This is a genomic window from Citrobacter sp. R56, from assembly GCF_016811995.1.
GTDB classification, from domain to species: Bacteria; Pseudomonadota; Gammaproteobacteria; order Enterobacterales; family Enterobacteriaceae; genus Citrobacter_D; species Citrobacter_D enshiensis.
Window position 1 is genome coordinate 2182065 of record NZ_CP069159.1, and the last position, 115343, is coordinate 2297407.

At 53.9% G+C, this 115343-nt stretch carries 94 protein-coding genes and 1 pseudogene (2 of these 95 cut by a window edge); 61 read left to right on the forward strand and 34 right to left on the reverse strand.

What is annotated here, in order from left to right; all coding sequences use genetic code 11:
- Both JM656_RS10455 and JM656_RS10460 read right to left on the reverse strand, forming a co-directional pair.
- Positions 1-187, reverse strand: partial view of a sensor domain-containing diguanylate cyclase gene (locus JM656_RS10455; protein ID WP_203361080.1) — the beginning only. 1046 nt of this gene lie to the left of the window's left edge; 187 of the gene's 1233 nt are visible here — the first part of the coding sequence; its start codon is at positions 185-187; the stop codon falls past the left edge of the window.
- Positions 188-254: 67 nt separating this feature from the next.
- Positions 255-2369: a bifunctional diguanylate cyclase/phosphodiesterase gene (locus tag JM656_RS10460; RefSeq protein ID WP_203361081.1), complete on the reverse strand. Its 2115-nt coding sequence runs from the start codon at positions 2367-2369 to the stop codon at positions 255-257.
- Positions 2370-2655: 286 nt separating this feature from the next.
- On the opposite strand from JM656_RS10460, the gene zntB reads away from it, so the two are divergent.
- The 3 genes from zntB to dbpA all read left to right on the forward strand — a co-directional run bounded on the left by zntB (position 2656) and on the right by dbpA (position 5491).
- Positions 2656-3639 carry a zinc transporter ZntB gene (zntB, locus tag JM656_RS10465; protein ID WP_203361082.1) on the forward strand — a complete coding sequence of 328 codons (984 nt, stop codon included), beginning with the start codon at positions 2656-2658 and terminating at the stop codon, positions 3637-3639.
- A gap of 266 nt (positions 3640-3905) precedes the next feature.
- The gene (locus tag JM656_RS10470; RefSeq protein ID WP_203361083.1) at positions 3906-4088 is read left to right on the forward strand and encodes a hypothetical protein; all 183 of its coding nucleotides are present in this window, start codon (positions 3906-3908) and stop codon (positions 4086-4088) included.
- A 29-nt stretch (positions 4089-4117) separates the two neighbouring features.
- Entirely contained in the window at positions 4118-5491 is a 1374-nt protein-coding gene (gene dbpA, locus JM656_RS10475) for an ATP-dependent RNA helicase DbpA (RefSeq protein WP_203361084.1), read from the forward strand.
- 45 nt (positions 5492-5536) lie between these two features.
- Here the strand turns inward: dbpA and ttcA are convergent, their stop codons facing one another.
- Positions 5537-6472, reverse strand: a complete 936-nt coding sequence (gene ttcA / locus JM656_RS10480; RefSeq protein ID WP_203361085.1) for a tRNA 2-thiocytidine(32) synthetase TtcA — start codon at positions 6470-6472, stop codon at positions 5537-5539.
- A 40-nt stretch (positions 6473-6512) separates the two neighbouring features.
- A pseudogene (locus tag JM656_RS22295) lies at positions 6513-6677 on the reverse strand (site-specific integrase); the annotation flags it as partial.
- Between the two features lie 140 nt (positions 6678-6817).
- Here JM656_RS22295 and JM656_RS10485 point away from each other — a divergent pair.
- Positions 6818-8335 carry a cyclic diguanylate phosphodiesterase gene (locus JM656_RS10485; RefSeq protein ID WP_203361086.1) on the forward strand — a complete coding sequence of 506 codons (1518 nt, stop codon included), beginning with the start codon at positions 6818-6820 and terminating at the stop codon, positions 8333-8335.
- 45 nt (positions 8336-8380) lie between these two features.
- Here JM656_RS10485 and uspF read toward each other — a convergent pair whose 3' ends face one another.
- The 4 genes from uspF to nifJ all read right to left on the reverse strand — a co-directional run bounded on the left by uspF (position 8381) and on the right by nifJ (position 14290).
- Positions 8381-8815: a universal stress protein UspF gene (gene uspF, locus JM656_RS10490; protein ID WP_203361087.1), complete on the reverse strand. Its 435-nt coding sequence runs from the start codon at positions 8813-8815 to the stop codon at positions 8381-8383.
- Between the two features lie 80 nt (positions 8816-8895).
- Positions 8896-9111 (reverse strand): KTSC domain-containing protein, encoded by a 216-nt coding sequence (locus tag JM656_RS10495; RefSeq protein ID WP_203361088.1) that lies wholly within the window; start codon positions 9109-9111, stop codon positions 8896-8898.
- A gap of 153 nt (positions 9112-9264) precedes the next feature.
- The gene (gene ompC, locus JM656_RS10500) at positions 9265-10398 is read right to left on the reverse strand and encodes a porin OmpC (protein WP_203361089.1); all 1134 of its coding nucleotides are present in this window, start codon (positions 10396-10398) and stop codon (positions 9265-9267) included.
- 367 nt (positions 10399-10765) lie between these two features.
- Entirely contained in the window at positions 10766-14290 is a 3525-nt protein-coding gene (gene nifJ, locus JM656_RS10505; RefSeq protein ID WP_203361090.1) for a pyruvate:ferredoxin (flavodoxin) oxidoreductase, read from the reverse strand.
- Positions 14291-14566: 276 nt separating this feature from the next.
- Here nifJ and JM656_RS10510 point away from each other — a divergent pair, with 276 nt between their 5' ends.
- Positions 14567-14833 carry a DUF333 domain-containing protein gene (locus tag JM656_RS10510; RefSeq protein ID WP_203361091.1) on the forward strand — a complete coding sequence of 89 codons (267 nt, stop codon included), beginning with the start codon at positions 14567-14569 and terminating at the stop codon, positions 14831-14833.
- A gap of 11 nt (positions 14834-14844) precedes the next feature.
- Here JM656_RS10510 and hslJ read toward each other — a convergent pair whose 3' ends face one another.
- The 3 genes from hslJ to JM656_RS10525 form a co-directional block, all read right to left on the reverse strand.
- The gene (gene hslJ, locus JM656_RS10515; protein ID WP_192612319.1) at positions 14845-15267 is read right to left on the reverse strand and encodes a heat shock protein HslJ; all 423 of its coding nucleotides are present in this window, start codon (positions 15265-15267) and stop codon (positions 14845-14847) included.
- Positions 15268-15379: 112 nt separating this feature from the next.
- Positions 15380-16369 (reverse strand): 2-hydroxyacid dehydrogenase, encoded by a 990-nt coding sequence (locus JM656_RS10520; RefSeq protein WP_203361092.1) that lies wholly within the window; start codon positions 16367-16369, stop codon positions 15380-15382.
- 267 nt (positions 16370-16636) lie between these two features.
- Positions 16637-18001 carry a GGDEF domain-containing protein gene (locus tag JM656_RS10525; protein WP_203361093.1) on the reverse strand — a complete coding sequence of 455 codons (1365 nt, stop codon included), beginning with the start codon at positions 17999-18001 and terminating at the stop codon, positions 16637-16639.
- Between the two features lie 729 nt (positions 18002-18730).
- On the opposite strand from JM656_RS10525, the gene JM656_RS10530 reads away from it, so the two are divergent.
- From JM656_RS10530 to JM656_RS10540, 3 genes are read left to right on the forward strand one after another with little or no spacing between them, the layout of a single operon-like run.
- Entirely contained in the window at positions 18731-21370 is a 2640-nt protein-coding gene (locus JM656_RS10530; protein WP_203361094.1) for a YdbH family protein, read from the forward strand.
- Entirely contained in the window at positions 21367-21558 is a 192-nt protein-coding gene (locus JM656_RS10535) for a YnbE family lipoprotein (RefSeq protein WP_203361095.1), read from the forward strand. The genes JM656_RS10530 and JM656_RS10535 overlap by 4 nt, the downstream gene beginning before the upstream one ends.
- A 7-nt stretch (positions 21559-21565) precedes the next feature.
- Positions 21566-21889 (forward strand): YdbL family protein, encoded by a 324-nt coding sequence (locus JM656_RS10540; protein ID WP_203361269.1) that lies wholly within the window; start codon positions 21566-21568, stop codon positions 21887-21889.
- Here JM656_RS10540 and feaR read toward each other — a convergent pair whose 3' ends face one another.
- Positions 21890-22798: a transcriptional regulator FeaR gene (gene feaR, locus JM656_RS10545; RefSeq protein WP_203361096.1), complete on the reverse strand. Its 909-nt coding sequence runs from the start codon at positions 22796-22798 to the stop codon at positions 21890-21892. It abuts the gene before it with no gap.
- Between the two features lie 235 nt (positions 22799-23033).
- Here feaR and JM656_RS10550 point away from each other — a divergent pair, with 235 nt between their 5' ends.
- Positions 23034-24533, forward strand: a complete 1500-nt coding sequence (locus JM656_RS10550) for an aldehyde dehydrogenase family protein (RefSeq protein WP_203361097.1) — start codon at positions 23034-23036, stop codon at positions 24531-24533.
- A 313-nt stretch (positions 24534-24846) separates the two neighbouring features.
- Here the strand turns inward: JM656_RS10550 and tynA are convergent, their stop codons facing one another.
- Entirely contained in the window at positions 24847-27105 is a 2259-nt protein-coding gene (gene tynA / locus JM656_RS10555; protein ID WP_203361098.1) for a primary-amine oxidase, read from the reverse strand.
- A gap of 293 nt (positions 27106-27398) precedes the next feature.
- Here tynA and JM656_RS10560 point away from each other — a divergent pair, with 293 nt between their 5' ends.
- Genes JM656_RS10560 through JM656_RS10585 form a run of 6 tightly spaced genes read left to right on the forward strand, consistent with a single transcriptional unit; the run spans position 27399 to position 32982 of the window.
- The gene (locus JM656_RS10560) at positions 27399-28004 is read left to right on the forward strand and encodes a CDP-alcohol phosphatidyltransferase family protein (protein ID WP_203361099.1); all 606 of its coding nucleotides are present in this window, start codon (positions 27399-27401) and stop codon (positions 28002-28004) included.
- Positions 28001-28918 (forward strand): phosphatidate cytidylyltransferase, encoded by a 918-nt coding sequence (locus JM656_RS10565; protein ID WP_203361100.1) that lies wholly within the window; start codon positions 28001-28003, stop codon positions 28916-28918. Before JM656_RS10560 ends, JM656_RS10565 begins: the two co-directional genes overlap by 4 nt.
- A gap of 6 nt (positions 28919-28924) precedes the next feature.
- Positions 28925-29581 carry a lysophospholipid acyltransferase family protein gene (locus JM656_RS10570; protein WP_370552333.1) on the forward strand — a complete coding sequence of 219 codons (657 nt, stop codon included), beginning with the start codon at positions 28925-28927 and terminating at the stop codon, positions 29579-29581.
- A complete protein-coding gene (locus JM656_RS10575) occupies positions 29556-31316 on the forward strand; it encodes a bifunctional alpha/beta hydrolase/class I SAM-dependent methyltransferase (protein WP_203361102.1) in 1761 nt (586 codons plus the stop codon). The genes JM656_RS10570 and JM656_RS10575 overlap by 26 nt, the downstream gene beginning before the upstream one ends.
- A complete protein-coding gene (locus tag JM656_RS10580) occupies positions 31313-32599 on the forward strand; it encodes a phosphatase PAP2/dual specificity phosphatase family protein (protein WP_203361103.1) in 1287 nt (428 codons plus the stop codon). The genes JM656_RS10575 and JM656_RS10580 overlap by 4 nt, the downstream gene beginning before the upstream one ends.
- Positions 32575-32982, forward strand: coding sequence for a hypothetical protein (locus tag JM656_RS10585; protein WP_203361104.1), 408 nt, complete (start codon positions 32575-32577; stop codon positions 32980-32982). Before JM656_RS10580 ends, JM656_RS10585 begins: the two co-directional genes overlap by 25 nt.
- A 43-nt stretch (positions 32983-33025) precedes the next feature.
- Here JM656_RS10585 and paaZ read toward each other — a convergent pair whose 3' ends face one another.
- A complete protein-coding gene (gene paaZ / locus JM656_RS10590; RefSeq protein ID WP_203361105.1) occupies positions 33026-35071 on the reverse strand; it encodes a phenylacetic acid degradation bifunctional protein PaaZ in 2046 nt (681 codons plus the stop codon).
- A gap of 284 nt (positions 35072-35355) precedes the next feature.
- Between paaZ and paaA the strand changes: the two genes are divergently transcribed.
- The 13 genes from paaA to paaY all read left to right on the forward strand — a co-directional run bounded on the left by paaA (position 35356) and on the right by paaY (position 46547).
- Positions 35356-36285, forward strand: coding sequence for a 1,2-phenylacetyl-CoA epoxidase subunit PaaA (gene paaA, locus JM656_RS10595; RefSeq protein WP_203361106.1), 930 nt, complete (start codon positions 35356-35358; stop codon positions 36283-36285).
- A gap of 11 nt (positions 36286-36296) precedes the next feature.
- Positions 36297-36584 carry a 1,2-phenylacetyl-CoA epoxidase subunit PaaB gene (gene paaB / locus JM656_RS10600; RefSeq protein ID WP_162382198.1) on the forward strand — a complete coding sequence of 96 codons (288 nt, stop codon included), beginning with the start codon at positions 36297-36299 and terminating at the stop codon, positions 36582-36584.
- A gap of 8 nt (positions 36585-36592) precedes the next feature.
- Positions 36593-37339: a 1,2-phenylacetyl-CoA epoxidase subunit PaaC gene (gene paaC, locus JM656_RS10605; RefSeq protein WP_203361107.1), complete on the forward strand. Its 747-nt coding sequence runs from the start codon at positions 36593-36595 to the stop codon at positions 37337-37339.
- Between the two features lie 13 nt (positions 37340-37352).
- Positions 37353-37850, forward strand: a complete 498-nt coding sequence (paaD, locus tag JM656_RS10610) for a 1,2-phenylacetyl-CoA epoxidase subunit PaaD (RefSeq protein ID WP_203361108.1) — start codon at positions 37353-37355, stop codon at positions 37848-37850.
- 7 nt (positions 37851-37857) lie between these two features.
- Positions 37858-38928: a 1,2-phenylacetyl-CoA epoxidase subunit PaaE gene (gene paaE / locus JM656_RS10615; RefSeq protein ID WP_203361109.1), complete on the forward strand. Its 1071-nt coding sequence runs from the start codon at positions 37858-37860 to the stop codon at positions 38926-38928.
- The gene (gene paaF / locus JM656_RS10620; RefSeq protein WP_203361110.1) at positions 38925-39692 is read left to right on the forward strand and encodes a 2,3-dehydroadipyl-CoA hydratase PaaF; all 768 of its coding nucleotides are present in this window, start codon (positions 38925-38927) and stop codon (positions 39690-39692) included. The genes paaE and paaF overlap by 4 nt, the downstream gene beginning before the upstream one ends.
- On the forward strand, positions 39692-40480 hold the full coding sequence (paaG, locus tag JM656_RS10625) for a 2-(1,2-epoxy-1,2-dihydrophenyl)acetyl-CoA isomerase PaaG (RefSeq protein ID WP_203361270.1): 789 nt from the start codon (positions 39692-39694) through the stop codon (positions 40478-40480). The genes paaF and paaG overlap by 1 nt, the downstream gene beginning before the upstream one ends.
- Position 40481: 1 nt before the next feature.
- A complete protein-coding gene (gene paaH / locus JM656_RS10630; protein WP_203361111.1) occupies positions 40482-41909 on the forward strand; it encodes a 3-hydroxyacyl-CoA dehydrogenase PaaH in 1428 nt (475 codons plus the stop codon).
- Positions 41899-42321, forward strand: a complete 423-nt coding sequence (gene paaI, locus JM656_RS10635) for a hydroxyphenylacetyl-CoA thioesterase PaaI (RefSeq protein WP_203361112.1) — start codon at positions 41899-41901, stop codon at positions 42319-42321. The genes paaH and paaI overlap by 11 nt, the downstream gene beginning before the upstream one ends.
- Positions 42321-43526, forward strand: coding sequence for a 3-oxoadipyl-CoA thiolase (gene pcaF / locus JM656_RS10640; RefSeq protein ID WP_203361113.1), 1206 nt, complete (start codon positions 42321-42323; stop codon positions 43524-43526). Before paaI ends, pcaF begins: the two co-directional genes overlap by 1 nt.
- A gap of 26 nt (positions 43527-43552) precedes the next feature.
- Positions 43553-44872, forward strand: coding sequence for a phenylacetate--CoA ligase PaaK (gene paaK, locus JM656_RS10645; protein ID WP_203361114.1), 1320 nt, complete (start codon positions 43553-43555; stop codon positions 44870-44872).
- Positions 44873-45015: 143 nt separating this feature from the next.
- A complete protein-coding gene (paaX, locus tag JM656_RS10650) occupies positions 45016-45969 on the forward strand; it encodes a phenylacetic acid degradation operon negative regulatory protein PaaX (protein ID WP_203361115.1) in 954 nt (317 codons plus the stop codon).
- Positions 45951-46547: a phenylacetic acid degradation protein PaaY gene (gene paaY / locus JM656_RS10655; RefSeq protein WP_203361116.1), complete on the forward strand. Its 597-nt coding sequence runs from the start codon at positions 45951-45953 to the stop codon at positions 46545-46547. Before paaX ends, paaY begins: the two co-directional genes overlap by 19 nt.
- A 721-nt stretch (positions 46548-47268) precedes the next feature.
- Here paaY and JM656_RS10660 read toward each other — a convergent pair.
- From JM656_RS10660 to azoR, 4 genes are all read right to left on the reverse strand, one after another.
- Positions 47269-48603: an HlyD family type I secretion periplasmic adaptor subunit gene (locus tag JM656_RS10660; protein ID WP_203361117.1), complete on the reverse strand. Its 1335-nt coding sequence runs from the start codon at positions 48601-48603 to the stop codon at positions 47269-47271.
- Entirely contained in the window at positions 48600-50360 is a 1761-nt protein-coding gene (locus JM656_RS10665; RefSeq protein ID WP_203361118.1) for a type I secretion system permease/ATPase, read from the reverse strand. Before JM656_RS10665 ends, JM656_RS10660 begins: the two co-directional genes overlap by 4 nt.
- 60 nt (positions 50361-50420) lie before the next feature.
- On the reverse strand, positions 50421-55715 hold the full coding sequence (locus JM656_RS10670; protein ID WP_203361119.1) for a peroxidase family protein: 5295 nt from the start codon (positions 55713-55715) through the stop codon (positions 50421-50423).
- Positions 55716-56335: 620 nt separating this feature from the next.
- A complete protein-coding gene (azoR, locus tag JM656_RS10675; protein ID WP_192612286.1) occupies positions 56336-56941 on the reverse strand; it encodes an FMN-dependent NADH-azoreductase in 606 nt (201 codons plus the stop codon).
- A gap of 201 nt (positions 56942-57142) precedes the next feature.
- Between azoR and hrpA the strand changes: the two genes are divergently transcribed.
- Positions 57143-61045: an ATP-dependent RNA helicase HrpA gene (gene hrpA / locus JM656_RS10680; protein ID WP_203361120.1), complete on the forward strand. Its 3903-nt coding sequence runs from the start codon at positions 57143-57145 to the stop codon at positions 61043-61045.
- 57 nt (positions 61046-61102) lie between these two features.
- On the opposite strand, the gene JM656_RS10685 is transcribed toward hrpA, so the two are convergent.
- Complete coding sequence (locus tag JM656_RS10685; protein ID WP_203361121.1) at positions 61103-62422, reverse strand: MFS transporter; 1320 nt, start codon at positions 62420-62422, stop codon at positions 61103-61105.
- Between the two features lie 387 nt (positions 62423-62809).
- Between JM656_RS10685 and JM656_RS10690 the strand changes: the two genes are divergently transcribed.
- Both JM656_RS10690 and aldA read left to right on the forward strand, forming a co-directional pair.
- Positions 62810-63610: a YdcF family protein gene (locus tag JM656_RS10690; protein ID WP_203361122.1), complete on the forward strand. Its 801-nt coding sequence runs from the start codon at positions 62810-62812 to the stop codon at positions 63608-63610.
- Between the two features lie 204 nt (positions 63611-63814).
- Positions 63815-65254, forward strand: a complete 1440-nt coding sequence (gene aldA / locus JM656_RS10695) for an aldehyde dehydrogenase (RefSeq protein ID WP_203361123.1) — start codon at positions 63815-63817, stop codon at positions 65252-65254.
- Positions 65255-65316: 62 nt separating this feature from the next.
- Here aldA and gap read toward each other — a convergent pair whose 3' ends face one another.
- On the reverse strand, positions 65317-66318 hold the full coding sequence (gene gap / locus JM656_RS10700) for a type I glyceraldehyde-3-phosphate dehydrogenase (RefSeq protein WP_203361124.1): 1002 nt from the start codon (positions 66316-66318) through the stop codon (positions 65317-65319).
- A gap of 191 nt (positions 66319-66509) precedes the next feature.
- On the opposite strand from gap, the gene cybB reads away from it, so the two are divergent.
- The 5 genes from cybB (at position 66510) to JM656_RS10725 (ending at position 70975) form a co-directional block, all read left to right on the forward strand.
- Positions 66510-67040, forward strand: coding sequence for a cytochrome b561 (gene cybB, locus JM656_RS10705; protein ID WP_203361125.1), 531 nt, complete (start codon positions 66510-66512; stop codon positions 67038-67040).
- A gap of 272 nt (positions 67041-67312) precedes the next feature.
- Entirely contained in the window at positions 67313-67525 is a 213-nt protein-coding gene (locus tag JM656_RS10710) for a hypothetical protein (RefSeq protein ID WP_203361126.1), read from the forward strand.
- A 181-nt stretch (positions 67526-67706) separates the two neighbouring features.
- A complete protein-coding gene (locus JM656_RS10715; protein WP_003833178.1) occupies positions 67707-67982 on the forward strand; it encodes a metal/formaldehyde-sensitive transcriptional repressor in 276 nt (91 codons plus the stop codon).
- A gap of 32 nt (positions 67983-68014) precedes the next feature.
- The gene (locus JM656_RS10720; RefSeq protein ID WP_203361127.1) at positions 68015-69133 is read left to right on the forward strand and encodes an S-(hydroxymethyl)glutathione dehydrogenase/class III alcohol dehydrogenase; all 1119 of its coding nucleotides are present in this window, start codon (positions 68015-68017) and stop codon (positions 69131-69133) included.
- Between the two features lie 168 nt (positions 69134-69301).
- The gene (locus JM656_RS10725; RefSeq protein ID WP_203361128.1) at positions 69302-70975 is read left to right on the forward strand and encodes a methyl-accepting chemotaxis protein; all 1674 of its coding nucleotides are present in this window, start codon (positions 69302-69304) and stop codon (positions 70973-70975) included.
- A 79-nt stretch (positions 70976-71054) separates the two neighbouring features.
- Here JM656_RS10725 and JM656_RS10730 read toward each other — a convergent pair whose 3' ends face one another.
- Entirely contained in the window at positions 71055-71978 is a 924-nt protein-coding gene (locus JM656_RS10730; protein WP_192612277.1) for a LysR substrate-binding domain-containing protein, read from the reverse strand.
- 295 nt (positions 71979-72273) lie between these two features.
- Between JM656_RS10730 and JM656_RS10735 the strand changes: the two genes are divergently transcribed.
- From JM656_RS10735 to rimL, 5 genes are all read left to right on the forward strand, one after another.
- Positions 72274-73617: a VOC family protein gene (locus JM656_RS10735; protein WP_203361129.1), complete on the forward strand. Its 1344-nt coding sequence runs from the start codon at positions 72274-72276 to the stop codon at positions 73615-73617.
- A 48-nt stretch (positions 73618-73665) separates the two neighbouring features.
- Entirely contained in the window at positions 73666-75174 is a 1509-nt protein-coding gene (locus tag JM656_RS10740; protein ID WP_203361130.1) for a carboxylesterase/lipase family protein, read from the forward strand.
- Positions 75175-75405: 231 nt separating this feature from the next.
- Complete coding sequence (locus JM656_RS10745) at positions 75406-77064, forward strand: glucan biosynthesis protein D (RefSeq protein WP_203361131.1); 1659 nt, start codon at positions 75406-75408, stop codon at positions 77062-77064.
- Between the two features lie 167 nt (positions 77065-77231).
- Positions 77232-77450, forward strand: coding sequence for a YdcH family protein (locus tag JM656_RS10750; RefSeq protein ID WP_192612273.1), 219 nt, complete (start codon positions 77232-77234; stop codon positions 77448-77450).
- Positions 77451-77540: 90 nt separating this feature from the next.
- On the forward strand, positions 77541-78086 hold the full coding sequence (gene rimL / locus JM656_RS10755; protein ID WP_203361132.1) for a 50S ribosomal protein L7/L12-serine acetyltransferase: 546 nt from the start codon (positions 77541-77543) through the stop codon (positions 78084-78086).
- Here the strand turns inward: rimL and ydcK are convergent.
- Positions 78078-79058 (reverse strand): YdcK family protein, encoded by a 981-nt coding sequence (ydcK, locus tag JM656_RS10760; protein ID WP_203361133.1) that lies wholly within the window; start codon positions 79056-79058, stop codon positions 78078-78080. The two genes, rimL and ydcK, sit on opposite strands and share 9 nt — an antisense overlap.
- A gap of 112 nt (positions 79059-79170) precedes the next feature.
- Here ydcK and tehA point away from each other — a divergent pair, with 112 nt between their 5' ends.
- The 3 genes from tehA (at position 79171) to JM656_RS10775 (ending at position 81609) form a co-directional block, all read left to right on the forward strand.
- Positions 79171-80175 carry a dicarboxylate transporter/tellurite-resistance protein TehA gene (gene tehA, locus JM656_RS10765; protein WP_203361134.1) on the forward strand — a complete coding sequence of 335 codons (1005 nt, stop codon included), beginning with the start codon at positions 79171-79173 and terminating at the stop codon, positions 80173-80175.
- Positions 80172-80768, forward strand: coding sequence for a tellurite resistance methyltransferase TehB (tehB, locus tag JM656_RS10770; RefSeq protein WP_203361135.1), 597 nt, complete (start codon positions 80172-80174; stop codon positions 80766-80768). Before tehA ends, tehB begins: the two co-directional genes overlap by 4 nt.
- 163 nt (positions 80769-80931) lie before the next feature.
- Complete coding sequence (locus tag JM656_RS10775) at positions 80932-81609, forward strand: DUF3313 domain-containing protein (RefSeq protein WP_203361136.1); 678 nt, start codon at positions 80932-80934, stop codon at positions 81607-81609.
- Positions 81610-81642: 33 nt separating this feature from the next.
- Here JM656_RS10775 and JM656_RS10780 read toward each other — a convergent pair whose 3' ends face one another.
- Positions 81643-82812 carry a benzoate/H(+) symporter BenE family transporter gene (locus tag JM656_RS10780; RefSeq protein ID WP_203361137.1) on the reverse strand — a complete coding sequence of 390 codons (1170 nt, stop codon included), beginning with the start codon at positions 82810-82812 and terminating at the stop codon, positions 81643-81645.
- Between the two features lie 94 nt (positions 82813-82906).
- Here JM656_RS10780 and JM656_RS10785 point away from each other — a divergent pair, with 94 nt between their 5' ends.
- Both JM656_RS10785 and JM656_RS10790 read left to right on the forward strand, forming a co-directional pair.
- On the forward strand, positions 82907-83443 hold the full coding sequence (locus JM656_RS10785) for a helix-turn-helix domain-containing protein (RefSeq protein ID WP_203361138.1): 537 nt from the start codon (positions 82907-82909) through the stop codon (positions 83441-83443).
- 78 nt (positions 83444-83521) lie between these two features.
- Positions 83522-85483: a U32 family peptidase gene (locus tag JM656_RS10790; protein WP_203361139.1), complete on the forward strand. Its 1962-nt coding sequence runs from the start codon at positions 83522-83524 to the stop codon at positions 85481-85483.
- A 3-nt stretch (positions 85484-85486) separates the two neighbouring features.
- Here the strand turns inward: JM656_RS10790 and JM656_RS10795 are convergent, their stop codons facing one another.
- The 4 genes from JM656_RS10795 to JM656_RS10810 all read right to left on the reverse strand — a co-directional run bounded on the left by JM656_RS10795 (position 85487) and on the right by JM656_RS10810 (position 88405).
- Entirely contained in the window at positions 85487-85717 is a 231-nt protein-coding gene (locus JM656_RS10795) for a DUF2554 family protein (protein ID WP_203361271.1), read from the reverse strand.
- Positions 85718-85863: 146 nt separating this feature from the next.
- Entirely contained in the window at positions 85864-85992 is a 129-nt protein-coding gene (locus tag JM656_RS10800; protein WP_192612264.1) for a DUF2474 domain-containing protein, read from the reverse strand.
- Complete coding sequence (gene cydB / locus JM656_RS10805; protein WP_203361140.1) at positions 85992-87002, reverse strand: cytochrome d ubiquinol oxidase subunit II; 1011 nt, start codon at positions 87000-87002, stop codon at positions 85992-85994. The genes JM656_RS10800 and cydB overlap by 1 nt, the downstream gene beginning before the upstream one ends.
- Positions 87002-88405, reverse strand: a complete 1404-nt coding sequence (locus JM656_RS10810; protein WP_203361141.1) for a cytochrome ubiquinol oxidase subunit I — start codon at positions 88403-88405, stop codon at positions 87002-87004. Before JM656_RS10810 ends, cydB begins: the two co-directional genes overlap by 1 nt.
- 164 nt (positions 88406-88569) lie before the next feature.
- Here JM656_RS10810 and JM656_RS10815 point away from each other — a divergent pair, with 164 nt between their 5' ends.
- The 6 genes from JM656_RS10815 to patD all read left to right on the forward strand — a co-directional run bounded on the left by JM656_RS10815 (position 88570) and on the right by patD (position 95680).
- Positions 88570-89979 carry a PLP-dependent aminotransferase family protein gene (locus JM656_RS10815; RefSeq protein WP_203361142.1) on the forward strand — a complete coding sequence of 470 codons (1410 nt, stop codon included), beginning with the start codon at positions 88570-88572 and terminating at the stop codon, positions 89977-89979.
- Positions 89980-90316: 337 nt separating this feature from the next.
- Positions 90317-91462 carry a putative ABC transporter substrate-binding protein YdcS gene (gene ydcS, locus JM656_RS10820; RefSeq protein WP_203361143.1) on the forward strand — a complete coding sequence of 382 codons (1146 nt, stop codon included), beginning with the start codon at positions 90317-90319 and terminating at the stop codon, positions 91460-91462.
- 17 nt (positions 91463-91479) lie between these two features.
- The gene (locus tag JM656_RS10825) at positions 91480-92493 is read left to right on the forward strand and encodes an ABC transporter ATP-binding protein (RefSeq protein ID WP_203361144.1); all 1014 of its coding nucleotides are present in this window, start codon (positions 91480-91482) and stop codon (positions 92491-92493) included.
- Positions 92494-93438: an ABC transporter permease gene (locus JM656_RS10830; protein ID WP_370552327.1), complete on the forward strand. Its 945-nt coding sequence runs from the start codon at positions 92494-92496 to the stop codon at positions 93436-93438.
- Positions 93428-94234 (forward strand): ABC transporter permease, encoded by an 807-nt coding sequence (locus JM656_RS10835; protein WP_203361145.1) that lies wholly within the window; start codon positions 93428-93430, stop codon positions 94232-94234. Before JM656_RS10830 ends, JM656_RS10835 begins: the two co-directional genes overlap by 11 nt.
- A 21-nt stretch (positions 94235-94255) precedes the next feature.
- Complete coding sequence (patD, locus tag JM656_RS10840; protein WP_203361146.1) at positions 94256-95680, forward strand: aminobutyraldehyde dehydrogenase; 1425 nt, start codon at positions 94256-94258, stop codon at positions 95678-95680.
- Positions 95681-95769: 89 nt separating this feature from the next.
- Here the strand turns inward: patD and yncL are convergent, their stop codons facing one another.
- Complete coding sequence (gene yncL / locus JM656_RS10845; RefSeq protein ID WP_162382245.1) at positions 95770-95865, reverse strand: stress response membrane protein YncL; 96 nt, start codon at positions 95863-95865, stop codon at positions 95770-95772.
- 192 nt (positions 95866-96057) lie between these two features.
- Between yncL and JM656_RS10850 the strand changes: the two genes are divergently transcribed.
- The gene (locus JM656_RS10850; protein ID WP_203361147.1) at positions 96058-96231 is read left to right on the forward strand and encodes a GhoT/OrtT family toxin; all 174 of its coding nucleotides are present in this window, start codon (positions 96058-96060) and stop codon (positions 96229-96231) included.
- A 41-nt stretch (positions 96232-96272) separates the two neighbouring features.
- Here JM656_RS10850 and JM656_RS10855 read toward each other — a convergent pair whose 3' ends face one another.
- The 3 genes from JM656_RS10855 to JM656_RS10865 are packed head-to-tail and all read right to left on the reverse strand — an operon-like array spanning position 96273 to position 102701.
- Positions 96273-98423, reverse strand: a complete 2151-nt coding sequence (locus tag JM656_RS10855; protein WP_203361148.1) for a virulence factor SrfC family protein — start codon at positions 98421-98423, stop codon at positions 96273-96275.
- Entirely contained in the window at positions 98420-101401 is a 2982-nt protein-coding gene (locus JM656_RS10860) for a virulence factor SrfB (protein ID WP_203361149.1), read from the reverse strand. Before JM656_RS10860 ends, JM656_RS10855 begins: the two co-directional genes overlap by 4 nt.
- A gap of 4 nt (positions 101402-101405) precedes the next feature.
- Positions 101406-102701, reverse strand: coding sequence for an SrfA family protein (locus JM656_RS10865; RefSeq protein ID WP_203361150.1), 1296 nt, complete (start codon positions 102699-102701; stop codon positions 101406-101408).
- 282 nt (positions 102702-102983) lie between these two features.
- On the opposite strand from JM656_RS10865, the gene JM656_RS10870 reads away from it, so the two are divergent.
- Both JM656_RS10870 and JM656_RS10875 read left to right on the forward strand, forming a co-directional pair.
- Positions 102984-104582 carry an ABC transporter substrate-binding protein gene (locus JM656_RS10870; RefSeq protein WP_203361151.1) on the forward strand — a complete coding sequence of 533 codons (1599 nt, stop codon included), beginning with the start codon at positions 102984-102986 and terminating at the stop codon, positions 104580-104582.
- Between the two features lie 17 nt (positions 104583-104599).
- Entirely contained in the window at positions 104600-104833 is a 234-nt protein-coding gene (locus tag JM656_RS10875) for a YdcY family protein (protein ID WP_203361152.1), read from the forward strand.
- Between the two features lie 5 nt (positions 104834-104838).
- On the opposite strand, the gene JM656_RS10880 is transcribed toward JM656_RS10875, so the two are convergent.
- Entirely contained in the window at positions 104839-105288 is a 450-nt protein-coding gene (locus JM656_RS10880; protein WP_203361153.1) for a DMT family transporter, read from the reverse strand.
- Positions 105285-105803 (reverse strand): L-methionine sulfoximine/L-methionine sulfone acetyltransferase, encoded by a 519-nt coding sequence (gene mddA, locus JM656_RS10885; RefSeq protein WP_203361154.1) that lies wholly within the window; start codon positions 105801-105803, stop codon positions 105285-105287. Before mddA ends, JM656_RS10880 begins: the two co-directional genes overlap by 4 nt.
- A 37-nt stretch (positions 105804-105840) precedes the next feature.
- Here mddA and JM656_RS10890 point away from each other — a divergent pair, with 37 nt between their 5' ends.
- From JM656_RS10890 to JM656_RS10910, 5 genes are all read left to right on the forward strand, one after another.
- A complete protein-coding gene (locus JM656_RS10890) occupies positions 105841-106416 on the forward strand; it encodes a helix-turn-helix domain-containing protein (RefSeq protein ID WP_203361155.1) in 576 nt (191 codons plus the stop codon).
- A gap of 624 nt (positions 106417-107040) precedes the next feature.
- On the forward strand, positions 107041-110163 hold the full coding sequence (locus tag JM656_RS10895) for an autotransporter outer membrane beta-barrel domain-containing protein (protein WP_203361156.1): 3123 nt from the start codon (positions 107041-107043) through the stop codon (positions 110161-110163).
- A 393-nt stretch (positions 110164-110556) separates the two neighbouring features.
- On the forward strand, positions 110557-111222 hold the full coding sequence (locus JM656_RS10900) for a GntR family transcriptional regulator (RefSeq protein ID WP_203361157.1): 666 nt from the start codon (positions 110557-110559) through the stop codon (positions 111220-111222).
- A 254-nt stretch (positions 111223-111476) separates the two neighbouring features.
- Entirely contained in the window at positions 111477-112538 is a 1062-nt protein-coding gene (locus JM656_RS10905; protein WP_203361158.1) for a YncE family protein, read from the forward strand.
- Positions 112539-112678: 140 nt separating this feature from the next.
- Positions 112679-112900, forward strand: a complete 222-nt coding sequence (locus tag JM656_RS10910) for a YgdI/YgdR family lipoprotein (protein WP_203361159.1) — start codon at positions 112679-112681, stop codon at positions 112898-112900.
- A 78-nt stretch (positions 112901-112978) separates the two neighbouring features.
- On the opposite strand, the gene ansP is transcribed toward JM656_RS10910, so the two are convergent.
- Entirely contained in the window at positions 112979-114469 is a 1491-nt protein-coding gene (gene ansP / locus JM656_RS10915; protein ID WP_203361160.1) for an L-asparagine permease, read from the reverse strand.
- A 330-nt stretch (positions 114470-114799) separates the two neighbouring features.
- Here ansP and JM656_RS10920 point away from each other — a divergent pair, with 330 nt between their 5' ends.
- On the forward strand, positions 114800-115343 hold the 5' portion of the coding sequence (locus tag JM656_RS10920) for a glutathione S-transferase family protein (protein ID WP_203361161.1). The gene runs 74 nt beyond the window's last position; the window shows 544 of its 618 coding nt (coding positions 1-544); it begins with the start codon at positions 114800-114802; its stop codon lies off the right edge, out of view.

Sequence of the window (115343 nt, forward strand, 5' to 3'; positions counted from 1 at the left end):
TGATATACATGGATAATTCAATTTGCGCATGTGCCGAAAATAACCCTTTTCGCAGTTGGCTGAATGTATTTTCCTGCATCAGTTCCCGCGCTGCGGTATTGGCAAATACCAGCGCTTCTTTATGTGGTGAGACAATCCAAACAGGAACGGTTAATAAATCAAGGGCATTGAGTTCGTGTGCAATCATCGATAATCCTGTTATCTTCACATGCTGTGCAGCCAATTATTGGCAGATCATTTTTATCATCAATCTCTTACAGCGAAATAGTTTGCTGCGGAGTTAATGGGGACACAGCTTTCAACTGCTTTACGATACTGTCTCTTTGGATCAATTCTGGGATTCTATTCGCTGGAATCGGTTTTGCAAACAAAAAACCTTGCAGAACGCCGCAGCCCATGCGGGTTAACAGCATTTCTTGCTCAGGGGTCTCGATACCTTCAGCGACCACGCGCATATTCATAGAGTGCGCAATGTCGATAATAGTAGACACTATTTTCATATTCTTGCTGTTTTCACCGAGATCTTTAATAAATACCCTGTCAATTTTTAACTCACGGGCCGGAAGTGATTTTAACATCAACATATTTGAATAACCGGTCCCGAAATCATCAATAGAAACGATGATCCCTGCTTCAGAAAATGTATTCAATATTTCGACGCTGCGCGATAAATTTTTAAAGGCAACACTTTCAGTGATTTCCAGCGTTAATTGCGTCGGCGAGAGGTGATAACGTTTCAGCGACTCAGAAACAATGTCGACGATATCATGTTGCTCAAATTGGGTGGGGGAAAGATTGATGGCCAGTGACCATTCAGGGTGCCCTTGTTGTTTCCATTGATTAAGCTGGAAACAGGCTTGCTGAATCACCCAGTTTCCTACCGGAATGATAAGCCCTGTATCTTCCAGCGCTTGCAGGAATACACCCGGCAACAGCAGTCCTTGTTCAGGATGCCGCCAGCGAAGTAATGCCTCAAAACCGGTGAGAGCATGGTCCCCGGCCGTGTATTTAGGCTGAAACCACAACTCAAATTGATGTTGCTCGAGCGCCAGAGGGAGGCCCTGCAGGATCCCTGCCGCGGAGGCCACAAGGGCCTCCATTTCAGGCGTATAAATCGCCCAGCCATTTCTGCCTTTCTGCTTAACATGGTACATGGCCACGTCGGCTTTCACTTTGAGGTCGTGCAGCGTGGAACCATGTTCAGGATAAAAACTGCTCCCGGCGCTCAGCGAGACACGAATCATGTGTCCGGAGAGCGAGAAGGGGGTATTGATTTCCCCGGCAATCCGCGTCAGTAAGGAGGATAGTGATGCTTTCGTGCTCCCCGGCACGAGCAGAATAAACTCGTCCCCGCCCAGTCGGGCTAGCGTCATCGTGTCGTCGAGGCATTTTTGGATCCGCTGTGCACTGGCAATCAGTAGCTGATCGCCAATGTGATGGCCCCACGTATCATTCACCATCTTGAACCGGTCTAAATCAATAAACACCAGGGCAAAATGTTGCTGGTGCAGGGCACAATGGTGCAGACAATCTTGCAGGCACATATCGATTTGTGTGCGGTTAGCAAGACCGGTGAGGGCATCAAACTGGGTTTGGTATTCAAGACGGGAATTTAATTGATGTAAATTGTCTGCCAGTCGCGAGGTTCGCAACTGCGAATCGACCATCGAAATAATCAGCATAATACCCAGAATCATCAGCGTAATGGCAGAAACCCAGACCGACAACTCGACCGTATTGATGCCGGTGTGCTGTGTATGCGCATAATGCGTAAATGTGGCTGCCCCCATGCCTGTGTAATGCATCGCACAAATCGCCAGCGCCATCACCAGCGCGGCGATAAGACGATTGATGAGCACTCTGCGGGAATGTTGTCGTAGATGAAATGCCAGCCACAATCCGGCGCCGGAGGCGACCACGGCAATGACGACGGAGAGCAAAATGAGGCTCGCATCCCAGATAATAGCGGAATGCTCCAGAATGGCGGCCATCCCGACATAATGCATACTCACCACGCCAGAACTCAAAATTCCTGTCGCCACCACGAGCCTTTTTCTTGAAAGCGTATCGCCGGAAATGGCGATAGTGATGGCCAGCGTGGCGGCCACCAGGGCGATCAGCAACGATAACGCGGTGAGGAGAAAATGATAATTCATTGGCATGCTCATTTTCATCGCCAGCATCCCGATGAAATGCATTGACCAGATGCCCATGCCAAGTGTCGCTCCACCCGAAAAACGCCAGAAAGCCGACCCACGACGACTGGAGATCGCCACTTTACCGGCACTGTCGAGGGCAACGAAAGAAGCGATAAAAGCGACTAAAAACGAAATGCCAATCAGAACGGGGTCCCAGGCAACGTGCAACATCTGGCTCTCCATTGAGAGAATATCGTGGAGATAAATCTAGCAGTAATTTGTGCTAGCGACCTGGTAAAACATGCTAATTAGTAACATATATTTTACATAAATGCGCCACATTGCAGAGCGGAAACCGGAACAGAAATGGCACCGGAGGGGATACTCAAGCGGAGTGAAGCTGTGGGCGAGTTGAGCGATATTTCTGAATCATTTCAGCACAATGGGATAATGAGATATTGCTTAACATGCGCCGAAGGCTAGACTATCGGTGAGAATGAATGACTGTGGAGGCGTTGTGGAAGCCATTAAGGGATCGGAAGTTAACGTACCGGATGCTGTCTTTGCCTGGCTGCTGGACGGCAATGGCGGCGTGAAGCCGTTAGAAGATAACGACATTATTGACAACGCGCACCCCTGTTGGCTGCATCTTAATTATACCCATCCTGACAGCGCGCAGTGGCTGGCGACCACGCCGTTACTGCCCAACAGTGTGCGCAGCGCGCTGGCGGGCGAAAGCATGCGTCCAAGAGTGAGCCGGATGGGGGAAGGGACGTTAATCACCTTACGCTGCATCAATGGCAATACCGACGAACGCCCCGACCAACTGGTTGCGATGCGTCTCTATATGGATGAGCGTCTGATTGTCTCCACCCGGCAGCGTAAAGTCCTGGCGCTGGATGATGTGGTGAGCGATCTGCAGGAAGGCACTGGCCCAGAAGATTGCGGCCGCTGGCTGGTGGATGTTTGCGATGCATTAACCGACCACGCCAGCGAGTTTATTGAACAGCTTCACGATAAAATTATCGACCTGGAAGACAACCTTCTCGATCAGCAAATTCCACCACGAGGTTTTATGGCGTTGCTGCGTAAACAGCTAATTGTGATGCGCCGATACATGGCGCCTCAGCGAGACGTTTACGCGCGGTTATCCAGCGAGCGTCTGCCGTGGATGAATGACGATCAGCGTCGTCGGATGCAGGACATTGCCGATCGCCTGGGAAGAGGGCTGGATGAGATTGACGCGTGTATCGCGCGCACAGGCATTATGGCCGATGAAATTGCGCAGGTGATGCAGGAATCACTGTCTCGCAGAACCTATACCATGTCATTGATGGCAATGGTTTTCCTGCCAAGCACCTTTTTGACCGGTTTGTTCGGCGTTAACCTTGGCGGAATACCCGGCGGGGGGTGGCGATTTGGGTTTTCCCTGTTTTGCATTCTGTTAGTGGTGCTGATTAGCGGTGTTACTTTATGGTTGCATCGCAGTAAATGGTTGTAACATCAACGATTTTTTGCCCTGTGCGAGTGTGAAAACGCCGTATAGTTTGAGCGAAGTCAATAAACCATCTACCTATTCGGGGCAATATCTCTCTCGCAGGTGAATGCAACGTCAAGCGATGGGCGTTGCGCTCCATATTGTCTTACTTCCTTTTTTGAATTACTGCATAGCACAATTGATTCGTACGACGCCGACTTAGATTAGTCGGCTTTTTTTTGCCTGCGGGACTACCCTAAAAGTGTCAGCCTGAACGACCGGAGGGTAACATGAACCGTTTTTTAACCCTACTGCACCTACAAACGCGTCAGCCGGAACCCCTGCCAACCGATCCGATACCGATGCCCGACCCCATTCCTCGTCCGCAGCCTATGCCCGATCCGCCGCCAGATGAAGAACCGATTAAAATGTCGCATCGTAAGCTGAGATCTGCGAGGATACGCGCCTGCTGATTACCAGCCATTTACGACGAGATTTTATTGTGACCGCTTTTTCAACCCTGAATGTTTTGCCTACCGCCCAACTCGAGAATCTTAACGAGTTGGGTTACCTTGAGATGACGCCGGTACAGGCTGCCGCGCTGCCAGCCATTCTGTCCGGGCGTGATGTCCGCGTGCAGGCAAAAACCGGCAGTGGTAAGACGGCCGCATTTGGCCTTGGGCTTTTGCAGCATATTGATGCGGGTCTGTTCCAGACGCAATCCCTGGTGCTTTGCCCCACCCGCGAACTGGCCGATCAGGTCGCGGGAGAGTTGCGTCGTCTGGCGCGTTTTCTGCCCAACACCAAAATATTGACGCTCTGCGGCGGGCAGCCTTTCGGCGCTCAACGTGATTCTCTCCAGCATGCGCCGCATATCATTGTGGCAACGCCAGGGCGCTTACTCGATCACCTGCAAAAAGGCACCGTTTCACTGGATGCCCTGAATACACTGGTGATGGACGAAGCCGATCGTATGCTCGATATGGGATTCAGCGATGCCATTGACGAGGTGATCCGTTTTGCCCCCGCGTCGCGTCAGACGTTGTTGTTTTCTGCCACCTGGCCTGACGCTATCGCTGCTATCAGCGGACGGGTTCAGCGGGACCCACTCACCATCGAAATCGACTCTGTCGACGCGCTTCCGGCGATTGAACAGCAATTTTTTGAAACCTCTTCGCACGGCAAAATTGCGCTGCTTCAAAAATTGCTCAGCCAGCATCAGCCAGCATCCTGCGTGGTGTTCTGTAACACCAAAAAAGATTGCCAGTCAGTTTGCGATGCGCTGAATGCCGCAGGGCAAAGCGCGCTGGCATTGCACGGCGATCTTGAACAGCGCGATCGTGACCAGACGTTGGTTCGCTTTGCAAACGGCAGCGCCCGCGTGCTGGTAGCAACTGATGTCGCCGCCCGTGGTCTTGATATCAAATCGCTGGAACTGGTGGTCAACTTCGAACTGGCATGGGATCCGGAAGTTCACGTACACCGTATTGGTCGTACCGCCCGTGCGGGTAACAGCGGGCTGGCCATTAGCTTTTGCGCGCCGGAAGAAGCACAGCGCGCGAATATTTTGTCCGAAATGTTACAGCTTAAACTCAACTGGCTGGTGACGCCGGGAAGCAGCCCGATTGTGCCCCTGGAGGCTGAGATGGCGACGCTGTGTATCGACGGCGGCAAAAAAGCCAAAATGCGTCCTGGCGATGTGCTGGGGGCGTTGACCGGTGATATGGGTCTGGATGGCGCCGACATTGGCAAGATTACCGTGCATCCGGCGCATGTCTACGTGGCGGTTCGCCAGTCGGTCGCGCACAAAGCGTGGAAACAATTGCAAAACGGGAAGATTAAAGGCAAGAATTGCCGGGTTCGTTTGTTGAAATAAGCGTTAAGAGGGCGTCTCAGGTATCACACCTGAGACGCTGAAAGATCACTTCACTTCGACGACATTCAGTCGTAATTCATCCAGTTGGTTTTCGTCTTCTTCAGGCTGCCAGCCTGCGGGTTGCAGTGGGATTTCTTCGCGGTCAAACGCCAGATCGCCACCGTCCACGACGTCGGAACCGTGCTTGATCCCTTTGAAGTCAAACAGATTGATATCGCTCAGGTGAGAAGGGACCACATTTTGCATTGCGCTGAACATGGTTTCAATGCGCCCCGGGTAACGTTTGTCCCAGTCACGCAGCATGTCGGCAATCACCTGACGTTGCAGATTAGGCTGTGAGCCGCAAAGGTTACACGGAATAATCGGGTAACCTTTGGCCTGCGCAAAACGTTCAATGTCTTTTTCGCGGCAATAGGCCAGCGGGCGAATGACAATGTGTTTACCGTCATCGCTCATCAGCTTCGGCGGCATACCTTTCATTTTACCGCCGTAGAACATATTCAAAAACAGCGTTTGCAGAATGTCGTCACGATGGTGACCAAGCGCAATCTTTGTCGCGCCAAGTTCAGTCGCCGTGCGATAAAGAATCCCGCGGCGCAGACGTGAGCAGAGGGAACAGGTCGTTTTACCTTCCGGGATTTTCTCTTTTACGATCCCGTAAGTGTTTTCTTCGACAATTTTATACTCTACGCCTAACTGCTCGAGGTACTCCGGCAGAATATGCTCCGGGAAACCGGGTTGCTTCTGATCAAGGTTAACGGCAACCAGAGAAAAACTGATCGGCGCGCTTTGCTGCAAATTACGCAGAATTTCCAGCATGGTGTAGCTGTCTTTCCCGCCGGAAAGGCACACCATAATACGGTCGCCGTCTTCAATCATATTGAAGTCAGCAATCGCTTCGCCCACGTTACGACGCAAACGTTTTTGTAATTTGTTCAGGTTGTATTGTTCTTTCTTTGTTACTTCTTGATTTTCTTGCATTATTTACTGTCTCAGACACCAAAAGTGGGCGCGTTATTATGCCCATCTGGTTAGTGATAAATGACGGGTTAGCTCCGGCTGGCAAAAGCCAACAGGCAAAAGTATGTCGCGTATGGTACGGATTACGGCGACGAATGTCAGCACGTTTTATAGCAACGTTCTATCTTGCACCAAGGCGACTGCGCGCCGTGTAGGGCTCTGCCTTTACCTGTGTTCTCAGCGCGTCGAAAATGCTGATAACGGGTAATTTCAATATTTATTGATTAATCACACTTTTTTCCTGAAAGCAGGCTATTTTTACGATTCAGGAAAGCTATAAAAAATATCCCAAACTGGAAAGCCATTATGCGAGCAACGCTGGTCTCCTTACTCTGTGGTTTCGTGTTTTTTATTGTCGGTGTTACGGCGCTGAACTGGCAACTCTGGCGCGCGGCATATACAGACAGAGTACAGGAAGCAAAACTGTCGGTATCCCTGGCAGACAGTATGGTGGACGAGACCATAAAAGCGGTTAGCGTTGTTCGCCCGCTGACGGCCGGTTCCTGTACTCCCGATGCACAACGGATATTGAATCGCGAAGCGGCAATGGGGCCACACTTACGTTATGTCGTTCTGATCCGTAATCACGAAGTATGGTGTTCCTCACTGCTGGGGAGTCAGACCCAAAAAATTCACGAAGATAAATCGACGGCGGCCAGTCTTACGCTCTATCCAGGCGATGAAATCACCGGGGGAACGCCAGTGCTCTTTTATCTGGCGCCGGGCATTTCTGGTTATGTGGGGGCGAGTATTGGGTTTGTACATCTCAACACCGCGCTCAAGACCGCGTCAAACCGAATACAGCTTACCCTCGTGGTAGGTAATAAAATGTTAGATTACAATGATGTTGTCAGACCTTTCACGTCAGTTCGGCAGGACAAGGCGCATCAGCAATCGTTGCGTTATCCTTTCAGAATTGAATACGACCCACCACCTTTTTTCAGTCTGGGACGTTTGATCTCCCAGGGCGGTTTTCTTACCGCTATCCTTGCGATCATGTCGCTAATCACCGGGTGGATACTCCATCGTTACCTGAGTAAATATACGACCCCTGAAGAGAACTTGCGCCGGGCCATCGACAAAGGAGAGATCGTCCCTTTTTATCAACCGGTGGTGAATGGGGCGAGTGGAAAAATTGACGGTTTCGAAATACTGGCTCGCTGGAAGCATCCTGAAGCGGGCTTTATTCCGCCTGACGTTTTTATTCCTCTAGCAGAAAAGACCGGTCTGATTATCGAACTGACACATAAGCTCATGATGCGGGTTATCGATGATCTTACTCCGGTGATGCCGCACTTACCGGAAGGTTTGCATATTGGTATCAATATCAGTGCGGCGCATGGGCAAAGCGAAGTGCTGGAGTATGACTGCTTGCATTTACTGGATGCATTGTCCGCCAAAAAAATCACGCTGGTACTGGAAGTGACAGAACGGGAACCGATGGCCTTGACGCCGAAAACCCTCTCGATGTTTGCCCGTCTGCGTAGCCATGGTGTATTGGTGGCGCTGGATGATTTTGGTACCGGCTATTCTGGCATTTCTTATCTCAACGAATTTCCGGTTGATTTCATTAAGATTGATAAAAGCTTTGTGCGACGGATCAGCAACTCCCCGGATTCAACCCTGTTGGTTGACTGCGTTATTGATATGGCGAAAAAGCTGTCGTTAAAAATCATCGCAGAAGGCGTTGAAACGCAGCATCAGGCTGACTACTTGAATTCAAAAGGGATTCATTTTTTACAGGGGTATTATTTCTGGCGTCCAGTGCCTTTTTATCGACTGGCGCCCGCGCTGTTATTTGGCTTTCACCGGATTTCTTTGTAACGAAAATCGCTTAAAAGCCCGCAACGCTGTTGCGGGCTGCCATGTTTAGCGAACAACCAGCACGGAACACTCCGCGTGACGCACCACGGCGGCGGCGTTGGAGCCAAGCAGATACGTGGTGATATCCGGGCGATGCGAGGCAATAATCACCATCTCGGCCGGTAACTTTTTCGCCATTTCCAGAATTTTGTCTTTCGGAGAGCCTTCCGAAACATGCAGGTGCACTCTGTCTCTGGGGATAGTGAACTTCCTGGTAATATCATCCAGCTGAGATTTTGCTTCGGCTTTCAGATCGTCCATCGCGGGTAACTCAGCCGAATACGCCAGACCTAACGAGGCATAGTAGGGCAGTGACGGGATCACGGTCAAAAAATGGACCTGTGCGTCGTCAATTTTTGCCTCCGCTTCGACATGGGCAATTACGCGTTGAGTTAATTCTGAATCTGAAATATCGATAGGGACAAGAATCATTCTGCTCATAAAACCTCCTGTTTAAGTATCCGCCTGGATTCTACCCCCTAATGGCACTTTATGTATAATGACGGGAGTCACATTTTGTGTCATTTCAATTTCCGTTCCGGGAATTTTCCCTTAATAACGCCGTCATAAAATCGTCCTTTCGAGACAACGCTAAGAAAATGATGAAATATACGGGCGGGAACATCCTGATATTGTAAAAGTGCATCCGTTTGATGAAAGCGAATTTCCAGCGTGCGGGATGTTTCATCATAACCGACGGATGCAATGCGCGATGATTTTACAGGATGATGGTGCATGGCAGGCGTCCTATATGACAGGTTCTTATGCCAGCTATCATCTATCAGTCAGGGATTTTTACGCAACAGATATATTGTTTTAGCAGAAATAAAACAGTGTTATGAAGGGCAGGGAAGGGAGAGTAGCCCGCTGTTTCCAGCGGGCCGGTAGACTTAGAACTGGTAAATCAGACCCAGTGCTACGATGTCGTCAGTGGCGATGCCGTTGTCAGCATAGAAGCTGTCGTCTTCGTCCAGCAGGTTGATTTTGTAATCAATAAAGGTGGACATGTTTTTGTTGAAGTAGTAACTCAGGCCGATTTCAGCATAATTTACCAGATCCTGGTCACCGTCGGTGCCCAGATCCTTACCTTTAGACATCAGGTAAGAAATGTTCGGACGCAGACCGAAGTCGAACTGGTACTGAGCAGTCACTTCAAAGTTCTGTGTTTTGTCGGCGATGGTGTTGTAGCTGTCACCATACGGGGTCATGTTACGGGTTTCGGAGTACATTGCAGCGAAATAGATGTTGTTCGCATCGTATTTACCACCGACAGTCCATGCGTCAGCTTTGTCGCCGCCTGCAGTAGAGAATTCAACCTGCTCGTTAGTACGGTCAGAAGAGGTGTATGCCGCACCCAGGGTTACGCCCATACCGAAGTCGTAAGAGGTGGAGATACCGAAACCGTCACCGTTGGAGTTTTTGATATTACGTTTGTCGTTACCGTTACCAGTACCTTCCTGGATCTCCTGGCCATTTTCGTCAGTAACCTGGCTTTCGTTAGCGCCCTGGAACTGCAACGCGAAGCTCAGGCCGTCAACCATACCGAACATGTTGTTGTTACGGTAAGTGGCAACGCCGTTGGCACGGCCGGTCATGAAGTTATCCGCTTTGGTGTAAGAGTCGCCACCGAATTCTGGCAGCATATCCACCCAGCCTTCTACGTCGTACATTACGCCGTAGTTACGGCCGTAGTCGAATGAACCGTAGTCACCGAATTTCAGACCCGCGAAACCCAGACGGGTGAAGTTGTTGCCGTGGTCGCTTTCAGTGCTGTTGGTGTTAACCTGGTATTCCCACTGACCGAAGCCGATCAGTTCGTCATTGATCTGAGTTTCGCCTTTGAAACCCATACGCATATAAGACTGATCGCCATCACTGCTGGCGTCGTCAGACATATAGTGCAGACCGACTACTTTACCGTAAAGATCTAATTTGTTGCCGTTGCTGTTATAAACTTCAGCGGCGTGGGTAGCACCTGCGGCTAACATGGCAGGAATAACGAGGGCCAGTACTTTTCTTTTCATCGAAATAATCCTTTAGTTTTTTTTAATTACCTGTGACTACCCATATGAGGGAGTGAAAGCATGCTAAATGAGAAGTTCCGTAAATCGATAAGTATGAATTGTTACGTGTTAAGTAAAATCTTAAATAAATAATTCAGTTGAAATGGTGATAATTTTCGTGAATGTATTGGTGTGATATATACAAAATAAAAATTATACAAGCGAAACTTGTTGCGATATTCTGCGCGGGTTATATGCCTTTATTGTCACTTTTTGCTTTTTTCGTTGGCCATTGCGATGGGTATTTATTTCCCAGCGAATAAATTGACAAGCCCGAACGATTGTTCGGGCTTTTTTTTATCTGAAAGCTAATTTTATACTTTCAGGATCACTCCGTATCACTCTTTTCTGCCTTCCCGGCTAATTGGGCAAGGAAGTCATAGCGTTTTTGCAGATCCGCCGCGGCATCTTTCCACAACTGCTCGGCCACTTCCGGCTGTTGGGTATTCAGGCGACGGAAGCGCTGCTCGTTGAGCAACGTCTCGGCCAGCGCGTCTGACGGCGGGCGAGAATCCAGCGCCAGCGGTCGTTTACCTTCATCGGCCCGACGTGGGTCAAAGCGATACAGTGGCCAGAAGCCGGTCGCCGTTAACTGACGCATCTGATCATGACTTAACGCCAGGTCGTAGCCGTGCTCTTCACACGGGCTGTAGGCAATGATCAGCGACGGTCCCGGATAAGATTCGGCTTCCTGAATCGCCTTCACCGTCTGGTTCAGTTGCGCGCCCAATGAGATCTGTGCGACATAAACATGACCGTACATCATCATACTGACGCCCAAATCTTTACGTGCCTTACGTTTCCCGTGCTCGCCAAATTTAGTCACTGCCCCCAGCGGCGTCGCTTTCGACGCTTGCCCACCGGTATTGGAGTAACACTGGGTATCCAGCACCAGAATATTGACGTTTTCGGTCAGGCTTAATACATGGTCAAGACCGCCAAAGCCAATATCATAGGCCCATCCGTCACCGCCGATAAGCCAGATCGATTTTTCTACCAGCGCATCGGCATCGGTTAACAGCTCACGCGCAGCGTCTACATCTTTAAGATGCAGGCGTAAAGCGGCGACCTGTTCGCGGCGCACTTCCGGCGTTGCATCGGCATGCAGCGCATCATTTAATTCTGCGGGGATCTGCTCTGCAAACTGTTCCAGCAGGCGCAAAACGCGTACCCGGTGTTGATCCACCGTCAGACGGAAGCCCAGGCCAAACTCGGCGTTGTCTTCAAACAATGAGTTCGCCCATGCAGGCCCGCGACCATGAATGTCGGTGGTGTAAGGCGTTGAAGGCAGATTGCCGCCATAGATTGAAGAACAACCGGTGGCGTTGGCGATCAACATTCTGTCGCCGTACAACTGCGTCAGCAGCTTGATATATGGCGTCTCGCCGCAGCCGGAACAGGCACCGGAATACTCGAACAGCGGCGTAATCAACTGCGAGGTACGGATATCGATACGTTCCAGTTTGCTGCGATCAATCTCCGGCAGGCTGAGGAAGAAGTCATAATTTATTCTCTCCTCTTCAACGTGCTCAAGGCGCGACATCATGTTGATGGCCTTGATGTCCGGATTTTGACGATCTTTCGCCGGGCAAACTTCGACACACAAATTACACCCGGTGCAGTCTTCAGGCGCAACCTGCAGAACGTATTTCTGACCGCGCATATCGCGTGATTTCACATCCAGCGAATGCAGACTGGCCGGCGCGTTTTCCAGGGCCTCAGGTGACACCACTTTGGCGCGGATGGCCGAGTGAGGGCAGGCGGCGACGCAGTGGTTACACTGGGTACACAGCTCTTCTTTCCAGATGGGGATCTCTTCAGCGATGTTGCGTTTTTCCCAACGGGTGGTGCCCATCGGCCAGGTGCCGTCCGGTGGCAGCGCGGAAACGGGGAGGGCATCGCCAAGACCGGCGAGCATCGCGGCGGTGACCGTTTTCACAAAATCAGGCGCGGCGTCGGAAACGACCGGAGGACGATTCGCACTGCGCGGATCCACCGCCTGCAGAGGAACTTCGGCGACCGACTCACGGGCCAGCGCCAGAGCCTGCCAGTTACGCTCGACCAAATCCTGGCCTTTACTGCTGTAGCTTTTCGCAATCGCGCCCTGTAACTCCGCCAGCGCACTGTCGCCCGGTAAAATTTGCGTCAGGTGGAAGAACGCCATCTGCATGACGGTGTTGATACGGGCAGCCAGACCGCATTCACGGGCAATTTTGACGGCATTGATGACGTAAAAACGGGCTTTCTTCTGGTTAAGTACCGCCTGCACTTCCTGCGGTAGCCGCGACCACACCTCATCGGCGTGGTAGGGGGTGTTAAGCAGGAAAATACCGCCCGGTTTCAGACGCTCTGCCATTTGATATTTATCGATAAACTGCACCTGGTGACAGCCGACGAAATCCGCCTGGGACACCAGATACGCAGAGCGGATCGGCTGCTCACTCACTCGCAGATGCGAAACGGTCAGGCCACCCGCTTTTTTGGAATCGTAGACAAAATACCCCTGCGCATACCACGGCGTTGAGTTACCGATAATCTTGATATTATTTTTGGTTGCTGAAACGCTACCGTCGCTGCCTAAACCATAAAACAGCGCTTCGAGTTTTGCGCTGCCGGGAAGGGTGTTTTCAGGCAAGTGAAGTGACAGATTGGTCACATCATCATAAATACCTACCGTAAAACGTGGTTTCGGTTTAGCGCTGTTCAGTTCGTTAAAGACAGCCAGTACACAGTCCGGGCCAAACTCTTTTGAAGAGAGACCATAACGGCCGCCGATGACGCGCGGTAAGGTTTCGCGCTCACCGGCATTGAAGGCTTCGGCCAGAGCCGTCATCACATCCAGATACAACGGTTCCGCCTGCGCGCCAGGTTCTTTGGTGCGATCCAGCACGGCAACTACACGTGCGGATTCCGGTAAAGCCTGCAGTAAATGGCGAGCGGAGAAGGGGCGATACAGACGGACTTTCAGCACGCCGACTTTTTCGCCGCGTGTAAGCAACTCATCCACCACCTCTTCACAGGTGCCGATCGCGGAGCCCATCAGAATGATGACGCGTTCGGCCTGCGGGTGACCGTAGTACTCAAACGGTTTGTACTGACGCCCGGTGGCGGCGGCGAAGTCATCCATCGCCTGTTCAACGTGGTCGTAAACGGCGTTATACCACGGGTTGGTCGCCTCGCGAGACTGGAAGTAGGTGTCCGGGTTGGCCGACGTACCGCGGATCACCGGATGCTCCGGATTCAGTGCGCGGGCGCGGTGCGCATCAATTTCAGCCTGCGGCATCAGGTTGAGGATCGTGTCATCGGCCAGCGGGACAATTTTATTAATCTCATGTGAGGTACGGAAACCATCAAAGAAATGAATAAACGGCACGCGGCTTTTCAGGGTAGCAATGTGCGAAATCAGCGCAAAATCCTGGGCTTCCTGAACGCTGCTGGCACACAGTAGGGCGCAACCGGTCTGGCGAACGGCCATCACGTCGGAATGGTCGCCGAAAATAGACAGCGCGTGTGTGGCGAGGGTACGGGCAGCAACATGGAGGACAAACGGGGTAAGCTGACCCGCCAGTTTGTACAGCGTCGGGATCATCAGCAGCAGACCCTGCGAGGACGTAAACGAGGTAGACAATGCCCCGGTCTGTAATGCGCCGTGAACAGTGGCGATTGCGCCGCCTTCCGACTGCATTTCTACGACGCGCGGGGTGTCCCCCCACACGTTTTTAAGCCCGTCTCCGGCCCAGGCATCTGCCAGCTCAGCCATTGTTGAACTTGGCGTAATCGGGTAGATGGCGATAACTTCACTGGTACGGAATGCGACTGAAGCAACCGCGCCATTACCGTCAATAGTAATCATATGACACCCTTACATTGCGCAAAATAAAGGGACGCGCGAAACATCGGCGAGTCCTGTAGTTATGCACTAATTTTAGCAAACTCCGTCGGGCCGCATTTTCGCTTTTGTGTCCATGCATTAAAAAGAATGAAGTGTTTGATCAAACAGACGCGAAAAAAATTGCCAGAAAATGTAACCAGGGCGCATAAATGCGCACATTGCCTCTCGACGCCGCAGATTCCGCTGCCTATTATTTATGGCGGTGTTGTCCTGGGTAAATTTTTAGAGGGGAGAGAAATGCGCGCAGCATTTTTGGTGGGGTGTGCCGCCTTATTATTGTCGGCCTGCAGTAGTGAACCTGTTCAGCAGGCAACGGCAGCGCATGTGACGCCCGGGTTAAGAGCGGCAATGTCCAGCTCTGGTGAGGCTAGTTGCGCCATGATTGGCGGTTCGCTCTCAGTAGCTCGCCAGCTTGATGGTTCGGCCATCGGCATGTGCGCATTACCCAACGGCAAACGCTGTAGTGAACAGTCGCTCGCCGCCGGGAGCTGCGGCAGCTATTAATCGCAGCCGATTTACTGCACTAAATCTGACAGTTTATACGTTAACGTCTGTTCCGCCGTCGCCAGTGTCAACTGGTTGGCGGTTAAGTCTACCTGCGCACCTTTCCTGAGCATGGTGCTGATAGTGTTATCCAGTTCGTTTAACTGCGGATCGGCACACATCATGCGCGTCATCGCCATCTCTTTCACTTTCAGTTCGCCGTCAGACAGTTTGCCTTCGCCGGAGAAGCGATTACACATTTTTCCCGAAACCGTCATCTTTTCACCAAAACTGAGTTCCGGGGGATTTTTACTGGCGGGGAACGGCTTGCCGTTAACGCTCTCAAGAACAAAACGGTGGTGCTGAAGCTGATCGCTGTTAACGGACACTTTGCTGTTACTCACACAACCAGCCATTAGCATGCTGAGTGCAACCAGCGTGACGATTTTTTGCATGACGGTTCTCTACATTCGATAATGGGGAATATTTACCATAATAATAATATGGTCAGATAAATCATTGGTGATTATCTGAAAATGCTCCCCTGACGGCAGGGGAGCGAAAAGGTTAGAACAGTGCGTTCGGGCAGGTTTCGCCGTTGGAAAGCTGATTCAGGTTCTGTAACGTCGTTTCAGAAATGCTGATCAACGCTTCAGCCGTCAGGAAGGCCTGATGTCCCGTGAACAGCACGTTATGGCAGGCTGAAAGGCGACGGAAAACGTCATCCTGAATCACATCATTCGATTTGTCTTCAAAGAACAGATCGCGTTCGTTCTCGTAAACGTCCATCCCCAGTGAACCAATTTTCTGGTTTTTCAACGCATCGATTGCCGCCTGGGAATCGATCAGCGCGCCACGACTGGTGTTAATGACCATCACGCCATTTTTCATTTGATCAAATGCAGCGTGGTTGAGCAAATGGTAGTTCTCCGGCGTTAACGGACAGTGCAGGGAGATCACGTCCGATTCGGCAAACAGAGTGGGGAGATCGACGTACTCGACGCCCAGTTCAAGGGCTGCGGCGCTGGGATAGGGATCGAACGCCAGCAGACGCATGCCAAACCCTTTCAGAATACGCAGCGTGGCAACGCCAATTTTCCCCGTACCGATTACCCCGGCGGTTTTACCGTGCATCGTAAAACCGGTCAGACCTTCCAGAGAGAAGTTCGCATCACGGGTGCGCTGATAAGCGCGGTGGATACGACGGTTGAGCGTCATCATCATGCCTATCGCATGTTCAGCCACGGCTTCAGGAGAATAGGCTGGGACACGCACAACCTGCAGCCCCAGTTCTTTTGCCGCATCCAGATCCACATTATTGAACCCGGCACAACGCAAGGCGATGTACTTAACGCCATGCTTTTTCAGCTCTTCCAGCACCGGACGGCTGCCGTCATCGTTAACAAAAATACACACCGCTTCGCAGCCATACGCCGTTTTTGCTGTTTTTTCGGTCAGCAGAAAGTCAAAAAATTCAAGTTCAAAACCAAATTCCTCGTTAACCTGCTGCAAGTACTTCTTGTCGTACTGTTTAGTGCTATAGATAGCGAGTTTCATAAGACTTTCTCCAGTGATAATGGCTTCACATTAACATGATTAAAATTATCTTACAAAATCTAAAAAGTAATTGATAGACATAGACATAATGAATAATTCTAGAGCATCTGTAGTCCATGCACGTAGCTCATTAAAATCAGATCGCGTTCTTTACTTTCGACACCCTGAGACAGCGCCACAGGCATTCGTTGATGTGATTTGGGTTGTTGACTGAGGGGGGAGGTGATGCCTCCATTCAGGAGAATGGAGGCTGTGGCCAATCGACGATCACACGGTACTTTGCGACATCAGTGCATGGGGAAAGACGACAGCCTGATTGCGCCCCTGGTTTTTTGCCATATAGAGTGCGCGATCTGCCCAATCAGCGAGTTGCTCGGCAGCCACCGCACAATCAACCGAAGAAACGATCCCCAGGCTGACAGTGATGGTTCGTGGGAAATCACCGTTCGTTGTTGCGGGGGTTGCCTGCTCTATCTGTTTTCGCATCCTTTCGGCAATATTTTGCGCACTTTCTGAATCACAGTCAGGGAGTAGAATCGCAAACTCCTCCCCCCCAATTCTGGCAACGATATCGCGCTCCCGAACCAGATTTACCATTAATTCTGCAAGTTTGATAATGACTCTGTCTCCCTGCAAATGCCCCCACGTATCATTCACTGATTTGAAATGATCAATATCGCAAAAAATGATACTGAGTGGCTTTTGTGGGTGAATACTTTTGATTTCATGGCTTAGCGAATTATAAAAAAATCCGCGATTAAACAGGCGGGTCATGGGATCGCGAACTGAATTCTCGTACGAAAGCTCATAGGCCTGGCGTGACGCTTTAAAGCGATGGAATATATCGGACATTAATACGGTCATCACCGCCATTGAACTCAGGCATTCCACTCCCCGGGCCAGATACCAGCCAGCTGAGTTCATATAGGAATATTTAAATAACGTAGTAAAAATCAGTAGGTTGCTCAACGCCACGAGAGACATGCTAAGCCAGAACTGGTTTTTTAGTTGAGTCAGGCTGAGGATAAAGTACACGATACCTACCCAAAGTGAGATAAAAAAGCAGATAACCAATCCGTGCCAGGGAAATAACCACTCGAAGGTGACAGGATCGATCAGTTGTAAAGACAGTGGCAGTGTATTGGTTGAGTAAAGAACAGCGACTACCAGATGTAAAATGCACCAGAGGAAAACGGAACAAACAATAACTTTTTGATATTTTTGTTGGTTTTTTTCTTTTTTATATAAATATAGGGCGACGATAAACAAACCGGTAGTGAGCGTTGTTCGCAGAGTATGTAATATAGCAATGTCATTAAAAATGATACTCTTAGGAACTGAATGTGCGAAATAAATGTAGAGTGCAATAAATAAAAGTATCCCTGAACTATGAAACGCGCATGCCAGGGGCAGTAGATGTTTGTTTTTACGGTAGCTTAAATAATTCATTATCATAAAGCTACCTATCTGGATGTACAGGGCACCCGTAAAAGTGGCAATGATTGGGTAGAGTGAAAGCGCGTAATGGTTGTTGTTTAAAGGCGTGAGCCACAGAAGCAAGAATGCACTGATAGATAATAGTGAAAAAAGCGTTATATTATTTTTGTGTTTTGTTTGCAATGAAGTGATCATGATGATGCTCAATAAAAGATATCATAATATTATGTCAATTTTACATATTACATTTTTGATTAAATTTGCTTTTTTTTCGGACTAAATTAAGTTTGCTATCTGTATAAAAAGATGCTGAGGCATCTGTGGATCGTTTGTTTGTTTTTTTGCCCTTATATATTAAAGCGATACTGAAACCAGACGTGTTCAGAATAACGCCTCCACCACTCGCCGTCGTAGCGTCTTAATCCGCCTTGTACGGTTTACTCCCTTCATAGCGAGTCGGGTAAAGATGAGAGATGGGCTACGTGGTACTCACAGGCAACCGATTCCGGAATGAATGATAAGCAACCCCAAAAACTGATCGAAGAATACTCCTGCGACTGTATCGCTCAGTGTACATCCCGCGGCGCTTGCGTTGATGTTCACCGTCAATGAGAGAATTGGGGTTCTGGAAAGCGCTTCGGGAATCGCACTTATCTGGCGTCAGATATCCAGATTCTGGGGGTATCTGGGGGGCTTGTGGGGTATTTGGCAGCAAAATTGCACACTATTGCCGCGAGGGCCTTGAGTGCTATGTATCTGATTAATTAGATATCTTTATGAAAAATCTGTACTCTATAAATATTACATATAATTCAAGAGCATCTATCCTTATTAGTGGCGCCTTGTTCAAGTGAACCATCAAACATGCCACAATACGGGCCTTAACCGGCTATATTTTTTGCTAAATCAGGACATTAACTACCCATGAAGGGTAAATATAAAGCCGTTCTCGCACTACTTCTATTATTGACCCTGATACCGCTGACGTTGATTATGACGCTGGGGTTATGGGTTCCCACACTGGCAGGGATCTGGCTGCCCGTGGGTACGCGTATCGCGTTGGATAAGAGTCCGCGTCTTACGCGTGATGGATTACATATTCCTGAACTGCGCTACCTGGTCGGCGACTGCCAGTTAGCGAAGGTCACCGAGGCCGGACTTTCTCACCCGAGCCGCTGGCGGTTAAACGTTGGCACAATCGAGCTTGATTCAGCCTGTCTGGCAAAACTCCCCGAGGCCACACAATCACCTGCAGCCCCCAAAACGCTGGCTGAATGGCAGTCGATGCTGCCGAATACCTGGATTAATATCGACAAAATTATCCTTTCGCCCTGGCAGGAGTGGCAGGGGAAACTGTCTGTCTCTCTGACGCCCACTCTCCAGCAACTCCGTTATCAGGGCGATAAAGTCACATTCCAGGGTCACCTGCGCGGGCAGACGCTCACCGTCAGTGAACTGGAAGTGTCCGCTTTCGAGCAACAGCCGCCGGTGAAACTGGTCGGGGAGTTCACTCTGCCGCTCGTGCCCGATGGGCTGCCCGTGAGCGGCCATGCCGTGACCACACTCAGTTTGCCGCAAGAACCCTCGTTGGTGGATGCCGAAATTGACTGGCAGGACAACGCCGGGCAACTGGTGGTGATGGCGCGCGATAATCCGGATCCGCTGCTGGATCTCCCCTGGGAAGTGACGCGTCAACAGTTCACCATTAGCGACGGGCGCTGGGCGTGGCCATATCAGGGCTTTCCGCTCAGCGGGCGGATGGGGCTCAAAATAGAGAACTGGCAGGCCGGACCCGAAAATGCGCTCGTGAGCGGGCGGTTGAACGTGCTTACCCAGGGTGATGCGGGGAAAGGGAACGCGGTGCTGACGTTCGGACCGGGGAAACTCAGCATGGATAACAGTGAGATGCCATTGCAGGTCACCGGGGAAGCGAAACAGGGCGATCTGATTTTCTACGCCATTTTGCCTGCACAACTCACCGGGAGTCTGGCCGCGCCGCAACTGGACTTCGCGCCAGGCGCATTGCTGCGTTCCCGTGGTCGGGTCATCGACTCTCTGGATATTGATGAGATCCGCTGGCCGCTGGCGGGCGTGAAGGTGACGCCGCGTGGGGTCGATGGCCGCTTGCAGGCCATTTTGCGCGCTCACGAGAATAAAATGGGTGATTTTGTCCTGCACCTGGATGGCATGGCGAATGACTTTCTTCCGGACGCGGGGCGCTGGCAGTGGCGCTACTGGGGAACGGGCAGTTTTACCCCGATGCATGCCCACTGGGACGTCGCCGGTCGGGGCGAGTGGCATGACGAAACGATCACCCTCACCGATCTGTCTACCGGATTTGACCAACTGCAGTACGGCACCATGAAGGTGGACAGCCCGCGTCTGATACTCGAACAGCCGGTAGTGTGGGTTCGCGACGCGAAGAAACCCGCCTTTAGCGGCGCATTGTCCTTTGATGCGGGGAAAACAACCTTTACCGGCGGCAGTGTGTTACCGCCTTCAACGTTGAAATTCAGCGTCGAAGGTCGCGATCCGACGTTTTTCCAATATAAAGGCGATCTGCACGCGGGGGCTATCGGTCCGGTACGGGTGATCGGGCGCTGGGATGGCGTACGTCTGCGCGGGCAGGCCTGGTGGCCAAAGCAGTCACTGACGGTCTTTCAGCCGTTAATACCGCCTGAATGGAAGATGAAATTACGCGAAGGCGAGCTGTATGCGCAGATTGCATTCTCTGCCGCGCAAGAGCAGGGTTTTGAAGCGGGCGGTCACGGCGTGCTGAAAGGCGGTAGCGCGTGGATGCCTGACAACGAAATCAATGGCGTGGATTTTGTGCTGCCGTTTCGTTTTAGCGCAGGCGTCTGGCAACTGGGGACGCGGGGGCCGGTGTCGTTGCGTATCGCTGAAGTCATCAACCAGGTGACGGCGAAAAATATAACGGCCGATCTGCAGGGGAATTATCCCTGGAGCGAAGAGGATCCTCTGCTGTTAAGCGATGTCAGCGTCGATGTGTTGGGCGGGAAAGTCACCATGCAGCAGTTGCGGATGCCACAGCACGATCCGGCACTCCTGCGGGTACAGAACATCTCGTCAAGCGAGCTTATCAGCGCTGTTAACCCGAAACAGTTCGCCATGTCTGGCCCGGTTAGCGGTGCGTTACCGCTGTGGTTAAACAATGAAAAATGGATCATCAAAGATGGCTGGCTGACGAATCCTGGCCCCATGACTTTGCGAATTGATAAAGACACTGCCGATGCCGTGGTCAAAGACAATATGGCTGCGGGTGCCGCGATCAACTGGCTACGTTATATGGAAATTGCCCATTCCTGGACGAAAATCAATTTAGATAATTTGGGTGTATTGACCATGCAGGCGACGATTGCGGGCAGCAGTCGCGTTGATGGAAAAGTGGGGCGGGTAAACCTGAACTACACCCATGAAGAAAATGTGTTTACGCTCTGGCGCAGCCTGCGTTTTGGCGACAATTTACAGGCATGGCTAGAACAAAATACAGCGTTGCCAGAAACCCATTGCCCGGAAGGCAAGGAATGTGAGGAACCACAATGAAAATGATGACTGCCATGCTGGCGCTGTGTGCCTCTGCGTTAGTGACCGGCTGTACGCCCCGTATTGAAGTCGCCGCACCGAAAGAGCCCATCACCATTAATATGAATGTCAAAATTGAACATGAGATTCATATCAAAGTGGATAAAGACGTGGAAAGCTTACTGAAGTCGCGCAGCGATTTATTCTGAGGTCATGATGAAAAAACAGCTAACACTGACGGTGCTTATTCTGAGTTTGCTGAGCGGCAATGTGATGGCGTTGACCCTCAACGATGCCCGAACCCAGGGGCGCGTCGGGGAAACGTTGAATGGCTATCTGGTCGCGCTGAAAAACGACGCGGAAACACAAACTCTGGTGAAAAAAATTAATGAGGCGCGCAGCGCCAGCTATCAGCAACTGGCCGAAACCAATCATATTCCGGTTGATGAAGTGGCGAAAATGGCAGGGCAAAAGCTGGTCGACCGTGCGAAGCCCGGCGAGTATGTTCAGGGCATCAACGGGAAATGGATGAAAAAGTAATTAGCGATAGCGCTTACGGTATTCTCCCGGCGAAATGCCGAAGCGCTGCTTAAACGCCGTCGAAAAATGGCTATGATCGGTAAATCCCCAGGCATAGCCAATACCCGCCAGTTTCTCTTCTCCGTTAGCCGTACGCAGCATTTGGGCGCAAAGATCAAGACGGCGATTTTTAATGTATTGCGCCACCACCAGACCTTTATCCGCGAACATGCGGTATAAACTGCGTACCGACATACCACTCTCGGTGGCGACCCATTCCGGGCGTAGCGTCTCTGACTGAATATGCGCGTCGATCAGCGACAATACATTGCGAAACTGCCGCTCTTTACGCGGCTGCAAGGTCTCCTGCTGTTGCAGGACCGGCCGTAACAGACACACGATCGCTTCCAGCGCCGCTTCGCTTTCTGTCTCGCTCATGCCCGTGTTGCTCATGCTTTCCTGCAAAAGTCGGTGACTCAGTTGCACGGTAGGCAGATCCCGCGAGAGCTTTTGCGCACAACTGACTTCCTGAAAGCGAAAGTGTTGTTCGAGCATCTGCCGTGGCAGCAACAGTGAAACCTGACGGGCTTTTGCCGGCCAGTAAAAAGAGCAGGGGCGCGAGGCGTCAATGAGCGTAATGTCGCCGGTTTCAAGTTCAATCTGGCGATCGTCTTGTTCCATCACGGCCTTACCGTCGAGCTGGAACACGGTATAAAACCAGGCGTCATTGCTGTGCTTAATTTCCTGGCGGGTACGAAACAGGTTTACCCCTCCCACCGTGACCGTGCTTAACTTCAGATTGTTGGCAAAACTGGATTCCAGTTCGCCAACAAATTCTCCCGCCAATGGGCGGGCAGCAAAGCTGCCGCAAACCTGATTGATCTGCGCCAGCCACTGTTCGTATTGGTCTTTCTCGCTCACACCAGCCATTTTTATCTCGCTGCCTTATGCATTGTTTTATTTCTGTTGCGGTAATGTTGCAAATAGCAAGGGCGTTGTGGGTGACTATAGGAAATAACGCTCGCCGGGCATAGCGTTTGTAAGGGTTATTCTTGGTATTTGCGGAGCCTGTCACAGCAAACAAAGCGATTGTCACAGAGCAAAAAGCCGGTTTCGTGAAGGCGGCATAGACTGTCTGGACAACCTGCAATACTAAGGAGAATGTATGTCTGATACACAGGTCACCGTCCTCGCAGCGGTACAACACTTTCTGGACAGGCAGCATGGGCTCTGGATTGATGGGCGCCAGACGCCCTCCGATGGCGATAAGCGGCTTAGTCTCTACAACCCGGCCACCGGTGAGGTGATTGGCTCAACGGCAGACGCCAGCGTCGCCGATGTCGATCGCGCGGTGATGTCCGGCTGGCGTGCTTTTGTTTCTCGCACCTGGGCAGGAAAATTACCGGCAGAACGTGAGCGGATCCTGCTGCGTTTCGCCGATCTGGTCGAACAGCACAGCGAGGAGCTGGCACAGCTCGAAACGCTGGAGCAGGGGAAATCGATCGCGATTGCCCGGGCATTCGAAGTCGGTTGCACGCTGAACTGGATGCGCTATACCGCCGGGTTAACGACCAAAATTGCCGGTAAAACGCTGGATCTTTCGATTCCACTGCCGCAAGGCGCGCGTTATCAGGCCTGGACGCGTAAAGAGCCGGTGGGGGTGGTCGCCGGGATTGTGCCGTGGAACTTCCCGCTGATGATCGGAATGTGGAAAGTGATGCCTGCGCTGGCGGCAGGATGCTCAATCGTTATCAAACCGTCTGAAACTACGCCGCTCACGCTGCTGCGCGTCGCGGAACTGGCGACAGAAGCGGGGATCCCGGATGGCGTCTTCAACGTGGTCACTGGCAGCGGCGCGGTGTGCGGCGCAGCGCTAACCACCCATCCGCATATCGCGAAAGTCAGCTTTACGGGCTCAACGGCGACGGGGAAAAACATCGCGCGTTCGGCCGCAGACCGGCTGACGGGCGTGACGCTGGAGTTAGGCGGTAAAAATCCGGCGATTGTACTGAAAGATGCCGACCCGCAGTGGGTGATTGAAGGTCTGATGACCGGAAGCTTCCTGAATCAGGGGCAGGTGTGTGCGGCCAGTTCGCGTATTTATATTGAAGCCCCGCTTTTTGACACGCTGGTGAGTGGCTTTGAGCAGGCTGTCAAATCGTTGACTATCGGGCCGGGGATGTCGCTACAGGCGCAGATTAACCCGCTGGTTTCCCGGGCGCACTGCGACAAGGTACAGACTTTCCTCGATGATGCCCGTGCCAACCATGCAGAGCTTCTCTCCGGTGCGGCAATTCCGGATTCGAAAGGGTACTACGTGACGCCGACGCTGGTGGTGAACCCGGATGCCAAACTGCGTCTGACGCGAGAAGAAGTGTTCGGTCCGGTCGTCAACCTCGTACGCGTGGCGGATGGCGAAGAAGCGCTTCAACTGGCGAACGATACGGAATACGGTCTGACGGCGAGTGTCTGGACGCAAAATATCAGCAAAGCGCTGGAATATACCGACCGTTTACAAGCCGGAACGGTGTGGGTTAACAGCCATACGCTGATCGATGCCAACCTGCCATTTGGCGGAATGAAACAGTCCGGCACCGGGCGTGATTTCGGCCCTGACTGGCTGGACGGCTGGTGTGAAACCAAGTCGGTGTGCGTACGCTATTAATCTCTGATGGGGTGCCCGGTAGCGTGTAGTTTACCGGGCACCTCATATCCAGGCCAGATATCCCATCATCAGAAAATTGAGCAAGTTGTACTCTTCTCTCGCACCCTTATCCCCGCAAAAATCACCTGTATAGCCGGTGGAATTGACTTCGATGACGACGCTCCCAAAAAGAAACCTCCGCCCGTTTTGTTAAATTTAAATCCATAGAAAATCAGGTAAAGCCAAAATCGGTTGCTGACCACTTCTACTGGCGTCGGTGTTTATGCAAGGATAAAAAAAACGGCGCAGCGCGCCGTTTTTCACATCCCCAACGTTACTTCTCTTTCTTCGCCCCTAACGACGGCGTTTCGTCAAAGAAGTTCCACGGTTTCAACAGGGTATGAACCCATTCGGTTGGCATAATCGGCCACTCTTCCGCGCGGGCAACGTGGGTGGTGCCGGTTGTCATCCAGACCACGGTGTCGGTATTGTCCAGCGACTCGTTGTCTTTGGTGTACTCGCCAAGCCCCGTATCATGCGTTGAACGGTTCGGGTATTTGCCTTCCGGGAAACGTTCATCGGCATGGTAACGCGTGACCCACAGCTGTTTGTCCATAAAGCTCAGACGGTGGTAGATCCACTCATCCGGGGCGAATTTCGCGCCTGTCGCCACAGGGTGGGTACCGCCTGCGTAAGGAATGATCTGATAGGACACCGGGTTGCCCATGCGGTTTTCTTTGTTGGTGTTACTCAGTAAACGGATGGTGCCTGGGTCAAATTTCTGTGCGGCATCTTTCTCATTACTGATGTTGTACTGATCAATCTGCATGGTGCTGGTACGCGGCCCGCCAGCGGTGTTAGGTTTCACCACCGGATCCATGGCCACCAGGCTGTTATTCTCGCCATCGACGTCTAAATCCAGGCGGAAGTTATAAATATGCTGATGGGTGGTACCGACAATATTGTGATCGATAAGCGTACCGTAACGGGTATCGTCTTTTGCGCTTGGATCGTGCATCGTTTTCGCTTGTACGCCTTTCACCGCTTCAATCCCGGTGGCGCCAGCATCAATACCGATAGTGCCGTTCTGATGGAAAACCCAGTCAAAAATGTAGTCATAGTTGCCGACGGTACTGATCCAACGCACCACCAGTTCACGACGTTCAGTACTGACGTTAGGTTGCCCCATCTCCTGGTGCTTATATTCCGGGCCCGCGTAGCGCTCAAAAATAGCCACGGCGCGCGGGATCTCGGTCGGTTTACCGGTGTAGTCCGCGATAGTTTCATTCAGCAGTACGGCGTTGCCCGGCGCATCTTTACCGCGCTCGATAGGCGAGGTCAGTGTCCCCATCCCGTAATCGCCGGAATCCAGGTAGGCTTTAAAATACCAGCCAATGCCCGGGTCGCCGTAAGGCACGATCATGCCGCCGAGCGATCCTTCGTACATCACTTTGCGCTTCTTACCGTTATCGTTAAACGTGACGGTTGAAATGATCGGTCCGACGCGCGAATTCAGGCGCAGGTGGAAGTCCCAGTTTTGCCAGTGGATCATGTCGCCAGTAATGGTGTAGTTCTTGCCTTCAGGCTCGACGATTTGCAGCGGTTTTACCGTCGGGGCATGGCGATCGCGACCGTCATACGCACGCGGCGTCAACGGAACCGGAATCACCGGGCCATCTTCAATTTTGATGATTTTCTTCTGCTCAAGATCGACCACGGCGACGAGGTTTTCAATCGGATGCGCCCAGTAGTTACCGTCGCCGACATCCAGATAGCTGATCACTTTCAGTAAGCGCGCATCCTGTTTTAAGCCATCTTTGCCGTCAAAGTAGCCGACGGTCAGCGGGGTGGTGATCACTTTTTTCGGGTCGGTGATGCCGTGTTTTGCCAGCGCCTGGGCATACTCTTCGCTGCCATTAATCACGTTTTGTACGGTAGCGAAATCGTCCAGCAAGACCATGCCGTGGGCATCTTTGATGGGAGTCCAGGATTCAATCTTTTTGTCATCCAGGGAGACCACGCCTTCAATGATATTTTTGCCATCCAGCATGATGACATCGGCCTTACGGGGCTGTTTCACCGGGGTTCCGTTCAGGGCGAAATCCCAGACTTCCTCTTTGTTCGGTTCACGCAGCGAAATTTCGGTAAAGCGGGTATTCGGTTTGAAATCAGGCGAAGTTTTGACGATCTCGACGGCCTGTTTGATCTCGTCGGCGGTCAGCGAGTTAAGCGGATGGGGGCGCTTTTCCACCTGGAAGGTTTGGTCCAGATCGGACTGAAAAACTTCATTAATAAAGCCGTCGGAGATCCAGGCTTTTTGGTTCTTCATCACCACCGGAACCTGTAACGTCAGGGATTTACCATTGACGATGGCTGTTTTCGCTCCCGGCTTAACTTTAACGAAAGCGCCGTCTTTGCTGATGGTAAACATCTGCGCGTAGTCATCCCACTGCACATCTGCACCAAAATCCTGCAGGGTTTTTGTCATTGGCAGCATATGTGCTTCACTGCCATGTGCGAATGCCTGCGACTGCCAGGAGCACAGCAGGGCGACAGCCAACGCCAGCGCTGTTTTGCGGGGAGTCAGGTCCATATATAACCTCGTCTTGTTGTGTTGTTCTGCGTTTGTGACCGCTTTTGTGTGCGGTTTATCTATCGCTAACATAGCAATATGGCCGTGGAAACGGTTTGCTTGCATTTGCCAGGTTATTTGTCAGATTTGCCAGATACCTGCCAACCGGTGGCAGACGCGCGACGATGACGCTCACTTGTTATCATTTTTCTGCGAGTCATTTCGGAAATACTCACCGCCAGGGTGAAAAGCGTTAGCCCATTGTTAATACTTGATACACTATAGGGAAGTCTATCAATTATCAGGGAAAGGTAATGACGCTTTATCAGATAAAACCCGCGTTTCAGGCACTTCTGCGTCCGCTGATGTTCTGGCTGAACCGACGCCATGTGACGGCGAATCACGTGACCCTCGCCGCAATGGCACTTTCCCTGGTCACCGGGGCGATATTGAGTTACTTCCCCGAGCCAAAACTGTTTTTCCTGCTGCCGGTGGTGTTGTTTGTCCGCATGGCGCTCAACGCGCTGGACGGTATGCTGGCGCGAGAATGCCATCAACAATCTCGCCTTGGCGCTATTCTTAATGAAGTGGGCGATGTCGTGTCAGACATTGCACTTTACCTGCCGTTTCTGTTTCTGCCCGCCAGTTCTCTGGCGCTGGTGTTGATGATGCTGTTCTGTGCAGCGATGACGGAATTCTGCGGCGTCCTGGTGCAAACCATTAACGGTGTTCGTAGCTACAGCGGTCCGTTGGGCAAAAGCGACAGGGCATTGGTGTTTGGCGCGTGGGGGCTGGCGCTGGCCATCTGGCCCCAACTTGTGCAGTGGAATAACCTTGTCTGGGCGCTGGCGATAGCGCTGCTGTTGTGGACGGTGGTGAACCGTTGCCGAAGTGCATTGCGTGAAGAGGGGGCGAAATGATGTTGCTGGAAAAATCACTGGCGGTCATTTTTGCTCTCTTAATGCTGGCAACGGTGGTGAACATGCTGCTGGTGTGGCGGCGTCCCGGCAAAGACTGGCGCGAGCTTACGTTACGTATCCGCACCTGGTGGGTCATTATCATCTTGTTTTCGCTGGCGATGTTAAGTCCGCGCTGGCTGGCGCTGACCTTTTTCGCGATCGTCAGTTTTATGGCGTTAAAAGAGTTTTTGACGCTGGTGCCTTCGCGTCATTCCGATCGTATGCCGCTGTTATGGATGTTTATCGCCATTCCCATTAACTACTGGCTGATCGGCATTGGCTGGTACGGCATGTTTGTGGTGTTTATTCCGGTGTATGTCTTTTTATTTTTACCAGCGCGGATGGTGATCGCCGGTGATACGCAGGGATTTTTGCGTACCGCTTCTCAGCTTCACTGGAGTCTGATGACGACTGTGTTCGCCTTTAGTCACGTCGCGTTTCTGCTGGTGCTGCCTGCTGACGACAAACAAACCGGCGCGTTACTGGTTCTCTTTCTGGTCGGCTTAACGGAGTTTAACGACATTGCCCAGTACCTGTGGGGGAAATCCATCGGACGCATCAAGGTGACGCCGACGGTCAGCCCCAATAAAACGCTGGCAGGTTTAGTGGGCGGTGTGGCGACTACGGCGCTGGCGGCGCTGTTGCTCGGGCCATTACTCACGCCGTTAAGCTGGCCGATGGCGCTGCTTGCCGGGGTGATAATCGGGGTGACCGGATTCTGTGGCGATGTGGTGATGTCGGCCATCAAGCGTGATATCGGCGTGAAAGACAGTGGGACGCTATTGCCCGGCCACGGCGGGATCCTCGATCGACTGGACTCGCTGATCTTCACCGCGCCGGTCTTCTTTCATTTCATCCGTTATTTTTGTTACTAACCTATGATGACAAAACTGCTTAGAACGTTGTTCTCATTGTGTATCGTCTGGCCGGTGATTTGGCTGTGGCTGGGGCTGCGGGTCAAACATCGGCAACGCTTACCGCAAAACGGACCGGCGATCATCGTGGCGAATCACAACAGCCATATGGATGTGTTTGCACTGTTGTCGCTGTTTCCGTTACGCCGTCAGGCGCAGATCCATCCGGTCGCGGCTGCCGACTATTTCCTGCGCAACAAATGGATGGCCTGGTTTGCGCTCAATATCATCAATATTATCCCCATCACTCGCCAGGGGGGCGAAGCCAATCCGCTGGCACAGTGTGAACAGGCGCTTCGCGACAACAAAATATTGATTATCTTTCCGGAAGGGACGCGGGGCGAGCCAGGTAAACTGTCGCCGCTGAAATCCGGGCTGTGGCATCTCAGTCAACGGGTGCCGGACGTTCCGATTATTCCTGTCTGGCTGCGCGGTACAGAACAGGTGATGGCGCGGGGAAATCGTATTCCTCTCCCGCTTTTTATTGACGTCTGTGTGGGTGAGGCGCTGCCTTGTCACCCGGAAAAAAACGTGTTTATGGATGAACTGAAGCAACAACTGTTGGCGCTTCAGCAACAAACAACAGGAAACTACGCTCATGAACCCACATCGCACGCCGGATGAACGGCATTTTCTGACCAGCGACAATTGCGAACTGTTTTATCGCCACTGGCCAGCACAGGCGGAAGGGACCGCCGCCAAAGTGATTGTTCTGTTTCATCGCGGGCACGAACATTCCGGGCGTCTGCAGCATATTGTCGACGAACTGGCGATGCCAGACACCGCGTTTTATGCCTGGGATGCGCGGGGGCATGGGCGTTCACCTGGCGTGCGAGGATACAGTCCGTCGCTGGCGCGTTCGGTGAAGGATGTTGATGAGTTTGTGCGTTTTGCCGCTGCCGACAGCCAGGCGGCACTGGAAGAGGTCGTGGTCGTTGCGCAAAGTGTTGGCGCGGTGATGGCGGCGACCTGGGCCCATGACTATGCTCCACGAATTCGCGGGATGGTGCTGGCATCACCGGCGTTTAAGGTGAAGTTGTACGTCCCGTTTGCCCGCCAGGGGCTTGCGCTGATGCACCGCCTGCGCGGACTTTTCTTCGTAAATTCCTATGTCAAAGGCAAGTATCTGACGCACGATCACGAGCGGGTGGCGAGTTTCAATCAGGACCCGCTGATTACCCGCCCGATTGCCGTCAATATCCTGCTCGATCTCTACAAAACGGCGGAACGTATTGTCAGCGATGCTGGCGCGATTACGTTGCCGGTACAACTGCTGGTCTCTGGCGAAGATTTCGTTGTGCATCGTCAGCCTCAGATCGATTTTTATCAGCGTCTGCGCAATCCGCACAAAGAATTGCATGTGTTACCCGGTTTTTATCACGACACGCTGGGCGAAAAAGAGCGTCATCTGGCCTTTGACAAAATGCGCGATTTTATCGACACGCTCTACGCGAAGCCGCCGCAATTCTTCGACTATCGTCACGAAGACCGCTGGAGTCCTGGCGCCGACAACTGGCGGATATTAAGCGGCGGACCAGAACCGTTTTCTGTCGACGATCTCGCGTACCGCAGTTTGCGCTACGGCATGAAGATGCTGGGCACGCAGTCTGCGGGCGTTCGGGTGGGGTTTGAAACCGGTTTTGACTCAGGTAGCACGCTGGACTACGTCTATCGCAATCAGCCGCAGGGCAGCAGCGCGCTGGGGCGTCTGATTGATAAAAATTACCTCAACAGCGTCGGCTGGAAAGGCATTCGCCAGCGTAAAGCCCATCTTCAAATGTTGATCCAACAGGCAGTCGCGCAACTGAACTCGCAGGGAACGACCGTGCGGGTGGTTGATATCGCCGCCGGTCACGGCCGCTACGTGCTCGATGCGCTGCAAGGCGAAACGGCGGTGAGCGAAATATTACTGCGCGACTACAGCGAGCTGAACGTGCTGAAAGGCCAGGAGATGATTGCGCAGCGCGGGATGGCGGGAAGGGCGCGTTTTGAACGGGGAGATGCCTTTAACCGTACGGAACTGGCCTCGCTTGAGCCGCGTCCGACGCTGGGCATTGTCTCCGGTCTGTACGAACTGTTTCCAGACAACACGCTGGTGCGAAACTCGCTTGCCGGGCTGGCGGATGCCATAGAACCGGGCGGCATTCTGATCTACACCGGGCAGCCCTGGCATCCGCAGTTAAAAACCATCGCCTGGTCGCTCACCAGCCACAAAGACGGTAAAGCGTGGGTAATGCGCGTGCGCACCCAGGGGGAAATGGATGCGCTGGTACACGAGGCGGGGTTCGATAAATGCGCCCAGTTGATCGATGAGTGGGGCATTTTCACTGTCTCAATGGCGGTGCGTCGCACATCATGACGGTTCAACGCCCCATTTTTGTTCAGGGTATCGGCTGGCTGCTGTTGCTCGCGCCGTTTTTCTTTCTGACCTACGGTCAGGTTAATCAATTCACCGCCGGACGAGACGGCATCGGCAGCATCGTTTTTGACTGGGAGCGGCATATTCCGTTTGTGCCGTTCACCATCATTCCCTACTGGAGTCTGGACCTGTTGTACGGCCTGTCGCTGTTTATTTGCACTTCGCTGAATGAACAACGCCGCCTGGTCGGGCGACTGGCGCTGGCATCGCTTATCGCCTGCGCCGGTTTCCTGCTGTTTCCACTGCGTTTTACCTTTGTCAGACCGGAAATTAATGGTCTGGCGGGCTGGTTATTCGGTCAGCTTGAACAGTTTGATTTGCCCTACAACCAGTCGCCCTCACTGCATATTATTTTATGCTGGCTGCTGTGGCGGCATTTCAACCGCCATCTGAGCGGCGGCTGGCGGGCGCTAAGTACCGGCTGGTTTTTGCTGATCGCGGTTTCTGTGCTGACGACCTGGCAGCATCATGCCATTGATGTGCTAACGGGTCTGGCGGTCGGCATGCTGATTGACTGGCTGATCCCCGCGCAGGGCAAATGGCGCTGGCAATGGGCTGGCGGAAAACATCTCACGCTGGCAGGGCGCTATTTTGCGGGCGCGCTGGTGTGTCTGGTGGGAACCAACCTGACGTACTGGCTGTGGTGGCCTGCCATTGCCTTGCTGATTGTTTCGCTCTCGTATGCCGTTTTGGGTGTAAGAGCGCTGCAAAAAGATGAAAAAGGGCGGTTAAGCAGCGCGGCCTGGTGGCTGCTGTTGCCCTGGCGCGCAGGCATGTGGCTTTCTATGCGCCTCTACACCCGCCGTTTACCCACCATCAGCCCGCTTGCGGATGGGGTGTCTCTGGGCGTGTACCCGCGAACGCCGCCAGCGCCGCGCGCGGTACTGGATCTGACCAGCGAGTTTCCGCGTTCACGCGCCGTGCGCGAGCATGCTTACCAGTGCATCCCCCTGTTGGATCTGGTGAACCCGGACCCGGCGACGCTGTGTCTGGCGGTAAATACGCTGGAAGCGTTACGCACCGCGCACGGGAGCGTGCTTGTCCACTGCGCCCTTGGGCTTTCGCGTAGCGCACTGGTAGCTGCGGCATGGCTGCTGTGGCGCGACCCGACACTGCACGTCGCACACGCGGTAGCACGTGTTCGCGAAGCCCGTCCGCAGGTGGTCTTCACCCCTGAACATCTGGAGTTACTGGAACAATGGAAAACAAGTGTGACAGTGTAACATGTGACGATGATGTCGCGTCGCACCTGCTGCAACACACCCTGTCGAGCTGGCGATTCTTGCTGCTTTTTATCCTCCCGCCGCTGATGTGGGTGGTGTTTGTCGGGCAGGCCGGGATATTCCGCGCGGTTATCGCATTGCTGTGCGGATTAGCTTTCTTTGGCTGTTGGCGAGTCTGGCTGGATGCGCATTATTTAGCGGTGATCAATCAAGAGAATAATGAACAGGCAGGAGCTGCACTGTTTTTCATCTGGCGGCGCGAAAGGCTGCAACGGTTAACGCTAAGCGAGCGGCGTCAGGGGGCGCTTAAACAATTTCGCCAGGCTTTGGGATTGATTGCGCTGCTGTGGGCAGTCTGGCTGATTGCGCTGCTGTTTTACTAAGAAGATCCGGGCAGCCCGCAACAGGCCGCCCGGTTAACCATTATCAGGACGCAAAATCCCCGTGCTGACGCGCGACCAGTGTCAGAATGGAGTAGAGCGCGACCGGTGTCTGGTGCTGGTTAAAGACTTCGACCGCCCATTCGACGACGCCCGTCGGTTTCTCTTCCGCTGAACGCTGTTTTTTGAGCGTTTTGCGTTTGCAGGTCAGGCGAACCTGAATCGTATCGCCAGGTTTCACCGGTTCGATAAAGCGCAGATTCTCCAGCCCGTAATTGGCGATGACCGGCCCGACGCCAGCATCGACAAACAGCCCTGCTGCGGCAGAAAGTACAAAGTAACCGTGCACGACACGCTCGCCAAAAATAGATTCTGCCGCGCCGATTTTGTCCATGTGCGCATAGAAGTGATCGCCACTCAGACAGGCAAAATTAACGATATCCGCTTCGGTCATCGTGCGACGCGGCGTCAGCAAACTGTCGCCTGCCTGCAACTCTTCGAAGTATTTGCGGAAAGGGTGGATTCGGTCTTCAAGAACCTGCGCGCCACGAACCCACTGTTTGCCAATGGCTGCAAGCATGGTTGGGCTGCCCTGAATTGCGGTGCGTTGCAGGTAATGTTTCACTGCGCGCAGACCGCCCAGCTCTTCACCACCGCCAGCACGTCCTGGACCGCCGTGAACCAGCTGCGGTAGCGGCGAACCGTGGCCGGTAGATTCTTTGGCGGATTCTTCATTGAGGATCTGAATACGGCCGTGGGCGCGGGCGGCCCCGGCAATAAACTGACGTGCCAGCGCAGGATCTGCCGTCACCAGCGTTCCCGCCAGACTGCCGTCGCCTGCACGCGCCAGCGCCATTGCGTGGTCGGCGTGTTGATACGGCATCAGGGTTGCGACAGGACCGAAGGCTTCTGTGGCATGTACCGCCGGAGTTTCATCCGGCTGAGGGCAGAACAGCAGCGTCGGCGGGAAATACGCACCCGGCGCGGTTAAATCCGCCTGGCCGCCAAGACGTACTTCACAGCCGGCTTCGATCAGCAGGTTCACTTTTTCCTGAACATCAGCGCGCTGTTCGGCGTTGACCAGCGCCCCCATTTTGACCCCTTCCTGAGCCGGATCGCCCACCACCACTTTACCGAGACGGGCGATTAACGCATCGCTGACCGCTTCAACCTGTGAATTTGGCACGATGATACGACGAATGGCCGTACATTTTTGCCCGGCTTTGGCGGTCATTTCACGCACCACTTCACGGATGAACAGCGCAAATTCCGGGCTTTCTGGCGTCACGTCTTCACCGAGGACGCAGCAGTTCAGCGAGTCGGCTTCCATCGTGAAGGGGATCGAGTTTGCCACGATGTTCGGGTGAATACGCAACGACTGACCGGTTGAGGCGGAACCGGTGAATGTAACCACATCCTGGCTGTCGAGCTGGTCGAGCAGATCGCCTGCGCCGCCACAAATCAGGCTGATAGCGCCGTCGGGAACCAGACCGCTATCAACAATCGATTTCACCATCGCCTGTGTCACCTGGGCGGTGGCGGTCGCCGGTTTAATGATTGCCGGCATCCCGGCAAGCCAGGTAGGTGCCAGTTTTTCGAGCATGCCCCAGCACGGGAAGTTAAAGGCGTTAATGTGGACTGCCACGCCTGATTTTGACGTCATCACATGACGTGCGGCGAAACCGCCTTCTTTGGAAAGGGGGATCAGTTCATCTTCTGGCCAGAGGGTATCGTCCGGAAGTTCACGGCTGCCCATGCTGGCATAGGCAAACAGCGTACCAATTCCCCCCTCAATATCGACCCAACTGTCTGCCCGGGTAGCGCCGGTTTGCGCGGAGAGCGCATAGAAGGTCTCTTTTTCGCCGAGCAAATGTTTGGCAACGGCTTTCAACAGGGCGGCACGTTCAATAAAGGTCATGGCCTGAAGCGCATTTCCCCCTTTATCAATGGCATACCGGCGAGCGGCGGCCATATCGAGGCCTTCGCTGGTGACTTCCCATAAGGCTTCGCCGTGGATGGCGTGATGAATCGTACGGGCGCGGCCCCGGCCAGATTGCCAGGCACCGGACAAGAAGCTGGCTAGTTGCTGCATCTCTTCTCTCCAAATGTTACGTGATCTCGCTGTGAATAGTTGATTTATGAATCATAAAAATCAAGCCTTGTTTTAATATTTTATTAACAATGTGATCGCGGAGCGTTATGCGCAAACCTCTATAAGACTGAATATAAAGGGAAATGATAAATCGCCTGCGAATCGCGTCACAAATTACACAAACAAACCTTGGGGTTTTAATTAACTATTGTGTAACGTTTGTAAAACAACGTGATTCGTTTTTTGTTTTAAATCACGAAAACTGGAATCGTAAAGGTGATGACGTGACCGAAGAACAACGCTTTGAGCAACGCATAGCGCAGGAGACGGCAATCGAGCCCCAGGACTGGATGCCCGAGGCCTACCGTAAAACGCTGATCCGCCAGATAGGTCAGCATGCGCATTCCGAAATTGTCGGTATGTTGCCGGAAGGCAACTGGATCACCCGCGCGCCGACGCTGCGCCGTAAAGCCATTTTACTGGCGAAGGTGCAGGACGAAGCCGGGCACGGTCTGTATCTCTATAGCGCGGCGGAAACCCTGGGCTGCGCCCGGGAAGACATCTATCAGAAGATGCTCGATGGGCGCATGAAATACTCCTCCATCTTTAATTATCCCACCCTGAGCTGGGCGGACATCGGCGTGATCGGCTGGCTGGTTGACGGCGCCGCGATTGTGAATCAGGTGGCGCTGTGCCGTACCTCCTACGGACCGTACGCCCGGGCGATGGTGAAAATCTGTAAAGAGGAAAGCTTTCACCAGCGTCAGGGATTCGAAGCCTGTATGGCTCTGGCACAGGGGAGCGAGGATCAGCGTCAGATGCTACAGGACGCCATCAATCGTTTCTGGTGGCCGGCATTAATGATGTTTGGACCGAACGACGATAACTCGCCGAACAGCGCCCAAAGCCTGGCGTGGAAGATCAAACGTTTTGGTAACGACGAACTGCGTCAGCGTTTTGTCGACAACACCGTCCCGCAGGTTGAAATGCTGGGCATGACCGTACCGGATGCGGATCTGCGCTTTGACGCTGAAAGCGGCCACTACCGCTTTGGCGAGATCGACTGGCAGGAGTTCAACGAGGTGATTAACGGCCGCGGCGTCTGCAACCAGGAACGTCTGGATGCCAAACGCAAAGCGTGGGAAGAGGGGGCGTGGGTGCGCGAAGCCGCACTGGCGCATGCGCAAAAACAACACGCCTGCAAGGTCGCTTAAGGGGAAACACAATGAGCAAAGTTTACTGGCCGTTATATGAAGTTTTTGTTCGCGGTAAGCAGGGATTATCGCACCGCCACGTGGGCAGCCTGCACGCAGCCGACGATCGGATGGCGCTGGAAAATGCGCGTGACGCCTACACCCGCCGCAGCGAAGGGTGTTCTATTTGGGTAGTGAAGGCGAGCGAAATCGTCGCCTCCCAGCCGGAAGAGCGTGGTGAGTTCTTCGACCCGTCGGAAAGTAAGGTATATCGCCATCCGACGTTTTACACCATCCCCGATGGCATTGAGCACATGTGAGGCAGGGAATGAAAACGTTAACCGCTTATACCCTGCGTCTGGGTGACAACTGCCTGATTCTGTCACAACGCCTTGGCGCGTGGTGTGGACATGCGCCGGAGCTGGAGATCGATCTCGCGCTCGCCAACATTGGTCTGGATTTGCTGGGCCAGGCGCGCAACTTCTTAAGTTATGCCGCCGAACTGGAAGACGCGGGCGACGAAGATACGCTGGCGTTTGGCCGCGATGAGCGCCAGTTTCGCAACTTACTGCTGGTCGAACAGCCAAACGGCAACTTTGCCGACACCCTCGTGCGCCAGTATTTCATTGATGCCTGGCACGTGGCGCTGTTCACCCGTCTTACGCTGAGCCGCGATCAGCAGCTTGCTGCCATTGCCGCCAAAGCGATTAAAGAAGCGCGTTATCACCTGCGTTTCAGCCGCGGCTGGCTGGAGCGTCTGGGCAACGGTACTGACGTGTCGGCGCAAAAAATGCAGCAGGCGGTCAACAATCTGTGGCGCTTTACCGCCGAATTGTTCGACGCCGATGAGATTGATATCGCCCTGAGCGACGCCGGTATTGCCGTTCATCCCGCGCAGTTACGTGCGGAATGGGAAGCGGAAGTGTTCGCCGGATTGCGTGAAGCCACGCTCACGACGCCAGAAGAAGCGGCGTACCGCACGGGCGGCAAAAAAGGGCTGCACACCGAACATCTGGGACCGATGCTGGCGGAAATGCAGTACCTCCAGCGCGCTTATCCTGGTCAGCAGTGGTAACGGAGGAGTCGTCATGCAACGTCTGGCAGAAGTAGCCCCGGCACAAATACGCGAAATCTGGAATCTGCTTAGCGAGATCCCGGACCCGGAAATTCCGGTGCTGACCATTACCGATCTCGGCATGGTGCGCAGCGTCGCACAGCAAGGCGAAGGTTGGGTTATTGGCTTTACGCCGACCTATTCCGGTTGTCCGGCGACGGAGCATCTGGTAGGCGCTATCCGCGAGGCGATGACGACGCACGGTTTTACGCCCGTTCACATTGTACTGCGCCTCGATCCGGCCTGGACGACCGACTGGATGACGCCGGATGCCCGTGAACGCCTGCGCCAGTACGGTATCAGCCCGCCGGTCGGACACAGTTGCCATGCGCATCTTCCGGCCGAGGTGAGCTGTCCGCGCTGCGGCAGCGTACACACGTCGCTTATCAGTGAATTTGGTTCAACGGCCTGCAAAGCGCTCTGGCGCTGCGACAGCTGCCGTGAACCCTTCGATTATTTCAAATGTATTTGAGGTTGCCATGACAACGTTTCATTCCTTAACGGTGGCAAAAGTAGAACCCGAAACCCGCGATGCGGTGACTATCACCTTTGCGGTGCCGCCCGCATTACAGGACGCGTATCGCTTTCGTCCAGGTCAACACCTGACGCTGAAAGCGCAGCTGGCAGGGACGGAGCTACGCCGCTGTTACTCCATCTGCCGTAGCCTGAATCCGGGCGAAATCAGCGTGGCGGTAAAAGCTATCGAGGGAGGGCGTTTCTCCCGCTATGCCCGCGACGAGATCAAACAAGGTATGGCGCTTGAGGTCATGGTGCCGCAGGGCCATTTCGGCTATCAGCCGCAAGCCCAGCGCAGCGGGCGCTATCTGGCGATTGCCGCAGGTTCCGGCATCACGCCGATGTTGGCGATTTTGTCTGCCACCCTGCAAACCGAAACCGCCAGCGAGTTCACGCTGATTTACGGTAACCGTAGCAGCCAGAGCATGATGTTTCGCCAGGCGCTGGCCGACCTGAAAGACAAATATCCGCAGCGTCTGCAACTGGTCTGCGTTTTCAGTCAGGAGACGATGGACAGCGATCTGCTGCACGGTCGCATTGACGGTGAGAAATTGACGGCATTGGCCACCCACCTGGTCGATTACAGCCAGTTTGACGCGGCCTTTATCTGTGGCCCGGCGGCGATGATGGACGAGGCGGAAGTCACGCTCAAAGCGCTCGGCATGCCGGAAAAAGCCATCCATCTGGAGCGGTTCAACACCCCAGGTTCAGCGGTAAAACGCACGACCAGCGTCCAGACCGAAGGGCAAAAAGTGACCGTTCGTCAGGATGGCCGTGACCGTGAAATCACGCTGTCTGCCGATGACGAAAGCATTCTTGATGCGGCGCTGCGTCAGGGCGCTGACTTACCGTACGCCTGTAAAGGCGGGGTATGCGCCACCTGTAAATGCAAAGTGGTGCGTGGAAAAGTGGACATGGTCACCAACTACAGCCTGGAGCCGGACGAACTGGCGGCGGGTTATGTCCTGAGCTGTCAGGCGCTGCCGCTGACCAGCGATGTGGTTGTCGACTTTGACGCGAAGGGGATGGCATGAACGAACTCATTGTCAGCCGTCACGACCGCGTATTGCAGCTGACGCTGAACCGTCCGGCTGCGCGTAATGCCCTGAACAATGCCCTGCTGGCGCAACTGGCGAGCGAACTGGAAGCCGCCGCGAGCGACGGCGACATCTCCGTCTGCGTCATCACCGGTAACGAACGTTTTTTTGCCGCCGGTGCCGATCTCAATGAGATGGCGGAAAAAGATCTCCCCGCCACGCTCAACGACGCGCGTGTCCATCTGTGGGCCCGTATCAACGCGTTTAATAAGCCGTTGATCGCCGCAGTCAACGGTTACGCGCTGGGCGCAGGTTGTGAGCTGGCGCTGCTGTGCGATGTGGTGATTGCCGGGGATAACGCCCGTTTTGGTCTGCCGGAGATTACGCTGGGCATTATGCCGGGCGCCGGTGGAACCCAGCGTCTGATTCGCAGCGTCGGGAAATCGCTTGCCAACAAAATGGTGCTGACTGGTGAGAGCATTACCGCGCAGCAGGCGTTGCAGTCGGGTCTGGCCAGCGATGTCTACCCGGCGGCGCTGACGCTGGAGTATGCCTTAAAACAGGCGGCGCTGATGGCGCGTCATTCGCCGCTGGCGCTACAGGCGGCAAAGCAGGCGCTACGCCAGTCGCAGGAAGTCCCCCTCCAGGCAGGACTGGCGCAAGAACGCCAGCTCTTTACGCTGCTTTCGGCAACGGAAGATCGCCGGGAAGGGATCGACGCATTTTTACAAAAACGCTCACCGGTTTTTAAAGGACGCTAATCATGGATTTCATTCTGAGTCATGTAGAACAGGGCGTGATGACGATTACGCTCAACCGCCCGGAGCGTCTGAACAGTTTCAATGACGTGATGCACCAGCAATTGTCCGAGTGCCTGAAACAGGCCGAGCGCGATGACACCATCCGCTGTCTGCTGGTGACCGGGGCCGGGCGCGGTTTTTGCGCCGGACAGGATCTTAACGACCGTAATGTCGACCCTAATGGACCCGCACCTGACCTGGGCATGTCGGTGGAACGTTTCTATAACCCGCTGGTGCGCCGCCTGGCAAAACTGCCTAAACCGGTCATCTGCGCGGTGAACGGTGTCGCGGCGGGCGCTGGGGCAACGCTGGCGCTGGGTTGCGATATCGTTATCGCCGCCCGTTCGGCAAATTTTGTGATGGCGTTCAGTAAATTAGGGTTAGTGCCTGATTGTGGCGGCACCTGGCTGTTGCCGCGCGTAGCGGGGCGAGCGCGTGCGATGGGACTGGCGCTGCTGGGCGACAAGCTGAGCGCAGAGCAGGCGCACAGCTGGGGCATGATCTGGCAGGTGGTGGACGATGAAAAACTCTCCGACACCGCACAGCAACTGGCGCTTCATCTGGCGGCGCAGCCCACCTTTGGGCTGGGGTTGATCAAACAGGCGCTTAACCACGCAGAAACCAGCACGCTGGACGCACAGCTCGATCTGGAGCGCGATTACCAGCGTCTGGCGGGCCGAAGCGCCGATTACCGGGAAGGCGTCAGCGCATTTCTCGCCAAACGTTCACCGCAGTTCACGGGGAAATAAGATGATGACACGTGTACAGACCGTTGCGGTGATTGGCAGTGGCACGATGGGGGCGGGCATTGCCGAAGTCGCCGCCAGCCACGGTCATCAGGTGCTGCTGTATGACATTTCGGCAGCCGCCGTTTCTCGCGGTGTTGACGGCATTCGCCGTCGCCTGGAATCTCGCGTGGCGCGCGGCAAATTAACGGCGGCAGCCTGTGAGACGACGCTGGCGCGACTGGTTCCGGTGACCGATATCGACTCGCTGGCGGCGGCGGATCTGGTGATTGAAGCGGCGTCAGAACGCCTTGAGATCAAACAGGCGCTGTTTTCCCAGTTGGCGGAAATTTGCCAGCCTCACACGCTACTGACCAGTAATACCTCGTCGATCTCCATTACGGCGATCGCCGCCAGCGTAAGCCATCCTGAACGTGTCGCCGGACTGCACTTTTTCAATCCCGCACCGGTGATGAAACTGGTCGAAGTCGTCAGCGGATTAGCGACTTCAGAGGCGGTGGTGGAGCAACTGTGCAATCTGGCGATGAGCTGGGGGAAACAGCCCGTACGCTGCCAGTCTACGCCTGGATTTATCGTCAATCGGGTGGCTCGCCCGTTCTATTCGGAAGCCTGGCGCGCGCTGGAAGAACAGGTTGCAGCGCCGGAGGTCATTGATGCCGCGCTGCGTGGCGGCGGTGGTTTCCCGATGGGACCGCTGGAATTGACCGACCTGATCGGTCAGGACGTCAACTTTGCGGTGACCTGCTCGGTGTTTAACGCGTTCTGGCAGGAACGCCGTTTTCTGCCTTCGCTGGTTCAACAAGAACTGGTGATGGCGGGGCGTCTGGGCAAAAAAAGCGGTCACGGCGTCTATGACTGGCGTACCGAACGTGCCCCCGCCGAGGTAGTCGGGACGGTGAGTGCGAGCTACGGCCCGGTGAAGATTGAAAAGAGAAGTGACGGTGTCACCGAACTTGACGATGTACTGCTGATTGAAACGCAGGGCGAAACCGCCCAGGCGCTGGCCTTGCGCACCGGGCGCGCGGTGGTGGTGGTGGATCGCATGGAAGGCGATGTGGCGATTGTCGCCGCCGCCGACAGTAATCCACGCTCAGCGACGCAAAAAGCGATTTATTACCTGCAGCAGCAGGGGAAAAACGTGCTGCACATCGCAGACTATCCGGGGTTACTGGTCTGGCGTACCGTTGCGATGATCGTGAACGAAGCGCTGGATACGCTGCAAAAAGGGGTCGCCACCGAACAAGACATCGATACCGCCATGCGGCTTGGCGTTAATTATCCGTACGGGCCTCTCGCATGGGGGGAACGTCTCGGCTGGCAACGCCTGCTGATTCTGCTGGAAAACCTGCAACGCCATTACGGTGAAGAACGTTATCGCCCTTGCTCACTGCTGCGCCAGCGTGCGCTTCTGGAGTCTGGTTATGAGTCATAACGCCTGGCAAAACGCCCACGCTATGTACGAAAACGACGCCTGCGCAAAAGCGCTGGGGATCAACATTATTGAGATGGGTGACGGCTTTGCTGTGTTGACGATGACCGTCACGCCGCAAATGTTGAATGGGCATCAGAGCTGCCACGGCGGGCAACTGTTTTCTCTGGCGGATACCGCGTTTGCCTACGCCTGCAACAGTCAGGGACTGGCGGCGGTGGCCTCGGCCTGCACCATTGATTTTTTACGCCCGGGATTTGCGGGCGATGTTCTGACGGCGACCGCGCAGGTTCGCCATCAGGGCAAAAAAACCGGTGTTTACGATATCGAAATTGTTAACCAACAGCAGAAAACGGTCGCGCTGTTTCGCGGTAAATCTCACCGCACCGGCGGCACCATTACAGGAGAAGCCTGATGCGCGATGCATTTATTTGTGACGGAATCCGTACGCCCATTGGTCGCTACGGCGGCGCGTTGTCTGGCATACGTGCTGATGATTTAGGGGCCATCCCACTGCGTGAACTGCTGGTGCGTAACCCAAAACTTGACGCACAACGCATTGATGACGTGATTTTCGGCTGCGCCAACCAGGCGGGCGAAGATAACCGCAACGTGGCGCGTATGTCATCACTGTTGGCGGGGCTGCCGCAAACCGTTTCCGGTACCACCATCAACCGTTTGTGCGGTTCTGGTCTGGATGCGCTGGGCTTTGCCGCGCGTGCCATTAAATCGGGCGACAGCGATCTGCTGATCGCAGGCGGCGTGGAGTCAATGTCGCGTGCACCTTTCGTGATGGGCAAGGCGACCAGCGCATTTTCGCGTCAGGCAGAGATGTTTGATACCACCATTGGCTGGCGATTTGTGAACCCGCTCATGGAGCAGCAATTTGGTACTGACAGCATGCCGGAAACGGCAGAGAATGTAGCTGAGTTGTTAAGGATAACGCGTGAGGATCAAGATGCCTTTGCGTTACGCAGTCAGCAACGGACGGCGAGAGCGCAAGAGATGGGTATCCTGGCGCAGGAAATCGTTCCGGTCGTGTTGAAGAATAAAAAAGGTGCTGTAACAGAAATACAACATGACGAGCACCCGCGTGCGGAAACGACCCTCGCGCAGCTCAACGCGCTAAAAGCCCCGTTTCGTCGTGATGGCGTCGTTACCGCAGGTAATGCGTCTGGGGTTAACGACGGTGCCGCAGCGCTGATTGTCGCCAGCGAACAGATGGCCATTGCGCAGGGACTGACCCCGCGGGCACGTATTGTCGCGATGGCGACAGCCGGGGTTGAGCCGCGCCTGATGGGACTGGGTCCGGTACCTGCCACTCGCAAAGTGCTGGAGCGCGCCGGTCTGAGTATTCACGACATGGACGTTATCGAACTGAACGAAGCGTTCGCCGCCCAGGCGTTGGGTGTGCTGCGTGAGCTGGGGCTGGCAGATGATGCCCCGCATGTTAACCCCAATGGTGGTGCGATTGCGTTAGGCCATCCGTTGGGAATGAGTGGTGCCCGGCTGGCGTTAGCCGCGACACACGAGCTGCATCGTCGCAACGGTCGTTACGCGTTGTGCACGATGTGTATCGGCGTGGGTCAGGGCATTGCCATGATTCTGGAACGTGTTTGAGCATAACAACCTGCGAGTACCCTACAATGACAACGAAAACAACAACACAACTGGATCCGATTGAAACCGCGTCTCTGGATGAATTACAGGCGCTGCAAACCCAGCGCCTGAAGTGGACGCTGAAACATGCTTACGACAACGTTCCGATGTATCGCCGCAAATTTGATGCCGCTGGCGTGCATCCTGACGATTTCAAAGAGCTGGCCGACCTGCGCAAATTCCCGTGCACCACCAAACAGGATCTGCGTGATAACTACCCGTTCGACACCTTTGCGGTACCGATGGAGCAGGTAGTGCGTATCCACGCCTCTTCAGGAACCACCGGTAAACCGACGGTTGTCGGCTATACCCAAAATGATATTGATACCTGGGCGAATATTGTCGCGCGCTCACTGCGCGCAGCAGGCGGCACCGCGAAAGATAAAATTCATGTCGCCTACGGTTACGGACTGTTCACCGGCGGGCTTGGTGCGCACTACGGCGCGGAGCGTTTAGGGGCCACGGTTATTCCGATGTCCGGCGGACAAACTGAAAAACAGGCGCAGCTGATCCGTGATTTCCAGCCCGATATGATTATGGTCACGCCGTCATACTGCCTGAACTTAATTGAAGAACTGGAGCGCCAGATGGGTGGCGACGCCAGTCAGTGTTCTCTGCGTGTCGGCGTGTTTGGCGCAGAACCGTGGACGCAGGCGATGCGTAAAGAAATTGAGCGCCGTCTGGGGATCACCGCGCTGGATATTTATGGCTTGTCCGAAGTGATGGGACCCGGCGTGGCGATGGAGTGTATCGAAACGGCGGACGGTCCGACCATCTGGGAAGATCACTTCTACCCGGAAATCGTCAACCCGAATGATGGCACGCCGCTGGACGATGGTGAGCAGGGCGAATTACTGTTCACCACTCTGACCAAAGAGGCGTTGCCTGTGATTCGTTACCGTACCCGTGACCTGACGCGTTTGCTGCCGGGCACCGCCCGCACAATGCGCCGTATGGACCGCATCAGTGGCCGCAGCGACGACATGTTGATTATTCGCGGCGTGAACGTCTTCCCATCGCAACTTGAGGAAGAGATCGTCAAGCTCGAGCATCTGTCGCCGCATTACCAGCTTGAGGTGAACCGTCGCGGGCATCTGGATTCCCTCTCCGTGAAGGTGGAACTGAAAGAGAGCAGCCTGACGCTGACCCATGAACAGCGCTGTCAGGTGTGCCATCAGTTGCGCCACCGCATCAAATCGATGGTCGGTATTTCGACCGACGTGATGATTGTGAACTGCGGCAGTATTCCGCGTTCAGAGGGGAAAGCCTGCCGCGTGTTCGATTTACGTAACATCGCCAACGTGTAAGTCTTGCCGGATGGCGGCGTAAACACCTTATCCGGCCTACAGGTTGACCGTAGGTCGGGTAAGCGTCGCGCCACCCGACAAAGTCCTCGCATAAACCTATGCTATGATGCGTAAATCTGAACAATAACAACAGAATGAGTCACATGAGTAAACTCGATACCTTCATCCAGCATGCGGTTAGCTCGGGCCACATCAGTGGAACCTCACTCATCTCTTCGCTTTATGGCGACTCGCTCTCTCATCGCGGCGGTGAAATCTGGCTCGGGAGTCTGGCTGCGTTGCTGGAAGGGCTGGGCTTTGGCGAGCGCTTTGTGCGTACCGCGCTGTTTCGACTCAATAAAGAGGGCTGGCTGAATGTTTCGCGTCTGGGCCGCCGTAGTTTCTACAGTCTGAGTGACAAAGGTCTGCGTTTAACCCGACGAGCAGAAAACAAAATCTATCGCGCGGAACAGCCCGCATGGGATGGCAAATGGCTGCTGCTGTTGTCTGAAGGGTTAGACAAAAACACCCTCGCGGATGTGAAAAAACAGCTGATCTGGCAGGGGTTTGGTACCCTGGCACCCAGTCTGATGGCGTCGCCGTCGCAACAGCTTGCGGATGTGCAGTCGCTGTTGCACGAGGCCGGTGTCGCGGAGAACGTTATCTGCTTTGAGGCGCATTCTCCGCTGGCACTGTCGCGCGCAGCGCTGCGTGCCCGCGTTGAAGAGTGCTGGCAACTGACCGAGCAAAACGTCATGTATGAGTCGTTTATCGACGCATTTCGCCCGTTGCTGCCCCTGTTGAAAGAGGTGGGGCCAGACGAATTAACCCCGCAGCGCGCTTTTCATATTCAACTGCTGTTAATCCATTTTTATCGACGCGTGGTGCTAAAAGATCCGCTATTGCCCGAAGAGTTATTACCGGCGCATTGGGCAGGACAGACGGCGCGTCAGCTGTGTATCAATATTTATCAACGTGTTGCCCCAGGTGCGCTGGCGTTTGTCAGTGAAAAAGGGGAAACCTCGGTAGGAGAATTGCCGTCGCCGGGCAGTCTCTGGTTCCAGCGTTTTGGCGGTCTGAGCGTAGATCAGGAGGCAGTATGCCAGTTTATCAAATAGATGGATTGACCCCGGTGGTGCCTGAAGAGAGTTATGTCCATCCGACGGCCGTATTGATTGGTGATGTGATCCTGGGCAAAGGGGTCTATGTGGGGCCGAACGCCAGTCTGCGGGGGGATTTTGGGCGTATCGTCGTTAAAGATGGGGCGAACATTCAGGATAACTGCGTGATGCATGGTTTTCCTGAGCAGGACACCGTGGTGGAAGAGAACGGTCATATTGGGCACGGTGCGATCCTGCACGGCTGCACTATCCGTCGCAACGCGCTCGTCGGTATGAACGCGGTGGTGATGGACGGCGCGGTGATCGGTGAAAACAGCATCGTCGGTGCCGCCGCGTTTGTGAAAGCGAAAGCCGAAATGCCCGCTGACTACCTGATTATTGGTAGCCCGGCGAAAGCGATTCGCGCGCTGAGCGCGCAGGAGATGGCGTGGAAGCAGCAAGGTACGCGTGAGTATCAGGTGTTGGTAGAGCGTTGCAAACTGACGATGCATCAGGTGGAGCCGCTGCGGGAAGAAGAATCGGGCCGTAAGCGTCTGCAATTTGATGAGAATCTGCGGCCGAAGTCGGCCATTTAAGCGTTAGCCTTCTCGGGAAAGAGGGCTAATCGCGTCTGTAATGCTGATTAGAGAACCTGTCACTCTGGCGAAGGGTGACGTTCACCTTATGTTCATTGCTTCTCTGAAGCCACACTACCTGTGAACGTGCAAGGGAGGCTCACCGCCGCCTCCTTGCAACTGCTTCCCGGCGGGAAAATCGTCGGGCTCATGATATATTCGCCTTATTCCGTCTGCCTTTCGGGTCGGGGTGGCGAGCCCGCATCCCTGCAGGTTTGTCCTCTGCCCGCGTCTCAGGGGCGGCCCCGGTCAGCCGTCAACGTCTCATCGATTTTCAGCCGGACCGTGGTGTCGCTTTCGCATTCTGACTTTCAGTAATTTCCGTTTGGCTGTTTAAACAACAATTCAGGTGGTCAGGTGTGGGAGAGTCCGGCCGAAAATTGCCGACGTAGTTTCCGTAAGTCCGGGGGAACCTTGCAGGGGATGCGGGTTCAGGGCGCGTTTTACAGGGATACCTCGCGCCCGACCCGGTAGCCTGGAGGAATAAACGGAGGGTACTGCGAAGCGGCAATTTTCCTGCCGAGCCGGATTGCTAAGGGGCGGCGATAGCCCCCTTAACCCGTTCACGGGACATGAAATACCAGAGTAGCTAAGAACATAAGGTGAACGGAACCCTTCGCCAGAGTGACAGATTCTCCCTAATTTCTTAACCGACCAGCATGACTAACCGCGCCTGCCAGAATTAATACTCTTTGAACGCCAGCTCCAGACGGGCAAGCAACGGTTTAAACAGGTAGCTCAGAAAGGTGCGCTCACCGGTTTTAATCGTGACGCTGGCGGGCATCCCCGCTTTAATTTTGTAATTTCCCAACAGATGCACCCCTTCCGGGGAGACCCGGACTTCGGCGAGATAATAGGGCTGCTGAGTCACTTTATCGATAAGACGGTCGGCCGAAATGGTTAACACCTGCGCCGGCACCGAAGGCAATAATGCATGGTTGAGCGCCGGGAATAGCACATCGACGGTCAATCCCGGCGTCATTTTATCAATGGCATGCACCGGAATTTTGGCGTCGATTTGCAGCGGTTGCTCTGCGGCGACAATATCCATCAAATGCTCACCCGGTTGAATGATCCCGCCGACGGTACTGACTTTTACGTCCAGGACGATCCCGTCGATCGGCGAGCGGATCTCCGTGTTATTCAGCTCGTGTCGGGTCGACGCTAGCTCATCTTCCAGCATCGCAACCTCTTTTTGCTTGAGGGTCAGCTCCGATTCCACTTCCTGGAGAAACTGGTGCTGTACCTGATACGCCTTAATCTTCATTTCATTTTGCTGAGACTTAAGTTTGGCGATATTGAGAATGTCTTCTGAAACATTACTGGATATTTCGGCGGCTTCCCGCTCAAGCACCAGTAACTGGGCCTTGGGATAGTAGTTTTTTTCGCTCAGTGCGCGAATGGCGCCCAGTTCTCTGCTAATCAGCGTAAATTGATGCTCGCGAAACCCTTTTATCTTGGTTAAATTTTCGGTTTGCCCGGTCAGACCATCCAGGGTTTCCTGAATCATGGATAATTCATCCTGAATATTTTTTCTGCGGGTCTCAAACAGCTTTTCTTGTAATTGACGGACTTCGACAAGGCGCTTATTACTGGAAAATTGGCTTATCAATTCCTCGCTATAGACGATGGTATCGCGGCCGTCTCTTTCTGCCAGTAATCTGTCCTCATGGGTTTTTGCCGAGATATATTGTGCAATCAATGCGCTGTAACGCATATCAAGCTGCATTTTATCCAGGCGAACAAGGATTTGATCTTTCTTAACCCGATTGCCTTCCTTAATCAGAATATCGGTCACGCGTCCGCCGCTTAAATGTTGAATCGTTTTTCGATTACTGGAGACGGTAACCGTACCGTCAGCGACCACACCAGCGTCCAGTGGCGCACCTACCGCCCATAATATAAAACCACCCACCCCCAGAATAATCACAGCGATACCTCTGATTAAAGGCGGCCATATATTTGTATCGACACTCTCCGTCTTTGGCTCTGTCGTATTCTCTGTCTGCTTTTTCATGATAAAGCCTCTCGTTGTGGTTCATTATTCTGGGCAGGTGGTGGGGTGGTTGATGCGTTGGGAACCGATTTTAAAATATTTGCCTGACGCAAATTGGCAAACACCTGGTCGCGCGGACCGAATTCCTGAATCGCCCCTTCGTTGAGCAATAACACTTTATTGACGACGCCCAGCAGCGTCGGTCGGTGCGAGATAATGATCACCGTTTGTCCCTGCGTGCGTAGCGTATTGATGGCCTTGATGAGAGCCTGTTCACCCGCGTCGTCAAGGTTAGCGTTGGGTTCGTCCAGCACGATGAATGCCGGGTTGTCATAGACCGCCCGCGCCAGCCCGATACGCTGCCGCTGGCCGCCCGACAATTGGTATCCCTCGGCGCCAAGCGGGGTATCGTATCCCTGTGGCAGACGTAAAATCATGTCGTGTACCCCTGCAAGTTGCGCTGCCGCCACGATCAGTTCGCTGTTATTGGGGGTAAAGCGTGCGATATTCTGCGCGATGCTACCGTCAAACAATTCAACATCCTGCGGCAGATAGCCGAGAGACGGACCAAGCAAGGCTTTGTCCCACTGGCAGATATCTGCGCCATCGATACGGACCTTACCGGAAAGCGGGCTCCAGACGCCGACCAGCAGTTTTGCCAGCGAGGTTTTTCCGGAGGCAGAGGGGCCGATTATCCCCAGGATTTCTCCCTGTTCGAGTTGAAACGTGATATTTCGCAGCGTTGGCGTTTTTTGGCCTGGAGGTGCCGCGAAGACGCCTTCTACGCTGATATTGCCTTTTGGACGCGGAAGCGTCAGCACATCTTTCTGTTCCGGAAATTCCCGTAACAGCGTGGTGGTCTGATGCCAGGCGTTGCGAAACTGCACAAACTGTTTCCAGCTACCGATGACCTGTTCGACCGGATTCAACACCCTGCCGAGGATAATGGAGGCGGCAATCATCAGGCCGGGGGTGATTTTCCCGTCGATCACCAGTAAGGCACCCGCACCCAGCGAAACAGATTGCAGTAAGATGCGAACAAAGCGGCTCAGACTGCTTAATGTGGCGGTTTTGTCCGCAATTTGTGTTTGCAGAACCAGCACTTTACTGTGCTGTTCCAGCCAGTGTTTTTTCAGCGTCGCCAGCATTCCCATTGCTTCAATGGTGTCGGAGTTTTGCAATTGCTTATTCAGCTTACTGGTATTGTTGATGGTTAATGCGTGCGCCTGCTGAATCGGTTTTTTGGTCGACAGTTCTGAGACCAGCGTCAGGGTAAATAAGATGAGTATCCCGATAATGGAAAGGTATCCCAGCAGCGGGTGAACAATAAATGCAATCAGTAAATAGAAGGGTGTCCACGGAATATCTAACAGGGCAAATAAACTGTTGCCTGCCAGAAACTGGCGAATTTGCGCCAGGTCGGCCAGTGCCTGCGCCGGGTTATTTTCGCGGGTGGAAACCCGGCGTTTAAACGCGGCGTTAAAGACTAACTTATTTAATTTTACATCCAGTCGGTTGCCAAATCGCGTCATCACGCTGGTGCGGGCATATTCAATCATTGAGATAACCGTATACAGACCGATTATCAGTAATGTCAGCATTAACAATGTGGTGGTGTTCTTACTGACCAACACGCGATCGTAGACTTGTAACATATAAATTGCCGGCGCCAGCATTAGCATATTAATCGTACTGCTAAAAAACAGTAACATCAGAAATGCAGGCTTACATCCTTTCAACGCATTTTGTAGCTCAGTTGGCTTTTGCTGGCGCGGCATAATAGGCTCCTTACTCGTTAATCAAATGTTCAACAGTTCGGCTTTTCTTATTCCAGACGTTTAAATAATAAAGTCAGTAGAGTTAACGGTATTGGCTCCAACCCCCGTTAATGTAATAACATCGCCGCCGATGGTGATGATCGTTTGGTTATTATTTCCCGAAATCAAAACCGTAGAGGTAAAGTTTGCGGTAGTCACTCCCATTCCAGAGATATTAATCAGATCCTGTCCGCCGATAGCATTACTGTCGAAACCAGAAATGCTGTCCTGTCCGAACCCGCTTGAGAAGATGAAGCGGTCGTCACCGGTACCGCCGTCCATGGTGTCGTTACCTGTACCGCCCGTCAGCACGTCATTGCCGAGACCGCCAGAGAGCACATCGTTGCCTGCGCCACCCAGCAGGGTGTCAACGCCGTTTGCCCCTTGCAGGTTGTCGTTGCCGTCGCCACCGTCGAGAATGTCGTTGCCAACGCCACCCAGCAACTGGTCATTCCCGCCCATCCCGGATAAGTTGTCATTGCCATTACCCCCGGTGATGGTGTTCGCCAGCGCGTTACCAGTGCCGGTGAAATTCCCTGTACCGGTGTATTCCAGGATTTCGACGTTGTCCGTCAGGACATAAGTGGCGAGGCTGGTCTCGACAGTATCAGTCCCCGCATTTGCCCCCTCGATCACCACGTCACCCGCGTTATCAACGATATAGAGGTCATTCCCGGCGCCACCGTCCATGGAGTCGGCATCCAGTCCACCATCCAGTTGATCGTTGCCGGCCTCGCCAATCAGCGTATCCCGACCACTGCCGCCTTCAATGTCATCATCACCGGCTCCGCCGTTCAGCAGATCGTCACCCGCCTGACCGAGCAGGGTGTCATTGCCGCCTTGCGCAAGGATGACGTCACTCCACGCTGTTCCCGAATGGGTGTTTGACGCGTTGGTGCCGACGATCATATCGCCAATCGGTTGAGTGGCGGCGGAGGTCAGGACGACGGATGGGTTCCCCTCATCATCGGTGACCGTTACTACGACCAGCAACGTACGACCAATCATGTTTGCTGGCGGGGTGTAGGTCGCTTGCGTCGCCCCGGCGATATTGGTGAAAGTGCCGTTTGGCTGGTTTACTCTCCATTGGTAGGTGAAGTTATTCCCGGTTAAACCGTCTGCATCCGCAATGCCGGAAACGAGGGCGGTCAGGGTGACGCTTTCCGTTGGCGTCAGATCGTTGATGACCGGCGAGCCGGTGGTGGGCTGATCGCGTACCATCACGGCACTGGTTTGTGACGACACCAGTGTTTCAGCATCGCCCATGCGGTCGGTAAAGCTGGCAACAACCCGCAGCGGCGCGCCCAGAATATTCCCCGGAACCCGGAACTGCGTACCTGTCGCCTGATCGCGCCATTGACCGTTGACCAGCGCCTGCCAGGTCATGGTGATTGGTGTATCTGCGGCAATACCATTCCCGTCGAGCAGATTAGACAGATTGACCTGCAACAAATCGCCCACTTCCGGTGTTCCGTCGCTAATGGCCAGATTGCCGGTGGCTTTTTGCGCCGTTACCCAGAGCTGATCGCCGTTGCCAAACTCCAGTTTTTCAATGTTGAGCAGGCGGTCTACGCCGTCATTGAACGCCAGTCCGGCGGCCGGAGTGGCATGATTGACGGTAAGACTGCCGTCGGCATTACGCTGGAATTGATAGTTGCTGCTGAGATCCCGGTAAACGGCAACGTCGGTTTCTGTGCCATTACCGTCGCGGAGGATTTCCCGCACAATCGACAGCTGGTTTGGTTTGAGCGTGCCTGCCTGCATGTAGGATTTGAGCTCATTCATGCTGTCGGCGCTGGTTAACCCTTGCATCCCGGAGACGGCAATACGCACGTTCAGCCACGCATCACCGTCGATGATGTCGTTGCCGGCCTTACCGGTGATGCGGTCGCTGCCGCCGCCGCCGAGCAAAATGTCGCCACCGTTGTCCGGATTAAACAAGACGGCATTGCCCGATGCTGCGCGTGGAACACCCAGAATCGACTGGAGTCCGGTGATTCTGTCTGCACCCTCCTGGGTCAGGTTGTTGGACAGCGGAGTGCCCTGAACCGGCGCGGTACCGATAGGCTGCTCAGTACCCACCAGCACATCGTTAAATTTCCAGCCCGAAAGGCCTTCCACCAAGTCAAAGCGATCGCGCAGGATAAACTCTTGCTGGTTGACGAAAATCGGGATGCCCAGATCGGAGTTGGCGGCGTTCGGGTCACCTTTATGAATGGCCCAGTCAAAACCGGACATGCCGTTGTTGCGCTGAATGCCCGCGCCCTGAACCATAATGTCGTCACCGCCTTCGCCATCGTAGTCGGTGTCGTTACCCTGGCCGTTCAACACGTCATGACCAATGATGGTACTGTTAAAGAACAGTTCGGAGTTATCGCCGGCCAGGGTATCGAAGCCGTCACCGCCTTCTAACCAGTCGTCGCCTTCGTTACCCATCAGGGTGTCACCGCCAGATCCCCCCAGTGCGAAGTCATTATCGCGTCCGGAAAAGACTTCCTGAGCATCTTCGCCGATCACCATGAAATCACTGCCGCTGCCGCCGAAGATCAGGTCGTTACCGTTACCGGAGAATATGACGTCGTGTCCCGCGTCACCATGCAGGAAGTCGGCCCCACCGATGGGGGTTCCGGTGTCTGTAATGATGTCGTTGCCATCACCACCGTGCACAACGTCGGCTTCATCGCCACCGTCGAGACGGTCGTCACCGGCATCACCCCACAGGCTGTCGATCCCTTTCCCGCCAATTAACGTGTCGTTGCCCGCCGAGCCGCCGAGCACCACATGGCCATCGCCGGTATATTTCAGGTAGGCACCGTCAGCCGCGCCGTCATTGTCGACATCCGCCCCCGCCGCGCGGCGCACCACCAGTGGGAAGAGAAGGTCTTTCAGCGCATTGTTCCATTTCGGATCGGCATGCGTCTGCAAGGACTGGTTGACTTCGAAGGTGTAATCCGGCGTCTGGAACAGGTGGGCAGGCAGGTGAGACGAACCCGGATCGCCCAGATCGCTGTTACGCATCACCAGGGCGGAGAAGGAGTTTGCCTCCAGTTCGTTCAGCATGTTGAGACCCTGAACGCGGCTCAGATAGTAGAACCGGTCACCGTCCTGCAACATCTCCATCTGGGTTTCAAAGACAAAGTTGAAGGTAGAGCCGAGCATGCCGCCGAACTCATTTTTGCGTTCCGCCAGCCCGCCGATCCAGAAATCGACCATATTGAGGCCGGTTTCTTTGTTGGCCCAGGCACCGGTTCCCATAAAGAAATCGAGCGCATCGGAACGTGCCGGGTCTTCTGCCGGTCCGAACAGGAGGAAGTTCACCGCATCGCGTTTTCCTTCCAGCGTCGTGGCGGCTTTAATCAACTCATGTTGGCCGTAGGCCGCCATAAAGTTGATGATCGAGGACGGGTTTTTCAGGAAAGAGCCAAAATCGGCCCAGCTGGTATAGGGACGTAATTCGCTGTTGCCGGTTAATTCGTAGAATTGCTCACGCGCCTGATTGAGGGTTGGCATGAGCGTATCGCGCCCGCGAGCGATGTTGAGTGCGCCCAAATCCAGCGGCAGCCCGACCAGGTTATTACGCAGCGCTTCGGTAATGAATTCGTCAATTTCGTTGCCGACCTGATGGGTCATTCCGCGAACAATGGCGCCGACCGCCTGATCGCTGGAGATGGTTTGGCCGTTAAGTTCATTGAACGCGACCGGGTTAAGGAACGCCTCAATCAGGCCGATGTCACCGTCTTGCATGTCGGCATCGGTACGTGCAACGGTTTCGGTCAGCATTGAGTGACCAAAGCGGTAAACCACATGGGCAAATTCAGCAAAAATAGCCGGGTTGATATCTGCGGTGTTGGAGAAGACGAACGGATCGACCGCCGGTTGTACGGCACGGGCAAACTCTTCAAACACCAGGTGCTGATATTGCATTTCCGTCGCGAAACGACCTGCCTGGAAGAGGTATTCCCCGTTCCATTGCAGGGCGTTGAGATCCTCTGGCAGTTCGGTAATCTGATGGTTTGGCATCAGCCATTGGTTGATCAGATCAATGTCGTTCGTTTCAAGGATGGTGGTCTTGTACTGTTCGACCAGCCGGTTGTGTTCGCTGTGGAACACCGAGTGTACGGCAGTCAGACCGATGTTTTCGTTGCCGCGACCGTCACCGGTAATGAAGTGTCTGTCGAGCAGTTCATCGTCATAGGTACCCGCCGCCGGCGCATTGCCGATGTCGCTATCGCCATCGGCCACCAGGTTGGCTTTCGGCACCGCCGTGTGGGCAATATCATCGAGGAAGGCGTGTCCGGTTCTCAACGTATCGGCGGGTAACGTTCCTCCATTGGCTTCCACCAGCCCATTGGCGGTCACAATTTGTACTTTACCGTTTTCACTTAAAATCAGGTTGCCATAGCGGTCTGTCGCCAGTAGCGGCACATTGAAAACGTCCTGATTGGTCAGCTTGATGCCAAGCAAGGTTTCCGCCTGATGCTTGATATCAGCCCAGGTGGCCAGCCCGCCGTTGCTGCCTTCCAGCAAATGGCCGGTAGGCACTGGCTTACCATCCACCATCACATATTCGCGAATAAAGATCTGATGAGAAGGGTGAGAGGTGTAGGTCTGGTTCTGATCAATCCACGGTGTGGTGGTGTTAATGGTTTCATGATTAGCATCGACTTTCGCGCGGGTGAGGATCATGAAGTTAGTATCAGGCTGCCCCGGAACCGGCTCTTTATACAGAGGATCGCCCGGCATCAGCGGAATAAAGACAATGCCATTGCCTTCTTTCGGGATCAGATCCAGGCCGTGGTCGAAGAACTGACCGAAAAAGGTCATCCAGCCATTAAACGCCGGTGATAAACCGATGTCAGGCGAGAGGTTTGGAATCGATAGACTGCCATTGTCGGAAACTGTTCCTCCGCCGGGAACGTCAACCAGTCCGTCATGGGCTTCCTGAGCCGCGGGGTTAGTGATGGTTTGGTCAGAAATCAGATTACTGATAATGCGCGGATCGGCATCGGTCACCATCTGATTCGGACTTAATGTGAGGTACTTGGCCAGCGCCTGTAAATCATTCAAATCCAGAGCGACCAATCTTGGCATGGTCTGGTCGGCAGAGCCGTACAGCTCCTGGCCGGGCAGAAGGTTGTTCCATGAGCCATCTACGGTACGCAGGCCGTAGGGTAAAAGGGGACTGGAGACGAGCTCGCGAAGCAGATCGCCATTCACGCTACCATCCGGATTGGTCGCTGCTTCTGATATCTTGATTTGTTGAAGAATAAACGCCAGGTCGTGCAACGTTACTGTGAAGTCGTATTGTGTAGCCATAGCTAATTGCCTCATTGCTTGAATAAGCTATTCTCATTCTCATTTGCCAAAATAAAGGCAGACGAAATGCGCTGAGTCCGACTGAAAAAATCATCTGATTAATAATTACGCACCTAAGTTCTTTTCTAATGGTAAATGACAATACCTCTGGACCTCCCATTTTCACTGATATTTAAATTTACTTTGTCCGCTAAGTTTATTTTTATCTTGAAGTAATAATAAAACCAGTAATCAAAATTGAGATAATGCATTGAAAATATTGAATTTTATAAAATATTCCCATTTGTGAGATAAAAACACATTAGCGTTGTTTATAAATATTAAAGAGTATTTCAGTGGTGTTACAAATGCGTAATGTTCATAACTATGAAAGGTCATGGTTTTAGAACCATCATACTTTTTCATGAACCGAAATATTTTTTCTAAACTGTTACGCGGCTAATAAAAATGGCAGGGGAGATAAAAAGAATAAACATTCATCAAATGAATAAATAAAAGGCTTATTAAGATTGTGGTTTTGTGGTGAAGGTAAGGAATAAGTAATACAAAATACGATGGGGGGATTTTTGGATATAAAAGAAAGACAAAACCCTCTCACCTGGCGGTGAGAGGGCTAATTTTTAGGCTGCAACGACGCTGTCGATGGCCGCTTTGGCGTCGGATTGCGCTTTGGTCGCGACATCCGGACCGTAGGCAATGCCTTCGGCAAACACAAAGTTCACGTCGGTAATACCGATAAAGCCGAGGAAAACTTTCAGGTACGGCGCGATCAGATCAGTCGGGGTATCTTTGTGAATACCGCCACGGCTGGAGAGAATCACCGCGCGTTTACCGGTAACCAGACCTTCCGGACCTTTCTCGGTGTAGCGGAACGTGACGCCAGCACGCGCAATCAGGTCAAAGTAGTTTTTCAACTGCGTCGGGATGTTGAAGTTGTACATTGGCGCCGCGATAACAATAACATCGTGGGCTTTCAGCTCCGCAATCAACTCATCGGAGAGCGCCAGCGCTTCCTGTTGACGCGGCGTCAGCGCCGCATCGCTCGGACGCAGGGCACCCACCAGCTCGCCATCCAGCACCGGAATGGGGTTTGCAGCGAGGTCGCGAACGGTGATTTCGTCTGCGGAGTGCTTTTCACGCCACTGTTCAACAAAATAATCAGACAACTGACCTGACTGAGAGTACCCTGCCAGAATACTGGATTTGAGGACTAATACCTTGCTCATGGGTGTTTCCTTGTATGTGTTTGAAAGGGGGATGCCCCGTTGCTTGTTGACACTTTATTCACAATCCTGCCGCAGTGATAGCGCAATATATCGAAGCCTATGTTCGAAATTATTGAACAACACACGGTTAGCGCCGATGTGGTAATCTATACCTAACATCGAAATGAGATTTGATCAGGCAGAGCACTGCCCTCTAACGTTATGACAGAACAACAAAAATTGACTTTCCACAGCCTGCAACAACAGCTGGAATCGCTGATGTTGCGTGACCGCCAGCGCTTTGCTCGCCGCCTGCACGGTGTGAAGAAGGTTAAAAATCCTGATGCACAACAGGCCATCTACCAGGAGATGGCGAAAGAGATTGAACAGGCGGCAGGTAAAGTCCTGCTGCGTGAAGCGGCACGTCCTGACATCACTTACCCGGACAACCTGCCGGTGAGTCAGAAAAAACAGGACATCCTGAACGCCGTTCGTGACCATCAGGTGGTGATTGTGGCGGGGGAAACCGGCTCCGGGAAAACCACGCAGTTGCCTAAAATCTGTATGGAACTGGGGCGAGGCATCAAAGGATTGATTGGTCATACGCAGCCGCGTCGTCTGGCGGCGCGTACCGTCGCCAACCGTATTGCAGAGGAACTGCAAACGGAGCCGGGCGGCTGTATCGGCTATAAAGTTCGTTTTAGCGACCATGTTAGCGACAACACGATGGTCAAGCTGATGACCGACGGTATCCTGCTGGCTGAAATCCAGCAGGACAGACTGCTGATGCAGTATGACACCATCATCATTGATGAAGCGCACGAACGCAGTCTGAACATTGATTTTCTGCTCGGCTATCTGAAAGAGCTGTTGCCGCGTCGCCCGGATTTGAAAATTATCATCACCTCCGCGACCATCGACCCTGAGCGTTTTTCACGCCATTTTAATAATGCGCCGATTATCGAAGTGTCTGGCCGAACCTATCCGGTTGACGTGCGCTATCGCCCGATTGTCGAAGACGCGGACGATACCGAGCGCGATCAGCTGCAGGCGATTTTTGACGCGGTGGATGAACTGGGACGCGAGAGTCCCGGCGATATCCTGATCTTTATGAGCGGAGAACGTGAAATCCGCGACACCGCCGATGCGCTCAATAAACTCAATTTGCGCCATACCGAAGTGCTGCCGCTGTATGCCCGGCTTTCCAATAGCGAACAGAACCGGGTCTTCCAGTCGCACAGCGGGCGTCGTATTGTGCTGGCGACCAACGTGGCGGAAACCTCGCTGACGGTGCCGGGCATCAAGTACGTCATCGACCCAGGTACCGCGCGTATCAGTCGCTACAGTTTCCGTACCAAAGTCCAGCGTTTGCCGATTGAACCGGTGTCGCAGGCCTCCGCTAACCAGCGTAAAGGTCGCTGTGGACGCGTGTCGGAAGGGATCTGTATCCGCCTCTATTCGGAAGACGATTTCCTGTCGCGCCCGGAATTTACCGATCCGGAAATCCTGCGTACCAACCTGGCGTCCGTCATTCTGCAAATGACGGCGCTGGGGCTGGGCGATATTGCCGCGTTCCCGTTTGTTGAAGCGCCAGATAAACGCAACATCCAGGATGGCGTACGCCTGCTGGAAGAGCTGGGCGCGATTACCACCGATGAACAGCAGACCGCATACAAACTGACGCCGCTTGGTCGTCAGTTGTCGCAGTTGCCGGTGGACCCGCGCCTGGCGCGGATGGTACTGGAAGCACAAAAACATGGCTGCGTGCGCGAGGCGATGATCATCACCTCCGCGCTGTCCATTCAGGATCCGCGCGAGCGCCCGATGGACAAAAAGCAGGCATCGGATGAGAAGCATCAGCGTTTCCACGATAAAGAGTCCGATTTCCTCGCCTTTGTGAATCTGTGGAATTACCTCGGCGAACAGCAGAAAGCGCTATCGTCGAATCAGTTCCGCCGTCAGTGCAAAGTCGACTTCCTTAACTATCTGCGCGTACGCGAGTGGCAGGATATCTACACTCAGCTGCGTCAGGTGGTGAAAGAGCTCGGTATTCCGGTGAACAGTGAACCTGCAGAGTATCGTGAGATTCATGTCGCGCTGCTCACCGGTTTGCTTTCCCATATCGGTATGAAAGATGCCGATAAGCAGGAGTTTACCGGCGCACGTAACGCTCGCTTCTCTATCTTCCCCGGTTCTGGCTTGTTTAAAAAACCGCCGAAGTGGACGATGGTTGCCGAGCTGGTGGAAACCAGCCGTCTGTGGGGACGCATTGCCGCGCGGATCGATCCCGAGTGGGTGGAGCCGGTTGCCCAGCATTTGATCAAACGCTCGTATAGCGAACCGCACTGGGAACGGGCGCAGGGCGCTGTGATGGCGACGGAAAAAGTCACCGTTTACGGCCTGCCGATTGTCGCTGCGCGTAAGGTCAACTACAGCCAGATCGATCCCGTGCTCTGCCGTGAGCTGTTTATCCGCCATGCGCTGGTGGAAGGCGACTGGCAGACGCGCCACGCCTTCTTCCGTGATAACCTCAAACTGCGCGCCGAAGTGGAAGAGCTGGAGCACAAATCGCGCCGCCGCGACATTCTGGTGGATGACGAGACGCTGCTTGAATTCTACGACCAGCGCATCAGCCATGACGTGATTTCCGCGCGCCATTTTGACAACTGGTGGAAGAAAGTCAGTCGCGAAACCCCGGATCTGCTCAACTTTGAAAAGAGCATGCTGATCAAAGAGGGTGCTGAAAACATCAGCAAGCTGGATTACCCGAACTTCTGGCATCAGGGCAATCTTAAGCTGCGGTTGAGCTATCAGTTTGAACCCGGCGCGGACGCTGACGGTGTCACCGTCCATATTCCGCTGCCGCTGTTAAATCAGGTGGACGAGAGCGGCTTTGAATGGCAAATCCCCGGTCTGCGCCGTGAACTGGTTATCGCATTGATTAAATCGTTGCCAAAACCGGTACGACGTAACTTTGTCCCCGCGCCAAACTATGCCGAAGCGTTTTTAGGCCGCGTGACGCCGCTCGAGTTGCCGCTGCTGGATTCGCTGGAGCGTGAACTGCGCCGGATGACCGGCGTAACGGTTGACCGTGAAGCCTGGCAGTGGGATCAGGTGCCCGATCACCTGAAAATCACCTTCCGGGTGGTGGATGACAAAAACAAGAAGCTCCAGGAAGGGCGCTCTTTGCAGGATTTGAAAGATGCGCTGAAGAGCAAAGTGCAGGAAACGCTCTCCGCCGTTGCCGATGACGGTATCGAACAGAGCGGTCTGCACATCTGGAGTTTTGGTCAGCTACCGGAAAGCTATGAACAGAAACGCGGCAACTACAAAGTGAAAGCCTGGCCCGCGCTGGTGGATGAGCGCGACAGTGTCTCCATCCGATTGTTCGACAACCCACTGGAACAACAGCAAGCGATGTGGAGCGGGTTGCGCCGCCTGTTGCTGCTGAATATTCCGTCGCCGATCAAGTATCTGCACGAGAAGCTGCCGAACAAAGCCAAACTTGGCCTCTACTTTAACCCGTACGGTAAGGTACTGGATCTGATCGACGACTGTATCTCCTGCGGCGTAGATAAGCTGATTGACGCTAACGGCGGGCCGGTGTGGACGGAAGAGGGCTTTGCGGCGCTGCATGAGAAAGTTCGCGCCGAGTTGAATGAGACGGTTGTCGACATTGCAAAACAGGTCGAACAGATCCTGACTGCCGTTTTCAATATCAACAAACGCCTGAAAGGGCGGGTAGATATGACCATGGCGCTGGGGCTTTCCGATGTTAAAGCACAAATGGGCGGGCTGGTGTATCGCGGTTTCGTCACTGGCAACGGCTTTAAACGCCTCGGTGACACGCTGCGTTATCTGCAGGCGATTGAAAAACGGCTGGAGAAACTGGCTACCGATCCGCACCGCGACCGGGCGCAGATGTTGAAAGTCGAAAGCGTACAGCAAGCCTGGCAGCAGTGGTTCAACAAACTGCCGCCAGCGCGTCGTGATGATGAGGATGTCAAAGCGATCCGCTGGATGATTGAAGAACTGCGCGTCAGCTACTTTGCCCAACAGCTGGGAACACCGTATCCCATCTCGGATAAGCGTATCTTGCAAGCGATGGAGCAGCTTAGCGGCTAGCGTTTTACATGTCAGCGAGTGAACATTACGGCCAGCATTTGCTGGCCGTTTTGCTGATTACAGGGTCGATGTTTGCGCGTCAATGACAGGTGTGCGGCGGCGACGGCTGGCGAAGAAAATTGCCGTCAGTGAAATGGCGACGGTGGTCATCAGATAGATGGCGACAGGTACCCAATCGCCATCGTATTTTGCCAACAGGCCGGTGGCGATCAGTGGGGCGGTACCGCCCGCCAGCGCAGCGCCAATCTGGTAACCGAGGGTGATGCCAGTGTAACGCACGTTAGCGCTAAAGATTTCAGAGCACAGCGTGCCCAGAACGGCGGTCACTGGCGCCCACAAGATGCCAAACATGATGACCGTGGCGACCACAATTCCCCAGGTGGTGCCGGTATTGAGTAACAGGAACCACGGAACAATAAACAGCCCCAGCGCAAACACGCTGATGGCGTACATTTTTTGGCGTCCTACCTTATCGGAAAGCAGCCCCATGAGCGGGATCATCACCGTCGCAACCAACGCGCCCAGCGTGACCGCTTCCAGCACCTGGGATTTTTGGTAGGTCAGGGTGGTGGTAGCGTAGCTGACGACAAAGGTCGAGAAAATATAGAACGGCGCGGTTTCAACCACTTTCAACCCGGCGGCAATCAGCACTTCACGCCAGTGATGCGTCAGCGTATCGCGCAGCGGCGCTTTTGCGACCTGACCGGACTGTTTCACCTTTTTAAATTCCGGTGTTTCGTCGATATCTTTGCGGATCCACAGCCCTAATAGCACCAGTACGGAACTTAACAGGAAGGGAATACGCCAGCCCCAGGAGAGGAAGTCTTCTTCACTGAACAACGTCATCAGCGAAACGATAAAGGTGGCCATCAGCATACCGATGGTGACGCCCGCCTGCGGGATGCTGCCAAAAAAGCCTTTTCGTTTTTCGGGCGCATATTCATACGCCAGTAACAGGGCGCCGCCCCATTCGCCGCCGATGCCCATCCCCTGAATGACACGCATCAGAATCAATAAAATCGGTGCCCAGATACCGATCATTTCATAGGTCGGCAGCAGGCCAATCATCACGGTTGCGCCCCCCATCAGCGACAGGGTGAGCACCAGCGTTTTCTTACGCCCGATACGATCGCCAATGTGGGCAAACAGCACCCCGCCGATAGGACGAATGAAAAAGGTGAGGGAGAACGAAAGATAAGAGAGAATCAGCCCAATGACCGGATCAACCATCGGGAAGAAGATTTTGTTAAACACCAGGGCGGCGGCGGTGCCATATAAAAAATAATCGAACCACTCTATCGCGCTGCCGGTCAGACTGGCGATGAGAACTTTTTTGTTTTTCTTCAATATAGCCGTGCTGCTTTCATGCGTTGTCATTACTGGGAACCTCGCCACAGAGAGTGTAAATCAGGTGATACCCGAAGCGGTGTGGGTGCAACCTGCTGCGTTACAAAAGTTGTTAAATTGTTAATCAAACTAGAATTGTTTGTAATGTTTAACAAGTAACAAGACCAGTAAAAGGGCTAAACAGGTAACATTTTTGCAGCGTTATTCACTGCTATTCATTGTAATAACAAGTAAATGCTTTATAGGAAGCGAAAGTGACAGGATAATCTCCAGGTGCAACCGCGGCTTTTTTAGTTATTTCGTGTTATTTCACAGAGATGATAAAAAGTGCTGAAATTCAACAGACCGTCTTTCAGAGTGATCCGCTATTTTCGCGAAGTGAGTTCGGTACCCTGCAGTGAACAATGAGGAGGAATCATGAACATGCGTCAATTTCCGCCACTGTCCGAAGTGACGTTACAGGCAGTGAACACCGTTGGCCAATGGCTGGCGCAAAACGATTTCTCAGCAGAGGAACCCTTTCAGGCTGACTGCGTCGTACTGGCGGGAAATGCCGTCATCCCGACCATCGATGCGGCTTGCAAAATCGCGAAAGAGCAGCGTATTCCATTGCTGATAAGCGGCGGGATTGGCCATTCGACGACGTTCCTCTATTCGGCGATCGCAGAGCACCCGCGCTATAACACGATACGTACCACCGGGCGGGCTGAAGCCGCGATTCTGGCCGACATTGCTAATCAGTTCTGGCAAATTCCAGGCGAATCCATTTGGGTGGAAGACCAGTCAACAAACTGCGGTGAGAACGCCCGGTTCAGCTGCGCATTACTCCGTCAGGCGCCGGTGACCATTAACACGGCGATTGTTGTTCAGGACCCCACCATGCAGCGACGTACGCTGGCGACGTTCCGGCGTGTGACGAAGGATGACCCGGACGCCCCGCGTTGGCTCAGTTTCCCGGGTTTTACACCGGTGCTGCGTCTTCAGGAAGAGGGCGTTGATTTTACGAATGCGGCGCAAGGGGTGTGGCCCGTCGAGCGTTACCTGTCATTAATTGCAGGTGAACTCCCGCGTGTGCGTGATGATGAGGCCGGTTACGGACCGCGCGGACGTGATTATATTGTCCACATCGACATTCCCGATGAGGTTGAAGCGGCCTGGCAGATCTTGCAAAACGATGATGTTCTGAATGAGGCAATCGATAGCCGTTCCCTGCGTTAACCGATCATTTTTGCCCGTTTGTGACGATCTACGCTCAAACGGGCATGATTTTTCGTCTTCGTTGTCCTTCCTGCGCCCCTTTCGGGGCCTCTTTTATGAACTGCTTCACAAAGTTGCTAACCTGACGGCAGTATCTGCTTCACGATTGATATTAATTAACAATGATTTTACTTGTTAAAAACAAATCAATTACAGGAGCAGCGCATGTCAGCACCCGTACAACACCCGATGTATATCAATGGCCAGTTTGTGAGCTGGCAGGGAACGTCATGGATTGATGTGGTTAATCCTGCAACGGAAGAACTGATTTCACGCATTCCTGATGGCAGCGCAGAAGAGGCGCGTCAGGCCATTGATGCGGCGGTACGCGCCCAGCCTGGCTGGGAGGCATTGCCCGCCATACAACGGGCGGGATGGCTGCGAAAAATTGCGGCGGGTATCCGCGATCGCGCCGAAGAAATTAGCGCCTTGATCGTGGAAGAAGGCGGGAAAATTCAGCAACTGGCGCAGGTGGAAGTCGCTTTCACCGCCGATTACATCGACTACATGGCGGAGTGGGCGCGCCGCTACGAAGGCGAAATTCTGCAAAGCGACCGTCCGGGTGAAAATATTCTGCTGTTCAAACGCGCCCTTGGCGTAACCACCGGGATTCTGCCGTGGAATTTCCCGTTCTTTTTGATTGCCCGTAAGCTGGCACCGGCGCTGCTGACCGGGAATACAATTGTAATTAAACCCAGTGAGTTCACCCCCAATAATGCCATCGCCTTTGCGCAAATTGTGCATGAGGTTGGTCTGCCAGCCGGGGTCTTTAACCTGGTGTTAGGACGTGGTGAAACAGTGGGGCAGGAGCTGGCGGGCAACCCGAAAGTGGCGATGGTGAGTATGACCGGAAGCGTAGCGGCGGGTGAGAAAATCATGACGGCGGCGGCGAAAAACATCACCAAAGTATGCCTTGAGCTGGGTGGCAAGGCGCCTGCGATTGTGATGGACGATGCGGATTTGGAACTGGCCGTGAAGGCGATTGTTGATTCACGGGTGATCAACACCGGGCAGGTATGTAACTGCGCGGAGCGCGTCTATGTGCAAAAAGGGATCTACGATCGCTTTGTTAATCGACTGGGTGAGGCGATGAAAGCGGTACAGTTTGGCGATCCGGCACAGCGGGATGATATCGCCATGGGACCACTGATTAATGCCGCCGCGCTGGCTCGGGTAGAGCAAAAAGTGGCGAAAGCGGTACAGGAAGGGGCCAGAGTGGTGCTGGGCGGCAAAGCGGTTGAGGGGAAAGGCTACTATTATCCGCCAACCCTGCTGCTGGATGTCCGTCAGGAGATGGCTATCATGCACGAAGAAACATTCGGACCGGTACTGCCTGTTGTGGCGTTTGACACGCTGGAAGAGGCGCTGCAGATGGCAAATGACAGCGAGTATGGTCTCACGTCTTCTATTTATACCCAGAATCTGAGCGTTGCTATGCAGGCGATCAAAGGGCTGAAGTTTGGTGAAACCTACATAAACCGTGAAAACTTTGAAGCGATGCAGGGCTTTCATGCGGGGTGGCGAAAATCGGGGATTGGCGGTGCCGACGGCAAACACGGGCTGAATGAGTATCTGCAAACGCAGGTCGTCTATTTGCAGTCCTGATCGGCGAGCAGTACCGGGCTGGCCGGGTGAGCGTGAACGCGACCCGGCCATACCCTCATCGTTTAAAGTTTGACGAATTTCTCCAGGGTACGAATCAGTTGGGTGACGAATCCGTACTCGTTATCGTACCAGGCGACCGTTTTCACCAGTTGCAGATCGCCGACCTCAGTAATCTCTGTTTGCGTGGCGTCAAACACCGAACCAAAGTGAGAGCCGATGACGTCGGAAGAGACGATTTCTTCATCGGTGTAGCCAAAGGATTCATTATTCTCCGTCGCCTTTTTCAGCGCGTTGTTGACCTCTTCAGCGGTCACTTTTTTACCCAAAATCGAGACCAGTTCCGTTACCGAGCCTGTTTTTACCGGAACTCGCTGAGCATGACCTTTCAGTTTTCCGCTCAATTCCGGTATCACCAGGCCAATCGCTTTTGCGGCTCCGGTGGTATGAGGGATGATATTTTCCGCCGCCGCCCGCGACGCGCGCAGATCTTTGCCTCGCGGACCATCGACTAGCGACTGCGTACCGGTATAGGCGTGAATGGTGGTCATGGTGCCGACCTGAATACCGAAGTTGTCATGCAGCGCTTTGGCCATTGGCGCGAGGCAGTTCGTGGTGCAGGAGGCGACAGAGACAATCTGGTCGCTGGCATTCAGCGTGTCATCATTGACGTTAAAGACAATGGTTTTCATCTCGCCCGCTGGCGCTGAGATCAGCACTTTTTTCGCACCGGCATCGAGATGTGCGTGGGCTTTTTCTGCGGAGGTATAGAAGCCTGTGCATTCGATGATGAACTCCGCACCGGTGGTTTTCCAGGGGATATTTTTCGCCTCTTTTTCTGCGTAAACGGCAATTTTCTTGCCATCAACAATCAGCGCATCCTCAGTGAAATCAACGCTCCAGGGGAACGGACCGTAGTTAGAGTCATGCTTTAGCAGATAGGCGAGTATTTTGGGGGAGGTGAGATCGTTAATCGCCACCACATCCGCATTGCTCTTCACTTCCAGCAGACGTCGCAGCACCAGGCGACCGATACGACCAAAACCGTTAATGCCAATTTTACTCATGATTTTCTCCTGTCAGGGTAGGGCAATACGCCACATTTTTTCCTTACCAGGCTTAGTCCACTCCGCCGTTGCGGGCAATGACCATTGTTGCGACTTACCGTAACCGATTGAAAACGGGGGAACAAAAGTTAATGAATTTTTAACAAAAGACCGCTATGTTGGCGCTTTATTGTTTTTATTCAGGAATTGTTATGGGCAATAAGTATTCAAGCCTGCAAATTGGTATTCACTGGCTGGTTTTTTTACTGGTGATAGGCGCCTACTGCGCCATGGAATTACGCGGGTTTGCACCGCGCAGCTATCGTCCATGGTTCAATGTGGTCCACGTTTCATGCGGTATCTCGATTCTGGTATTGATGGTGACGCGTCTGTTAGTCCGGCTTAAGTATCCCGCGCCGCCGATCGTGCCAAAACCGAAGCCGATGATGACCGGTCTTGCACACCTTGGGCATCTGGTTATCTACCTGCTGTTTCTTGTTCTGCCGGTCATTGGCCTGCTGATGATTTACAACCGGGGAAATCCCTGGATTGCATTTGGGATTGTGATGCCACATGCCGCCGAAGCCAATTTTGACCTGGCGGATACGCTGAAATCCTGGCACGTCACGCTGGCAAACCTGGGCTACTTTGTGATTGCTCTGCATGCAGCAGCCGCACTGATGCATCACTATTTCTGGAAAGATAATACGCTGTTGCGCATGATGCCGCGAAAACGTTCCTGACGTCACACATCGCCCCGCATCTGCGGGGTTTTTTCTTTGAACGGGGGTGAGAAAGCACCTGCGTCTAACCAGACCCGTACGCAGGTGAAAACAACGGGTCTACATCGGAAGCGGCTATTATATTCATTTGTATGACAAATATAAACCGGTTTGTTATCCCGCTGGCAGGTGCGCCCACACGGGATCTCTGCACCTCTTTATCCTTAAAGTGAACATGGATAAAGCCCGTTCTGCGAACTACGCTTAAAAGGATATAGATATCGGGAGGGATTATGCTGACTCACTCTGAAGCCCGACGCTGGGCGACGCTCATGCTGAAATCGGCGCTGTGTGATGGTATGAAGGGGGATGAGATCTGCAGACAAGTGCATCTGGTTTGCGACAAACACGGAAAAGAGTGCCTTGAAGAGCTTATCGAAGAGATATTGATTGAAGCAGGACGCATTGGTCCTCAACACAGTGCCGGAGAATACCGGCATCATTAAACCACCGCCAGGCGATACGCTGCCTGCGTGAAAGAAACCCCGAAACCATAACACCTGACGGTTCGGGGTTTTGTGTACATTCCCCGCTGTATCATTCACATGAATTATCCATTCACCACATCATCGTTTTACAGCTGCTATCAAACGTTGTTACTATACCCCCCTATAGTATGGAGGGCATATGCCGCATTCCCCTGAAGATAAAAAACGTATTCTGACTCGCGTTCGTCGCATTCGCGGGCAGGTTGATGCGCTGGAGCGAGCGCTGGAGTCCGGCGAGCCTTGCCTGGCTATCCTGCAACAAATCGCGGCGGTGCGTGGAGCCTCTAACGGCCTGATGGGCGAGATGGTCGAGATCCACCTGAAAGATGAGCTGGTCAGTGGGGAAACCACACCGGACCAGCGCGCGGTGCGCATGGCTGAAATCGGCCACCTTCTTCGTGCTTATCTAAAATAAATACATCACCTGACTATAAAGGGAAGAGACAAATGAAATCACGTGCAGCAGTTGCATTTGGCCCCGGCCAACCGCTAAAAATTGTTGAGATTGACGTCGCACCGCCAAAGAAGGGTGAAGTGCTGGTGAAAATCACCCACACCGGGGTTTGCCATACTGATGCGTTTACGCTTTCTGGCGATGATCCGGAAGGGGTATTCCCAGCGGTGCTGGGACACGAAGGCGGCGGGATCGTCGTTGAGGTGGGTGAAGGGGTGACCAGTCTGAAGCCTGGCGACCACGTCATTCCACTGTACACAGCAGAATGCGGCGAGTGTAAGTTCTGTAAGTCGGGTAAAACCAACCTGTGCCAGGCCGTTCGCGCCACGCAGGGGAAAGGTCTGATGCCGGACGGCACCACCCGTTTCTCCTACAACGGTGAACCCATTTATCACTATATGGGCACCAGTACCTTCAGTGAGTATACGGTTTGCGCGGAGATCTCTCTGGCGAAAGTGAACCCGCAGGCACCGCTGGATAAAGTGTGTCTGCTGGGCTGTGGCGTAACGACCGGTATCGGTGCGGTGCATAACACGGCAAAAGTGAAAGAGGGCGACACTGTTGCCGTATTTGGTTTGGGCGGTATTGGTCTGGCGGTCATTCAGGGGGCGGTACAGGCGAAAGCCGGACGCATTCTGGCTATCGATACCAATCCAGAAAAATTCAAACTCGCCGCTGACATGGGTGCGACTGACTTTATCAACCCGAACGATCATGACAAGCCGGTTCAGGATGTGATTGTTGAACTGACCGACGGTGGCGTCGATTTTAGCTTCGAGTGCATCGGTAACGTCAATGTGATGCGCGCCGCGCTTGAGTGCTGCCACAAGGGATGGGGCGAGAGCATTATTATCGGCGTGGCGGGGGCGGGTCAGGAGATCAAAACCCGTCCATTCCAGTTGGTGACCGGGCGTGTCTGGCGTGGTTCGGCCTTTGGCGGCGTCAAAGGGCGCTCACAGCTTCCGGGGATGGTGGAAGAGGCGATGAGCGGGAAAATTCAACTGGATCCGTTTATTACCCACCGCTTGCCGCTGGAACAGATCAATGAGGCGTTAGATCTCATGCATCAGGGTAAATCTATCCGCACCGTTATCCATTTCGGCGATAACTAAGTCGTCCGCCAGCGGTATCCGCCGCTGGCACTTTCCTGAATTTCCCGGAATGAATTGTTCTGAAATGTGACGAGTACGGCGCTTTTCAGGGTAAGCCATTGTCGGGAAATGCCGATGATCCTCTCACGGGCGTTTTTTGCGCATTCACCTACAAGAGAGTCGACGGTCATGGACAATACATCATCGATGCAAGCACCGCATAAGCTGGGCTTTTTGCATCATATCCGGCTGGTTCCGCTGTTTTCCTCCATTCTCGGTGGCATCCTGCTTTTGTTCGCGCTCAGTTCGGGGCTGGCAGGCTATTTTCTGTTGCAGGCCGACCGCGACCAACGCGATGTGACGGATGAAATCCAGGTGCGTATGGGGCTATCCAATAGTGCTGACCATCTGCGTACCGCACGTATCAGTCTGATCCATGCTGGCGCCGCCAGCCGTATTGCCGAAATGGCGGACATGAAAGCGAATATCGCCGAGGCGGAAAAACGCATCAAACTGGCGCAGGATGGGTTTAACGCCTGGATGGCGCGCGCCGTGAAAACGCCAGCGGATGAAGCGCTAGACGACGCGCTACGCGCCCGCTTTAACGCCTACACCGACGGTTTGCAGCCGATGGTTAAATACGCCAAAAACGGCATGTTCGAAGCCATTATCAACCATGAAAATGAACAGGCGCGGCCGCTGGACAGCGCGTATAACGCCACATTGCAGAACGCGGTAGAGCTGCGAACGGAACGCGCTAACCAACTGAGTGGTCAGGCGCACCAGCGCAGCCAACTGGGGCTGATGTTTATGATTGGCGCCTTTGCGCTGGCGCTGGTATTGACCCTGATGACATTTATCGTGCTACGCCGTACCGTGATTCAACCATTGCAACGTGCCGCCCGACGCATCGAACAGATCGCCTCCGGCGATTTGACCCTACAGGATGAACCCGCCGGAGGCAGTGAAATTGGTCGACTTAGCCGTCATCTGCAAAAAATGCAGCACGCGCTGGTCCAGACCGTCGGCACGGTTCGTCAGGGCACGGAAGAGATCTATCGCGGCACCAGTGAAATTTCGGCGGGCAATACCGATCTCTCTTCTCGCACGGAACAGCAGGCGGCGGCGATCGAACAGACTGCCGCCAGCATGGAACAGTTAACCGCGACGGTGAAACAAAATGCGGATAACGCACATCACGCCAGCAAACTGGCGGAAGACGCGTCCGACAAAGCCAGCCGGGGCGGTCAGATGGTCTCTGGGGTGGTGAAAACGATGGGCAATATCACCTCCAGTTCGAAGAAGATTTCCGAAATCACGGCGGTGATTAATAGCATTGCGTTCCAGACCAATATCCTGGCGTTGAATGCCGCCGTGGAAGCCGCACGCGCGGGCGAACAGGGGCGCGGATTTGCCGTTGTCGCCAGTGAAGTTCGCACCCTTGCCAGTCGCAGTGCGCAAGCGGCGAAAGAGATTGAAGGACTGATTAGCGAGTCAGTCAGGCTTATCGATCAAGGTTCGGGCGAAGTGGTGGCAGCGGGTGACACGATGACGGAGATAGTTGCAGCGGTTAAACGCGTTACCGATATTATGCTGAACATCGCAGCAGCCTCTGATGAACAGAGCCGCGGCATTGTGCAGGTCAGCCAGGCCATTTCAGAGATGGATAAAGTGACGCAGCAAAACGCGTCGCTGGTTGAAGAGGCGTCTGCTGCGGCCGCCTCTCTGGAAGCGCAGGCCGCCCGACTAACCGACGCGGTGGGGACGTTTCGTTTGCAGGGCAGAAGCCGGGGAGAACGAGTGCCGGGAACGTATTCACCGCAGCCCGCCACAGCCCATAACGATAACCGGGAAGCGTTCTGAGCAACTGGCCGGGGTTACCCGGCCTTACTTTCTGTGAATGACCCGCCGGGCATCTAAAACGGGACTACAACGCGAGGCGTCAGAGCGGCATGGATTTGCGAATCGTTGAAATCAACGTTTGTGCTGCACTGGAAAGGGTTGTATCGACCCGAGTGAGGATCCCGATAGGTTCACCTGCCCCCTGAGACGGAATCGGCAGCGACACCAGCGTCGCCTGACGTAAATCATCCCTGACGGCGCCGGAAGGCACAAACCAAACGTAGTCATAATCGACGGTAAGCTGACGCGAGAGTGACGCTGAAAGCGTTTCAATACAGCCGGAAGGCATTTTGCAGCCCTGGCTTTGCAGTAAGGCTTCTGCGTTCTGCCGGGGGACGGTTCCTTTAGGGGAGACAACGACCGGCCAGTCCGTCACGCGACTCAGCGTCACCGTCTCCTGCAACAACGGGTGATTGGGCCGCACAACCAGTTTCAGGGATTCGAGAAACAACAGCTCATAATTGAGTCCGCTCATCAATTCCGGGTCGGACATTCGGCCAATCCCCAGATCGATCTCACCCGACTTCAGGCCTGCCAGCAGCATGGGATTGTTCATGGTCGCCACTTGCAGGGTCGTCTCTTTTTGTTGCTGATGAAATTGTCCAATAACGGCGGGGAGGATCCCCAGTGCGGCGGTGGGTAGGGCGCCAATGCGCACCACATCATGGTTATGGCCTTCCTTGCGGTTCAGCGCCTGTCCTGCGGTGTTTAGCGCATCAAGCACTTTCACTGCATGGGTAAGAAACTGCTCGCCAGGTAGCGTGAGCTGCGCGCCGAGGCGTCCACGCTCAAAAAGACGGGTTCCGGTCAATTGCTCCAGCTCGTTAAGGGTTTTGGAGAGGGCCGGTTGACTCAGGTTAAGGGTTTCAGCCGCGCGCCCCAGTGTTCCCTGTTGGGCGACGGCTACGAAAGTATGAAGGTGGCGCAAACGAATGCGCTGACTGAACAAACCATTTTTTTCCATAATAGATGTTAAAAACAAAGCAGTGTTGGTGACAAGTAAAGTTATTTGTTTTTGATAACCTGTAAGCAAATTATTATTAACATTTAAAGCATTTAAGTTACAACTGTTTTGTTTTGCTTATATTTTGTACTGTTTTGCGGTGTGTTTTTCGTCCTGATACACATCACCCCTATGAAGCGCTGGCATAAACGAGGGTGAAGACGAATTCAGGCGAGATCACACTTCGTAAATTCTTCCCCCCAGAGTGAATAGCGTTTTCTACACTCCAGGTAATATTCACTGGAGGCATGACATTATGGCGAACACCATCACGGCAGATGAAATTCGGGAACACTTTTCGCAGGCAATGTCAGCAATGTACCAGCAGGAAGTGCCGCAATACGGGACATTGCTGGAACTTGTCGCTGACGTGAATCTGTCTGTACTGGAAAATAACCCGACGCTGCATGAAAAACTGGCCAACGCCGATGAACTGGCGCGGCTGAACGTGGAGCGCCACGGTGCGATTCGGGTGGGTACCGCACAGGAACTTTCCACGCTGCGCAGGATGTTCGCCATTATGGGGATGTATCCTGTCAGTTATTACGATCTTTCCCAGGCGGGCGTGCCGGTGCATTCCACCGCCTTTCGCCCCATTGATGATGCGTCGCTCTCCCGCAATCCTTTCCGCGTCTTTACCTCGCTGTTGCGACTCGAGCTTATCGAGAACGAAGACCTCAGAAAACGGGCGGCGGAAATCCTGGCGAAACGCGATATTTTTACCCCGCGTTGTCATGCACTGTTGGATGAATTTGACGCGCAGGGCAGTTTTACCCCTGCACAGGCGCGAGAGTTTGTTCAGGAAGCGCTGGAGACTTTTCGCTGGCATCGACATGCCACCGTTGATGAGGCGACATACCATGCGCTGCATAACGAACACCGCCTGATTGCCGACGTGGTGTGTTTCCCCGGCTGCCATATTAATCACCTGACGCCGCGTACGCTGGACATCGACCGGGTGCAATCCATGATGCCGGAGTGCGGAATCGAACCCAAAATTTTGATTGAAGGCCCGCCGCGCCGCGAGGTGCCTATCCTGCTGCGCCAGACCAGCTTTAAAGCGCTGGAAGAACCCGTGCTGTTTTCTGGCGAAATGCAGGGAACCCACTCGGCGAGGTTTGGTGAAATCGAACAGCGCGGTGTGGCGCTGACCCCGAAAGGCCGTGAACTGTATGACACGCTGCTGCAAAAGGCCGGGACCGGTAAAGATAATCTCACGCACCAGCTTCATCTACAGGAGGTGTTCAAATCCTTTCCCGACAGTGAATTTCTCCTGCGCCAGCAAGGACTGGCCTGGTTTCGCTATCGCCTGACGCCATCGGGCGAAGCACATCGTCAGGCGATCCACGCGGGGGATGATCCGCAACCGCTGATTGAGCGCGGGTGGGTGGTGGCGCAACCTATTACCTACGAAGATTTTCTGCCGGTGAGCGCGGCGGGGATTTTTCAGTCAAATCTCGGTAATGAAACGCAGGCGCGAAGTCATGGCAATGCCAGCCGTGACGCCTTTGAGCAGGCATTGGGCTGTCCGGTCCATGATGAGTTTGCGTTGTACCAGCAGGCGGAAGAACGCAGCAAGCGGCGTTGCGGCCTGCTCTGAACCCGGTATCCTGTTGGGATGTAAAAGAAGTCGTGTCAGGATGTTGTTATGAAAATCCCTTCCATCCCACTGGCTGAAACACAGCAGGGGAAAATTATGGGTGTCGCACAAGGCGACATCCACCTTTGGCGTGGGATCCCCTATGCTGCGCCGCCGACGGGCGAGCTGCGCTGGCGTGCGCCACAACCTGCGTCTGCGTGGCAGGGCGTCCGCCAGGCGAACGCTTTCTCCTGCGCGAGCTGGCAGGATATTGAGTACTGCAAAGCGCTTGGCGGCGGTGACCCAGGGCGGTTTTCGGAAGATTGTCTCTATCTGAATATCTGGTCACCCGCGTCGCGTTCCTGGCCATTGCCCGTCATGGTCTGGCTACACGGTGGGGGCTACACCATCGGTTCTGGGTGTTTGCCGCCTTACGACGGCGAAGCGCTGGCCAAACGCGAGGTGGTGGTGGTCACGCTAAATTACCGCCTCGGTCATCTCGGCTTTTTTGCGCATCCGGCGCTGGAAGGCGAAGAGGGCGAATGCCTCAACAATTTTGCCTTGCTGGACCAGATTGCGGCGCTGCGTTGGGTGCAGGACAACATTGCCGCGTTCGGGGGCGATGCGCAAAATGTCACCTTGTTTGGTGAATCCGCCGGTGCACGCAGCGTCCTCTCATTAATGGCCTCGCCGCGCGCCAAAGGGCTTTTCCAGCGGGCGATGATTCAGAGCGGGTATACATTGCCCGATACGCCACGCGAAATGGCGCTCGAAAACGGCGTCGCTGTGGCGGCGCATTTTGGTCTGCAAAACGCTACTGCTGAACAGCTACGGGCCATTCCCCCGAGCCAGTTCTGGTCACTTGGCGCGCCATTGAAAATTGCGCCGACGCCCATTTTTGGCGATGCGGTTCTCCCGGAACCGATGCTCGACGTCTTTTTCGCGGGTAAACAGCACCCGATGCCGGTACTGATTGGCTCAAACAGCGATGAAGCCAGCGTGATGCCGGTATTTGGCGTAGATCTCGCCGGGCAAATCGAAAAGTTACGCCGGGAGCGTCGACTGGGCCTGGGGCTTATCAAGCTGTTGTATCCCGGCGTTAAAGGGGATGAAGAGCTGGGGCGTCAGGTGTGTCGGGATATGGCGTTCACCACCCTGGGATATGTGGTCATGCAGGCGCAGCAGCGGGTCGGCGAGCCCTGCTGGCGATACTGGTTCGATTACGTTGCGGAAAGTGAGCATGCCACCTATGCGAAGGGGGCCTGGCACGGCAATGAGGTGCCTTATGTCTTTGATACGCTGATGCTGGCGGAACCGTCGCGCTATTACGCCAATGGCAACGATCGGGCGTTTGCCTCGCACATTGCGGATTACTGGGTGAGCTTTGCCCATCACGCCAGTCGCACCTGCGATGTTTTGCACGGTCCGGTACGCTGGCCCGCCTCAATTCAGGGGCGCGATCGCCTGTTGCGTATTGGTCTGAACAAATTTGCCGGTTTTAAAGTTGAAAACCGTTTTATGCGGGCGCGGATGTCACTGCTTAAACGGGTGATGAAACATCATGTCAGCCTGGATTAACCCCCGTGAAGATGTTTCAACCCGGTAATAACCCTGCGCTAACTTTACATTGGAATCAGTCTGTTCCGATCGACAGAAAATATTTTCATTTTTGTACAGATTATCGGCGGGCAACAATTGGATTATTAATCGATTTTGTCTAGAGTGAGCGGTCAGAAACGTGCACTCTCTTGCCGCTGTTACGTACCAGCGCGGGACCATTCACACGACCAGAAGGACTTACTTTCAGGTATGGATCGTAGACGATTTATTAAAGGTTCAATGGCAATGGCCGCCGTGTGCGGTACCAGTGGTATTGCATCTCTCTTTTCTCGCGCCGCCTTTGCGGCCGAATCCGACATTGCTGATGGTCAAACCGTCCGTTTTGACTTCTCTGTTCTGCAATCCATGGCGCACGACCTGGCCGAGAAACCGTGGGGCGGCGCGCCGCGCGCACTGCCGAACACGCTGGCGAATCTGACGCCGCAAGCGTACAACAGCATCCAGTATGATGCCGAACACTCGCTGTGGAATAACGTAGAAGGGCGCGAGCTCGATGTGCAGTTCTTCCATGTCGGGATGGGGTTCCGCCGTCGCGTGCGGATGTTCTCCGTGGATGCGGCGACGCATCAGGCGCGTGAGATCCACTTCCGTCCTGAACTGTTTAAATACAACGATGCGGGCGTCGACACTAAACAGCTGGAAGGGCAGACCGACCTCGGTTTTGCCGGTTTCCGCGCGTTTAAAGCACCTGAACTGGCGCGTCGCGATATTGTGTCGTTCCTCGGCGCCAGCTATTTCCGCGCCGTTGATGACACCTACCAGTACGGTTTGTCTGCGCGCGGTCTGGCGGTCGATACCTACGCGGACAAGAAAGAAGAGTTTCCTGATTTCACGGCGTTCTGGTTTGAAACTGCGAAGCCGGGCGACACCACGTTTACGGTGTACGCGCTGCTAGACAGCCCAAGCGTCACGGGTGCCTATAAGTTTGTCATCCATTGCGAGAAGACCCAGGTGATTATGGATGTGGAAAATCACATCTATGCCCGTAAAGACATTCAGCAACTGGGCATTGCGCCAATGACCAGTATGTTCAGCTGCGGCAATAACGAACGCCGCATGTGCGACACTATTCACCCACAAATCCACGATTCCGATCGCCTGGCAATGTGGCGCGGCAACGGTGAATGGATCTGCCGTCCGCTGAATAACCCGCAAAAACTGCAGTTCAACGCCTATACCGACAACAACCCAAGAGGGTTTGGTCTGTTGCAGCTTGATCGTGATTTTACCCACTATCAGGACATTATGGGCTGGTATAACAAACGTCCAAGCCTGTGGGTAGAGCCGCGCAATCAATGGGGCAAGGGAACGATCGGCCTGATGGAGATCCCGACCACCGGTGAAACGCTGGACAACGTGGTCTGCTTCTGGCAACCGGAGAAAGCGATTAAAGCCGGTGATGAACTGGAATTCAAATACCGTCTGTACTGGAGTGCGCAACCGCCGGTACGCTCGCCGTTGGCGCGTGTCATGGCAACCCGTACCGGTATGGGCGGGTTCCCGGAAGGTTGGGCACCGGGCGAACATTACCCGGAAAAATGGTCGCGTCGTTTTGCCATTGATTTCGTGGGCGGCGATCTGAAAGCGGCAGCGCCGAAGGGCATTGAGCCGGTGATTACGCTCTCCAGCGGTGAAGCGAAACAGATCGAAATTCTCTATGTTGAGCCTTTCGACGGCTATCGCATTCAGTTTGACTGGTATCCAACCTCAGACTCTACCGACCCGGTGGATATGCGCCTGTTCCTGCGCTGTCAGGGCGACGCCATCAGCGAAACCTGGTTGTATCACTACTTCCCGCCAGCGCCGGACAAACGCCGGTATGTTGACGATCGCATCATGCGCGAATAATGTTTAGCACGGCTCTTCCCGCGTGGAGGAGCCGTTTTCACCTTTCCTGCCATTGATACCTGTACACGATTTAAACTCGATCCCGTTCGCATTATTCTCTGCGCCAAATGCGTAAGCTGGCTGTGTGTATTTGCTATACACATTTTTGCCACTCACAGGGAGAGCGTATGTTTCCAGAGTACAGAGATCTCATTTCCCGACTGAAAACCGAGAATCCTCGCTTTCTGTCCTTGTTTGAAAAACACAATAAACTTGATCACGAGATTGCCCGGCTGGAAGGTTCAGATGGCCGGGGATACAATTTGGATATTGTTCGCCTGAAGAAACAGAAACTCCTGTTGAAGGACGATCTGCTTAAAATGTTGCAAAAAGAAAGCGTTGAATAACGCATGTTCTCAAAGGGCTTCACCCGCGGTGAGGCCCTTCATCTGATACAATTCTGGCCATCTTGATTTTTAATAAGGGAATGGCCTGAAATGTCCGACATCATCACTCTCGACGACACCTTACAACTGCGGGCGGTAGACGAAAGTCACGTTACGGCTCTGCACCAGTTGGTCCTCAAAAATAAAGTGTGGCTGCAAGCGTCGTTGAACTGGCCGCAATTCGTGAATTCTGAAGACGACACGCGCAAAAACGTGCAGGGCAACAAGATGTTGCACGAGCGTGGATACGCCAAAATGTACCTTATTTTTAAGCATTCCGATGTCGTGGGCGTCATTTCGTTTAATTTAATCGAACCCCTGAACAAAACAGCCTATATCGGTTACTGGCTGGATGAAGACCATCAGGGGCAGGGGATCCTTTCGCGTGCATTGCAGGGCATTATCGATTGTTATGCGCAGCGCGGCGAAATCCGGCGGTTTGTCATCAAATGTCGGGTCGATAATGCCAAAAGTAACCGCGTGGCTATCCAAAATGGTTTCACGCTGGAAGGTTGCATGAAACAGGCTGAATTTCTCAACGGCGATTATCACGACGTCAACATGTACGCCCGCATTATCGATACCGTTTCACAGTAAACCCGCCAGGGGGGTACGCGTAATATGCTGCTCCCCGTTAATGGTCTTCGGCCCGCGCAGGTGGATCATGTCGCCGTCAAAGGCTTCCACCGTCGCCCGGTCGGTGATCTCAACGCGGTGTTCTATCAATACTTCGCCGATGACACGGGTGTCGCCCTCAATTAAGACATGATCATCGAGCAGAATGGGGCCGCCGCTGAGATGGGCTCGTCCACCGACCAGCACGTGATGTTTCAACACACAATTGCCTTCCACGGTGGCGTGTTCAGCCACCTGCGAACTGTAGCGTAGGGTGGGAATGGCATCCTCCTGGCTCCCGGCAATGATGCGGGCGTGGCCGTACACTTTCGCGCAATCGCAAATCCAGACATTGTTTTCGGCGTTACCTTCGATCAGCGCAAAATCAAACACTTCAGCACGGTGCTCTATAAACGCTTCATTGATGATTGCGTCGCCATAGATTTGTGCCTGGTGCACCACCCGCGAGCGGCTCACCGTGGCGCGATCATAGATTTGCAGCATCAGGTTGTTAGCGCGGGTTAACCCGCTCGCGGCGATAATTTCAGACTGATGCAACACGCGGGCATCGCCAAAGAGGTGACAGATACCGCGAACCACGGAATGCTGCACGGTGACGTTGTCACTTATACGGGCGCCATGGCTGATTTCCGCCCGATCAATCCAGCTATTGCCGCCAACCTGCGCGTCATCTTTAATCACACAATACTGGGTAATTCGGGCATTCCCGGAAATTCGCGCGCCGGCAAAGGCAATGCTGTTTTCATCATAGATCCAGCAGTGGCCGTCCTGCGCGAGAACGCAATCCGCGTCCACCCAACCGCCGGGCGTGCCTGCTTTGACGTCGTTAAAGTCTTTCAGAGCGATTATCTGGCGCAGGAGTACGCTTTTTTTACTGCCATTCTCCTGAAAACTAAACGATCGCTGTTCTTCACTCAGACGATATTTGGTCATGGGTTATTTCCACTCAGTCGCTTAAGATAACCGTAGCAAAGATTTCGGCTCTGGATAAACCCGCTGAAATTCCATAAAATGCATTTCAAATATACTTTATAAATTAAACAAAATGAGTAAGAAAAAGCAGAGCGACCGGGTGCTTAATCTTCCGGCGGGATATTTTGGCATGGTTCTGGGCATCATCGGTATGGGCTTCGCGTGGCGCTACGCAAGCCATATCTGGCCTGTAAGCCACTGGATCGGCGATGGACTGGTGATACTGGCGATGATCATCTGGGGATTGCTGACGCTGGCGTTTCTTAGTCGCCTGGTGCGTTTTCCCCACAGTGTGCTGACCGAAGTGCGCCATCCGGTGATGAGCAGCTTTGTGAGCCTGTTTCCCGCGACCACCATGCTGGTCGCCATTGGCTTTGTTCCCTGGTGTCGCCCGTTATCGGTGGTGTTATTCAGCATCGGGGTTGTCATTCAGTTGACCTACGCCGCGTGGCAGACGGCCGGACTGTGGCGGGGCTCGCACCCTGAGGAGGCCACGACGCCGGGTTTGTATTTGCCGACGGTGGCAAACAACTTTATCAGTGCGATGGCCTGTGGGGCGCTCGGCTTTAATGATGCCGGACTGGTCTTTTTAGGTGCTGGCGTGTTCTCGTGGCTGAGCCTGGAACCGGTCATTTTGCAGCGTCTGCGCAGCGCCGGGGAACTTCCGACGATGTTACGCACCTCCCTTGGCATTCAGCTTGCGCCCGCGCTGGTGGCTTGTAGCGCCTGGTTGAGCGTCAACGGCGGAGAAGGCGACATTCTGGCGAAGATGCTGTTTGGCTACGGTCTGTTGCAACTGCTTTTTATGTTGCGACTGATGCCCTGGTATCTGTCACAACCGTTTAATGCCTCATTCTGGAGCTTCTCGTTCGGCGTTTCTGCGCTGGCCACCACGGGATTACATCTGGGGCACGGCGCGCCGACAGGGTTTTTCCATACCTTGTCGATCCCACTGTTTATTTTCACCAATTTAATTATTGCGTTATTGCTGGTACGTACGGTTGCATTGCTGATGCAGGGAAGACTGCTGATTCGCGCTGAACGTGCAACATTACAGAAATCTGAGGATAAAAAATGACTCTTCGCGACGAAAATTACTTTACGGAAAAATACGACCTCACCCGCACCCATTCTGAAGTGTTAGAGGCGGTTAAGGTTGTCAAACCAGGAAAAACACTGGATCTGGGGTGTGGCAACGGCCGCAATAGCCTTTATCTGGCGGCTAACGGTTTCGATGTGACGGCGTGGGATAAAAACCCGATGAGTATCGCCAACGTGGAACGCATTAAAGCGGCGGAAGGGCTGGACAATTTGCATGAAAAGATTGTCGATCTCAACACGCTAAGCTTTGATGGCGAGTATGATTTTATTCTTTCTACCGTGGTGTTGATGTTCCTTGAAGCCAACACCATTCCCGGTTTGATTGCCAATATGCAGCGTTGTACAAAACCGGGAGGGTATAACCTGATCGTGGCGGCAATGGATACGGAAGACTTCCCGTGTACCGTGGGTTTCCCATTTGCTTTTAAAGAAGGCGAATTATGTCGTTATTATGAAGGCTGGGAACTGCTGAAATACAATGAAGATGTTGGGGAATTACATCGTACGGATGCTAACGGTAACCGAATTAAATTACGTTTTGCGACAATGCTGGCGCGAAAAAACGGCTAAATCTGATTGATTTACGATGATTATCATCCATTCTGCATTCGATAAGGGTTTTATCGGATGCAGAGATCAAATTTGTGCGGACGATACCATTTTTGGTACATCGTATTTATTTTCTCTTTGCTATTATTTCAGATGCATATCTTCAAAACTAAGGGATCGTTTCATGTGTGCTCAAACTTTAATAAAAGTTGCAGTGCTTACTGGTTTACTGGCGTTATCAGGTTGTGCGTCTAAAGTCACTCAGCCAGATAAATACTCGGGTTTTTTAAAAGACTATTCTGGTCTTCAGGAAACAAAATCTGCTACGGGGCATCCGGTTTTACGTTGGGTCGATCCCAATTACAATGCGTCTAAATACGATAGCATCGTTTATAACCCGGTTACCTATTACCCGGTTCCTAAACCTAGCACTCAGGTTGGACAGCAAGTTCTCGATAAACTGCTGAACTACACCAACACCAAAATGAAAACCGCTATCGGGCAGCGTAAACCGCTGGTCGCGACCCCTGGTCCGCGTAGCCTGATCTTCCGCGGTGCAATTACCGGTGTGGATACCAGCAAAGAAGGACTGCAATTCTATGAAGTGGTTCCTGTAGCGTTAGTTATTGCAGGGACACAGATGGCAACGGGCCACCGCGACATGGATACCAGCCTCTACTTTGAAGGCGAGCTGATTGACGCGGCAACCAATAAGCCGGTGATGAAAGTTGTCCGTAAGGGCGAAGGTAAAGATCTGAACAACGAAAACACGCCGATGGCGTTCGAAACGTTGAAGCAAGTTGTTGACGACATGGCGACCGATGCCACCATGTTTGATGTCAATAAACCGATCCAGAAATAAGATTGCTGCGCCATCTTCGGATGGCGCAATTTTTTATACTCTCCGATGTGTCAGACGTAACGCGCCATAGCAAATCCCCCCAGCGATGAGTCCCCAAAATGCAGCGCCGATCCCCAGCAACGTCACTCCGCTTGCCGTCACCAAAAATGTGACGATAGCCGCGTCGCGTTCTGTGACATCAACCAGCGCCTGATGCAAACTTCCGCCAATGGTGCCTAACAGGGCTAGTCCCGCCAACATCTGGATCCAACTGGTGGGCAGGGCGGCCATCAGGCTGGTCACGGAACCGCCAAACACGCCCGCCAGCAGATAAAATATCCCCGCCGACGCTGCCGCCATCCAGCGACGTTTGGCGTCCGGGTGCGCCTCCGGGCTTTGGCAAATCGCCGCGGTAATAGCGGCAATGCAAATGGAGTAGACACCAAAGGGGGAGAAAAGCAGCGCCAGAAGCCCGGTGAAAACGATCAATGGTGAAACCGGCAACGCATAACCCGAGGCTTTCATGGTGGCGATGCCGGGGGCATTTTGCGACGCCATCGTCACCAGAAACAGCGGTAACGCCACGCTGAGCGAGTGCGAAAAGGAAAACTGCGGGGCGATAAAGGCAGGGAGCACCGGTGAAAACTGAATACTTTGCGTGACAATGTCACCTTTTAACAACGCAATCACCATCCCCGCCAGCATCGCGGCGATAATGGCATACCGTGGCGCGATGATTTTCATCATCAGCCAGGCGAAAAACATACCGGCACACAAGACAAACTCACTGTCAAAACGGTTAAAGGCCTGCAAACCAAAGCGCAGCAGGATCCCCGCCAGCATTGCCGCAGCGAGTGAGTGCGGAATTACCTGCATTAGCCTGGCAAACAGACCGGTAACCCCGCACAGGACAATCAACAGATTGGCGACAATGAAAACACCGACCGCTTCCTGAAGCGTTAATCCCTGCAGTCCGGTGACCAGCAACGCCGCGCCAGGGGTCGACCACGCTGTCAGCACCGGTGCGCGATACCACAACGTCAGCGCGAGGGTGCTGACGCCCATGGCGATGCCAAGCGCCGTCATCCACCCGGCGATTTGCCCGGTGGTGGCGCCGGCGGCAATAGCCGCTTGCCAGATGATGGCGGCGGAACTCGCGTAGCCCACCAGAACGGCGACAAACCCAGACAGCACCGTTGGCAGAGGAAGAGATAATGAACGCATTGGGACCCTTTTGTGCGTTATAGCGGTCGCTCACTGTAGCATTTGTGCGTTATAGCGTACAAGTGATAAGCTGAGTCTTTGCGGGAGGAGAAATATGGACAATCTGACCCACTATCTGGCTACCACCCTGAAAACGCTGCGTCATCAGCGTGAATGGAGTCTGTCGCGTCTGGCCGAGGCGACCGGCGTCTCAAAAGCCATGCTCGGGCAGATAGAACGCAATGAGTCCAGCCCTACGGTGGCGACATTGTGGAAGATAGCGACCGGGCTGAACGTACCGTTTTCAACCTTTATTTCGCCGCCGGAATCCGGGACGCCGCCCACATTTGACCCACAACAGCAGGCGATGGTGGTCACGCCGCTGTTTCCCTGGGACCCTGAGCTCCGTTTTGACCATTTTTCCATTCTGTTGGCGCCCGGCGCGCTCAGTGAATCAACCCCGCATGAACGCGGTGTTATCGAACATGTGGTGGTCATTTCGGGTCAACTGGATATGTGTATTAACGGTGAATGGAAAACGCTACAGGCCGGAGAAGGCGTGCGCTTTGCCGGGGACGCCGCCCATGCGTATCGCAACAGCAGTGGGCAAGCCGCGCACTTTCATTCACTCATTCATTACCCACGGAGTTAATCGGGAAAAGTATTCCGTAAATCGGTGCTTCTGACTACAATAGCCGCCATTTCGCTGTTATTGGATGGTATTAATTGTATGCGCCAGCAACCTCATCACCTCGAACTGTTAAGCCCGGCCCGCGACACCGCCATTGCTCGTGAAGCGATTTTGCATGGCGCTGATGCCGTCTATATCGGCGGACCCGGCTTTGGCGCTCGTCATAACGCCAGTAACAGCCTGAAAGATATTGCTGAACTGGTGCCATTCGCTCACCGCTATGGGGCGAAGATCTTTGTGACGCTCAATACCATTTTGCATGATGATGAACTGGAGCCCGCGCAGCGGTTGATTACCGATCTGTATCAGACCGGCGTGGACGCGCTGATTGTGCAGGATATGGGGATTCTGGAACTGGATATCCCGCCTATTGAACTGCATGCCAGTACCCAGTGCGATATTCGCAGCGTTGAGAAAGCGAAGTTTCTTGCTGATGTTGGTTTTACCCAGATTGTGCTGGCGCGCGAGCTGAGTCTGAGCCAAATTCAGGCGATCCACCAGGCGACCGACGCCACCATTGAGTTCTTCGTCCACGGCGCGCTCTGTGTTGCGTATTCCGGACAGTGTTATATCTCTCATGCGCAGACCGGACGTAGCGCCAACCGTGGCGATTGTTCCCAGGCCTGCCGACTGCCGTATACGCTCAAAGACGATCAGGGACGGGTGGTGTCCTATGAAAAACACCTGCTATCGATGAAAGATAACGACCAGACGGCCAATCTGGGGGCGTTGATTGATGCCGGTGTGCGTTCCTTCAAGATTGAAGGACGCTACAAAGACATGAGCTACGTGAAGAATATTACCGCCCATTACCGGCAGATGTTGGATGCGATTATCGACGATCGTAGCGACCTGGCCCGGGCGTCAGCGGGACGTACTGAACATTTCTTTATTCCCTCGACGGACAAAACGTTCCACCGCGGCAGCACAGATTACTTTGTGAATGACCGTAAAGGCGACATTGGCGCTTTTGATTCACCGAAATTTATTGGTCTTCCGGTCGGTGAAGTTCTGAAAGTGGCGAAAGATCATCTGGACGTCGAAGTCACGGAGCCGCTGGCAAACGGTGACGGGTTAAATGTGCTGATCAAGCGTGACGTGGTCGGTTTTCGCGCCAATACCGTTGAAAAAACGGGGCAGAATCGTTATCGCGTCTGGCCAAATGAGATGCCGGCTGATCTGCACAAGGTGCGCCCGCATCACCCGCTCAATCGTAACCTGGACCACAACTGGCAGCAGGCATTAACGAAAACTTCCAGCGAGCGCCGCGTGGCGGTAGATATTGAACTGGGCGGCTGGCAGGAACAGCTGATCCTGACGCTGACCAGCGAAGAGGGCGTCAGCATCACGCACAGTCTGGACGGTCAGTTCGACGAAGCCAACAATGCTGAAAAAGCGCTGAGCAACCTGAAAGACGGCTTAGCCAAACTGGGGCAGACGATGTACTATGCCCGCAACGTTGAGGTGACGCTGCCCGGCGCGTTGTTTGTGCCGAATAGTGTGCTTAACCAGTTCCGGCGGGAAGCCACCGAAATGCTCGACGCCGCGCGTCTTGCCCGCTATCAACGCGGTCACCGTAAACCGGTGACGGAGCCCACACCGGTATACCCGGAAGCGCATCTCAGTTTCCTGGCGAACGTCTATAACCGCAAAGCGCGTGAGTTTTACCACCGCTACGGCGTGCAACTGATTGATTCCGCTTATGAAGCGCATGAAGAAAAAGGCGACGTGCCGGTGATGATCACCAAGCACTGTCTGCGTTTTGCGTTTAACCTGTGCCCGAAACAGGCGAAAGGCAATATCAAGAGCTGGAAGGCCACGCCTATGCAACTGGTCCACGGTGATGAAGTGCTGACGCTGAAGTTTGATTGTCGTCCGTGTGAAATGCATGTCATCGGCAAGATCAAAAATCATATTCTGAAAATGCCGATGCCGGGGAGTGTGGTGGCGTCGGTCAGCCCGGAAGAACTCATGAAAACGCTGCCGAAGCGTAAAGATTAAGTTTTAGCGAAAATGGGTTTCAGGCTTGCGTGATTTTTGCCAGTAGTGGTGCTCGCGCAAGCCTTCCGCAGACTCTTCCGCCACCGTACGAAGTTCATCGCTGTCCGCTTCATGGCGAAGCTGATGATCCACGTTCTTTACCCACAAAAATGTGTGCCCTTTGTGTCCCGCCATCAACTGACCCGAAAACAGCGCGCAGGTCAGTAACATCACTGATAACGCTTTCGTAAACATCATGCCACCGTCTGATTACCTTTTGCGGCTATCATGCCCACGGTTTCGTCGGGTTATTATTCAAAAATTCAAATTTGCGAAAAGACTTTGTCAGCGTGTGCTGAAGAAGGGCAAGTGCCGGGAGCGGGCGGCCCCCGGCGGATGGACTAGTGCGCTTTAAACCCGGCTGCCGCCATCAATACGCGAAAGAACATGCCCACGGCGGCCAGCGCCAGCACGCTGCCTCCCCACAAGATAACCAGCCACATCAAGCGTTTCCAGACTGAGTGTTCCATCAATGATACCCCTCGCCATGTTGAACTTTTCCACGAAATACGTAATAGCTCCAGAAGGTATAAACCAGGATGACAGGGATAATCAGCAATGCGCCAACCAACATAAAGCCCTGACTTTGTGCGGGCGCTGCCGCCTGCCATAGGGTGATAGACGGCGGAATAATGTGTGGCCAAATACTGATCCCCAGACCACTGAAACCGAGGAAAATCAGCCCTAATGTCAGGACAAACGGCAGCGCATGGCTTTCAGGTTGGTTCAGCGATCGCCACAGCCACAGGCTACACAGCCCAACGAGCACCGGCACGGGTAGCAGGAACCACAGATTCGGCAGACTAAACCAACGGACGGCAATGTCACTGTGCGCCAGCGGCGTCCAGAGACTGATGATGGCAATCACCAGCAATAACGCCATCAGCCATTTTTTCGCCGCCGCCCGCATTTTATCCTGCAAGGGATTTTCGCTCTTCATGACCAGCCAGGTGGCGCCCAGTAACGCGTAGGCCACGACCAGTCCGGCACCGCAAAATAGCGTGAAGGGCGTCAGCCAGTCGAATGGCCCACCGCTGTAACTGCGTCCGGTGACGGAAAACCCGTTGATCACCGCGCCGACGACAACCCCCTGCGAAAACGTCGCGAGTATTGATCCGCCCAGAAAGGCGTTGTCCCAGAACGGGCGGTGCGCAGGCGTGGCCTTGAAACGAAACTCAAAGGCGACGCCGCGAAAGATTAATCCCATCAGCATCAGCGTGAGCGGGATGGTCAGCGCATCGACAATCACCGCATAGGCCAGCGGAAACGCGCCGAATAATCCCGCACCGCCTAGCACCAGCCAGGTTTCATTCCCGTCCCAGACCGGGGCGACGCTATTGACCATCACATCGCGATCGTCGGCATCTCGGGTGGCGGGAAACAGGATGCCGATCCCCAAATCGAAACCGTCCATCACGATATACATCAGCGTGGCGAACACGATGATAACAAACCAGATTACTGATAAATCAATACCCATTAGCGATGTGCCTCTTGTTGAGAATCGAGGACAGCGGCAGAAAGCGGCCGCGCAGGCGTACCGGTTGGCGGAAGGGTTGGGTCATCTTCCTGCGGTCCTTTGCGAATAAGCCGGATCATGTAGCTGTAGCCGACGCCAAACACGGAGCTGTAGACCACAAAGAAGCCCAGCAGACTGATGCTCATGTGCAGGTCGCCATGGGCAGAAACGGCATCGGCGGTGCGTTGCAGGCCATAAACCACCCAGGGCTGGCGACCGACTTCGGTCGTTACCCATCCGGCCAGAATGGCGATCAATCCGGAAGGCCCCATCCATAACGCAAAGCGCAGGAACGGTCGCGAGCTGTACAGCCGCTCTCTGTAGCGCAGCCATAGCGCGATGGCGCCCAACAGAATCATCAACATACCCAGTCCTGCCATAATGCGAAACGACCAGAACACCATGGTTGAATTCGGGCGATCCTGTTTCGGAAACTCTTTCAGCGCGGGGACCTGTTTATCCAGACTGTGCGTGAGGATCAGGCTACCCAGCGCGGGGATCGCCAGCCCGTAGCGGGTGCGTTCCTGCTCCATATCCGGCCAGCCAAACAGCAGCAGCGGTGTGGGCTCGCCGGGAGGATTCTCCCAGTGGCCTTCGATGGCGGCGATTTTCGCCGGTTGATGCTTCAGGGTGTTCAGCCCGTGCATATCGCCAATCACGGCCTGAATCGGCGCGACGATTAAGATCATCCACAGCGCCATCGAAAACATCGCGCGTATGGCGGGGGTGTTATTGCCGCGCAACAGGTGCCAGGCTGCAGAAGCCGCCACGAACAACGCGCTGCTGAGGAATGCCGCCACCGACATATGCAACAGGCGATAGGGGAAAGAAGGATTGAAAATGACGGCAAACCAGTCGACCGGCACGACCTGGCCGTTGACGATTTCATACCCTTGCGGCGTCTGCATCCAGCTGTTTGAAGCGAGGATCCAGAAGGTAGAAATAATGGTGCCCAGCGCCACCATGCAGGTAGAGAAAAAGTGCAGGCCGGGGCCCACTTTGTGCCAGCCAAACAGCATCACGCCGAGGAATCCCGCCTCCAGGAAGAAGGCGGTTAGCACTTCATAGGTGAGCAACGGACCGGTAATACTGCCCGCGAATTCGGAAAAACCGCTCCAGTTGGTGCCAAACTGGTAGGCCATCACCAGCCCGGAGACAACCCCCATACCAAAGTTGACGGCGAAAATTTTTGACCAGAAATGGTACAGCGAACGCCAGGTGGGGTTTTTCGTTTTCAGCCAAAGGCCTTCCAGTACCGCCAGATAACTGGCGAGCCCAATGGTGATCGCGGGAAAAATAATGTGGAAAGAAACCGTAAACGCAAACTGAATTCGCGCCAGGTGAAACGCATCAAGACCGAACATGCCCAACTCCACAGAGAAAATTGATTCAGCGCAATTTTAAGCGTCTGGCATGTTCAGTGGCAGAAACAGAACCCGCTTATTTAACCATAACAGTTATCAAAAACCAGGCAATTATGTAAACTGATATACACTACGTTTATCCCTGTACGCGTTCAGGAAGAGAAATGAAGAAATATCAGCGACTGGCCGAACAGATTCGCGATCAAATCGCCTCCGGCGTGTGGCAGCCAGGCGATCGTTTGCCCTCGTTGCGAGAGCAGGTTGCCAGTAGCGGCATGAGCTTTATGACGGTCGGTCACGCGTATCAGTTGCTGGAAAGTCAGGGGCGCATCATTGCCCGCCCGCAATCGGGCTACTATGTGGCGCCGCGTCCGGTGCGCCAGCCGGTGGTGCCGCCTGCGCAGGTCATGCGCGATGAAGCGGTGGATATCAATACCTATATTTTTGAGATATTACAGGCCAGCCGGGATGCCTCCGTCATGCCGTTTGCCTCGGCGTTTCCCGACCCGCGACTATTCCCCTTACAGCAGCTTAACCGTTCCCTGGCCCAGGTCAGCAAGACCGCCACGGCGATGAGCGTCATTGAAAACCTGCCGCCGGGGAATGCCGAGTTGCGCCACGCGATTGCGCGCCGTTATGCCCAGCAGGGCATAACCGTCTCTCCCGATGAAATCGTGATCACGGCCGGGGCGCTGGAGGCGTTAAACCTCAGTCTGCAAGCCGTGACCGAGCCCGGCGACTGGGTGATTGTTGAAAATCCCTGTTTCTACGGCGCGTTGCAGGCGTTAGAACGGTTACGCTTAAAAGCGCTGTCGGTGGCGACCGATGTCAAAGAGGGCATTGATTTAGCCGCGCTGGAACAGGCGTTACAGGAGTATCCGGTGAAAGCGTGCTGGTTGATGACCAACAGCCAAAACCCGCTCGGCTTCACGCTCAGCCCGGAGAAGAAGGCAAAACTGGTCGCACTGCTGGAAACGTACAACGTGATGCTGATAGAAGATGATGTCTACAGCGAACTCTATTTTGGTCGTGAAAAACCCTTGCCCGCCAAAGCCTGGGATCGCAGCGACAGGGTGTTACATTGCTCGTCGTTTTCGAAATGTCTGGTGCCCGGATTTCGCATCGGCTGGGTTGCAGCGGGGCAGCACGCCCGACAAATCCAGCGGCTACAACTGATGAGCACGCTTTCTACCAGTTCGCCGATGCAGCTGGCGTTGGTGGATTACCTCGCGACCCGTCGTTATGACGCCCATCTACGCCGTTTACGTCGCCAGCTTGCCGAGCGCAAACAGCAGGCCTGGCAAACGTTACTCCGCCACCTTCCGGCAGAGGTCAAAATACACCATAACGACAGCGGCTATTTTCTCTGGCTGGAGTTGCCTGACTCGCTGGATGCCGGGGCGTTGAGCGCACAAGCGCTGGCGCATCACATCAGTATCGCCCCGGGAAAAATGTTTTCTACCTCTGACACCTGGACGCGTTTCTTTCGTTTTAATACCGCCTGGCCCTGGGGAGAAAGAGAAGAGCAGGCGGTGAAACAACTAGGAAATCTGATTCGCGGCATGCTGAAATAAATTCTCTGGCGCTATTGTTTTAATTTGAATAGCGCAGAGTCATTTTCAAAATAGTTATTCATGACCGATTGTTAACCCCATCGCTATTAACGTATTGCCCGTCATAGGAAATTTGAATAGCCCGCTCTATTTTTCCTCTGTGCCCTAACTCCTTGTCTATACTCCAGAAGATTTAGCATTGTTGCTGCTATCTGCGGCGTAATGCGTGTCAGCTCACAACCTGATTAAATTTCCTTGCCCCGACAGGTGCGCTTCAAAGGCGCCGACTATTTTTAGGAAAGGACATATATTTACGGCAAGGCTGCCGCTCAATATTTTGCGACAGGAGTAAGACGTTATGAGCAAGACATTTGCCCGCAGCAGCCTGTGTGCGCTCGGTATGACTTTGATGACCGCACACGCCGCCGAACCGCCCACCTCATTAGAAAAACCGGAAGGTCGTCTGGATATTATCGCCTGGCCTGGTTACATCGAACGGGGTCAAACCGATAAGCAGTACGATTGGGTCACCCAGTTTGAAAAAGAGACGGGCTGTGCGGTCAATGTGAAAACTGCCGCAACGTCAGATGAGATGGTGAGCCTGATGACAAAAGGGGGCTACGATCTGGTGACCGCTTCGGGGGATGCGTCGCTGCGACTGATTATGGGCAAACGCGTGCAACCGATTAACACGGCGTTGATCCCCAACTGGAAAGAGGTCGACCCACGCGTCGTGAAAGGCGAGTGGTTTAACGTCGACGGCAAGGTTTATGGCACGCCGTATCAGTGGGGGCCGAACCTGTTGATGTACAACACCAAAACATTCCCAACGCCGCCGGACAGCTGGGGCGTGGTGTTTGTGAAGCAGGATCTCCCGGATGGTAAATCAAACCAGGGACGCGTCCAGGCTTACGATGGCCCCATCTATCTTGCGGATGCCGCGTTATACCTGAAAGCCACCCAACCGAAGTTGGGTATTACCGATCCCTATCAACTAAATGAGAGACAGTACCAGGCCGTACTCGAAGTGCTGCGTACCCAGCACGGTTTGATCCATCGCTACTGGCACGATACCACCGTGCAAATGAGTGATTTCAAAAATGAAGGCGTGGTCGCCTCGGGCGCCTGGCCTTATCAGGCGAATGCGCTGAAAGCCGAAGGCCAGCCTATCGCCACAGTTTTTCCAAAAGAGGGGGTGACCGGCTGGGCCGATACCACCATGTTGCACAGCGAGGCCAAACACCCGGTGTGCGCGTATAAGTGGATGAACTGGTCGCTGACGCCGAAAGTGCAGGGCGATGTCGCCGCCTGGTTTGGCTCTTTGCCAGTGGTGCCCAATGGCTGTAAAGCCAGCCCGCTGCTGGGTGAAAAAGGGTGTGAAACCAACGGCTACAACTTCTTCGACAAAATCGCTTTCTGGAAAACGCCGATCGCGGAAGGCGGCAAATTTGTGCCTTACAGCCGTTGGACGCAGGACTACATTGCCATTATGGGCGGTCGCTAATTCCTCTGGGGTGATTTATGACGTACGCAGTGGAGTTTGAGAACGTCTCACGCCTGTACGGTGACGTACGGGCGGTGGATGGCGTCAGTATTGCGATAAATGACGGTGAGTTTTTTTCCATGCTGGGGCCTTCCGGCTCCGGCAAAACGACCTGCTTACGCTTGATTGCAGGTTTTGAGCAGCTCTCCGGCGGTGAAATTAAAATTTTTGGTCAGCACGCCAGCGAATTACCGCCCTGGGAGCGGGACGTCAACACCGTCTTCCAGGATTACGCGCTGTTCCCGCATATGTCGATTCTCGACAACGTCGCGTATGGTCTGATGGTCAAAGGCGTTGCTAAAAAACAGCGTTATGCACAGGCCCAGGAGGCGCTGGAAAAAGTCGCCCTTGGTTTTGTTCACGGACGTAAACCTTCGCAGCTTTCCGGCGGTCAGCGCCAGCGTGTGGCGATTGCCCGGGCGCTGGTCAATGAGCCACGGGTACTCCTGCTGGATGAACCGCTTGGCGCGCTCGATCTCAAATTGCGCGAGCAGATGCAGCTGGAGTTGAAAAAGCTGCAGCAGTCGCTCGGCATTACCTTCATCTTCGTCACCCACGACCAGGGTGAGGCGCTGTCGATGTCGGACCGCGTGGCGGTGTTCAACAATGGCCGTATCGAGCAGGTTGACTCTCCCCATGAACTCTATATGCGACCGCGTACGCCCTTTGTGGCGGGGTTTGTCGGCACATCAAACGTGTTTGATACGGCGATGTCATCCCGTGTCTGCGGCCTTGCCGGAACGTACTCGCTGCGCCCGGAACATATTCGGCTCAATGTCCCGGGTGAAGTGCAGACGGCAGGGGTGATTCAGGCGGTGCAGTACCAGGGGGCGGCGACCCGGTTTGAGCTGAAACTGAGCGGTGGCGAAAAGCTGCTGGTCAGTCAGGCCAACCTGACGGGGGAAATTCTGCCCCCGACGTTGTCACCGGGACAAAACGTGATGGCCTCATGGTCACGCAACGTCATGGTGCCGTTGATTGAGGAGAGGTAAATGGCAATGAGCGTATTACATTCGCCCCCTCCATCAAAACGCCTGAGTAAAATCTCCGGATTTTTCTGGCGCAACCCTGGGCTGGGGCTGTTCCTGCTGCTGTTGGGACCGCTGATGTGGTTTGGCATCGTCTATTTTGGATCATTGCTGACGTTGCTGTGGCAAGGGTTCTATACCTTTGACGATTTTACCATGTCAGTAACGCCGGACCTGACGCTGGCCAACCTGCAGGCGCTGTTTAATCCCGCCAACTACGACATCATTTTGCGAACGCTGACGATGGCGGTGGCGGTGACAATCGCCAGCGCGATTCTGGCGTTCCCGATGGCCTGGTTTATGGCGCGTTACACCCGCGGCAAGATGAAAGCCTTTTTCTACATCGCGGTCATGCTGCCGATGTGGGCCAGTTACATTGTCAAAGCCTATGCCTGGACACTGCTGTTGGCAAAAGACGGCGTGGCGCAGTGGTTTCTGACCCATATGGGGCTGGAACCACTGCTGATGTCGTTTCTGACGCTACCCGGCGTCGGCGGCAACACGCTGTCAACGTCCGGTTTGGGGCGTTTTCTGGTGTTTGTCTATATCTGGCTGCCGTTCATGATCCTTCCCGTTCAGGCCGCGCTGGAACGCTTGCCGCCTTCATTACTCCAGGCGTCGGCGGATCTGGGCGCTCGCCCAGGGCAAACCTTTCGCTACGTGGTGCTACCGCTGGCCATTCCGGGGATAGCGGCAGGGTCTATCTTTACCTTTTCGCTAACGCTGGGCGATTTTATCGTACCGCAACTGGTGGGGCCGCCCGGTTATTTCATCGGCAACATGGTCTATTCGCAACAAGGGGCGATCGGCAATATGCCGATGGCGGCAGCATTCACTTTAGTGCCGATGGTCTTGATCGCACTGTATCTGGCGTTCGTGAAACGCCTGGGAGCGTTCGATGCACTCTGAACGCGCACCTTTTCTCCTCAAACTGGCCGCATGGGGCGGGGTGATTTTTCTTCATTTCCCGATACTGATTATCGCCACCTATGCGTTTAACACCGAAGATGCGGCGTTTAGTTTTCCGCCTCAGGGGCTGACGCTTCGTTGGTTTAGCGTCGCGGCGCAGCGCAGCGATATTCTGGAATCTGTGACGTTGTCACTGAAAATCGCCGCGTTATCCACCGGGATCGCGCTGGTGCTGGGAACGCTGGCGGCGGCCGCGCTGTGGCGACGCGACTTCTTTGGCAAGAATGCGATCTCGCTGCTGCTGTTGCTGCCTATTGCGCTGCCGGGGATTATCACCGGTTTGGCCTTACTGACCGCATTTAAGACCATCAATCTGGAGCCGGGCTTTTTCACCATCGTGGTGGGGCATGCGACGTTTTGTGTGGTGGTGGTGTTCAACAACGTGGTCGCCCGTTTCCGACGCACCTCCTGGAGCCTGGTGGAGGCGTCAATGGACCTTGGCGCAAATGGCTGGCAAACCTTCCGCTACGTGGTGTTGCCCAATTTAGGGTCTGCGCTGCTGGCAGGCGGCATGCTGGCGTTTGCGCTCTCCTTCGATGAGATCATCGTTACCACATTTACTGCCGGGCATGAACGGACGCTGCCGCTGTGGTTGCTCAATCAACTGGGACGACCGCGCGATGTCCCGGTGACGAACGTTGTGGCATTGCTGGTGATGCTGGTGACAACGATTCCGATTTTAGGTGCCTGGTGGCTAACACGTGAAGGCGACTCGCTCGCCGAAAACGGTAAATAAACGACAATATGGGAAAATGCTATGCAACATCAATTACTGATTAACGGTGAGCTGGTCAGCGGTGAAGGTGAAAAGCAACCCGTTTACAACCCCGCGACGGGCGAGGTGATTCTGGAGATTGCGGAAGCCTCACCCGCGCAGGTCGATGCCGCAGTGCGGGCGGCCGATCGCGCATTTGTCGGATGGGGGCAAACCACGCCGAAGTTCCGCGCCGATCTGCTGCTTAAACTGGCCGATACGATCGAAGCCAACGCCGGGGTCTTTGCGGCGCTGGAGTCGCAAAACTGCGGTAAACCGCTGCACTGCGTACTGAACGATGAGATCCCGGCGATTGTCGACGTGTTTCGCTTTTTTGCCGGGGCGGCGCGTTGCTTGAACGGTCTGGCGGCGGGGGAATATCTGGAAGGGCACACCTCAATGATCCGCCGTGATCCGGTCGGCGTTGTCGCCTCCATCGCCCCGTGGAACTACCCGCTGATGATGGCGGCCTGGAAACTGGCGCCTGCGCTGGCGGCGGGAAACTGTGTGGTGATTAAACCCTCTGAAATCACGCCACTCACGGCGCTGAAACTGGCCGAATTTGCAAAAGACATTTTCCCCGCTGGCGTGATTAATGTGCTGTTCGGTCGCGGGAAAACGGTGGGCGATCCGCTGACGGGTCATGAAAAAGTGCGCATGGTTTCTCTGACCGGTTCAATCGCCACAGGCGAACACATTATCAGTCATACTGCGCCGTCGATTAAACGCACCCATATGGAGTTGGGCGGTAAAGCCCCGGTGATTGTCTTCGACGATGCAGACCTGGACGCCGTAGTCGAGGGTGTACGCACCTTTGGATTCTACAATGCCGGGCAAGACTGTACCGCAGCCTGCCGGATTTATGCCCAGAAAGGGGTCTACGACGCGCTGGTTGCGAAACTCGGTGCGGCCGTCGCCAGCCTGAAGACCGGCGCGCCGGAAGATGAAACCACCGAGTTGGGACCGTTAAGTTCGCTGACCCATCTTGAGCGGGTAAGCAAAGCGGTGGAAGAGGCGAAAGCGCTTGGCCATATCAAGGTCATCACTGGCGGTAATAAAGTGGCGGGGGCGGGATACTATTTTGCGCCGACACTGCTGGCCGGCGCGAAACAGGAAGATGCCATTGTGCAGCGCGAAGTGTTCGGTCCTGTGGTGAGCGTCACCGTCTTTGACGATGAAGATCAGGTGCTGGCGTGGGCGAACGACACGCAGTACGGATTGGCGTCATCGGTGTGGACGCGGGACGTTGGGCGCGCGCATCGTCTGAGCGCCAGACTGCAGTATGGGTGTACCTGGGTGAATACCCATTTCATGTTAGTGAGTGAAATGCCGCACGGTGGGCAAAAACTGTCGGGGTACGGTAAGGATATGTCACTGTATGGATTAGAAGATTACACCGTTGTCCGCCACGTTATGGTTAAGCATTAACCGGACGTCTCATCTACAGGAAGGTCGTAAATCGATGGCAGAGAGGAGAAATTCTCTCTGCCATTCTACATTGCAAGCACGGTATTGATTCAAGAAAACCAGCCAAATCTCAAAGAGATAAGACCAAAAAGCCCCACAGCAGCAAAGACATTTATCAGCACTACGGTTTTACTGGAAACATTCATTTTTGCCACCTTTTTATATTGCCCTTATGTGTATAGTACGGCTTCAAACTATTCGCAATAGTACTTATTCTGGACATCACAGAGTTGTGTTGGGCTTCTGTTAAATCCGTGTTTCAAGGCAATAAAACTTGATGTAGATCAAAAAAAGGAGCATATTGTGCGCGTTTTTTAATTCTGGCCTGGATGCCTGACATGTCTGTCTACCAAAAGATGTTAATTTTTTACGCAGTAATGGCGTCAATCTCCTGCTTGACGACCTGGTTTCTCTCCCACGATAAAAAACGGATCCGCTTGCTGAGCGCCGTTTTAGTCGGCGCCACCTGGCCGATGAGTTTTCCTGTCGCGTTGATGTTTTCACTGTTCTGATGCAACACTGCACGGCCAGATAAGAGGCCTGGGCCTCGTTATCAGACCTGTGGCAAGAGTTCGCGCAACCGCTTTTTGTCTGCGTCTGTGACATCCAGCGGATGCCGGTATCCTTTGTTTTCATTGGCGCGAGTGTAAAGCGCAACCAGCCAGTCATAGACATAGCGACTGGCGGCATGGACGGGCTGTTCGTCCAGTTGCGTTAAGCGGGACATCGGCGGTTGCTCCGTTGCGCTAAAAATAGCGGTGCCTTTGCGGATTCGGCTGGCAGGACGCGCAGCTTCTGCAACCTCCGCATAGCCGAGCCAGGCGACAAAGTTGCCGATTCCGGCGTGCAACTGCGCGCCACAAACCGCTTCACGCTGCATAATCTGCTGTAAATGCTGTGGCAGAGCGAGCCGATAGCTTGTGGTGACCAGAATATCCACGGTATGTCGGAGCGTTTCCGGCGCCAGACCTAATCGACGCGCATTCTCCTCATTACGACACCACTGACGCACATGGTTAACCCACATTCGATGCGCCAGGTCGCCGGTCTCTTTGTTTTCCGCCGGACGGGGCGCATCGCGCATGTCGGCGAACAGGTCGATCTCTTCACTGAACAATCCGCTCACCTGCTCTTCACGCGGTTGTTGAGTCTGCAACAACGACTCAAAACGGTGAATCGGCGGCAGCAGGCCGTCGAGCAGTTCGCCATGACGGGCTGCCTGCGCCTGCAACTGGCGGATGACGATCTCGGCGGCCATCGGCTCGCCCGCGTCCGGAAGCAGAAGGTCGTGGAGCTGTTGATGATGCTGCCCAATCAATGAGGTCAGCCGCGCCTGACGCTGGGCTGGCGATGTCGCCTGTGAGAGCCACTCCACCAGGCGTTGTAAACTGTGTTTATCCAGCGCCTGTAGCGTTCCCCAGTGTAAACCGGGTTTGCCCATTAACTGCTGAACGGCTTCATCCAGATTTTGTTGCGTCGCAAAGCGGGCATCCTGCGGGGTAATCGCCCACACCACCCCTGGCATGGCGGCGTCGCGCAACGGTTGAGTGTCATACACCCAGCCGGATAGCTTGCGGGCGACCGCAGGGGTTTGCGAACGGGATGAGAGAGCGTTACAGATAACTAAAACGTCGGGTTGCAAGCGCTGGCGATAACTCTCCAGCATCCAGTCCAGTTTCGCCCGCCATAACGGGGAAATCGCCACGTCAGGCGCCAGGGGAATATCCAACAGATCAACGTTATCCAGCACCGTATCTTCAACGGTCAGAACCACTTCGCGGGTTAACAACGCCAGGGCGTCCAGCGACAGGCTGGTCGCATTCTGCAGTTGCCCCTCCACCACCGGGTGGACCACCACATCGCTTTGTGTCTCTCCGCTACTCTGCGCTCCCTGGGTGAGAAAGCTTTCCGCCGGCAAACCAAAATTGTCGACCAGTAAACTCAGCGGTGCCGCCACTTCTTTAGCATGACAGGTTTGCTGCAACGTATGCGCCAGATCCAACCATTGGCGGGTCAGTTCCGGTTGCTCTCCCCACAGTAACGCCCACGCGTTTGCCCGGGTGGTGAGATCGACAGCGGGTAGAATAGTGGCAAACTGGTGCCAAAGTGCATCATCAATCTGCTGCTGCCCTGCGGGCACACACGTTCGCCAGAAATGGGCAATGGCCGCGACGTCTTCAGGCGTCACCCCCGGCACAGTCTGACGCTGGCGCAGCGCCTGCCACTTTTCTAATCGTGATTCGATGATCGACCGTTCAACCGCTCGATGGGCGGGTTGCGCGCAGGCTTGGGCGATAAAAATCTGCACCAGTTCCGCTTCGCTGATAAGCCGCAAATACAGCGGCCAGTCGCTGTCAGTTGCGACGTTGTCCCGGGTAAAACGCAGCGCCATGTTCGTTGGCGCATGCCCCGGATTAATATGCGAAAAATAGTCAAAACTGCGTTCTGGCGTCGCCACATTCAGTTTTCCGTTTCCGCCTCTACAGAGCGCGCTGAGCAGATGTGCTTTCGCGGATTGTGAATGCCCATACAACCCCACGCTACCTCTGGCGGCCTGTGCCTGGTGAAGGGCCGATTCTTTCAAGCTGGCCTGGGTGAGCTGCGCCAACAGCGCATCGGCTTCATCATCAAGGCGCGTTGTTTGCTGACGAGTGTGATTAACCCAGTCAATGATGGCCTGTGTGGTGTTTAACGGCTTACTCATTTCAGGTACACACTCCCGCTGTCGATCCAGTAGTGGCTGCCGCTGTGTCGGCGGTCAGCCAGCGTATTTAATTTGAGGGTCAGGGCATTGGCGGCGACAGGCGTGCCATCCTGTAGCCAGGCATCGCTCAGTACGAAGGATTCCGGCCCGCTTTCTTTATTGGTGCCACGCAGTTGTAGCCGCACGTTTAAGACGCCATCTCCGGCAATGGTTTTCGCCAGTTCGGCGGAATTGATACTCAGGGTGTACAGCGGCGTAGCTGGCCAGCGACTGTTCGCCAGTTGGCGAAAACCGAGGGTAACGTTGCCGCGTAACGGGAAGTGCAGACGGGTGTCCAGCTTCATGCCGGGTTTGTCGAGATCGACGTTGTGATACCAGACATTCTCATCGCGCAGCGTGTTCACCGTGTTATCCAGCACCCCGAGATAGCGCACCGTAGAGTAAGCGCCAATATCCGCCGCTTTGAAGTTAAAGCGCGGCAGGCGTAAGTCCAGCGCCAGACTGCACAGCATCGCACCCACGGCAGCGGTCGATTTCGGATTGCCAATACGGCCTTGCTGGCTGAACGGATACCATTCATGCACGCGGTAGTTATCCATCCAGACAATTCGGTTGACCGGAACCGGCTGCAGATGGCGGATCAGCGCCTGCACGCCTGGCAAGCAGGCAGGACGTCCGGTGACCAGCAACACGTCGCAACAATAGTGCGAAATGGCTTCACAGACGGCATGAAGCGGGGAGGTCAGTGTGAACTGACCCGCCAGCAGCGCTTCCTGTAACGTGCTGAACTGCACCTGTAGCGGTACATTCAGCAGATCAAACGGCTCAGAGCCAGATGGCAACGCATGATCGAACGCCTGCTGGATATAGTTCATCACGTTGCGCGTAGGACGTTGAGGCAGCAGTTCGCCAAACGAGGCATGTAATCCCGCCAGCGGATCGTTAATATCGCTCTGCTCCCAGGCGCTAAGCACCGCATGACCCAGCGGCATAAACAGCTGTAACGCGGTTTGTTGGCGCAAAATTGCCTGTGTATCTATCCGCCCCGAGTCGCCAAACAAGGTCGCCAGCAGGGCGGCGGCATCGCTTACCCCGGCCTGCTGCAAACGGGTTTGCAACGCAGGCAGGACACAACGTTGAATGACATCCAGCAGCAGGTCGTCTCCGGCGACTTTAAACCCTTCACGAAACAATAAGTGCGGCGTGATTTTGACGTTAGCGCCGACACCGTCATCAAGCTGATAATGAACAACCGCCATATCGGTGGTGCCGCCGCCAATGTCGATAGAGGCGACGCGCAGCGCCCGACCTTTCACTTCACCAGGTTCTGGCAGGCGATCCGGGCGGGAGAGGGCATTAAAGAAAGATTCAGTACGACCGGCGTAGTGTGAAATCGCTTCGTTGTACAGCCAGACGAGTTGCCCACAGCTGGCTTCATCCCATTCCATCTGGATCGTGGGCACCGGGATAACGCTCTTTTCCTGCTGTTTGCGGGTGGCGAAATCCTCGTCCTGTGGATGCCAGCCCATCGCCTTCCACACCAGCGCGACGGCTTCGAACATGCGCTGGCGGAAAATCTCGCGCTCCTGTTTCGGCATCGCAGAGGGCAACGTCAAAATCAGCGAACGTAGCTGACGGGGAGAGGTTGGGAAGCCCAGACGCAGCCGGGTCGCGACGCTGTTAATTTGCCCCAGCGCCTGTGCCAGAATTTCGCACAGCATGTGGGTCATCAGCGTGCTGCGGCTATATTGTGGGGAGAATACCGGCAATCGGTCATCCTGCGGCAGGCTGAACAGCGGCTCTCCATCGTCATTCATCAGGTTCATTAACGGAAACGCCGTGGCGAGCGGCTCGCGCTGGGTTTTGCTGTTCATCTGGCTAAAACGCCAGTCCTGCAAGACCGGTGTTTCATCCCACAGATAGCGACGCGGGCTGGAGATCCCGCTGTTGCCTTCAGTGCCTAAACGCTGCATGGCCAGTTTTCGGGCTTCGTCGCCCACTCGCACAATAGACGGCCAGACAAAGGCATCGTCGCGACCGCTTTCGACGGAAAAGTGCTGCTTGCCAAAGCGTGCTTCAGAGAACTCCAGGCGACTGGTGAAGAGAGGATCGTTGAGGAACTGCGGCTCGCTTAACGAACGAACCTGCAATTCTGCCGTCTGGCGCAGTCCGTCGTTGGCATCGCCGTGATCTTCAATCAGGACGCCGCAGGTGTGCGTATTGCCGACATCCAGAATCAAATCGACCGGGATTGCGGGTGTGCTCAGCGTATGGGTGACCAGTTTCACTTCCGGTACCGCAAGTTGTTCGCCCAGCAGCGTCAGCAGATTCAGCCAGTGCGCCTGATACTCAAAGTTGCGCAGCGCCAGTTGAACGTCCTGCTCTGAGTGATCTTCTTTGTGGGTAAGATGTTGGAAAAAGGCTTCCCGCAGCCAGCCGTCAACCCAGGTCTGATCAAGAAAATCGGCCACTTCGTCATCGCGCCAGGCGAGCGCAAAGCGGGTGCCGTTGAGCAGATCGTTTTCGTTTGGCGCAAGCGTTGCAGAGACGTTCTGTGCCAGTTGGCTGTCTAAGGCCAGGGTAACGCGATGGGTGTTTCCTGCACCGTCGGGATGCGCCAGTTTGCGCACCTGTACCCGCGCCCAGTTATCCGGGCCTTCCACGAAAGTGCGTGGCGGATTAAAGCGCAAAAACGGCAGCGGCAACCAGACACCGTCAAGCACCTCCAGCGAATGATGCAGCGTTTGGGTACTTTCCGGTTTAACGACTTCGGGTTGCCCGCCGGTGCGCACCGGTAACGTATAGCGACCGCTGCTGAGATCGAAATCCAGCCGTAACAAGGGGCCATTGGCCGTTTTTCGCACAAAACGCCCCAGGTGCGCTGACTCCTGCGGCGTCAACCCAAAATCAAGAAACTGCACGCCGCTGTTGGCGATAAGCGTTACGCTTTGTTTGTAATCACACAGATTTACCAGCATAAAATCAGGCACCTATCTTTTTAAACGACAACGGCAGCGCCGCGTGAGCATCGTAACGCGCCGTGCAAGTCGCGACGTCATTCGCGCCCGCTTTACAGGTAATTTCCGGCATGGGGTAGCGTGAACCGTCAGTGCAACGCGCATTGCCACGACTCTTGATCATCAGCTCGCCCGTCTGATGCAGACCCGAGAACACCTCGGCCCGACAGACGATACTGTCTCCATGCACCACGCGAGCGGTGCCTTTATTGTTTTGCAACTGATAGCGCAGAGAGGGCGCTTTCCCGGTGATGGGATCCTTTACATCGATCATCACGCGCCAGTTACCGTTTAAAAAACGCGTCGTCCCGGCTTTCATCTGATTGGCATCCATCACCAGCGCATCTTTCGGGATGGCGGCAATCACCACCGGCTGTTCCGCTTTTTTCTCTGTTTGAGGTGCCGGGATCACTTCCGCCTGATGCAGCGGCAGCGGGGCGATTGTCTTCGGCAACGGTTTTATCTCTGATGCAGCCAACATCACGGGGACAGGGGTTTCAGTGACGACAGTCGATGGCTTCCACAGCAATGGCGCAGCGATGAGCGCAATAACCGCCGCCGCGAGCGGCAAACACCACACGGGCAGACGACGGGCGGGTTTCACCGACGGCGGTGGCGTTTCCGGCTCACTGACTTTCAGCGCAGCAATTGAAATCGGCTCAGGCTCCGGGAGTGGCTCGATAACAGGCACCAGCAGAGGTTCATCCGCCAGAGCGAAGGTTACCTCGGGAACGGGCTCGTCTTCCGGCTCAGGTTCTACGCAAAGCGCAGGTGGCGCGTCAAAGGTGCGCAGGCAATCCAGGACCTCTTCACGAGTATTTTCGTTGAGATTCACGAAACCCCAGAAGGTGATAACCGGCTTGCCGTTCACCAGAAAAACATGATTTTCGCCAGGGAACTGAAGGGCTTTCTCCAGCAACGATCCAAACAGTTGCAGAGACGTTTTACCGGATTGCAGGCTTTTTCGACTCAAAGCCGCTGCCGTCTCTACCATGCCAGCCAGCACGCGCAGCGCCCGTAAACGCGACTCTTCGCTGGCAGATTTCCACGCGATAGCCTCTCCCTCGACCGGGGAATACCAGTCAACGCGCTCGCCGGTATCATTGAGTTGCGGTATCGCCAGACATTCCGCCATGGCTTGCTGTTTACGCAGGCGGAGCGTTTCACGAATTTGCAATGCTGAATCAAAAACGGCCTGACCGCCGCCGCCCACGGCCTGATAGTCATCCAGATTGCCGCTACGCAAGAGAGTTTTTGCCACGTTATTGTCCCTTAGACTTCTTCACGCATCTACTTTACGGGTCGCCGCGACATGCAAACGGCGGAAGAGAGGCAAAAAGGGGCGAATTTTCCAGGCATAGAGGAGACGGAAAAATCTTGACGTTAACAAAAAGACTTAAGGGAAATTCTTTCACGCCCGTTGCGGAATTTATCAGCGAAAAACGCCGGATTTGCATAACCTGAGAGTGATTCGTTATTTGTCAGTTTTTGTCAGCTATGCTCAGATGGTCCTCTTACGACTAAAATGAGAAGGCCTATAACTATGTCTACAGGGAAAGCAGTGTTTGCACTGGCGCTCAGCGCAATGTTGCCCACAGGCGCCGCCATGGCGGCAGCGACGGATACAATCATCTATTGCTCGGAAGCGTCTCCCGAATCGTTTAACCCGCAAATCGCCAGTTCTGGCCCCTCGTTTGTGGCCAGTTCTCAGGTGCTGTACAACCGATTAATCAATTTTGATCCGGTAAAAAATACCCCGGTCCCGTCTCTGGCGACCGACTGGACTATCTCTGAAGACGGCAAAACCTATACCTTCACCCTGAGGCAGGGTGTGAAGTTCAACAGTAATAAATTCTTCAAGCCCACCCGTGATTTCAACGCTGACGACGTTATTTTCTCCGTTTTGCGCCAGAAAGACGCCAGCCATCCCTATCACAACGTTTCGCAGGGGAGCTACGAATACTTCAATGATGTCGGTCTGGACAAATTGATCAAAGAGGTGAAGAAGCTTGACGATTACCACGTACAGTTTGTGTTGAGCGAGCCGAATGCGGCGTTTCTCGCCGACTGGGGGATGGATTTTGCGTCTATTCTCTCGGCGGAATATGCCGATGCCATGCTGAAAAAAGGCACGCCGGAAAACGTCGATAACTGGCCGATTGGCACCGGTCCTTACGTTTTACAACAGTACAAGCAGGATGCGCAGATTCGCTATCTGGCGAACCCTCACTACTGGGATGGCGATGTGCCGACAAAACACCTGATTTTTTCGATCACGCCTAACGTCCAGACGCGTCTGGCAAAACTGCAAACCAACGAATGTCAGATTATTCCCGCGCCCGCGCCAGTGCAGTTTGATGAGATTAAAAAGAATAAAGATCTGACGCTGCATACCGTTGATGCGCTAAACGTCGGGTATCTGGCGTTTAATACAGAGAAGAAACCGTTGGATAATGTTCTGGTTCGCCAGGCGCTGAATTACGCCACGGACAAAAACGCGATCATTAACGCGGTCTTTTTAGGTTCCGGCACGGTTGCAAAATCGCCCCTTCCGCCGAAGATGATGGGCTTTAAAAAAGACCTTAACGACTACACTTACGATCCACAAAAGGCGAAAGAACTGCTGAAACAGGCCGGGCAGGAGAAGGGCTTTGAAGTGACGCTCTGGTCAATGCCGGTTCAACGTCCTTATAACCCCAACTCGCGGCGAATTGCCGAGATGATCCAGAGTGACTGGGCAAAAGTGGGCGTAACGGCAAAAATTGTCTCTTTTGAGTGGGGCGAGTACCTTTCCGGCATGCGTAAAGGCGAACATGATACCGCGCTGTTTGGCTGGATGTCTGATAACGGTGACCCGGATAATTTTGCCGATGTCTTGTTAGGGTGTAATAGCATCAAAACCGGATCGAATGCCGCACGCTGGTGCGATAAGGGGTATGATGCGCTTGTGCAGAAGGCGAAGCTGGTCAGCGATCCGGCCGAACGCGCGGCGTTGTACGGTCAGGCACAGGACATTTTTTATCAACAAGCGCCCTGGATAGCGCTGGCTAACGGAAAAACGTTCTACGCTACGCGCAGTAATGTGAGCGGTTACAGCGTAAGCCTGATGGGCAGCGATTTTTCAAAAGCGAAATTGAATTAAGACGTTAAGGAGAAAATATGTCGCATCTGGATGAGGTAAGTTCACGCGTCGATGCCGCCATTAATGAAGGCGTGATCAGCCATATGAATGAACTGCTGGTGGTGCTGAGCGATGATGGCGAGCTGAGTCGGGAAGATCGCTATACCCAGCAGCAACGCTTGCGTACCGCCATTGCGCATCATGGACGCCAGCACAAAGAAGAGATGGAAGCGCGCCGCGATCAGCTCACCAAAGGCGGCACGATCCTCTGATCATCCTAAAACGTGCGTCTGGCGACCAGCCAGGCGCCGACAACCAGCAAAACCGCCCCGCACACGGGACCAGCCAGCGCCCGTATCGGCACCCCGTGACTTCGCACGATATCCAGCACTAAGCCACCAATCAATTGACTGGCGACCAGTACCGCAATGGTGGTCGCCGCGCCGACATATTGATAACCACTGATGCTGGCGAAAACAAAAAACGACCCTAACAGGCCGGGGATCAGCGTCCACCAGCGCACGCTGGACATCAGCTCGCCAAATCCCACCGCACCCTGTTTGAACCCTAAAATGCTGACAAACAGAATAATGCCCACCAGCGAATTGAGCAGCATCGCGATAAGGATGGTCGACGAGGTCTGGGTAATCCGCACCATCAGGGTGTTTTGTACAACCAGGCCAATGCCTGCGGCAATCAGGAAAGCAACGGTCAGCGTCTGGTTCATCTGTGTCCGTCCGGATCGATACGATCGTCCAGTTGCAGTTGCATAAAGGTCAGATCCAGCCAACGACCAAATTTCGTACCGACCTGCGGCATGTGCGCTGTCGTTTTAAACCCCAGTGATTCATGCAGATGCAGCGAGGCGAGGTTTTGCGACTCAATTCCAGCAACCATCACGTGTTTACCGCACGCACGCGCCTCATCAATCAGTCTTTTGAGTAGTGCTCGCCCCAGACCCTTACCCTGATGTTCCGGGTGAACATAGACAGAGTGTTCAACGGTATGGCGAAAGCCCTCAAAGTTTCGCCAGTCGCCAAAAGAGGCATAGCCGGTGACCGTGTCATTTTCTTCGCTGACCAGTACCGGATAGCCCAGGAACTGACGCGCTTCATACCAGGCGATACGGTTGTCGACATCAACGGTTTGATCGTTCCAGATGGCGGCGGTGTGTAAAACGGCATGGTTGTAGATTTCTGCGATGGCGGCACAGTCATCTTTGCTGGCAAATCGAATGGGCATGTTGAACCTCAAGGGGTGTTCACTATAGTATTACGATATGAATACTATTGAAGACAGTATAAATCAACGGATCAGTGTCAGAATTCGCATTGAACGCGAGTCGCGGGGCTGGTCGTTGACGGAGCTTGCCGAACGGGCGGGCGTCTCACGGGCGATGATCCACAAGATTGAACGGGGCGAGAGCAGTCCAACGGCAACGCTGCTTGGCAGACTTTCGGGCGCGTTTGGCATTAGCATGTCGACGCTGATCGCCCGCGCCGAGATGCAGGAGGGCAAACTGTTGCGCTTTGCCGATCAACCGGTCTGGCACGATCCGCAAACGCACTATCTGCGCCGCCATGTCTCGCCGCGCAGCGATCTGCCGATCGATTTGGTGCAGATTGAACTTCCGCCCGGCAGCGACGTTCCGATGCCTGCGTCGTCCTACGCGCTGGCCCGTCAGCTTATCTGGTTACAGCAGGGAGAACTGGTGTTTGTTGAAGGGGATACCCGTCATGAAATGAAGGCCGGGGACTGTCTCGAACTCGGACCGCCCAATGACTGCCGCTTTATTAATGAAACGTCATATCCCTGCGTTTATCTGGTGGTACGTTTAAATCCCACCGGCAATTAAGCCGCAAGCGCTGTGGATATAAACTGCTCCACCGGAGCAGTTTTCTTCTTTTATTATTAAATCCAACGCGACGTAATCTCATTCTCTTCTGTGAAGTTTGAAATGAAATACATCTTTAAAAGAGCAGCGAATATATAACGTGATGTATTTGTCAATAACTAATGCATTAAAAAAGCTGAATTAAAGTCTTTTTATATAATATCTGAAAAAAATAACAATTACTAGCAATGACAATATTTATACAAAATGCGATTGTTAATTATGCGGTCGTCGTTGCAAATTTGAAATAATATGTAACCCTATGTTAAATTTTCTTTTTGGCCGCTCTGATGGAATTGGCAGCTAGGAAAATAATGAAACATGGAGAATGATATATTGAGTTACAACGGCAATAATATTTATAAAATAATCCCTTTGGATGGTGTGGGTTTAATTGTTTTAGCGTCAATTTGCACAACCGCGCATGCTAATGCACTTTCTATTAACGACTCAAAAACGGTTGCAGAGCTTCCTGCGTCGCCACCGGCATTATATGTCGGCGACGGCGGCACGGGTTCGCTGCTTATTTCCCGCGGTGAGACGGTGGTGACTGGGCAAGATCCCAAATTAGAAAACGGGTCCGTCATGGGATACAGCCGAAATGATAACGGCACTATCACTGTTGATGGCGGCTCATGGTTTGATAGCGTCACCACGGGCAATATTCCTGCAAGCGAAGGAACAACAGCTGTTGGTGGTGGAGGCAACGGTGCGCTGGAAATTAAGAACGGTGGTAAAGCGCATACTCTGTTTATCAATATCGGCCAAAACAACAATAGTACCGGCGTTGTCAACGTTGATGGCGCGGACTCAGAATTATTTGCTACAGCAAATGACACTTCTGGCATTACGGTGGGGACTAACGGCAGCGGTACGCTGAATATTACCCACGGCGGTAACGTCACCAGTAACTCGGTTTCTCATGTTGCGGATAGCGCGGGAACACAAGGTACAGTTAACGTCAGCGGAAAAGGCTCCCGTTTTACGATTACTGATGGTCAATTAAATGTTGGACGTCATGGCGACGGTATATTAAGCGTCACCGACGGTGGCACGGTGAATTCAATGGGTGGCGGGATTGCCATTGAATCGGGCGCAACGGGGGCGGCAACGATTAAAGGTGCGGGCTCAACATGGAACATAGGGACAAATCGCATTCTGAGTATTGGTTTTAAACCAAAGTCAGGCGAGGCGTCCAGCACCGGCGCTTTGGTGCTTGAAGATAACGGCACGATGGTGGCTGAAGGTGGCGTCAATATTAATAATGACTCCAGCATGCTGGTCATTGGCGCGAAGCCAGACTCAGCAGCGGCGACACCCGGTACATTAGAGGCTCCTGCCGTCAGACTGCACGCTGCCGGTAGCCAGTTAGTCTTTAATCACACCGATACCTCCGGAAATTACCTGTTTTCGCCTGCCGTTTCAGGGCTGGGTTCCCTGAGCAATATCAGCGGAACGACCGTGTTGACGGGCGAAAATACCTATGAAGGCGGCACTACCATCAGCGGTGGGACGCTGCAACTGGGTGATGGCACAAGCGCAGGCTCGATTGTAGGTAACGTGCTTAACAACAGCGAATTTGTTATCAACAACCCTGACGAAACATCCCTCTCTGGCGTCATCTCCGGTACGGGCTCGCTGACCCAGCAGGGGGCAGGGGAAACGGTACTCAGTGCCGTGAATACTTACACCGGCAAAACTACCCTCAATAACGGTACGCTGCGCACGGACGTGGTTGACAGCATTGCCAGCAGCAATGAGGTGACCATCAACGGCGGCGTGTTTGACCTGAACGCGAATAACCAGCAGGTTAACCGACTGGGGGGCATCGGCGGAGAAGTGCGTCTGAATGGCGCGACGCTGACGGCGAACAACGCAACAGCCACTGACAATACCACTTTTGCCGGAGACATTGTCGACGGCACATCGGCGGGCAGTCTGACCAAAACGGGTGAGGGTTCGCTGACGCTGTCAGGTAAAACTCAGTGGACCGGTGATACCCGTATTGACGGCGGCGAACTGGTGCTGGATGGCAGCCAAAAAGAGGCGCAACTGGTCAGCAATATCATCGGCCAGGACAACACCGCGTTGTCACTGCGTAACGGCGCGATATTGACCGGCTGGATTGACCCGACGAACGTCAACATCGACAAAGAGAGTCGCTGGAACATGACGGCGGATTCACGGGTTGAGGATATTCATCTCGCTGGGACCGTTAATTTTGTCGCACCCGCTTCGTTGCCTATGAGCGCAGGACGCACCCTGACCGCCAATAACTGGTATGGGCAGGACGGTACGGTCGTGCTGAACACCGTGCTGGGCAATGATGCCTCGGTGACGGACAACATTGTGGTCAACGGCAATACCAGCGGCAACACCTTCGTGAAGGTGAACAATGCCGGTGGGAATGGTGACTGGACCCTTAACGGGATCCGTGTTGTCGAAGTGAAAGGGCTGTCTGACGGGACCTTCACCAAATCCGGGCGTATTGTGGCCGGGGCTTACGACTACAGCCTGGAGAAAAAAGGGGCTGACTGGTACCTGACTAACCAGTATGTTGCACCTCCGACACCCAAACCGGACACGCCGGATACACCAGATACACCAGATACACCAGATACACCAGACACACCGGATACACCGGATACACCAGACACACCGGATACACCGGATACACCGGATACACCAGATACACCAGATACACCTATTGTTCCTGGTAAACCGGTCGTTCGTCCTGAAGCCGCCAGCTATAGCGCTAACCTGATGGCGGCCAATACTATGTTCATCACCCGTCTGCACGATCGTCTGGGAGAACCTCAGTATACCGACGCGCTGACCGGCGAGAAGAAAGTCACCAGCATGTGGCTGCGTCAGGTCGGCGGGCATAACCGCTTTAAAGACAGCAGCGGGCAAATCAGCACCCAAAGCAACCGTTACGTGGTGCAACTGGGCGGGGATATTGCGCAATGGAGTTCGGATGAGCTGCAACGCTGGCATCTTGGCGTGATGGCTGGTTACGGTCGTAACAGCAGCAACAGCCGTTCGAATGTCACGGGTTATCGCTCAGAAGGCACCGTCAGCGGTTACAGCGCCGGGCTTTACGCCACCTGGTATCAGAACGATGAAACCAGACAGGGCATGTACCTGGACAGCTGGGCGCAGTACGGCTGGTTTGATAATGACGTCAAAGGACAGGATATTCAGAATGAGTCCTACAAATCGCGCGGGATCACCGCGTCGCTTGAAGCGGGCTACACGCACAAACTGGGCGAGTTTACCGGCAGTCAGGGCTCACTGAATGAGTGGTATATCCAGCCGCAGGCGCAGGTCATCTGGATGGGCGTCACCGCGGACGATCACCGTGAAAGCAATGGCACTCGCGTCAGCGGTGAAGGGGAAAACAATGTGCAGACCCGTCTGGGGATGCGTACTTTCCTGAAAGGCCACAGCAAAATCGATGACGGTAAAAACCGGACCTTCCAGCCGTTTGTGGAAGCCAACTGGATCCACAACAGCGAGAAGTTTGGTGTCCGGATGGATGGCATGCGCGTCAGCCAGGATGGCTCGCAGGATCTCGGGGAACTGAAAACCGGCGTAGAGGGCCAGTTGAATCCGCACCTGAACCTGTGGGGTAATGTTGGCGTTCAGATCGGTGATAAAGGTTACAGCGATACTTCCGCGATGATCGGCGTGAAATACAGTTTCTGACAGGTTCTTTAAAATGTTTTAAATCAATCTGTTAATCTATTTTTAGCCCTGTATAAACCGGGATCAGTTTCTGATCCCGGTTTTTTTGCACCATTTTTATTTACCCAGCAATGGCAGGAAAAATCGCGCAAAGCCGTAAACCAACGAATTCGTGCAGTGTAAAGTAATAATTCCGCCATAAAAAATGGGCAAATTTGTCATTTGCGGCTTTAATTAAAGCACCGCAAAATACGTCACAGAACGTTAACAAACAAAATGTCATGCGGGTAAACTATCACTTTTGGTTTTTATTTTTATTATTCCTGACCAGGTTCACTTTTTTAAAATTAAATCCCTTGCCTTATATAGGGGTTTAATTGAGATGTCGCTCGATGAATAACTGAAGGATGTAAAATGCCCGGTTTGGAAAGAACATCACATATCAGCCTGACGACACAGGTTGAGAACGGTTTGAAACACCAGTTGACGATAGGTGCATTAAAACCAGGTGCGAGACTGATAACGAAAAATATTGCCCACGATCTGGGGGTCAGTATTACGCCGGTTCGGGAAGCATTACTGCGGCTGGTCTCCGCCAGCGCATTGGCTGTTGCTCCGGCTCAGGCCTTTATGGTGCCGGACATCTCACTGGCGAGATGGGAAGAGATCAACCATGTCCGCACCGAACTTGAAGGTATGGCGGTAGCGGCGGCGGCAGAGGCGATTTCTGCCGAGCATATGCAGACCCTCGCCACGTTGCTGGAGCAGTATCAACAGGCGCACGAAGGCGGCACGATACAAGAGCGACTTCTGGCAAATCACGCGTTACGATTTGAAATTTACCGTTATGCCAATATGCCAACGCTCTATCAAATGATTGAACAACTGTGGGTACGAATGGGCCCCAGCCTGCATTTTTTATATGCTAATGGGGTGCCTGACGGTTATCAGAGCCGTGTGGAATATTATCACAGGTTGCTCGACGCGCTGGCGCAAGGAGATAAAGACGAGTGCCGCCAGTGTCTGAAAGAGATCATTGCTAAAAATGTCACCGTCATTAGAACGCAATATCTTAATTAATCTCGCCGGAATATAGCGGGGAGAACCCCGCTATTGATGTCTTACCTTTCTGCGCTATTCAACACGCCAATACCCTTGTGACCATTCGTGCCTTCGTGGAGAAATTAAGAAGATTACGTGGCGGGTGAAAAGAATGCTCCACATATTGATAAATAATGATTACTATTCGCATTCATTAAAAAGAGCAACACCATGATGTTGCTCATCGAAGCCGTGTGAAGCAGTTATACAGATATTTATCAAAGGGAGTCGTCATGCATTTACGTCATCTGTTTTCGCCGCGCCTGCGGGGTTCATTATTGTTAGGTTCACTGCTTGTTGCGTCGTCATTTAGCACGCAGGCTGCGGAAGAAATGCTGCGTAAAGCCGTAGGTAAGGGCGCATATGAAATGGCCTATAGCCAGCAGGAAAATGCGTTGTGGCTGGCCACGTCGCAGAGCCGTAAAATTGACAAAGGCGGCATCGTGTATCGCCTCGACCCTGTCACGCTGGAAGTCACTCAGGCGATTCACAACGATCTCAAACCGTTTGGCGCAACCGTTAACAATGCAACCCAAACGCTGTGGTTTGGCAATACGGTCAACAGCGCGCTGACGGCCATTGACGCCAAAACGGGTGATGTCAAAGGTCGCCTGGTCCTCGATCCCCGCCAGCGTTCAGAAGAGGTGCGTCCGTTGCAGCCACGCCAACTGGTGGCGGATGAGGCAACCAATACGGTTTACATCAGCGGCATCGGTAAAGAGAGCGTTGTCTGGGTGGTCGATGGTGAATCCATCAAACTGAAAACCACCATCCAGAATACCGGCAAGATGAGCACCGGTCTGGCTGTCGACAGTAAAGCAGGGCGTTTGTATACCACGAACGCCGATGGCGAATTCATCACCATTGATACCGCTGATAATAAAATTCTGAGCCGCAAGAAATTGCTGGACGACGGTAAAGAGCACTTCTTTATTAACCTGAGTCTGGACACGGCCGGGCACCGCGCGTTTATCACCGATTCGAAAGCGGCGGAAGTGTTAGTGATTGATACGCGTGACGGCAAAGTGCTGGCAAAAGTGGCGGCGCCTGAATCGCTGGCGGTGCTCTTCAACCCTGCGCGTAACGAAGCCTACGTCACCCATCGTCAGGCCGGTAAAGTTAGCGTGATTGACGCGAAGCGCTACAACGTCGTGAAGACGTTTGACACGCCAACCTTCCCGAATAGCCTCGCGCTTTCTGCCGATGGAAAAACCCTCTACGTGAGCGTTAAACAAAAATCGACTCGCGAGCAGGAAGCCACCCAGCCAGATGATGTGATCCGTATCGCACTATAATCCCCAACAGGAGAGGGAAATCCTCTCCTGTCTTTCCTCCCACAAGCCGACATGCCTCGTTACACCCCGCAAGTAGCCTGGTCAACATCAGGGAATTACACTACCGGCACGTTTGGATGATTGAAAAATACAGGAATATTATGAAGAAGCCACTTATGTGCCTTTGCGCGGGCGTTATGCTTTTCACTCTGGCGGGTTGCACCACCGATTACGTCATGACGACGAAACAGGGGAAAACCATTGTGATTCAGGGTAAACCAAAGTTGGATAAAGAGACGGGAATGACCAGTTACACCGATCAGGACGGCAATAAGCGGGAAATTAACAGCAATGACGTTGCTGAGCTTATCGAAGCGAATTAATTTCGCTCAGCCGGAACGTGCTGTCCGGCTTTTCGCCAATGCCCGGTAAACGTTGCGTCACCGGGCATCCAACACAAATTATCGCTGATCCGCTGTTGCTTCTTTGAGCGCAGCATCTTCTGAAACGCCCGGTGCATGACGGTGAATTTCCGCAACGCGGTTACGTACGCCAAACCAACCGGCAACCAGCATAATCGCAATCAACGGCAGGGAAGCGATGGTCCAGGTTCCGTTAGGATAGTCAAACGCCATCAACACCAGCACGCTAAGCAGGAACAGCAGGGTGAGCCAGGAGGTGAACGGCGCGCCCGGCATTTTGAAGCTGACGTCTGCCGCTTTACCTTCTTTAATCGCCTTACGCAGACGCATCTGGCAGACCACGATGAATCCCCACGACGCAATAATACCCAGCGATGCAAAGTTCAGCACGATCTCAAAGACCTGAGAAGGAACCAGATAATTAAGCAATACGCCGAAAATGTAGACGAACAGCGTCGCCAGAATTCCGGCATACGGCACCTGTTGACGGCTCATTTTCGCCATAAATTTAGGCGCAGAACCGCCCATCGACATCGAGCGCAAAATACGTCCGGTGCAGTACAGACCTGAATTGAGGCTGGAGAGCGCCGCGGTCAATACCACGATGTTCATGATGCTGCCGACATAAGGCACGCCCAGTTTTGAGAAAAAGGTCACGAACGGACTCTGGCCTGCCTGATAGGCGTTCCACGGCAGCAACAGCACCAGCAGTACCACCGATCCGACGTAGAACAGACCAATCCGCCAGATCACGCTGTTAATCGCTTTTGGCACCATGGTTTGCGGATCTTTGCATTCCCCGGCCGCTGTCCCCACCATCTCAACGGAGGCAAAAGCAAACACCACGCCTTGCACCAGCACCAGTGCTGGCAGCAGACCGTGCGGGAAGAATCCACCGTTATCGGTGATCAAATGAAACCCGGTAGTGTTGCCATCCAGCGGTTGGCCTGATCCTAAAAAGACGGTACCGACTACCAGAAAAACCACAATCGCCAGCACTTTGACCAGCGCAAACCAGAACTCCATCTCGGCAAACCACTTTACGCCGATCATGTTCATGGTGCCGACAATCGCCAGCGCGCCGAGGGCGAAGACCCACTGTGGAACATCCCCGAAAGCACCCCAGTAATGCATGTACAGCGCCACGGCGGTGATATCGACGATCCCGGTCATTGCCCAGTTGATGAAGTACATCCAGCCTGCGACAAAAGCCGCTTTTTCACCCAAAAATTCACGGGCATAGGAGACAAAGCTCCCACTGGTAGGGCGATGGAGCACCAGTTCGCCCAATGCACGAAGAATAAAAAACGAGAAAATACCACACACCAGATACACCAGCGCCAGCGCAGGACCAGCCATCTGTAAACGTGCGCCTGCGCCTAAAAAGAGGCCGGTGCCAATCGCGCCGCCAATGGCAATCATTTGAACCTGGCGGTTCCCCATCGCCTTGTGATACCCCTCCTCGTGGGTATTCAACCAGCGTCGTTTCGCAGCGTGTTGCTCAAGTGAGCTTGCGTTGTCTGTTTTCATTACGTTACCTGTTAGCCTGTCTGTCCGAAGGAACGCAGCTTGCCGTACCGCTGGCGACTCAAACGATTGCTTCGCTGCATGCCACTCATCTTTTCCCGTTATTCTGGGTAGGGATAAACATGGGTGGCGCAGCATCCTACCTGCTAATTTTTTTTGACGCAAAACCAATGCATAAGAATTCATGAAGTCAGAACAGGCAGGGGATGGCCTCGATTCAGCCAGTGGGTATTTTTGCGATAATGACCGCGGTTTTAGCCCGTATTCTCGGGCTGGAACCTGCAACTGACCAGGCTGTTCTACACTTAGCGTTTTACGCACGCTGGAGGCAGTATGATGACTGTTTATGGTGTACCCGGTTGGGGATCGGCAATCAGCGAGGTCATGCTGACCCTGGCTGAAATCCCGTATAAATTTGTCGATGTCACCGGTTTCGATGACGAGGGACCGCAACGCGATTTATTGAAAACACGTAATCCGCTGTGCCAGGTGCCGACGCTGGTACTGGAAAATGGCGACATCATGACGGAAACCGCAGCCATCGCGCTGATGATCCTCGATCGTCGTCCCGATCTCGCGCCCTCTATCCATCACCCGGAACGGCAACAGTTCCAGCGTCTGCTCATCTGGCTGGTGGCGAATGTGTATCCCACTTTTACCTATGCCGATTATCCTGAGCGCTGGACCACAGACGCGCCTTTGCAGCTGAAAACATCGTGCCTGGAACACCGCAAATCGCTCTATCTCTGGCTAAACGATCGGCTCATTGCCGAACCGTACGCCTTTGGCGAACAGCTCACGCTGCTGGATTGCTACCTGGGCGTGATGCGCAGTTGGGGGCCAGGCCATGACTGGTTTCAGGAACATACGCCGAACA

Excerpts from the sequence above, each read along its gene's own strand:
- JM656_RS10460 (WP_203361081.1), bottom strand. The coding sequence starts at position 2,369 with ATGTTGCACGTTGCCTGGGACCCCGTTCTGATTGGCATTTCGTTTTTA.
- JM656_RS10470 (WP_203361083.1), top strand. The coding sequence starts at position 3,906 with ATGAACCGTTTTTTAACCCTACTGCACCTACAAACGCGTCAGCCGGAA.
- ttcA (WP_203361085.1), bottom strand. The coding sequence starts at position 6,472 with ATGCAAGAAAATCAAGAAGTAACAAAGAAAGAACAATACAACCTGAAC.
- JM656_RS10485 (WP_203361086.1), top strand. The coding sequence starts at position 6,818 with ATGCGAGCAACGCTGGTCTCCTTACTCTGTGGTTTCGTGTTTTTTATT.
- uspF (WP_203361087.1), bottom strand. The coding sequence starts at position 8,815 with ATGAGCAGAATGATTCTTGTCCCTATCGATATTTCAGATTCAGAATTA.
- JM656_RS10495 (WP_203361088.1), bottom strand. The coding sequence starts at position 9,111 with ATGCACCATCATCCTGTAAAATCATCGCGCATTGCATCCGTCGGTTAT.
- ompC (WP_203361089.1), bottom strand. The coding sequence starts at position 10,398 with ATGAAAAGAAAAGTACTGGCCCTCGTTATTCCTGCCATGTTAGCCGCA.
- nifJ (WP_203361090.1), bottom strand. The coding sequence starts at position 14,290 with ATGATTACTATTGACGGTAATGGCGCGGTTGCTTCAGTCGCATTCCGT.
- JM656_RS10510 (WP_203361091.1), top strand. The coding sequence starts at position 14,567 with ATGCGCGCAGCATTTTTGGTGGGGTGTGCCGCCTTATTATTGTCGGCC.
- hslJ (WP_192612319.1), bottom strand. The coding sequence starts at position 15,267 with ATGCAAAAAATCGTCACGCTGGTTGCACTCAGCATGCTAATGGCTGGT.
- JM656_RS10520 (WP_203361092.1), bottom strand. The coding sequence starts at position 16,369 with ATGAAACTCGCTATCTATAGCACTAAACAGTACGACAAGAAGTACTTG.
- JM656_RS10525 (WP_203361093.1), bottom strand. The coding sequence starts at position 18,001 with ATGATCACTTCATTGCAAACAAAACACAAAAATAATATAACGCTTTTT.
- JM656_RS10530 (WP_203361094.1), top strand. The coding sequence starts at position 18,731 with ATGAAGGGTAAATATAAAGCCGTTCTCGCACTACTTCTATTATTGACC.
- JM656_RS10535 (WP_203361095.1), top strand. The coding sequence starts at position 21,367 with ATGAAAATGATGACTGCCATGCTGGCGCTGTGTGCCTCTGCGTTAGTG.
- JM656_RS10540 (WP_203361269.1), top strand. The coding sequence starts at position 21,566 with ATGAAAAAACAGCTAACACTGACGGTGCTTATTCTGAGTTTGCTGAGC.
- feaR (WP_203361096.1), bottom strand. The coding sequence starts at position 22,798 with ATGGCTGGTGTGAGCGAGAAAGACCAATACGAACAGTGGCTGGCGCAG.
- JM656_RS10550 (WP_203361097.1), top strand. The coding sequence starts at position 23,034 with ATGTCTGATACACAGGTCACCGTCCTCGCAGCGGTACAACACTTTCTG.
- tynA (WP_203361098.1), bottom strand. The coding sequence starts at position 27,105 with ATGGACCTGACTCCCCGCAAAACAGCGCTGGCGTTGGCTGTCGCCCTG.
- JM656_RS10560 (WP_203361099.1), top strand. The coding sequence starts at position 27,399 with ATGACGCTTTATCAGATAAAACCCGCGTTTCAGGCACTTCTGCGTCCG.
- JM656_RS10565 (WP_203361100.1), top strand. The coding sequence starts at position 28,001 with ATGATGTTGCTGGAAAAATCACTGGCGGTCATTTTTGCTCTCTTAATG.
- JM656_RS10570 (WP_370552333.1), top strand. The coding sequence starts at position 28,925 with ATGACAAAACTGCTTAGAACGTTGTTCTCATTGTGTATCGTCTGGCCG.
- JM656_RS10575 (WP_203361102.1), top strand. The coding sequence starts at position 29,556 with ATGAACCCACATCGCACGCCGGATGAACGGCATTTTCTGACCAGCGAC.
- JM656_RS10580 (WP_203361103.1), top strand. The coding sequence starts at position 31,313 with ATGACGGTTCAACGCCCCATTTTTGTTCAGGGTATCGGCTGGCTGCTG.
- JM656_RS10585 (WP_203361104.1), top strand. The coding sequence starts at position 32,575 with ATGGAAAACAAGTGTGACAGTGTAACATGTGACGATGATGTCGCGTCG.
- paaZ (WP_203361105.1), bottom strand. The coding sequence starts at position 35,071 with ATGCAGCAACTAGCCAGCTTCTTGTCCGGTGCCTGGCAATCTGGCCGG.
- paaB (WP_162382198.1), top strand. The coding sequence starts at position 36,297 with ATGAGCAAAGTTTACTGGCCGTTATATGAAGTTTTTGTTCGCGGTAAG.
- paaC (WP_203361107.1), top strand. The coding sequence starts at position 36,593 with ATGAAAACGTTAACCGCTTATACCCTGCGTCTGGGTGACAACTGCCTG.
- paaD (WP_203361108.1), top strand. The coding sequence starts at position 37,353 with ATGCAACGTCTGGCAGAAGTAGCCCCGGCACAAATACGCGAAATCTGG.
- paaE (WP_203361109.1), top strand. The coding sequence starts at position 37,858 with ATGACAACGTTTCATTCCTTAACGGTGGCAAAAGTAGAACCCGAAACC.
- paaF (WP_203361110.1), top strand. The coding sequence starts at position 38,925 with ATGAACGAACTCATTGTCAGCCGTCACGACCGCGTATTGCAGCTGACG.
- paaH (WP_203361111.1), top strand. The coding sequence starts at position 40,482 with ATGATGACACGTGTACAGACCGTTGCGGTGATTGGCAGTGGCACGATG.
- paaI (WP_203361112.1), top strand. The coding sequence starts at position 41,899 with ATGAGTCATAACGCCTGGCAAAACGCCCACGCTATGTACGAAAACGAC.
- pcaF (WP_203361113.1), top strand. The coding sequence starts at position 42,321 with ATGCGCGATGCATTTATTTGTGACGGAATCCGTACGCCCATTGGTCGC.
- paaK (WP_203361114.1), top strand. The coding sequence starts at position 43,553 with ATGACAACGAAAACAACAACACAACTGGATCCGATTGAAACCGCGTCT.
- paaX (WP_203361115.1), top strand. The coding sequence starts at position 45,016 with ATGAGTAAACTCGATACCTTCATCCAGCATGCGGTTAGCTCGGGCCAC.
- paaY (WP_203361116.1), top strand. The coding sequence starts at position 45,951 with ATGCCAGTTTATCAAATAGATGGATTGACCCCGGTGGTGCCTGAAGAG.
- JM656_RS10660 (WP_203361117.1), bottom strand. The coding sequence starts at position 48,603 with ATGAAAAAGCAGACAGAGAATACGACAGAGCCAAAGACGGAGAGTGTC.
- JM656_RS10665 (WP_203361118.1), bottom strand. The coding sequence starts at position 50,360 with ATGCCGCGCCAGCAAAAGCCAACTGAGCTACAAAATGCGTTGAAAGGA.
- JM656_RS10670 (WP_203361119.1), bottom strand. The coding sequence starts at position 55,715 with ATGGCTACACAATACGACTTCACAGTAACGTTGCACGACCTGGCGTTT.
- azoR (WP_192612286.1), bottom strand. The coding sequence starts at position 56,941 with ATGAGCAAGGTATTAGTCCTCAAATCCAGTATTCTGGCAGGGTACTCT.
- hrpA (WP_203361120.1), top strand. The coding sequence starts at position 57,143 with ATGACAGAACAACAAAAATTGACTTTCCACAGCCTGCAACAACAGCTG.
- JM656_RS10685 (WP_203361121.1), bottom strand. The coding sequence starts at position 62,422 with ATGACAACGCATGAAAGCAGCACGGCTATATTGAAGAAAAACAAAAAA.
- JM656_RS10690 (WP_203361122.1), top strand. The coding sequence starts at position 62,810 with ATGAACATGCGTCAATTTCCGCCACTGTCCGAAGTGACGTTACAGGCA.
- aldA (WP_203361123.1), top strand. The coding sequence starts at position 63,815 with ATGTCAGCACCCGTACAACACCCGATGTATATCAATGGCCAGTTTGTG.
- gap (WP_203361124.1), bottom strand. The coding sequence starts at position 66,318 with ATGAGTAAAATTGGCATTAACGGTTTTGGTCGTATCGGTCGCCTGGTG.
- cybB (WP_203361125.1), top strand. The coding sequence starts at position 66,510 with ATGGGCAATAAGTATTCAAGCCTGCAAATTGGTATTCACTGGCTGGTT.
- JM656_RS10710 (WP_203361126.1), top strand. The coding sequence starts at position 67,313 with ATGCTGACTCACTCTGAAGCCCGACGCTGGGCGACGCTCATGCTGAAA.
- JM656_RS10715 (WP_003833178.1), top strand. The coding sequence starts at position 67,707 with ATGCCGCATTCCCCTGAAGATAAAAAACGTATTCTGACTCGCGTTCGT.
- JM656_RS10720 (WP_203361127.1), top strand. The coding sequence starts at position 68,015 with ATGAAATCACGTGCAGCAGTTGCATTTGGCCCCGGCCAACCGCTAAAA.
- JM656_RS10725 (WP_203361128.1), top strand. The coding sequence starts at position 69,302 with ATGGACAATACATCATCGATGCAAGCACCGCATAAGCTGGGCTTTTTG.
- JM656_RS10730 (WP_192612277.1), bottom strand. The coding sequence starts at position 71,978 with ATGGAAAAAAATGGTTTGTTCAGTCAGCGCATTCGTTTGCGCCACCTT.
- JM656_RS10735 (WP_203361129.1), top strand. The coding sequence starts at position 72,274 with ATGGCGAACACCATCACGGCAGATGAAATTCGGGAACACTTTTCGCAG.
- JM656_RS10740 (WP_203361130.1), top strand. The coding sequence starts at position 73,666 with ATGAAAATCCCTTCCATCCCACTGGCTGAAACACAGCAGGGGAAAATT.
- JM656_RS10745 (WP_203361131.1), top strand. The coding sequence starts at position 75,406 with ATGGATCGTAGACGATTTATTAAAGGTTCAATGGCAATGGCCGCCGTG.
- JM656_RS10750 (WP_192612273.1), top strand. The coding sequence starts at position 77,232 with ATGTTTCCAGAGTACAGAGATCTCATTTCCCGACTGAAAACCGAGAAT.
- rimL (WP_203361132.1), top strand. The coding sequence starts at position 77,541 with ATGTCCGACATCATCACTCTCGACGACACCTTACAACTGCGGGCGGTA.
- ydcK (WP_203361133.1), bottom strand. The coding sequence starts at position 79,058 with ATGACCAAATATCGTCTGAGTGAAGAACAGCGATCGTTTAGTTTTCAG.
- tehA (WP_203361134.1), top strand. The coding sequence starts at position 79,171 with ATGAGTAAGAAAAAGCAGAGCGACCGGGTGCTTAATCTTCCGGCGGGA.
- tehB (WP_203361135.1), top strand. The coding sequence starts at position 80,172 with ATGACTCTTCGCGACGAAAATTACTTTACGGAAAAATACGACCTCACC.
- JM656_RS10775 (WP_203361136.1), top strand. The coding sequence starts at position 80,932 with ATGTGTGCTCAAACTTTAATAAAAGTTGCAGTGCTTACTGGTTTACTG.
- JM656_RS10780 (WP_203361137.1), bottom strand. The coding sequence starts at position 82,812 with ATGCGTTCATTATCTCTTCCTCTGCCAACGGTGCTGTCTGGGTTTGTC.
- JM656_RS10785 (WP_203361138.1), top strand. The coding sequence starts at position 82,907 with ATGGACAATCTGACCCACTATCTGGCTACCACCCTGAAAACGCTGCGT.
- JM656_RS10790 (WP_203361139.1), top strand. The coding sequence starts at position 83,522 with ATGCGCCAGCAACCTCATCACCTCGAACTGTTAAGCCCGGCCCGCGAC.
- JM656_RS10795 (WP_203361271.1), bottom strand. The coding sequence starts at position 85,717 with ATGTTTACGAAAGCGTTATCAGTGATGTTACTGACCTGCGCGCTGTTT.
- JM656_RS10800 (WP_192612264.1), bottom strand. The coding sequence starts at position 85,992 with ATGGAACACTCAGTCTGGAAACGCTTGATGTGGCTGGTTATCTTGTGG.
- cydB (WP_203361140.1), bottom strand. The coding sequence starts at position 87,002 with ATGGGTATTGATTTATCAGTAATCTGGTTTGTTATCATCGTGTTCGCC.
- JM656_RS10810 (WP_203361141.1), bottom strand. The coding sequence starts at position 88,405 with ATGTTCGGTCTTGATGCGTTTCACCTGGCGCGAATTCAGTTTGCGTTT.
- JM656_RS10815 (WP_203361142.1), top strand. The coding sequence starts at position 88,570 with ATGAAGAAATATCAGCGACTGGCCGAACAGATTCGCGATCAAATCGCC.
- ydcS (WP_203361143.1), top strand. The coding sequence starts at position 90,317 with ATGAGCAAGACATTTGCCCGCAGCAGCCTGTGTGCGCTCGGTATGACT.
- JM656_RS10825 (WP_203361144.1), top strand. The coding sequence starts at position 91,480 with ATGACGTACGCAGTGGAGTTTGAGAACGTCTCACGCCTGTACGGTGAC.
- JM656_RS10830 (WP_370552327.1), top strand. The coding sequence starts at position 92,494 with ATGGCAATGAGCGTATTACATTCGCCCCCTCCATCAAAACGCCTGAGT.
- JM656_RS10835 (WP_203361145.1), top strand. The coding sequence starts at position 93,428 with ATGCACTCTGAACGCGCACCTTTTCTCCTCAAACTGGCCGCATGGGGC.
- patD (WP_203361146.1), top strand. The coding sequence starts at position 94,256 with ATGCAACATCAATTACTGATTAACGGTGAGCTGGTCAGCGGTGAAGGT.
- yncL (WP_162382245.1), bottom strand. The coding sequence starts at position 95,865 with ATGAATGTTTCCAGTAAAACCGTAGTGCTGATAAATGTCTTTGCTGCT.
- JM656_RS10850 (WP_203361147.1), top strand. The coding sequence starts at position 96,058 with ATGTCTGTCTACCAAAAGATGTTAATTTTTTACGCAGTAATGGCGTCA.
- JM656_RS10855 (WP_203361148.1), bottom strand. The coding sequence starts at position 98,423 with ATGAGTAAGCCGTTAAACACCACACAGGCCATCATTGACTGGGTTAAT.
- JM656_RS10860 (WP_203361149.1), bottom strand. The coding sequence starts at position 101,401 with ATGCTGGTAAATCTGTGTGATTACAAACAAAGCGTAACGCTTATCGCC.
- JM656_RS10870 (WP_203361151.1), top strand. The coding sequence starts at position 102,984 with ATGTCTACAGGGAAAGCAGTGTTTGCACTGGCGCTCAGCGCAATGTTG.
- JM656_RS10875 (WP_203361152.1), top strand. The coding sequence starts at position 104,600 with ATGTCGCATCTGGATGAGGTAAGTTCACGCGTCGATGCCGCCATTAAT.
- JM656_RS10880 (WP_203361153.1), bottom strand. The coding sequence starts at position 105,288 with ATGAACCAGACGCTGACCGTTGCTTTCCTGATTGCCGCAGGCATTGGC.
- mddA (WP_203361154.1), bottom strand. The coding sequence starts at position 105,803 with ATGCCCATTCGATTTGCCAGCAAAGATGACTGTGCCGCCATCGCAGAA.
- JM656_RS10890 (WP_203361155.1), top strand. The coding sequence starts at position 105,841 with ATGAATACTATTGAAGACAGTATAAATCAACGGATCAGTGTCAGAATT.
- JM656_RS10895 (WP_203361156.1), top strand. The coding sequence starts at position 107,041 with ATGGGATACAGCCGAAATGATAACGGCACTATCACTGTTGATGGCGGC.
- JM656_RS10900 (WP_203361157.1), top strand. The coding sequence starts at position 110,557 with ATGCCCGGTTTGGAAAGAACATCACATATCAGCCTGACGACACAGGTT.
- JM656_RS10905 (WP_203361158.1), top strand. The coding sequence starts at position 111,477 with ATGCATTTACGTCATCTGTTTTCGCCGCGCCTGCGGGGTTCATTATTG.
- JM656_RS10910 (WP_203361159.1), top strand. The coding sequence starts at position 112,679 with ATGAAGAAGCCACTTATGTGCCTTTGCGCGGGCGTTATGCTTTTCACT.
- ansP (WP_203361160.1), bottom strand. The coding sequence starts at position 114,469 with ATGAAAACAGACAACGCAAGCTCACTTGAGCAACACGCTGCGAAACGA.